Genomic DNA, 112,235 nt, shown 5'->3' on the forward strand with positions numbered 1-112,235 from the left:
TCTTCCTCGGCTGGCTCGGCACCGTGCTGTCCAAGGAACACAACCAGAAGAAGTACGCCGAGATGGAGGTCCGCTCGCTCACCGGCGCGGGCGCCGAAAAAGCGACCCAGCACTGAGTTGTTCTTCACGCGCGCGCAACGGCACGGGATGCGAGGATGGCAGGGTGGTGAGCCCTGCTGACATCCCGACCGTCGCCGTCCGTGATCTGCCCAAGGACGGCGTCGCGCTGCTCGACGTCCGCGAGGACGACGAGTGGGCCGCCGGGCACGTCCCGGGCGCCAAGCACATCCCGATGGGTGAACTGCCCGCGCGCGTGGGCGAACTCGACGATCTGCCCGACGACCAGCCGGTCTACGTGATCTGCCGCAGCGGCGGCCGGTCCGCCCGCGCCGCCGCGTGGCTCAACGCGAGCGGCTGGGACGCGGTGAACGTCGCCGGCGGGATGGGGTCCTGGAAGCAGGAGGGGCGCCCGATGGTCGGCGACCATGCCGGCGTCGACCCCGAAGTGCTGTAACCGTGCAGCCAGGCCACTTCCCGCCGAGGACACCGGTACCGCCGGTGCGTCCGGCGCCGGTGCAGCAGCCGAGGCCCCAGCCGGCGCGTCATCGCGTCCGCTGGGTCGCTTCGCCGCCTCCCGGTGCCTGGCCGCAGCGGCGCGAACCCGTGGCCGAGCGCTACTCCGGTCCGCCGTCCTATCCGGTCCCGCCGCGCTGGGGTTTTCCGAACCTGGTCTGGCGCCGCCCGACCGCGGTCCCCGGGACGGCGTCCGGCGAAGTCACCGCCGGGGAGCGGCTGCGGGTGATCACGCGCAGTCTCCTGCCGGTGCTGTGGACCTTCGCCGCGCTCGCCGTCGTCGCGGCGGCCTCGGAGATCTGGCGCTATGTCCTGCTGGTGCAGAGCCGCGACTCCGCGTTGTCGACGTCCGTCGTGTCGGTGTCCGACAGCTTCGTGATCACCGCGGGCCTGCTCACGACGATCCTTTCGCTGCTGCCGTCCGGGCTCACCGTGTGGTGGCTGCTCGTGGCCAGGCACGCCGCCGCGGACGCCTCCGGCGAAGTGCCGCCGAGGCGGCTGTGGCAGGTGCTGGTGTTCACGCTGGTGCCGGTGGCGAACCTGGTCATGGTGCTGCCGATCGTCGCCGAACTCGAACACGCCGTCCTGCGCCGGACCCGGGAAACGCGGCCGAAGCCGTCGCGGTTAGTGCTGGTCTGGTGGGGTGTCTGGGCGCTCAACTGGCTGCTGCTCGGGCTCGTCATCGTCTGGCGGTTCCGTGACGGCGTCCAGGCGCTGGCCGACGGGGTCGTGCTGGTCGCGCTGACCGATCTGGCCGCGGCCGGGCTGGCGGTGGTGACGGCGCTGCTCGTGAAGCGCATGTCCGGCCTGCTCGCGCCTGTAGCGGAGAAGCGGCTTCGCCTGCTTCGCGTGCTGAAGGTGGACGGCGCTCCGGACCCGGAACGCCGCGAACGCCCCGCCGCTTCCGTGCGCTGACCGGGGAGTCTGCGCACTCTGCCGAAGGCCGATCGGTCTGTACATGGGGGCATGAACAGCGAGCAGCAGGAGGGTGACCTGGCCGCCGGGCCAGGTCCGCCGGTCCGGTCCGTGAAGGCCTCCTTCCCTACCCTCAGGGTAGTAAAGGAGGCCTTCGCTACCTTCGCGATCGCCACCAGCCGTCACGGCGGCTGCGCGTGAAGGCCCCCTTCCCGCGGCTCAGCCGAGGAAACTCGACCTTCACGTACCTCAAGCAGGCAACGACCTGGAACGAGGCTTTCAGCGGGTGGTGACGGGCAGCGAGTGCAGGCCCCGGATCACGAACTCCGGCCGCCGTTCCGGTGTCTCCGCGAGCTCCAGGCCCGGAAGCTTCGTGGCCAGCGAGGTCAGCGCGGCCGCGATCTCCACCCGCGCGAGCGGGGCCCCGACGCAGTAGTGGATGCCCATGCCGAAGCCGAGGTGCGCGTTCGGCGTGCGGCCGATGTCGAGGGTGTCGGGCCGGTCGAACACCTTCGGGTCCCGTGCGGCGGCGCCGAGGAGCGCGCCGATCTTCTCGCCCTCGGCCACCCGGAACCCGGCGATCTCGACGTCGGCGGTCGCCGTCCGCTCGAAGAGCTGCAGCGGCGCGTCGAAGCGGATCAGTTCCTCGACGCACGGGTCCAGGAGTTCCGGGGAGGCCACCAGCCGCTCCCACTGGTCCCGATGGGTCAGCAGCGCGTTGACGCCGTTCCCGATCACGTTCACCGTCGCCTCGTGCCCGGCCATCAGCAGCAGGACCGCGGTCGCGACCAGTTCGTCCTCGGTGAGCTCGCTGCGCAGGAGATCGCTGACGATGTCTTCGCCAGGGGAGTTCGCGCGCTGCTTCGCGACGTCACGCAGGTACTCGACGAACTCCGAGGCCGCGGCTTCGGCGGCGTCGCGCTTGTCCTCGGCTAGCCCGTACTCGTACATCTTCACGATGTGGTTCGACAGGGTGACCATGCGCGGCCCGTCCTCGATCGGGACGCCCAGGAGCTCCGCGATGACCGCGACCGGCAGCGGCTGCGCGAGGTGCGCCAGCAGATCGGCCGAGCCGGTCTCGGCGATCTCGGCGGCGAGGCCGTCGACCATGCCGTCCGCGAGTTCGGCGACCATCGGCCGCAGCCGCTGGACGTGCCCGCGCCCGAAAGCGCCCGCGATCACGCGCCGCAGCCGGGTGTGGGCGGGCGGCTCGTTCTCCAGCAGCGAGTTGCGGTGCAGCAGGTTGAACGACGCGAACCGTTCCACCGGCAGCGCGTCCTGCCAGATCCGGCCCAGCCCCCGGTGCCTCAGGACGGCGGCCGAGGCCGCGTGAGACACCGCCACGGCGATACCGAGGCCGTCGTGCCGGTGGACTTCGCCGCGCTCGCGGAGTTCGGCGAAGTGCGGATACGGATTCGCGAGGAAGGCCGGGTCGGCGAGGTCGAACACGTCCCGACTGTAGCCGCGCCGCGCCGGGAGCCCGTCCCGGCGCGGCGCGAGGGTCACAGATGCAGCCAGAGGCCCAGGTGCAGGCCGATGCCGTGATGGTGGTGCCCGTGGTGACCGACGCACAGCAGCAGGCAGTGGCGCGCCTGGTCGGTCGATTCGGACTGTGGCGCGGCCGATGCCGTACCCACGGCGGGCCCGGCCAGCATCAGCCCGAGTGCCACGGGAAACGCGGCCAACGCGGCCCGTTTCGAGGTGCTCATCTGCGATCCCTTCTCCGCACGACGACGCCGGATGGCGCCGAGATCGAGTATTCGGGGAGATAGGGGGAAAACGGCAGGCTGATCACCCGCGATTAGATCGTCCGAATGATGACAACCATTTTCAGTCATGTTTGCGTGATACACGAACGGCCGCTGAAACCGGCCGATCCGGTCAACCCGGCGGCCGGTGGGGTGTTCATCCGCGATGGTTTCGTTACCAACCCCGCTGAACCTCGGACAGGCATGGCGTCTCTAGGGATGTCGGAACGCGGTAGCGCGGGACGGCAAGGGGACTGCCGTGGCCGTCTGGGCCGGAAGTGAAACGAACTCATTCGAACCGAAACACCGGTCGAGATGCCGGAGAAAGCCGAAGGGCACCAAGTTCTGGGTGTCGCCGAAGACCGTCGAGGTGGGCGGAAAGGTGACCGCGCAGGGCCGCTGCGTCACGCCGCACGGCTTCTCGATCGTCGCGCCGGACGGGTTCACGCAGGTCGCCGACAAGTCGGTCAAGCGTGCCGGTGGCACCGACGTCAAGGTGACCTTCCAGCTGCGGCCGAGTGTCAAGCCCGGCGACCACCTGTTCGTCCTGCTGTGCGACACCGTCGAGCCCGCCGCGACTGCGAAGGTCGTCCCGGCGGCCAAGAAGGAGCCGGTCAAGAAGCAGGTTTCGAAGGTGCCCGCCGGTGCGCCGCAGACCGGTGGCGGGCCCGTCGACGAGCCGTCTTCGGCCGGTTGGCTGATCGCCGGGCTGGCCGGAGCGGGCGTGGCGGGTGCCGGTGGCACGGTCCTGATGCGCCGTCGTCCGGCCCCTCGGTCCTGATCGCGTGCGGGAAGGGCGGGGGCCTTACGAGGCGCGCGCCCTTCCCGCGATAGCGTTCCGAACCGAGCTTGAGGAGGCTGACGTGGGCAAGGGTTCGCGCAAGAAGGGTCCCAAGACGACCTCGGACCGCAAGCCGAAGGTGCGCGACGTCTTCGTCGGCCAGCCCTTCGAGGGACTCGCGGCGGAGACCGAACTGATCGCGCTGCGCGAGTTCGTCCCGTCGGCGACGGCCGCGCTCACGCTGAAGGGCTCCGGCGAGAAGGTCACCCTCGGCACGGTGCTGCCGATGGCGGCGGCCGCGTTCGTCCGGTCCGACGGTGAGCGCTACGTCGGGATGCAGGTGCAGACCCGGTCCTCGGACATCAGCCGCGACCTCGGCCGCGCGCTCCAGTGGGTGCTGGAGGCCAAGGAGGGCGACGTCCTGTCCGTGCCGGACACCACGACGCCGCCCACCGCCGACGAGAAGGCCCGCCTGCAGGACCTGCTCGAAACGGGCGTCGAACTCGACGCCACGCTCTACAACGACTTCGCCTGGTGGCTGCCCGAGGACGCCGACGCGAGCGGTGACGTCGCGCTGTCCCTCGAGCGCGCGAACGCGGCGATCATGCCGACCGAGCGCCTCGGCGCGGGCGCCTACTGGGTGCTCGCCGGCGAGAAGGCGCACCTGCGCTGGGTCCGCCCCGAACCGGAGAACCTGCTGCTGCAAGCGCTTGCGCGGCTGTCCGCGGCCGGTGAGCTGGGCCTCGGCGAAGGCTCCCGCTACGCCGGTTCGTTCCGCGCGCACGGGCTGCTCGTCCCGGTGTGGGACCTCGACCCCGAGGCCCACGCCCGCGAGTGGGCCGACGCGAAGGAGCAGCTCGGCGTCCGGCTCGACGCCGCGCTGAAGTCGCTCGACACCGAGCCGCTCAACGCCACCGAGCGCCGCTCGCGCGACGGCCTGATCGGCCGCCAGCTCACCATCCGCTGACCCACCCCGTCGCAATTCGGCACCTGCTTGCGGTGGTTGCACGCGCAACCACCGCAACCAGGTGCCGAATTGCGCGAGGATGGTCGCGTGATTCTTCATATCTGCGCCGAGGGCGAGTGGGCCGCCGTGCCCGAAGGCGGCGTCTACACCGCCGCGTCGCTCGACTCCGACGGCTTCATCCACTGCTCGGACCCGGGAACGGCGCATATCCCGGCCGACGCCGTGTTCCCCGGCCGCACCGATCTGGTGCTGCTGGAGATCGACCCGGCGCTCGTCGGCGCGCCCGTCGTCTGGGAGGACGGCGACCCGCCGCATCCGGCGGGTATCCAGTTCCCCCATGTGTACGGTCCGATACCGCGTAACGCCGTGGTGGCCGTGCACGAATTCCCAGTTCAGGGGGACGGTTCGTTCAGAATTCCCGAGTCCGTGTCGAGACGTTGAGCAGGCAACTCCTCATCCGGCCGGGCGTCTCCCGAAAGTGTTCGCGGCGAGAGACAACCTGTGGGGGCGGTCATGCGTTTCGGGAGAGGTGAGCCAGGTGGACCTGGCCGAGTGACCCCGGGAGGAGGCGATACGGTGACCGCTGCCGCGACGGTCATCCCGGGGACGGACGTCTGGGGGGCCGGCGAAAGCCGAGGGAGAGAAGTGCCGGGCGAGCTCACCGACTTCGGCGACTTCGTGCAGGCCAGCCTTCCGGGCCTGCTGAGGTACGGCCACGCCCTCACCGGGAACCCGCACGACGCCGCCGACCTGGTCCAGACCGTGCTGGAGAAGATCGGCTCCCGCTGGTCCTACGTCCAGCACAAGACCGGCGACCCGATGGCCTACATCCGCCGTTCGATGGCCAACGCGCACATCAGCCGCTGGCGCCGGACCAAACGGGAGAGCCTGGTCGCCGACCTGCCGGACACCCAGCCGTACAGTCCGGCGGACCCGTTCGAGCACGAGCCGCTGTGGCGGGCGTTACGGGCGCTGCCGCCGAGGCAACGCGCGGTGATGGTCCTGCGTTACTACGAGGGACTGTCCGAAGCGGAGATCGCGGATTCGCTCGGCGTCAGCCAGGGCACCGTCAAAAGCCAGGCGAGCAAGGCGATCTCGTCGCTGCGCACGAAGCTCGCCCTGTTCGAGCCCAAGGACGAAGGGAGGGAAGCGGGATGAACATGTCCGAAGAGGACGTGCAGCAGAAGCTGCGCGACCTGTTCTCTGATGAACGGCTGGGCGCGTCTTCCACGCTGAATCCCGAGACGATCGTCGCGGGCGCCCGTCGTCGCCGCCGTCGCCGTCAGCTGATGCAGACGACGAGCGGGATGGCCGCCGCGGTGGTCATGCTGGGCGGTGGGCTCACGGTCTTCACGATCCACGACACCGACAACGGCGCGTCCTTCCCCGGCGACCAGCTCACCATGGGAGCGGCCTCGTCGAGCCTGGTGCGGCCGGGACCGGGGAGCGCGGTGCCGCCACCGTCCTCGGTGGCTGAGCCACCCGACCCGACGACCGTGCCGCCGCATTCGACGGTCTCCGATGGGCCCGTCAAGCCGCCGAAGAGCACCGCCGCCACGAAGCCGCCCGCACCGGGCAAGGTGACCACTGGCGCGCTGCTGACCTCCGCCGGCTTCGGCAAGCTCCGGCTCGGGATGAGCGAGCCCGAGGCGGAAGCCACGGCCGGGCCGCTGCGGGCGAAAGAGGTCCGGGGCGCCTGCACGTACGGCTACGCGGAAGGGGCCGCCGTTCCGGGGCCGACGTCGGTGTCGCTGACCGAGGCCGACGGGATCACCGTCATCAACCCGGCGGGCACGGTGCACACCCCGGAAGGGATCGGCGTCGGCTCGACCGAGGCGGACATCCTCGCGGCCTATCCCGGCAGCACCAAGGACGGCGGCGCCTACGTCGCGCCGGTCAGCGCGGTGAGTGCGTACCGGATCTTCGTGGCCAAGGACGGGTCGGCCGTCAGCATCCTGCTGACCAGCATCAACCAGGACTGCCAGTTCAGCTGAGGCCGGGGCTGAAGTGGCCGCGCGCAAGAGAAAACCCGGGCTGCTCCAAGGGGGAGAGCCCGGGTTTTCCCTGTGGTGGGAGCGTTGGTCAGTGCGTCAGAGCGCGCCGCCCGCGACGGGGGGCATGCTCGAGTCGGTGCCGCCGTCACCGACGGACTCGCGGTGCAGGTGGTTCTCCACCTCGAACAGGTTGCCGTCGGCGCGCTTGACGATGTTGAGCAGCGTGGACATCTGGGAGATCTCTTCGACCTGCTCCTTGAGGAACCACTGCGTGAACTGCTCGCCGATGTAGTCCTCTTCGGCGCGGGCGGCCTTGGCCAGCTGCTGGATGTCGGTCGCGACGTCCTTCTCCTGCTGCAGCGCGAGCTCGATGAGCTCACGGACGTCGGAGAAGTCGTTGCGCACGTCGCCGGTGCCGGGGATCTCCACGTGGTGGTCGGTGTCCAGCATGTACTGCACCAGCGCCATCCCGTGGTTCCGCTCTTCGACGGACTGCTTGTAGAAGTGCTTCGCGAGCTGCGGCAGGTCCTCGGCGTCGAACCAGACCGCCAGCGCGATGTACTGCTGGGAGGCGTTGAACTCGTTGTGGATCTGCGCCTGCAGCAGTTCGTAGAACTTCGAGCGCGGTTGCTTCTTGGTGAGGGCCATGTGTTCGACGATACGTCATGTCCCTATTCGATTTCCACTTTTACCTGGTGATCTGCCCCCTATTAGGTTACCATTCCCAATACATAGGATCACCTCAATTAAGTAAGCCTTCCCTAATCAATGGAATCAATTAGGGAAGGCTTACTTAATTTCTGTTTCAGATGCTTTCGCGCCGGATCGGGCACGACATGCAGCGCGGTCCGCCGCGGCCGGAGCCCAGCTCGGAGCCGGTGATGGCCAGCACCTCGATACCGGCTTCGGCCAAGCGCGCGTTGGTTTCCACATTACGTTCGTACCCGACGACGACGCCGGGGGCGAGCGCGAGGGTGTTGTTCCCGTCGTCCCATTGCTCGCGTTCCGCGGTGACCGGGTCGAGTCCGGTGTCGATGACGCGAAGCCGTTCGATTCCCATTGCTTCGGCGGCCGCGGTGAGGAATGGGGCGGGCCCTTCCACTTTCACGGAACCGTCGTCGGTGGGCCGCATGGTGAACGCGGTCAGTGAATCGGCCGAAAGCGGATACATGACGACGGCGTCGGCCGCGACCATCGTGCAGACGGTGTCCAGGTGCATCGTCGCGCGGGTCTGCTGGATCGGGACGGCGAGCACGGTGTGTGCGATCCCGTCGGCGAACACCGAACGCGCCAGCGACTCCGCGCCCGCCGCGGTGGTCCGCTCGCCGACACCGATCGCCAGGACACCCGGCGAGAGCAGCATGACGTCGCCGCCCTCGATCGGCGCCGAATGCGCGCCGTAGGCGCGGGACGCGTGGCGGAACCACGGGTGGTAGGCGTAGATCAGGTCCAGTACCGCGGTCTCGCGGACACGGGCGGGCATGGTGAGCGACGAGACCGCGACCCGGTCGCCGATCCACGCCGACGAATCGCGGGTGAACAGCAGGTTCGGCAGCGGATCGACGGCGAAGTCGTTCGGGTGGTTCATCAGCCGGACCAGCGAGGCGCCCTCGGCGGCGGGCAGCTCCTCGAAGGTCATCCCCGCCATCAGGACCTCGGCCAGCACCGCGGGCGAGACGCTCGACAGGTGGGAACGAAGCGAATCGGCCAGGTCGGGCCCGAGCCGCCGCTCGTCGACGGCCGCGTGCACCCCGGCCGCGTGGGCGCGGGTGTCGGCGAGCGCCGTGCGCAGCGCGTCGGCCAGCAGCAGCACCTCGACGCCGCGGCCGCGCAGCACCTCGGCGAACGCGTCGTGCTCCTCCTGCGCGCGGTCCACCCAGGGGATGGAATCGAACAGGAGCTGGTCGTTGTTGCGAGGCGTGAGCCTTTTGAGCTCGTTGCCGGGCCGGTGCAGCAGTACCGCGCGCAGGGGGCCGACTTCGCTGTCAACTCGGGGTGGAGTCGTCTCGTCAATCACGGTTTCACCCTAGCTAGGGAAGCCAGGAAACTCGCCCCTTGAGCAGCGCGTATCCGACGAAGGAAACGAAATCCAGCATGGTGTGCGCGACGATCAGCGGCCACAGCCGGTTCGTCTTCTGCCATAGCCTGCCGAAAACGAGGCCCATCACGACGTTGCCGACGAAGCCGCCGAATCCCTGATACAGGTGATACGACCCGCGAAGTACCGAAGACGCGACCAGTGAGGTGTTCTCGCGCAGCCCGAGCTGCCGCAGCCGGGTCAGCAGGTATGCCACTACGAGCACCTCTTCGGCGAACGCGTTCCCGAAGGCCGACAACGTCAGCGTGATCGGGCGCCACCACGTCTCGCCCAAAGTGGACGGTTGCACCGACAGGCTGAACCCGAGGCTGTAGGAGAGGAAATACAGGCCCAGCCCCGGAATCCCGATCACCGCGGCGAGCAGGAGACCGTGGACGACGTCGCGGCCCGGACGCTGCTTGTCGAGCCCGATCTCCGCGAGCTTCATCCCGCCGCGCCACAACAGGTACAGCCCGAGCGCGCCCCAGCCGACCAGTTGGCCCGCGCTCAGGAGCTGCTTGAGCAGGTCGACCAGGCTCAGCGTCGCCTGGGGGACGTTGAGCTGGGCCTGTTGCTGCGCCAGCGGGACCGGCTGCAGCAGCGAGTCCACAAGGGACAGCAGGCTGCGCAGCCCGGACAGGCCGAGGGTGATGCCGAAGACGACGACCAGTTCGATGACGATCGCGCGACGACGTGCCGGGTCTTCCACGAACTCCGGCAGCGCCGGGCGTTCGGGACGCAGCCAGCTCATCGGCCGCACGTTACCGTCGGGTCATGCCCAGGAGTATCGCGACCAACGAAACCGTCGACCGTGCCGAACTCGTCGACTTCCTGACCACCCGTCACCGCGCCATCCTGATGACCACCAAAGCCGACGGCGGCCCGCAGCTCTCCCCGGTGACCTGCGGCGTCGACGGCGAAGGCCGTCTCGTCATCTCCACATACCCGAAGCGCGCGAAGGTCGTCAACGTGCGACGCGAGCCGAAGGTGTCCGCCTGCGTCCTGTCCGACGAGTGGAACGGCCAGTGGGTCCAGCTGAACGGCACCGCCGAGGTGCTCGACCTCCCCGACTCGGTCGAGCCGCTGGTCGACTACTTCCGCGCGATCTCGGGTGAGCACCCCGACTGGGACGAGTACCGCGAAGCGATGGTGAAGCAGGGCAAGAGCATCATCCGCGTCACCATCGACTCGTGGGGCCCGATCGCCAAGGGCGGCTTCCCGGCGGAGCTGGCCTAACCGAACGTGTACGGGCAGCCGACCAAGCGGCGGATCTCGCCGCTCAGCTGCTGCGGCCCTTCGACCGGACGCGAGAACGCGAGCCGGACGTCGTGGTCGCCGGAGTCGGCCTCGACCCGCAACCGCAGGCCGTAGCGGTCCAGCCCGAGCGGCCGGATCCAGCCACCGCGCAGTTCGGTGGGCACGTGCTTGGCGAGCTGCTGGACGACGTCGGCGTGGTCGGTCTCCAGATGCCGCAGCCACGCGGCTTCGTAGTCGTGGAACGGGTCCGGCGGCGCGGCGCTGAACATATGCGGCCGGAGCGAGTGCGTGCCCTCGGCGTCCGCGAGCACCAGGGACGCCGGGGTCAGCCTCAGCAGTGTCAGGCCGTGCCCGACGTCCAGCAGCCGCTCGTCCGGCCGGGTTTCGGCGATGGAGACCGCGCGGGCGCGCGCCGAGACCTCGGAGAGCGGGCGGAGCCAGCCGGTGATCCACAGCAGCCCGCGGATGGGTTCACGCAGGTCGACCGGCGCCTGATCGGTCAGTTCGACCATCACCGCGAGCTCGCCGCGTTGCGCTTCGTGCGCGCGTTTCACCAGGTGGTGCTCGTCGGGCAGCAGGATGCTGACGCCGCCGCTCGTGTGCACGTGGTGCAGTTCGGGGATGACGCGGCCGTACTGTCCCGGCTGGTCACGCTGTTCGGCGGTCGGTATGAGCGTCGCCGGTCCGTTGCGGGTGGCGATCGTCTTCGCGCGCTCCGCGGGGTTCGGCGCCGGCGGGCGGCGAATGGACGTCGGTGTGGTCACGGCTCACCTCCTAAGTTAGGTGAGCCTAACCTGATTTACGCGCCGAGCGGAAGTAGCTTCGATCACTTCTCTTCGGGCGCGTATACGTTGACCAGGTGGAAGACCACAGAATCCGGGCGCTCGAACCACCCAAAGGGGTTCCGGCGGCGAACATGCCGGCCCTGGTGCCCCTGCTCGACCGCCTCACCGTGACGTATGGAACGACGGGTTTCGCGTCCGGACTGCTTGTCGTGCTGGGCATCGTCCTGGCGGTGACGGGCAGATACGGGATCGCCGTGCCCGTGTTCCTGCTCTCCTTCATGACACCGGTCTCGCTCTACTTCGGCTACGTCGCACTCGCCGGATCCTCGCCGATGCGGAAGCTCACCGACAAGCCGTTCCGGCTGGTGAGCGGGCTGGACGACGCCGTCGTCGCCGGTTCGCGGGTGAGCGTCCCGCTCGACGGCCGATGGCTCGTCGTCCGGCTGCCCGCCCCGCTCCGCGCGCAACTCGCGGCCCAGCGGCGGCTGTGGGTGCTCGGCCCGTTCTTCCTGCTTCCCGGCGTCATCGCGCCCCGGCGCGGCAAGTTCCGGGACGCCCCGGTGAAGGGCTCGGTGCCGCTGACGGCCGAGCCGGTCACGCCGGGGCGGATGCTCACCCTGCAACGAAGGCTGCTGGCCTCGTACTACCTGCTCGGCGCCGGTCTCACCTTGGTGGCGGCCGCCTTCTCGATCTGGATCGCCGCCGACTTCCCGGACCGCCACGGCAGTCTCGTGGCGGAAGCGCGGGTGGTGGCCGCCCTGTGCGTCCTCGCGACGCTCGGGCTCGCCATCACGGCACTCGCGGTCGCCCGGCCGTCCCCGGACCCGGGGTGGACCGAACTCGCCGTCGTCTCCGGGCCGGCGTCGGTCAACCTCTTCGGCATGGTCACGGTGAAGGGCCGGACGGTGCTGCCCGACGGCCGCGAGGTCACCGTCCGGGCCGGTGGTTCGGACCCGTCACTGGCCGCCGGCATCGCCGCGACCGGACGGCTTTGGGTACTCGGTGTGCCGAGGGCGGGAAAGGCTGCGAAGGCCGGAGTGCCCGGTCATGCGGTTTTCGGGCCGGTCAAGTTCGGCTCGTGAGTGGCTAGGACGGTTCTAATGAGGGATAAGGCAAACCTGGCGTGTTTGTGGACGGCGTCGTGACTCTGCGCGACGCCGGGCCTGTGGTGCCGACTGTGTGGATTTCGGTGCGTTGGATGCTCAGAAATCCACACGGTCCAGCGTGATCGGACCGGTCACGAGAGCGAGCGTCGCGTCGCCTCCTCGGTCTCCACGACACCCCGCCGGATCCCCTCCAGCTGCTCACCCAGCTCGCCGATCGTGGTGGTGTCGAGCAGCGAATCGCCCGTGGCGGCCGACAATTCGGCCGCCCTGGCGACCAGGCCGTCGAGGCCGAGCGCGCCGGATCGCAGCTGCGCCAACAGCTTCCGCTGCGCGCTCGTAAGCCGAGCGTGCACGTCTTCCTGGGCCTGAACGGCTTCGAGCGACTGTGTCAGGTCGCCGCGGATGTCGTCGTCGGCGGTCTTCAGTTCCTTTCGCAGCCGGGCCTTCTCGGCGGACACAGCGACCGGATCGACCCGTTTCAGCGCCTTCCCGGTGGCGGACGTCCGGCCGGCCAGCCGCCGGAGGGTGTCGACGGTTTCCCGCACCACCGGTTCCATGTCGGCCACCCGGTCGGCGAGCGGGCCGGCGTCGAGCGAGCCGGAAATCGACCGGAACCCGTCTGCCGCGGCCTCCGCACGCCGCAGCCAGTCCGCCTCGGGGGAACCCGGTTCGACGTCGGGGAGAGCCCGTTCTTCGGGCTCTGGCGAGGGTTTCACGCGCGTCGCGGCGGCGACCCCGGCGCGGGCGGCGAGCACGGCCACCCCGATGCCGAGCGCGGCGACCACCGGCAGCTGCACCGCCCAAGCCGCGCCCGCCGACGTCGCCGCGAGGAGCATTCCCCACGGTTCGGCTAGCTCACGGACGAAACGCATATCCGAGGATCTCAGAAATTCGAGATCACGGCGGTGAAGACCTGGTCGATCGAGTCCGGTTTGGACGAGTCGTACCCCACGCCCTGAGTGGTCTCGGCGATCTCCTTGAGCACGTTCAGGTCCGCGTCGGAGCCGTAGGCGATGGTGAACATCCGCACCGCCTCGCCGCCGCCCTCGGTCCGCAACTGCCCGACGAGGTTCGGCAGATCGATCCCGCCCGGATCCTCGTTGCGGCCGTCCGTGAGCACGACGACGGCGTTGATCGCGTCCGGGTCCAGCCGTTGCTTCATGAACTCGTAAGCCGCGAGCGACGAGTCGTAGAGCCCCGTCCCGTTCTGCGGCGTCAGCCCGTTCAGCCGCGACGCCAGTTCCTGCCTGCCTGGCTCACCGCCGATCGGAGACACCGGCCGGAGTTCGACGTAGTCCTTGTCGCCGTCCAGTTTCGTCGAGAACATCCACAGCCCGACCTTGTCCGCGTCGCTGAACTGCGGCAACGACGCCACGGCCGCCTGCTTCGCGAGATCCATCTTGTTCTTCCCAGTCCCGCTGACCCCGTCGCCCATCGAACCGGAGACGTCGACGACCAGCAGCACGTTCGCCTTCTTCCGCAGGTCCTTCCACGACTTCAGCACCTCGGTCAGCACCGGCGGGCTCGGCGGACGGATCAGGTTGAGCTTCGCGTCCGGCTGGGCGCCGTTCTCCGTCGTGGTCTGCGAGCCGGGCTTCCCGTCGAACGTGCGGAAGCCGATGTCGCTGAACTTCTGCTGTGCCTCGGCGCCGCGCAGATGCGCGAGGAAGTCCGCCGCGACCTGCTTGTGAAGGTCGTCGGCCCAGTTCAGCACGGTGAACGGGTGGTCGGAGTCGAGCGTGCCGTCGCTCGGGTAGATCCCGACGAGCGGCACCTTCGGCGGCGCGTGCTGCCCGCGTTTCGCCGGGTCGTTGGTGGGATTGCCCTGGTTGTAGCCGACGAGCGAGTTCTCCTCGACCGTCACCGCCGAGATGTACGACAGCGCGGCACCGCGGTCGTCGGCCTTCTGCAGGTTCGTCAGGAACGTCAGCGTGTTGTCGCCGTAGTGGACGATGGCCTGCTCGACGTTCCGCACGAACGTGCGCGCTTCCGGCTTCGCGAGCGCGTTCGCGGTGAGGTCCGAAGACGTGCCCGTCGCCGCGTAGTAGGCGCCGATGGTGGCGTTGAGCCCGGACGTCGAGATGTTCGGATTCGTCTTGCCCAGCCGGAACTTCCCCCACTCCGGGTGGCCGTACTTCGCCCAGCCCTGCGGATCCGTGGCGAGCGCGGCGAGGTCCTTCCAGCCGATGCCCTTGCCCGGCCAGCCGAGCGCCTCGGCCATCGGTTTCGGCATGGCGACGACCAGCGGCGCGTTCGCGACCGATTCCGGGTCGCCCTCGGGCACCAGCGCGGGGTGGTCGGTGCCGGTGAGGTTCTGGCGCAGCAGGTTCACCCAGCCGGACGCGGCGGGCGTCCAGACGTCCGGCCGCGGGCCGTCCACCGCCTCGTTCCAGCCGCGGGACAGCGCCTGCATCGCGGTGCCGGAGGACTTCGACTGCACGAGCACGTCGACGCAGCGTCCGGCCACCGTGCGGCCGCTGTAGCCCTTGGCGATCTCGGTGACCACCCCGGCCTTCTCCGGTGACGACGACACCTGCAGCTTGACCGCGTCGCCCGTCGTGCACTTCGCTGCCGCGGCCTCCTCGCCGGAGTCGCTCGTGATCGCGCGCAACCCGATGATCAGCCCGATGGCGACCACCGCCGCGGCCACGAACGCCAGGACCTTGCGGCCGCCGCGGGACTGCTGAGGATTCACGACCATGGAGAACCTCCGCCGGTGGGAACACCGATTATCCGGAGGTTTCGCCTCGGCAGGGTCGGCGTTGCCGAACCGTTGCGGCCGTGGCGGTAGTTATCCCGCCACGTCCCCCGCAATTAGTCACCTACTTGCGCGGGCACCTGCCGGCGCCTGTTTTCGAACGCCGCAAGTAGGTGACTAATTGCGCAGTCGTCAAGCTCCCGGGCCCCGGCCGGACCAGGTCCACGCGTAGCCCGGATCCTCCGAAGCGTCGGCCGCCTCGCCGAGGTCCAGCGGCGCGAAGGTGTCCACCATGACGGCGGTCTCGTCGAAGAACTGGGCCCCGATCGACGCCTCCGCGGCCCCGGGCTGCGGCCCGTGCGTGAAGCCGGACGGGTGCAGCGAAAGCGAGCCGACCTCGATCCCGGAACCCTTGCGCGCCTCGTAATTGCCGCGGACGTAGAACATCAGCTCGTCGGAGTCGACGTTCGCGTGGTTGTACGGCACCGGGATCGACTCGGGGTGGTAGTCGACCTTGCGCGGGCAGAACGAGCAGACCACGAAGTTCGGCCCCTCGAACGTCTGGTGCACGGGCGGCGGCTGGTGCACGCGGCCGGTGATCGGCTCGAAGTCGTCGATGTTGAACACCCACGGGTACAGGCAGCCGTCCCAGCCGACGACGTCGAACGGGTGCGTCGCGTAGGTGTAGCGCGTCAGCCCGGCACGGTGCCGCACGAGGACCTCGACGTCGGTGCCGTCGACGACCAGCGGCTCCGACGGGCCGCGGATGTCGCGTTCGCAGTACGGCGAGTGCTCCAGGAACTGGCCCTTCGCCGACAGGTACCGCTTCGGCGGGCCGATGTGGCCGCGCGCCTCGATGGTCAGCAGCTTGACCCCGCCGTCGCCGCCGTCGTGCGGGAGAACGCGATAGGTGCACGAGGTCGGGATGACGAGGTAGTCGCCGTCGCCGATCTCCAGCGGGCCGTAGATCGTCTCGACGGTCGCGCTGCCGCCCTGGACGTAGAAGAGTTCGTCGCCCGCCGCGTTGCGGTACAGCGGCGAAGGGCGCGTCGCGTGGACGAAGCCGATGGTGACGTCGGCGTTGCCGAACAGCCGCCGCCGGTCGGTGACCGCGTCGGCGTCGCCGAACTTGAGGTCGTGGGTCTTGAAGGCGCGGGGCTTGAGCGGGTGGTTCGGGGCGATCGGGCCGCGCTCGTCCTCGATCGCGACGGCGTCGACGATCGCGGTGGGCAGGCCGCGGTGATAGAGCAGGGCCGAGTCCGCCGAGAAGCCCTCGACACCCATCAGTTCCTCGGCGTACAGGCCCCCGTCGGGCTTGCGGAACGCCGTGTGGCGCTTGTGCGGGATCTCGCCTACCTGCCGGTAGTAAGGCATCGGAATCTCCCCGGAACGTGTCCGTTGTGCGAACGATTTTGTCCTGATGTCGTACGCTACTAGCGTGTCAGTCGTGTCAAGCGCTGTGGAACTCACGCCACCCGGCCCCCGAGGAATTCCTCCCCTGTTCGCGCGGCTCGTCGACGACTCGGCGTTGTTCCCGCCCGGCGAGGCGTCCATGCCCGAAGCGCTGCGTGCGCACTTCGCGTCGAGGTCCGGTGAGCACTCCGGCGTCCTCGGTGTGTTCCTGTGCCAGGCGTCGAGGCTGCCCGAGCTCATCACCGAACTCATCAAGATCAAACCCAAGGAACCGCTGCCGCTGTCGCTGATCATCGACACCGGCCTCGGCGGGGTTCCGAAGGCGATCTCGATCGTCGAGTCGCGCAGCGAGATCCTCGCGCTGCGGATGGTGGAGATGCCGGCGCCGTCGGACGTCGACGAGGTCTGGCTGGAGCGCGTCTCCGAGTTCGTGCCTGAAGACGTCATCCGCGTGGTCGAGCCGCGGCGCGGCGTCGGCTGGCTGGACGGCGTGCGGAAGGTGATCGAGCACGGCAGCTGGCCGAAGATCCGCTGCGGCGGCAAGGCGGGCGAGAACTTCCCCAGCGTCGACGAGGTCGCCGACTTCCTCGCGGTGGTCAGCGGCTCGTCAGGGGCGTCGTTCAAGGCCACGAACAGCCTGCACCGCGCCGTCCGCCACACGGACGAGACGAGCGGCTTCACCCACCACGGCTTCCTGAACCTCATCGTCGCGTCGGCACGCTGCCTCTCGGGCGGCGACGTGCGCGCCGCCCTGGAGTCGACCGACAGCGCCGCGCTGGCCGACGAAGCCAAGGGGATGTCGGAGCCGGCCGCGAAGGCCGTTCGCGGGCTCTTCGCCTCCTACGCGGCGGCCTCGTTCGACGAGCCCGTCGCCGACCTGGGAGAACTGGGGTTGCTGTGACCCGCGAAGGGTCGCTGACCCTGGACAGAGGGCTGGCGCTGCTGCAGGCCGTGGCGGACGCCGGTGGCGAGGCGGCGACGATCTCCGAGCTCGCCGTCGCCATCGGCGCGAGCCGGGCCGCCGTCTACCGGCTGCTGGTTCCGCTGTCCGAACGCGGCCTGGTGTGGCGCGACGGGAACAAGGTGCGGCTGGGCGTCGGCCTGCTCCGGCTCGCCGGGCAGGTCCTCCCGCAGCTGCGCGAGGCGGCCAGGCCGGTCCTGCGGGAGCTGGCGGAGAAGGTCGGCGCGACGGCGCACCTGTCGGTCGCGCAGGGAGACCAGGCGCAGGCCGTCGCGGTCGTCGAGCCGTCCTGGACCAGCTTCCACGTCGCCTACCGGGTCGGCACACGCCATCCGCTGTCCTCCGGCGCGGCGGGCAAGGCGATGACGCTGCGCCCCGGCGGCGGCGAAGGCTGGGTGGTCTCGTCCGGGGAACTGGAGGCGGGCGCGTCCGGGGTCGCCGCGCCCGTGCGCGGGGTGCCGGGCTTGAAGGCCAGCCTCGGCGTCGTGTCACTGGAGCCGCTGGACGCCTCCGTGGTCGGCCCCGCGGTCGTGGGGGCCGCCGCCCGGCTGGCCGAGGTGCTGAAGCAGCCCGAGTAGCGCCTCAGCGGGTGCTGAGCAGCGGGCGCACCATGGTCGCCAGCAGGGTGAGGTCGACGGCGAACAGCAGCCGCTCGAACAGCCCGAGCGTGACCTCCTGGTGCGACGGCCCGGTGAGCATCGTCCAGACGAACCCGCCGAGCACGATCGCCACGGCGGCGAAGCTGGCCACCGAAAGCCGCCGGATCGTCGTGCGGCGCGGCTCCCACGGGCAGCGCGCCCGGCCTGGGCGGGTCAGCACCCAGGCGGCGGCGGGAAGCGCGAGGAAGGCCGTCAGCGCGGCGTAGTTGTGGATCTGCCCGGCCAGCGACCGGGCCTGGCCCTCGGGGTCGACGGGGACCAGCGCGAGGACGAACAGCCCGGCGCACCACACCCCGAGCAGGACGAGCACGGATTCGTACCCGCTGCGGTGTGCCTTCGCGATACCGCCGAGCAGGGCGAGCGAGCCGAACCCCAGCGCCAGGCACATCGCGCCGAACAGCGGCGCCGCCGTCGAACCGGGCGAGAGGTAGCCGTAGACGTACTCGGACAGCGTCTGCCAGATCGGGCTGACCTGGCTGGACAGCCTCAGGTGCAGGTCGATCGAGATGGCGACGGCGACGGCCATGCCCAAGACCGCGAGCCTGCCGTGCAGCGGGGAGACGGCACGGGCCGTGAGGATCTTGGGCGAGGTCACGACCGGTTTCTCCAGGCACGTCGGGGCGGGTGTTCACCTTTTCGTTCCCGAAAGGTTACCCGGCGAACCTGTGAAAAAGCCGTGCGCCTCAGAAGGCGAGCTGGGCCAGCGCGAACAGCGAGAACCCGGCGAAGACGAAGCCCGCCACCCGCTGGATGAGCTTCGGGCGGATCCGGCTCCGGACCTTCGCGCCGATGAAGACGGCGAGCCCGGCGACGGCGACCAGTGCGACGAAGGAGCCGAGCGCGACCGCGAACGGGTTGCCGAAGCGGGCCGTGAGACTGGCCGTCGCGAGCTGTGAGGCGTCACCCCACTCCGCGGCGAACAGCACACCGAACGACGTCAGCGCGGAGCGGAGGAAGGTCGCAGGACCCACTCCGGAGCGCGACGCGTCTTCGCCGCCATCCTGGCCGGGACTGAACCCTTCGCGAAGGAGCATGTACGCACCGATACCGAACATCGTGGCGACGATCGCGGTCACCAGCGTCCCCGGAAGCAAAGTGAGCACACTGCCGAAGATGGCGGCGATCGCGCATTGCACGGCGAAGGCCGCGGTGACCCCGGCGAATACCGGCCAGGCGCGGAAACGGGTGGTGAGAACCAGGGTGGCGACGAGGGTCTTGTCCGGCAGCTCTACGGCCAGTACCAGGCCGAACGCGCTGATCAGCGCCAGCATCGAGTCAGACATGATGATTTGCCACCCCTTTCACTGCAACGATAAAGGGGCGATTCAGGGAAAGGCAAGCTGATCGCATTTCCGAATCGGTCGGCATGTACGGTCGAATTGTTTTTCCAGGCCGGGCACAAAGGAGGTTTCGGCGAACCGAATTCTTTTTTCCGGCGCGCTGGTAGCGTCCGCGAACATGGACGAGAGAGCGCGGATCGACGACGTGTGCAGGCGGCTGAAGGACCACTATGTGTTCCCCGACGTCGCCGAGAAGCTGACGGTGTTCCTGCGGGCGAGGCTGAGTGACGGCGCGTACGCGGGACTGGACGATCAGGCGTTCGCCGTCGCGGTCACGCAGGACCTGCAGTCGGTCAACGGGGACAAGCATCTGCGGCTGCGTCACCACGTCGACCCGCTGCCCGAGGTCGACGACCGGTCCTTCGATCCCGACGAGTACCGGCTCGAGGCGAAACTGAACAACCACGGCGTCGCGTCTTCGCGGCGGCTGCCGGGCAACGTCGGGTACCTGGAGACGAAGTTCTTCTACGAGCCGGAACTGTCCGGCGAGACGCTGGCCGCGGCGATGACGTTGCTGGCGGACACCGACGCGCTGCTCGTCGACGTCCGGGAGAACCGGGGCGGCGACCCGATGGGGGTGGCCATGCTGATCAGCTACCTGGTGGGCGAGCCGATCCACTACAACAGCATGTACCTGCGCGACGGCGACGTGACCAACCAGTTCTGGACGCTGCCGTACGTGCCGGGCCGGAAGTTCGGCCCGGACAAGCCGGTGTGGGTGCTGACCGGTCCGGTCTCGTTCTCCGGTGCCGAAGACCTGGCGTACTCGCTGCAGCAACTCGATCGGGCGAAAACGGTCGGCGCGGTCACCGGTGGCGGGGCGAACCCGCGCCAGCAGTACAAAGTGGACACCCACCTGGACATCACCGTGCCGGACGGACGGTCCGTACACCCGGTCACGGGGACCAACTGGGAAGGCGTCGGGGTCCAGCCCGATGTTCCTGTCGCGGTCGAGGCCGCTTTCGACGCCGCGTACGCGTTGGCGCTGGACCACGTGCTGACACTGGGGGATTCGGGTGTGCGGCGGCCGATCGCCGACGAGGCCAGGCTCACACTCGCCGGTCTCGGCTGAACCAGGGCGTGGGACCTACGTCCTGTCGAGAACGGGACCACTTGAACTGGCGGGCTCACCGGGCGTTGAGCAGGCTTGAGGCGTGGAGGTTCTCGATCTCGCTAGGTGGCAGTTCGGCATAACCACCGTCTATCACTTCCTGATGGTCCCGCTGACCATCGGGCTTTCGGTCCTGGTCGCCGGGATGCAGACGGCCTGGGTCCGCACGGGTGACCGGCGCTATCTGAAGATGACCAAGTTCTGGGGGAAACTCCTGCTGGTCAACTTCGCGATGGGCGTGGTCACCGGCATCGTGCAGGAGTTCCAGTTCGGGATGAGCTGGAGCGCGTACTCACGGTTCGTCGGCGACGTGTTCGGCGCGCCGCTGGCGATGGAAGGGCTCGTCGCGTTCTTCGTCGAGTCGACCTTCCTGGGGCTGTGGATCTTCGGCTGGGACAAGCTGCCGAAGAAGGTCCACCTGGCGTGCGCGTGGGCGTACTCGCTGGCGACCGTGGCGTCCGCCTACTTCATCCTGGCGGCGAACTCGTGGATGCAGCATCCGGTCGGGGTCGAGTTCGTCGACGGGAAACCGACGATGAACTCGATCTGGGCGGTGCTGACGAACAACACCGCGCTGGCCGCGATCCCGCATACGATCGCGGGCGCTTTCTCGGTGGCGGCGGCGTTCCTGGTCGGTGTCGCGGGCTGGCAGTTGTGGCGCAAGCGTTCGGAGGACGACGAGCACCGCGCGGTGTGGCGTTCGTCGTTGCGTCTCGGCGGCTGGACCGGGGTGGTGGCCTTCGCGGTGCTGGCGATCACCGGCGACATGCAGGGCAAGCTGATGTTCGAGCAGCAGCCGATGAAGATGGCGTCGGCGGAAGCGTTGTGCCACACGGAGAAACCGGCGAGCTTCTCGATCATCGCGATCGGGGACGTGAGCGGCTCGAACTGTGAGGACGTCAAGACGTTCAACGTGCCCGCGTTGCTCTCGTTCTTGGCGCACAACGACTTCTCGACCGAGGTCAAGGGTGTCGAGAACCTGGTGACCGAGTACCAGGCGAAGTACGGCACGAACTACCCGGACGACCCGCAGCTCGGTTCGCTCGCGGGCAAGCCGATCGACTACGTGCCGAACCTGCCGGTGACCTACTGGGGTTTCCGCGCGATGATCGGCTTCGGCGCGATCTCGGCCGGGATCGGACTGCTCGCGCTGTGGCTGACCAGGCGAGGACGGATCCCCGGGCAACGCTGGTTCCCGTGGCTCATGCTCGGCGGGATCGCGACGCCGTTCATCGGCAACAGCGCCGGCTGGATCTTCACCGAGATGGGCCGCCAGCCCTTCGTGGTGGTGCCGAACCCGACCGGTGTCGACGGGGTGTGGATGTTCACCGCGCAGGCTGTCTCGAAGTTGTCCACAGGCGAGGTCTGGACGTCGCTGATCGCTCTGACGACCGTCTACGCGGCTCTCGGCGTTGTCGAGGTCTTCCTGATGCGCAAGTACGTGCGCGGCGGCGTCGACGCCGTCATGCCACCCCAAAAACCGACCTCGACCAGCAAGAACAGCGATTCCGAAGGCGGTGACGGCGATGACGACGCGCTGGCCTTCGCCTACTGATCGCCTCTTGACGTCACCTGCCCAGCCCCCCGCCCTTCCCGGGGGACGGCCCCGCACCCAGCGTATCGGGGGTATCGCTCGGGTGGGTTACCCACAGCCAATCTGTGGACAACTCGGGTGGTTGTGGATAACTCAGGGCGAGCAGGGGTGGAAGCGTCGGATCGGCCAGAACGGCGTGGTAGGGAGTGCCGCGAAAGTGGCATTCGCGACATGTCGCGCGGCGTCACCGGGGCACGACGGGGCCGGGCAGGCGACCAGGCAGCAGGCCGGGCGGGCAAAACAGGTCAAGCGGGCCGGGCGGGCTGAAGGGGCCCTTCGCCGCATCCCACGCGGTGAAAGCGTCCTTCGGCCCACGAGGTCCACGAGGCGCACGAAAGGGAGCATCCGATGACCCTCGAAACGGTCTGGTTCTGCGTCATCGCCCTGTTCTGGCTCGGTTACCTCTTCCTCGAAGGGTTCGACTTCGGCGTCGGCATGCTCATGCCCGCGCTCGCGAAGGACAACACCGAGCGCCGCGTCATGGTCAACACGATCGGCCCGGTCTGGGACGGCAACGAGGTCTGGCTGATCGTCGCCGGCGGCGCGATGTTCGCCGCGTTCCCGGGCTGGTACGCGTCGCTGTTCTCGGCCGCGTATTTGCCGCTTCTGGTCGTCCTGCTCGCCCTCATCGGCCGCGGCGTCGCGTTCGAATACCGCGGCAAGGTCGACACCGACCGCTGGCGCCGCAACTGGGACCGCGTCATCGGGATCGGCTCGTGGATCCCGCCGTTCGGTGTCGGCCTGCTCCTCGCGACCACCGTCCTCGGCCTCCCGCTCGACGCCGACGGCAACCGGGTCGGCGGCGCGTTCGCCGCCGTCCGCTTCGAAACGCTGCTCGGCGCGCTCGCCGTCGTCGGGTTCTCGCTGGTCCACGGCGCCGCGTTCCTCGCCCTCAAGACCGAGGGCGACCTCCGGCACCGCGCGCGGAAGCTGGCCACACGCCTGCTCCCGGTCGCGCTCCTGCCGTTGCTCGCGTTCCTCATCGTCGTGCAACTGCGCTCGGGCGACCTCTGGACGCTGCTCCTCATCGGTATCGCCGTCGTCTCGGCCGCCGTCGCGTGGTTCCGGATCCGCGCGGGCCGGGAAGGGCAGGCGTTCGCCGCGCTCGGCGGGGTCATCGCCGCCTCGGCGGTCGCGATCTTCGTCGCGCTGTACCCGAACGTCCTTCCGTCCACCGTGGACCCGGCGAACACGCTCACCATCGCGGGCGAGGCGTCGAGCCCGTACACGCTGACCGTGATGACCTGGGTCGCGCTCTTCGGCGCCCCCGCCGTCCTGATCTACCAAGGCTGGACGTACTGGGTGTTCCGCAAGCGCATCGGCACCCGGCACATCCCACCGGTGCACGCACCATGACCGAACTTCCCGGCCGCGACACCCTTTCCGCCACGGAGTCCACAATGGACCCAGCGCGACCGGGGAAGGGTCCGCTCGGCGCGCTCGCTCCGCTTTCGGCAGCGGCGCGCCGGGCGTTGATCCTCAGTGCCATCCTGTCCTTCGTCAATGCCGTATTGCTGGTGGGACAAGCGTTCCTGCTGGCCGACGTCCTCTCCGCGGTCGTCCGCGGAGCACTGGGGGACCGCACCGTCCAGCTGTCCGTGCTGCTCGCGCTCGTCGCAGGGCGCGCGTTGACCGGCTGGGCGGTGCGGGTCGTCTCCGCTCGCGCGGCAGCTCGCGCGAAGGAGGAACTGCGCGCCAAGGCCCTCGACCACGCCCTGAAGCTCGGCCCGGAATGGATCGCTCGTCGCGGCCACGGTGAGCTGACATCGTTGACCACCAAGGGGCTCGACGCGCTCGACGCTTACTTCACCCAGTACCTCCCGGCGCTGGTGACCGCCGCGATCGTGCCCCTCGCCGCCGGTGCCGCGATCCTGTTCGCCGACTGGCCGTCGGCCGCGCTCGTCGTGATCACCGTGCCGCTGGTGCCGCTGTTCGCCATCCTGATCGGCAAACACACCGCCGAGCGGGTCGCCGAAGCCGCCGACGCCGAACAACGGCTGTCGGGACATCTGCTGGAACTCGTCCGCGCGCTCCCGATCCTCAGCGCCTTCCGCCGCGCCGAAGCGCAGGCCGAGACCGTACGGAAGATCTCCGAACGTCATCGCCGCGCGACGCTCGAAACCCTGAAGGTCGCGTTCGCGTCGGCGTTCGCGCTGGAACTGATCGCGACGCTTTCGGTCGCGCTGGTCGCGGTCGTCATCGGGGTCCGGCTGGTCTCCGGCGACCTGCCGCTGGCCATCGGGCTCGGCGTGCTGATCCTCGTACCGGAGTGCTACCAGCCGCTGCGCGCGGTCGGCGCCGCGTTCCACGCCAGCGAAGACGGCGTCGAGGCCGTGCGCCGGGTCGCGGACGTCCTCGCGGAACCCTTGCCGCCCAACGGTTCCGAGACGCCGGCCAAGGGCGAGGTCCACGTCGGCGGGCTCCGCGTCGCAAGGCGCGGCGGATTCGCTCCGGACGGCGAGACGTTCTCCGCCCGGCCTGGTGAGATGACCTGGCTGCGCGCGCCCAGCGGCGGCGGCAAGTCGACGACGCTCGCCGCGCTGCTCGGTTTCGTGCAGGTCCACGACGGGTCGATCACCGTCGGCGGCACCAGGCTCGCCGACGCCGATCTGGAGCGCTGGCGCGAGAGCGTCGCCTGGGTCCCGCAGTCGCCGGTCTTCGGCGGGGGTACGGTCCGCGACGAGGTCGGCGCGGACGACATCCTCGGCGAACTCGGGCTCACCGGACTGGCCGGACGACCGGTTTCGAAGCTGTCGCAGGGACAACGTCAGCGTGTCGCGGTGGCGCGGGCGCTGGTGCGGGTCCGATCGGGCGCGTGGCTGCTCCTGCTCGACGAGCCCACCGCCCACCTCGACGAGGTCAACGCCGGACTGGTCATGGCCGCTGTCCGCAAGGCCGTCGACAACGGCGCCGCCGCGATCATCGCCGCGCACGAACGCACTTCCGGTGTCGACATGTCGGCCGACTCGGTGAAGGAAGTCGTCACGACGGAGGAACGGACGGCGACCAGGCCGGTCCCGTGGCGTGACCTGCTGCAGCCGAGGTTCTTCGGCGGGGCGCTGCTCGGTGCCGCCGCCCTGCTCGCCGGGGTCGCGCTGACCGCGCTTTCGGGCTGGCTGATCGCCAAGGCGTCGCAACAGCCGCCGATCCTGACCCTGACGGTGATGATCGTCGGCGTGCGGACGTTCGGCCTCGGCCGCGCGGGGCTGCGCTACCTCGAACGGCTGGTCACGCACGACGCCGCGTTCCGGATCGCCGGGAGCCTGCGGGTCCGGCTGTGGGAGTCGCTGGTGCGGCTCGGACCGGCACGGGCGCTTCGGGCCGGTGAGGAGCAGCGACGGCTGGTCGGCGACACCGACACCGTGCGCGATCTGCTGCCCCGGGTGATCACGCCGCTGATCGTGGTCGCGCTGGTGGCCGCGGGCGCTGTCGCGGTCCAGGCCTCGGTGCTGCCCGAAGCCGGACTCGCGCTGGCCGCGGCCGTCGTGGTGAGCGCGTTCGCGCCGCTGCTCGCGCTCCGGGCGGAACGCCGCGCGACCAGCGCGCTGGCCGCCGGACGGCGTTCGGTGTCAGCGCAGGTGCTGGGCCTGTTCGAAGCGGCCGCCGAGCTGATCGCGTACGGGGTCGACAAAGAGCGACGTCGACGGATCGCCACGACCGACGCCGCCCTGACCGCCGAAGCGCGGCGACAGGCTTTCGGCGCCGGCGCGGCCGACGCCCTGATCATCCTGGCGACGGGGGCCGCCACCGTCGTGAGCACCGGGTTCGCCGTGCGCGCCGCCGCCACCGGCGCGCTGGACCCGGTCCTCGCGCCGGTGGTCGCCCTGCTGCCGCTCGCGCTGGCGGAGGTCCTCTCCCTTCTTCCGCCCGCCGCGCAGCACTGGGACACCCTGCGCCAGGCCCGGCTGCGCCTCGCCGCGTGCAATGAAAGCGTCCTTCATCGCAAAATTTGCAATGAAGGGGACTTTCACAGCACCGGCGGGGTGCGGATCCGGAACGCCGACCTCGGCTGGCCCGGCACGGCGCACCCGGTCCTCACCGGTGTCGACCTCGACATCGCGCCCGGTACACACGTCGCCGTCATCGGCCCGAGCGGCGCCGGGAAGTCGACGCTCGTCGCGGCCCTGCTCGGTTTCCTCAAGCCGGGCAAGGGTGACGTCGCCGCTCCCGAGAACGTCGCGTGGGCGCCGCAGGAACCGATGCTCGTCTCGACCACCGTCGCCGAGAACCTGCGCCTCGCGCGGCCGACGGCGTCCGAGGCCGACCTGCGGAAAGCCTTGTACCAGGCCGTTCTCGAGGACGTCGAGCTCGCCACGATGCTCGACAGCGCGGGTGCCGGGCTGTCGGGCGGGCAGGCGCAGCGGGTCGCGCTGGCACGGGCCGTGCTCGGTGCCGCGCACGCCGACCTCGTCCTGCTCGACGAACCGACAGCGCACCTCGACGAACCGACGGCGAAGGCCGTCCGCGAACGGCTCGGCGAGGCGCTCGCCGGGAAAACCGTCGTCCACGTCACGCACAACGCGGCCGAAGCCGCCGGCGCCGACGTGATCCTGGAGGTCCGAGAGGGCCGCGTCACCACGCGAGCACTGGCCGGAGCGGACTAATGTCGGCAGCACTCATGGATCCCACGCTTGCCGCGCGCGCCCTGTCCGCCGCCACCGAGATCACCGGCACCGCCCTGTCCGGCGACGATCCGGGCGACGTGCTGGAGACCGTGGTCGCCCGCGCCGTCGAACTGGCCGAGGCCGACCTCGGTCTCGTCATGGTGCGCGCGGACGACGGACAGGTGGTCGTCGAGGCCGTGCACGGGGACACCACCCCGGGCCTGCGAGGGCTGGCCTTCGCCGCCGATTCCGCGGCCGGACAGGTTGCCCGCGGCGGGGAACCCGTCGTCAGCGAGGATTTCACCGTCGATCCCCGCACGGCGCCGTTCGTCCCGCCGGAGCTTCGGGGCTTCGGGCCTTTCGCGGCGTCGGCGTTCGGCGCGGGCGGGCGCGTCCTCGGCGCGCTCACCGTCTACCGCCGCCATGGCGGGGCTCCGTTCTCCGCCAGCACTGTCGAGGTGCTTACCGCCTTCGCGGCGCAGGCGGGCGTGGTGCTCGCCCTGGCGGAAGGCGCCAACGCCCGGCACCGCGTGACGCTTTACCAAGAGCGCGAACGGATAGCGCGCGAACTGCACGACGTCATCGTCCAGCGGCTCTACGGTGCCGGGATGCAGCTCGACCGGGTCCGCAAGAACATGCGGAAACGGTTCGCGCAGGCCGACGGCGCGCGGTTGTCCGAGGCGATCGACCAGCTCGACCAGACCATCGAAGAGATCCGCGGCACCGTGCGCGCCCTGCGCAGCCCGGAACCCGCGAACGAGACCGTCACCGCCACCGACCTCGCCGAGTCCGCGCGGGGCGAGGTGCGCATCGCGGGCGAGCTGCTCGGCTACCCGCCGACCCTCGAACTGTCGGGAGAACTCGCCGACATCCCCGCCGAGCAGGCGGACCACATCCGCGCCGCGCTCCGCGAGGCACTGTCCAATGTGGTCAGACATTCCGGGGCGAGCGAAACCCGCGTGGCGCTCAGCCGTGACGAGGAAGGCGTCAAACTTCGCGTGCGGGACAACGGATCCGGTGTGCCGCAAGGGGTCGCGAAACGCGGTCTCCGCCATCTCTCCGAGCGCGCGACGACGTCCGGCGGGCGTTTTTCGATCAATTCGTCGCCGAGCCTGGGGACTTTGGTCGCTTTCGACGTTCCGCTCGATCAAACCGTGTGAAATTAACGGTCTTTCGCGTTCATTCGAGTGACGATTCGGGTTTTCGGATTAATCCGTAACGACCGGGGCCGCCACGCGATTGTAAGGGAAATCAGCGCGCTCGGAGCGCGGATTCCCAGCGAAAGGACCCCACATGTCCTCGGTTCGTCGCGTCCTCGGCACGGCCGCGATACTCGCCGGTTTCACCATGTTCGGTCCGGTTTCCGTAGCATACGCGCTGGAGCTGCCCGCTGTCGCCGAGCAGAACTGCGAGGGCTTCCAGTTCGACGGAATCGCTTGCGAAAACCTTCCCCAGCGCGGAAAGACGCCGACGATAACGAGCACGCCCAGCCTTCCGTCGATCACCACGGAAACGCGGTCCGCGCCCTTCGCCGACAAGGATTGCGCCGATTTCCCCTCGCAGGCCGCCGCGCAGGCCGAGCTCAAGAAGAACCCGCGTGATCCGCACAAGCTCGACGGCGATCACGACGGATACGCCTGCGAATCCCGGTTCGGCGAACCCGCGCGGTCCGGCCAGGTGAAGGTCAAGCCCGTCGGCGGCGTCGCGACCGGCGGCGGTGAACCCGTCGAACCCAACGGCGGGCTCCTGGAGATCGGCGTGGTCGCGCTGACCGGCGCCGCCCTCTTGGCCGCGTCGGCCACGGGCGCGTCCTTGCTGCTCCGGCGGCGTGCCGAACGATGATCCGGGCTTCCTGGTGCCGATGGCCGTTTCCGCTGGTCATCGGCACGTTCATCGGAGTGGGGCTGGCGGTCGCGCTGACCGCGTGCGCCGCCGGTCCGACGGGCAGGATCGCGTCACCGGCGGCGCCTTCCACGGTGACCGCGGTGGCCCCCTCGCCGACCGCCACCGCCCCTTCGCTCGCGTCCGCGAAACCGGCGAAGCTCGAAATCCCGGCGATCGGGGTCCGCACCGGTGAGATCGTCGACCTCGGCCTGACCGGTGACGGCAGCCTGCAGGTCCCGCGCGACGCGATCACCACCGGCTGGTTCACCGGCGGCCCGGCACCCGGCGAGGCCGGGCCCGCCGTCCTCGCGGGGCACGTCGACTACAAGAAGGTCCCCGGTGTCTTCGGCAGGCTCAAGGAACTCAAGACCGGCGACGAAGCCCTCGTCCACCGAGAGGACGGGATCACCGCGGTGTTCACCGTGTACGCCGTCGAGCGGCACCCGAAGACGACCTTCCCCACGGAGAAGGTCTACGGCGACACGCCCGGGCCGGAACTGCGCCTGATCACCTGCGGCGGGGACTTCGACTCCTCGACCGGCAGCTACCTCGACAACGTCGTCGCCTTCGCGAAGCTGGCCCGCACGTAGATTCGCCGGATGCGCACCGTCTACGTCGTCACGCATCCGGAGGCCACCCATCACGTCGATCGCCTGGTGGGCGGCTGGTTCGATTCCGAACTCACACCCGACGGCGAGCGCGCGGCCGCCGCCGTCGCCGAGTCGCTGCGCGCGAAGGTGCCGGACGACGTCGAGCTCTACTCGTCGGACCTGCGCCGCACCGCGCGGACGGCGGAGGTGATCGGCGCACGGCTCGGCGTGACCCCGATCCTGGACCGGCGGCTGCGCGAGAAGTCGTATGGGGAAGCCGGGGGCAAGCCGCAGGAGTGGCTGGACAGCCGGTTCGTCCCGCCGCCCGCCGTCGGCGAACGGCTGGGGCACGACGAGGGAATCCCCGGCGCCGAGACCAAGGGCGCGATGGCGGCGAGGGTGTACGCGGCGATGGAGTCGATCCTGGAAAGCCGCTGTGCGCACCAGATCGTCGTGACGCACGGCGGCGCGCTCACCTTCGTGATCGCGGCGTGGATCCGGATGCCGCTCGAGTCGGCCGGGTACGCCGACTTCCGCGCTTCACCCGGCAGCGTCACGACGCTCCGTGAGGACGACTACTTTCACAACCGGCAGGTCGTGACTCTCGCCGGAAAATGACAGGATCTCCCCGAACTGTCGACGAAGACGTGGGGAGATGACATGCCGAGGTTCCTGCGAGCCGTGGCCCTTGCCGCCGCCGTGGCGGTCGTACCGGTGGCGCTGCCCGGCACCTCCGCCGCTTCGGTCACATCGCATTGCCCGCAGCTGCGGCTGGCCGACCACTGGTACGGCGGCAACGCGGCGAAGATCCAGCAGGTCATCGACGAACGCGGCCGCTGCGGCGCGAAGCACGGCGAGCGGCCGGTCGCGGTGTTCGACTGGGACAACACGGTCATCAAGAACGACATCTCCGACCAGACCGTCTTCTGGATGATCCGGCACGACAAGGTCCTGCAGCCGAAGAACAAGGACTGGCGGACGACCAGCCGGTTCATGACCGACGCCGGCGCGAACGCGCTCAGCAAGGCGTGCGGCACCGGCACCCCGGCCGGGAAACCGCTCTCGACCAGTAAGAACATCACTTGCGCCGACGAGCTCCTCGCGGTGCGGAAGAACGCGAAGACGACAACCGGCGAAGAGGTCTTCGCGGGGAACAACCGGCGCTACATGGAGGCGGCCTACGCCTGGGTCGCGCAGATCAACGCCGGATACCGGCCGGACGAGGTCCGCGCGATCGCCCGCCAGGCCAGGGCGGCGGCGCTGCTGGCCCCGATCGGGGCGACCCAGAAGGTCGGTTCGAGCACCCAGGTCGCGTGGATCCGGTACTACCCCGAGATCAAGGACCTGGTCGCGACGCTGAACAAGGCCGGCTTCTCGACCTGGGTCGTTTCCGCCTCGCCCAAGGAGTTCGCGGACGTCTGGGGCTCCGCGATCGGCATCCCGCCGAGCCGCACGCTCGGGATCTACTCGCAGACCACGAACGGCCGCATCAACGGGCACCTCGAAGGCTGCGGCGGCCACGCCGACGGCGCCGACGAGATCATGACCTACATCGACGGCAAACGCTGCTTCATCAACGAAAGGATCCTCGGGATCCGCGGCGCGAAGGCGATGGAGGCGGCACCGGCGGACAAGCGGCAGGCGCTCGCCGGCGGCGACGCGACCACCGACGTCACGATGCTGCGCGACGCCACCGGAGTCCGCGTCACGCTCAACCGCAACAAGGACGAACTCATGTGCCGCGCCTACGACAACGCGGACGGCAAGTGGGCGGTGAACCCGATGTTCATCGAGCCCTTCCCGGCGTTGAACCGCACCTACCCGTGCTCGACGACGGCGTACGAGAACGCCGACGGCACCCACGGTCCGGTGCTGCGCGACGACGGCACGGTCATCCCGGACCAGCGGGACACCGTGCGTCCCTGAGCGGGTTCACGATGCGTGACGCTCGGTCGCCCCGCTGCTACCGTGGCGTTCTTGGCTGAGTGAGGGGGAGGCCGTGGTTGACCTGTTGCAGGTCGTCGTCGACGAAGCCGCGAAGGCGGCCGCCGCCTCGGCGGTGGGGACGGTCTCCACGGCGACCCGGAACGTGGTGTCGCTGCTCAAGGAACGGCTCGGTACCGGCAAATCCGGCAAGGACGCGCTGAGTTCCCGGGCGCTGGCCGCCGCCCGCGCGGACAAGGAATGGGCGGAGCGCCTGATCGAAGCGGTGTCCGTGCTCCACGCGGAAAACACCTCGACGGCCACGGCGGGCATCGAGAACTTCCGCAACCACCTCGCCCTCCTCGCCGACCCGCCGAGGGCCGGGCTGAAGCTGATCGTCGGCCAGGGCGGTTCGGGTAAGACCGAACTCGCCCGCCAGCTCGCCGACAGGGTCCAGGAGGACTTCCCGTCGGGCCGGGTCGAAGTGCCGCTCGCCCGATACCGCGAAGGCGACGAATTCGACGCCGCCGCGGTGAAACGGTATGTGCTCCAGGAGTTCGGGATCCCGCACGGCGAGATCCCGGTCGACGACGAACAGCTGGACAGGCAGTTCCTGTCGGTGCTGGTCACCCGATCGTTCGTGCTGATCCTGGACGACGTCGAATTGGCCGCCGAGCTGGCCTTGTTCACCCGGTTCCGCACCAGCCTGGTGCTGGCGACGGCTTCGGTGTACAGCCGCGAGCTGAAAGCGTGTGATCCCACCGCCATCGAGCTGAAGGGGCTCGACGTCGACGGCGCTCGTCAGCTGCTCACGGATTTCTGCGGCAAGGTCCGGCCGGGGGACGAACCCGTCGAGGCCGACAGGCTGATCGCGCTCTGCGACCGGATGCCGTTCGCGCTCCGCGAGGTCGGGGTCACCCTCGCCGGTCGCGCCGGGGAAGCCCGGCCGGTGGCGACGCTGCTCGACGAGTACCACGCGACGGGTGTCGTCGACGCCGAGGGAGTCATCCAGGATTCCTTGCGGCGGACGTTCGCGCGGCTTTCGGACGCCGCCGTCGAGGCCTGCGCCCTGTTGGCCGAGCATCCCGGCGGCTTCTTCACGAGGGCCACCGCGGCGGCGACGACCGGCGACCCGAAGGTCCTCGACGAGCTGATCGCCGCGCGCCTGACCCAGCAGGTCGGCGACTGGTATTCGCTCACGATCCTCGTCGGCCAATACGCGCGCACTCTGCCCGCGGACCGGGAGGCGGGCTTCGATCGGCTGCTCGCGTATGTCCGGGACACGGCTGTCGCGGCGGACTTCCGCGAGAACCCCGACCGCCTGCGCACCTACGTCGTTCCGTCGAAGCGGGACTGGGAACCGCGGGTCGATCACATCGACTGGCTGGAGTGGCACCGGTCGCTGATCGGTGAGCTGGTGAAGCTCGCCTGCCTGCGCCGCCGCTACAAGGAAACCCTGCAGCTGGCCGGATCCTTCGAAACGCTCGTGAACAAACGCTGGTACTGGCGCGAATTCGCCGAGATCAGCGACTGGGCGGTGAAAGCCGCCGACGCGAAACCCGCGCAGCTCGCGCGGGCACTGATGATGCGGGGCAAGGCCCGCTACATGGCGCGCTGGTTCCCGGCCGCGCTGGAGGACCTCGACAGGGCGGCGGAGATCCTGGCCGGGCCGGCGGTCGGCATCACCGAAAACCGCTGGCGCAAGCTCCAGGCGTCGCTGGCGGAATTCCGGGGACGCTTCCACGAAGAACACGCGGACCTGCTCGTCCACCGTCAGGCCGGGAAGGCGGAAGCCGCGCGGGAACTCGCGGAGGCCGTCCGGCAGCTCCGGGTCGCGTGCGCGCTGAGCACGGAGCAGGCCGATGCCCCCGCGCTCGCCATCCACCCCCGGATGCTCGCGAACGTCCTGATCAAATCCGGCGAACCGGCCGAGGCGATCGCCGTCCTCGGCACGATGACAGCGCAGGGACGAAACCAAGCCCGGATCGAGATGGTCTACGCCAACGCGTACCTGGCGCTCGGCGAATTCGCCGAGGCGCGGGCACGCTTCGACTCGGCCTGGAATCAGATGGCGGCCCAGCGAGCCACCCAATACGTCTGGGAGCTCAGGGAACTGCAGGCACGGCTGTTGACCGCCGAGGGTGACCCGGGTGCGATCGAGGTCTGGGGACGGCTCGCCTACGACGCCACGCGGATCGGCCACCCGCGGGCCGATCGGTACTTCACCGCACTCGAATCGTCACCGGCCGATCGCCGACGTTGATCACCTCGGTCGGCGACAACCTGCCCAGGTAAGCCAGCGAAGCGGCGATCAGCGGGTCGAGCGAAGCGCTCGCCATGGTCAGTTCGTACTGGGCGCCGTCACGGGTCCGGACCAAACAGGTGTTCCTGTCGACCGTCGCGGCGGCCACCGCTGCGTCCGGCCACCGGCGAAGGATCTCCTCCGACCAGCTAGGAAACCGGTCCTGCTCTTCCACGCGGCAGTAGACGATCGCCGCGCCGGACAGCTGCCGCAGCGTCGCCCGGGTTTCGTGCGACACCAGGTGTTTGCCCGCCAGATCGTGGCGACGGCCGGTGCTCGGGAACCGCACGATCCTGATCGCGGGCCCGTCCTCCTCCGCGCCGACGACGAAGGTGGCGACCTCCTGCGGTTCGACGTCGGGCACCTCATGGGGCGGGAAGGACGCTTCGGTGGCGGGTTCGGGAAGCTTCATCAGCCGGTACAGCCACGGCCGCAGCAGCCCGGCCGAAAGGCCCGCGGCGCCGACGGCCTGTTTGACGACGGCCGCGTGGTCGCCGGGGCTGTGCCGGTGGATCGCGAGATCGATCTGGGGGCCCAGTGGGGCGTCCGGGTCGAGCCGCGCGGTCTGCTCGGCGAGCGCTTCGATGGGTGAACCGGGAACCATGGTTTCGCCGCCGTCGCCGATCAGGAGCACCGGCCGGTCCACGGCGGCGGCGTACAGCGCCAGCGAACCGAAGTCCGAGATGACACACGAAGCGGCGGTGAGCGCGGCCTGCCAGCCGGCTTCGGGCGGGAGCACCCGAAGGCCCGCTTGCCGCGCCTCGGAGAGCCACGCGTCGACCTGCCAGGGGCTGTGGGCCGCGGTGATCCCCGGGTGGAGCACGGCGCAGCAGCGATAGCCGTCGTATTCGAGTTCGGAGACCAGCCGCAGCGGGAGATCGGGCACGGTCCCCAGCAGGGAACCGGGTCCCCAGGTGGAGGCGACGACCACCAGCTTGTGGTCGGGCGCCCCGAGGGCCGCGCGGTAGGCGGACGCGCGATGGATCCCCGCGCGCAGGCGGTCGTGGCACGGATCCCCGACCATCACCGCGCGCGCCGCCGCTTCCGGGCCCGCGTCCCGCAGGTGGGCGCGTTGCTCGGCGTGGGAGAGCGCCACCATCGCGGGGACGACCCGGCCGTCGCGGAGGAGCCGGGCCGGATTCATCCCGGCGACCGTCCGGCTCCGCGGGTAGAACTTCTGGTAGCCGATCCCGTGGGGCACCAGGACGATCGGCGCGTCGAAGAGATGCAGGTCGTCGTTCTCGCTCGCCGCGATCACCAGGTCGAAGCGGCTCTGGAGGGCTTGCCGCCACGGGACGACGGAGGCGCGAAGCGTGCCGAGGAACTCGGGGACACCGGCGCCGAAGATCGCGGTGCTGCCCGCGTCGTAGGTGAAGACCAGCTGGAGACGGCGATCGTTTTCGATCAGCGAAAGGATGTCCAGCAACCTGGTCAGCGTCGTGACCGTGCGGACGACGACCAGGACCTTGCGTTCGACGCCGATGGTGAGCCACTGGTCGAAATCGGGATCAACCGGTACTTTCGCCCAAAACGACGGGGGGGGGTGCCGTTTTCGCGCACTACCTGTCCCGGCGCGCGATCCACGCCGCGGCCTGGGTGCGCCGTTGCATGCCCAGCTTCGCGAGGACGGACGTCACGTAGTTCTTCACCGTCTTCTCGGCGAGGAACAGGCGTTCCGCGATCTCGCGGTTGGACATGCCCTGCCCGATCAGGTCCAGCACCTCGCGCTCGCGTTCGGTGAGGGAGCCGAGTTCGTCCTCCGGCGGATGCCGCAGCTTGTCGAGCACCCGCGCCGTCGACAACGGGTCGAGCAACGACCGGCCCGCCGCGACCTCACGGACCGCGTTGACGACGTCCTGCCCGCGGACCTGTTTCAGCAGGTACCCGGCCGCGCCCGCCATGATCGCGCCGACCATGGCCTCTTCGTCGTCGAACGCGGTCAGCATCAGGCACTGCGGCGGGTTCGCCTTCGAGCGCAGTTCGCGGCAGAGCGCGATGCCGTCGCCGTCACCGAGCCGCACGTCGACCACCGCGACGTCCGGTTCCACGTGCATCGCCACGGCGAGGGCCTCGTCGACCCCGCTCGCCTCGGCGACGACCTCGATGTCGGGCTCGTCGGTGAGGAGGTCGCGCAGACCGCGCCTCACCACCTCGTGGTCGTCGATGAGCAGCACCTGGATCGGCATACCCCCACGTTACTTCGTCGCCTTGACGACCATCCCTTCCACCAGCGGAGACGGCAGCCCGGCCCGCTCGCCGAGCCACCGCACCCACTTCGGCAGCAACGCCTGGGCGACGGGGCGATGAGGGTGATCCCGCCAGTCGCCGATCACGTCCTGGTAGTAGCGGATCCGGTCGGGGGACGCCGAGAACCGGGTGTCCGGGACGAGGCCGCCCATCCATTCCTCGGCGAGATCCTCGACGATCACCGGATCGGGTTCGTTCCCGTACCGCTCGATGTGCCAGGCGGCGAACGGGCGGGCCATTTCGGCCGGGTCGGCGTCGTCGAAGAAACTCCGGCGCGGCGGGAGCGGCGTCTTCCGCTTCTTCAGCGCCGCTTCGAGATCCTCGAACCGGCGTTGCGCGCGGTACCAGTTGTCCAGCGCGGCCGGTGATTCGTCGCCGATCACCATGAAGTCGCAGCCGACCAGGCCGGTCAGCCGTCCGACGTCGGTCACGGCTCGCGGCGCGGCATCGACGGCCTCGTCACCGATCTTCTTCCGCCACGCTTCGAAAGCCTGCTCGACGTCGTCGTAGACGCCGCCGTCGGCCACGGCGCAGAGCCCGGACATGTCGACGTCGAACAAGTAGACGCCGGGGTAGCTGTAGGCCGCGATCACGGCGAGGCGGGTGCCGTAGACGTCGCGGGTTTCCCAGACCTCACCGGTCGCTTCGATGTTCCGCAGGGCGGTCGGCCATTCCGACAGGCTCGCCGGCTCCGATGCCGCTTTGACGCGGGTGATCGAGGACCGGAGCATCGGCACGACACCGGGTGCCGAGATCGCGAGCAGGCCGTGAAGAAACCGCCACAGTGCTTCCGAGGGCTCCGTCTTCGACAGAACGGACACGTCGCCGACGAGGGCGGCGAAGAACCGGTCGAGGTTGAGACCGTCGTACTCCTCGTCGAGGGCGCGTTTCAGTTCGGCGCCCAGCAAGGCACAGGTCGCCTGTTCGAGGTCGCGCGCCGTCTCACAGACCAGCAGTCCGCTGATGCCGTTGAAGATGTTCTCGATGGCTTCGTCGAACCAGTGGGGGAAGGACACCGGCTCGCCGACGAGCGGAGACTTCGGCTTCTTGGTCTTCTTGTGCTTTTTGGGCTTCCGGCCACGGGACACGGGCATGCCCCGAACCGTAACCGTTCAGCGCGCAGGGCATCGCCACGGTTTCGTCCAGCCGAGGCGAAAGCCGCTCAGCGTTCGGGCGCCGGGAACCGGTGCTCGTTCCGGTCGATCTTGGCGTTGGCCGCTTCGACCAGATCCACCCCGAGGCTGTTCGCCAGCTGGAGGAGGTACAGCGTGACATCGGCGATTTCGTCGACGACGTTGTGCGCCAGTTCAGGGTCGGAACGCCACTTCGCGGACTCCTCCGGGGTGAGCCACTGGAACAGCGAAGTCAGCTCGCCGACTTCGCCGGACAGGGCCATGACGAGGTTCTTCGGGGTGTGGAAAGGCTCCCAGTCCCGTGCGGCGGCGAAGTCGCGGAGGCGCTGGTTCAGGTTCTCGAGAGTCACGTGCCGTGCCTACCAGATCGTCACGGTGCGCTAACGGCCGTATGGCGGACGAGCGTTGACGGGCAAATCGCGATTTCCCTAACGTCGCTCCGCGTCGGGAAACCGATCCGGAAGGAAAGTCTTGACGCACCAGCGAAGCCTTCGCTCTCGCATGCTCTCCATCGCCTTCGTACCGAGCGCGGCCCTGCTGCTCGTCGCGTTGTTCATCGGCGGATTCCTCGTCCAGCAGGCCATCCAAGACCGGGACGACGCCGAGAACGGAGCGGTCACCATGGCCGAGGCCAGCCAGGGGATCGCGGCCCTGCAGCGGGACCGGGCGGTCGCGTTGCGGGCACCGGGCAGCCGATCGGCCACCTACACCGCGTACGCCGATCGCATCGACGCCGCGCTTTCCTCGCTGCGCGAGATCGCGAGGTCGGCTCCCGACGCCGAGGTCGGCTACCAGCAGACGATCGCCGTCGAACTGCTCGCCGTCGTCGAAGGGATGGACCGCAGCGATTCCCTCGCGGTCGCCGGGATCGACGACGAGGGGCGCCGCGACTACGCCGCGGATGTCGGCGCCTACCGGTCGAGGCTCGACGCGGTCGCCGGAAAAATGACGGAAAGTAACCGCCAGGCCTACCGGAATCTCGTCGCGAGTGTGGACTGGAGCCGGTTCGGCGCGGTCGAAACCGCGTTGAGCGCGGCCACGCCACCGTCCGTCGGCCAGGACGCCTGGCGCGTCGCGGCCGGCGTCGTCGGCCGCTCCCTCGGCGACCTCGCCGCCCGCCAGATCGAGTACTCGGCGCAGCTCGCGATCGACGCCGGGCGCCGGGTGCTGAGCGGCGCCCTCGCCGCCGCCACGTCGATCGCGCTGCTCGCGGGCGTGGTGATGGCGATCGTCCTGCAACTCGCGCGGCGGCTCCCGATCCCGGTCATCCGCTGCCCTTCGCGCGTCGAAGCGACGCCGCAGGCCTGGTCACACCTGGTGAGCGACTACGCCGAAAAGAGCACGCTGTTGGCCCACACACGTCGGTGAAGGGGTCGGGCAGACTGTTCCGGGTGAGTCCCACGACGGATCTGCGCCCCTACCTGCGCACCTTGGACGCGGAGACGCTGGTGGACCTGCTGCACGCCCAGGCCGAGCGTGACCCTGTGTTACGGCAGGCCCTGGAGAGCCGCTTCGTCACACAGGGGAGTGACCTCGCCGAGGCGCACCGTCTCCTCGACACCGCCGTGATGGCGGGCAACGTCGAGTACGCCGCGAAGGTCGGCTCGGTCCTCGACACGCTCCAGCGTCTCCTCGACGCCGGCAGCCGGGCCGATCTCGCCCCGCTCGCCCGCCGGACGGTGGACGACATCAGCGAGATGCTGGAGCAGATCGACGACACCTCGGGCGAGGTCGCGGACAGGCTGGATCGCGCCGTCGAGCTGTACGCGCGGGCCTGCGTCGCGCGTCCGCCGGATCCGGAGATCCTGGCGGGCTGGATCCTCGAAGTGGAGTTCGACGGACCCGGCCGGCCCGCCATCGAGCTGGCCGACTTCGCCGCCGCACTGGGGGACAAGGGAATCGCCCGGATCAAGTCCACTGTGGACAGTGTGCTCGCGGAGCAGCCGTCCGGGACGAAACGCGAGACGGCCGAGCGGTTGCGCGAGGAGCTGGCGGAGGTGTCCGGCGACGTCGACGCGCTCGTCGCGATCCTCGCCGCCAAGCCGCCGCGGGTCGACGTCAGCCTCAAGATCGTGCGCGTGCTGCGCGCGGCGGGACGGCACAGCGAGGCCATCGCGCACGCGGCGAGGGCGCTCACGCACGACAAGAAGGAGGAGCCGCCCCCGCGCGAAGAGGAGCCGGTTCCCCCGTCGCGCGAGGACTTCGACGAGAAACCCGGCGCCGCGACCTATCTCGCCCTGCGCGAGGAGTCGCTCGAAACGGGCCGATGGGTCGCGCAGCGCAAGGCCGCGCTGGGCCGGTTGCGGGAACTCGCCGCCGGGAGCACGGAGGCCGCCGACGAACTCGTCCGCGCGTTGCTCGGCGAGGATCGTCTCGACGAGGCTTGGCGGGCCGCGGTGCGTTTCGAAGCCTCTTTACCGGTGCGCGTCGAACTCGCGGATTCGCGTTCGATCGCCCATCCGGCCGAAACCGTTCCCGTCTATCGGGACCATGTCGAAGAATTGATCACGCACAAAGATCCGAACTCCTATCGCGAGGCGGCCCGGCAACTGCGCAAACTCCGCGCGGTGCACAAAAAGGCCGGTACAGCTGAAGAATTCAGCTCGTACCTGGGCAACCTGGTGGAAATACACAAACGCAAGACGCGGCTGATCGCCGAGGTCAAGGCGGCAAGAATCGCGATTCCGAAACCGGTCAGGGCGTAACCGCTCCCGCCGTCGGTCGTTATCGGAAGTGAACCGAGGAAAACCCGGCGAAAAAGGTCGAGCCACGCTGGCGGGCCAGTGAAGTCGCGGTGGTCCGGAACCGGTGTCCGCCCGCGCCCTCCCCGCGACCGGGACCCCGTGTTTCGCGCCCAGGACCACCGCGACGAGCCCGATCGGGTCCGCGTGAAAACATGTCGCCATGAGTCCGGTCAGTCGTGCCCGCAAGAAGGCAGCCCAGCCCTCCACCCCGAGTGTGACGGGCCTCTTCAAGGACGTCCTCCGGGACTTCTCGACCCTCGGCGCCGAGCCTGAGGTGCTCGACGTCGAGCTGCTGACCTCCGAGGTGCTCGGCCAGTGGTGGGACATCGAGGTCGAAGAGGGGGAACAGCCGCTGGGCCTGGAGCTCATCGCGTTCGCCGAGCGGAAGATCACCCCCGCCGCGGCCGCGCTGCTCGCCGGGATGCGGGTCTTCGCCGAGACCGAGGAGGAGCGCGAGGCGGCCGCTTCGGCGCTGGACACCGTGCTGGGCCGCGGGATCCCGGAGCCGGAGTGGGTGGCGGACCTGGCCGCGGTGACCGTCGGGGACTGCTGGCGGACCGGTGACGTCTTCGGCGACGAGTCCTCCCTGCTCTGCGTCTTCTCCCGCGGCGGTGCCGAACACGGTCTGCTCGCGCTGGTCGACTTCACCGAGGGCGGCCGCATCCGCGACGTCGTCGTGGTCGACAAGCCGCAGGACGTCCTGGCCGAGATGCGGCAGCAGGCCGCCGACGACCCCGAGCTGGTCACGCTGGAGCGGGTGCTGCCCGAGCGCGCGCACCAGCTGCTCGCGGACGGGCTGGCCGCGACGGACGTCGTCGAGGAGCCCGACGTCAGCGAGGACTACGCGCGGTTCCACGCGCTCGCGCTGGCCTGGATCCGGTCGCTTCCCGAGCCCGAACCGTCGCCCGAGATCACCGAATGGCCCGCGCAGGTCCGAGAAGAGGTCGTCGCCGACTTCATCGGGTCCGGGCTCGTGGAGGACACGGAGGCGACGCGGTTCTACGCGCGCCTGCTCGTCGACTACGGCTGCGAGACCGAGCCGGGCAGTCCGCTGCGGGTCGGGCCCGAGAAGCTCGCCCGGTTCCTCGAGTCGCTGCTGGACGGCGAGTTCGAGGTCGACGAGGAGTACGAGGACGCGCTGGAGCCCGCCCTGCTGGGCTGGGTCGGCTGGGCCTCCGATCGCGCCGGGCTCCCCGAGGCCGCGCGGGTGGCGCTGCTGGAGAGCGCGACCGAGTTCCTCGAAGAGTTCGCACAGGACGAGGACTCCACGCTCGACGTCTACTTCGACGGTTCCGAAGGGATCGAAGACCCGGCGGAACTCGCGGAGGCGCTCGAGCGCCGGATGTTCGCCGTCCCGACGGTCTACACGGAGATCGGCGACGAGGAGCTGGAACTCGAGCCCGCCGACCCCGAACAGCGCCGCCTGCTGGTGATCGGCGAGCACCCCGAGTACCACGAGGCGCTGGCCGAGGAGACCTTCGACGGCGAGCCGAGGATGCGGCTGGCGCTCAAGACCACGATCGTCGACCAGCTCTGGGACGACGAGCCCGCCGAGGTCTGGCAGGCCGTGCGGCGGCTGAGCGAGACCGGGCAGGAGCGCGACGAGATCTTCGACCGCCTCGTCGACGCGCTGGCCGCGCAGCTGACCGAGTCGGGCGAACACGAGATGGACTACGACGTCGACGACTACCGGAAGGCGCTCGGCGACCTCGCCTGACAAACCCCGCTTCCCCGGTCACCACCCACCACCTTGCCAACCCCACCCATTCCATCTAGTCTGTCTAGATGGAAGCAGCAACCTGGCAAGTGCAGGACGCCAAGCAGCGGCTGAGCGAGCTGCTGCGCCGGGCCGCGGCCGAGGGGCCGCAGTTCGTCACCAAACATGGGGAAGAGGTGGCCGTGGTGCTGGACATCATGGATTACCGGCGGCTGGCCGGAGGCGGTGAAGCCGTCGATTTCAAACTCGTGCTCTCCGGTGAGCATCACCATCCCGAATACGGGGAGGCGCTGGCCGACGTGCTGGAGGAGATCGCCGCCGAACGCGCGGAGGATCTGCCCAGGGATGTCGTGGAGGTGAGCGGGTGAGCTTTCTGCTGGACACGAACATCGTGTCCGAGGCTCGGCGCCGCACCCAGAACCCGGGTTTCGCCCGGTGGTGGGGCGGGGTGTCGTCGAGCAGGCTCTATTTGAGCGCGCTGACCGTGGGAGAGATCGAGAGGGGGATAAGCAAACTCAAGCACCGAGGAGATCAGGACACGGAGCGCGCGGACGCGCTGGCGGACTGGCTGGCCGGGCTCACCGCGCAGTTCGCGGAACGGATCCTTCCGGTGACCGCCGAGATCGCGGCCGAATGGGGCAGGCAGTACGCGCCCCGGAAAGTGCCGTCCGTCGACGGGCTGATCGCCGCGACCGCCCGGGTCCACGAACTGACCCTGGTCACCCGGAACCTCGCCGACATGGCCGGGCTCGGGGCATCCGTGCACAACCCGTTCGACTGAGGTCCAGCGCCGGCTCCGCCGTCACGCTTTTCGAGAAACGGATCAAGACGTCCGGACGCCTTGATCGGCCATGCTCAGCTCAGTTCGGTTCAGCTCGGTTCAGCTCAGCGGGGCCGCGGGAGTGCCCTTGCTCTCCGTGACTTGCGACTTCTTCCGGCGACGGTCCCCGCGGGCGTCGTCGAAGTCGACGACGAAGGCGCCGGCGGCCATGGCCACCAGGAGTGCGAGTCCGAGGATCGAGCCGACCCAGGTCAGGATGATCGAGAACATCGTGAGCCTCCTCCCTGCTCAAGGTCCTTTTTTCGAGACCTCTTGAACCCCTGACACAAGGGTCGCCTCGGGGGGCTGTAGCCGGTATCGGCCAACCGGTTACACGTACTGAGCGTGGATCGGCCGATCGGCCGATCAATGCCGCTCACCGGTAGCGGTGCGCGACAGACCGGCGACCGAGGCTCGCCGGTCGTGCAAAGGCTGGTCCTTGTGAGGGAAAGCCCGGAATTCGCCCAGGTGATCGGCTTCCGGCGAAGTGATCTTGAATGTCGTCGTGAATGCTCGCCGTGAGTAGAGATTCCGTGCGTGCCCGGTCACTCGGTGTCCCCGATGGTGGCCCTCGTCCCGCGCGATCAGAGGCCGCACACCCGAGTTCCGAAGCCAATCACGTGAGTTCCGCCTTCAATCACGCGAGTTCGCCGTCTGATCACGCGAGTCACGCCTCCGGGCCTGGCGTCGCACCGTCGAACGAGCCGGACTCCGCCGGGCAGAGGCGTCGCGACACGTCTGCCCGGCACCCGCCACCACGCTCTGTCACTAAGGCTCTGTCACTAAGGCCCGGTCATCAAGGCCCGGTCACTCAAGAGAATCGACCGTTCCCGTTTCAGAGCTTGCGGAGCCGGACCCGGTTGATCGCGTGGTCGGCGTCCTTGCGGAGGACGAGGGTCGCGCGGGGCCTCGTCGGCTTGATGTTCTCCATCAGGTTCGGCTCGTTGATCGTGCGCCACAGGTGGCGCGCCTCGGCCCGTGCCTCGTCGTCCGGGAGGCCGGCGAAGTGGTGGAAGTGTGACGCGGGGTCCGCGAAAGCGGTGTGCCGCAGCTTGAGGAAGCGCTCGACGTACCAGCGTTCGATGTCGGTCGTCGCCGCGTCCACGTAGATCGAGAAGTCGAACAGATCGGAGACGCTGAGCCGAGGGCCGGGCTGGAGGACGTTCAGCCCCTCGAGGATCAGGATGTCGGGTTGCCCGACGACCTGTTCCTCGTCGGGAAGGATGTCGTAGGCGAGGTGCGAGTAGACCGGCGCGCTGACCCGCTCCGCCCCGGACTTCACCTCGGTGACGAACCGCAGCAGGGCCCGCCGGTCGTAGCTCTCGGGGAAGCCCTTGCGGTGCATGATCCCGCGGCGCACCAGTTCCGCCCGCGGGTAGAGGAACCCGTCGGTGGTGACCAGGTCGACCCTGGGGTGATCCGGCCAGCGGGCGAGCAGGGTGCGCAGGATGCGCGCGGTGGTCGACTTGCCGACGGCGACGCTGCCGGCGATCCCGATGATGTACGGCACCTTGGTGCCCCGACTGTCTTCACCGAGAAAGGTGGTGGTGGCTTCGTACAACCGTTGCCGGGCGGCGACCTGGAGATTGATCAGCCGGGAGAGCGGCAGGTAGACCTCGGCGACCTCGGCCAGGTCGACCTGTTCGCCTAGACCGCGCAGCCGCAGCAGTTCCGCGGCGGTCAGCGGCAGGGGAGTCGACCTGCGCAGCTCGCGCCACTGCTCACGGTGCAGCTCGACGTAGGGACTGAGCTCACGGACCCGCGGCATCGCACACTCCTCGCCCGTCGCCTGCGCTGGCGCCGTACAAAACCGTGTTGACGAGTTCTCGGCGGAGGACATGCCGCGAACCGGATGAAGCCGCTTTAACGGTAGGGCTTGCAGCTCGTGAACGCGCTGCGATGTGATGTACCCCGCTTCGGGGCGTTACTCTCCGTTACGGGGGCGGACGTGGGTGAAGACCTCGTTCCACGCCGCGGCGACCTGCCGGGCGCAGGAGGCGGGAGCGACCCCGCCGACGCCGGTACCGAGTCCGGGCATCGCGATCGTGTGCACCAGATCGCGGACCCGGCCCTGGTCGAGGCTGCCGTCGCGCCATTGCCGGAACACCGCCCTGGCGGCCAGGTACGGGTGAACGGTCTCGCGGGGGAGGCTCTCGCCGGGCTCCCGCATCGTCGGGGCGCTGATCAGCCAGGCGGGCTCCGCCTCGCCGGTGGGCACGATCACCGCTTCGCCGATCGGGAGTTCCCCGCCGTGGAAGGCGAGGACGGCGCTGCGCACGTTCTGCTCGACACCGGGATAGGCGCGGGCGTAGACGGCGTCGATACCGCCGCGCATCCAGCCGTAGGAGTTCGCGGGGCTGACCACGGCCTGAGCGACGACGTCGAGCACGGACCCGCGGTGCACGAAGACCCGGCCGTCCACAGTGTCCGCGACGGTGGCCCAGGCTCGCGCGAGCAGGTCATCGACGGCGCACAGCACCAGCTCCGGCGTGGGACGGTCCGGCAGGGGAGCGAAAGACGAGCCGGCGTCCTCGCGGCCGGTGTGCGTGCCCGGTTCGGCGGTCACGCCCTAAGCATGGCAAAAAAAGCCACCCGGCGTAACCGGTGCGCGTACCGGCTGTCCGAGTGAAAGTCACCACCCGCGGCGTGCGTAATCTGGCGGGGTGTCACGGATCGCCTACTTCGGCCCCCAGGGAACCTTCACCGAACAGGCCGCGCGGCGGCTCGCCCCCGGCGAGGAGCTGATCCCCGCCGAGACCATCCCGGCGGCACTGGCCGCGGTGCGCTCGGGCGCGGCCGACGCGGCCTGCGTCCCGATCGAGAACTCCGTGGAGGGCGCTGTCACGGCCACCCTCGACAGCCTGAGCGAGGCCGAGCCGCTCATCGCGGTGGCGGAGGTGCTGCTGCCGGTCCACTTCAGCGTGCTGACCCGGCCGGGCACGACCGAGATCCGCACGGTGGCGAGCCATCCGCACGCGCTGGCGCAGGTCCGGCACTGGGTCGAGGCGAACCTGCCCGGCGCGCGTCCGGTCGCGACGTCGTCGACCGCCGCGGCCGCGGTCGCGGTCGACGCGGGTGACTTCGACGCCGCCGTCACCGCGCCGGTCGCCGCCGAGCACTACCCGCTGGAGGTGCTGGCCACCGAGGTCGCCGACGTCCGCGACGCCAAGACCCGGTTCCTGCTGGTCCGCGCGCCCGGTGAGCTGCCGGAGCCGACCGGGGCCGACCGCACGTCGATCGTCGCCGCCGCGACGAACCGGACCGGGGCCCTGGCGGAACTGCTCACCGAACTGGCCGTCCGCGGGATCAACCTGACCAAACTGGACGCCCGCCCGACCAGGAACAACTTCGGCGAGTACCGCTTCTTCCTCGACTTCGAGGGCCACGTGACCGAGCCCCGGATCGGCGACGTGCTGGCCGCGTTGCGCCGCCGGTGCCGCAACGTGCGGTTCCTCGGCTCCCACCCGCGCGCGGACAACGGCACGACCGAGATCGAGCCCGGCGCCGCCAACGAGGATTTCACCGACGCGATCGCCTGGGTCGAGTCGGTACGGAAGGGAGCTCAGGCGTGAAACTTCTCCTCGTCCGCCACGGCCAGACCGACGGCAACGTGCGGGGCGCGCTCGACACCGCGCTGCCCGGCCCGCCGCTCACCGAACTGGGCCGGGAGCAGGCCCAGGACCTCGCGACGCGGCTCGACGGCGAGCCGATCGTCGCGGTCTATGCCTCGCAGGCCGTCCGCGCCCAGCAGACGGCCGCGCCGCTGGCCGCCAAGTTCGGCGTCGACGTCCAGGTCGTCGACGGCGTGCACGAGGTCGCCGCCGGTGACCTCGAAGGCAAGACCGACAAGGACTCGATCACGACGTACATGAGCGTCGTGCGCCGGTGGACGCTCGGCGAGCTCGACCCGCCGATTCCCGGCGGCGAGACCGGCGCGCAGGTTCGCGCCCGGATGCTCGACGCGGTCGCGCGATTGCGCGCCAAGCACGAGCAGGCCGACCCCGACGGCACGGTCGTCCTGGTGAGCCACGGCGGCGCGATCCGGCTGGGCGGCGAATGGCTCGCCGGGAACGTGACAGCCGAGGTCGCCAACCAGGGCCTCATCCCGAACACCGGTGTCGTGGAACTCGTCGCGACCCCGGCCGGCTGGACCTGCCTCACCTGGGCGGAAGTCCCCGTCGAACGCTGACCAGGGACGTTTGCCTTCGCTCCCGCCGGGGTATGCACCCCACAAGATCGATTAACACCTTGTGGGGAATTAACCGGGAGAGCGCAACCCGCGCCGTGGACAACACGTCTACTTCAGTAGTGGGTCACCCGGCTACAGGGAGGCGAATGACCATGGTTCGTTCGAAGATGATCTCCATCGGCGGTCTCGTCGCGGGCACCGCCGGGCTCCTGCTGTTCAGCGCCTGCGGCTCGGAGAGCGCACCCGTCGCGCAGAGCCAGTCCGTGCCGCCGTCCAGTTCGGCGCCGGACACCTCGGCGGCGCCCAGTGCGAGCTCGTCGAGCCCGGCACCGGCCTCGCAGCCCGCTCAGGCACCCGCCCCGGCGCCGAAGAACGACGGGCTCTGCAAGGCGGGCGACGTCAAGCTGTCCGTCGGGGGCGGTGACGCCGCCGCGGGCACGGTGTACCGGCAGCTCGTCATCACCAACACGAGCGGGCACCCGTGCACCGTCCAGGGCTTCCCCGGCGTCTCCTACGTGACCGGTGCCGATGGCCACCAGGTCGGCGAGGCCGCGTTCCGCGACGGTGACAAGGGCGGGCCGGTCCAGCTGAACAACGGCGAGCGCGCGATCGCCGACCTCGGCTTCGTGAACGTCCGCAACTACGACGAGGCGGCCTGCAAGCCGACCGAGACCCGGGGGCTGCGGGTGTACCTGCCGCAGGAGACGGCGTCGAACTTCGTGGCGGTACAGGGACTCGGCTGCGCGGGGAAGATCCCGGGCAACCAGCTGACCGTGAAGACGCTCCACAAGGGCTAGAGCTGGGTGCAGAGCTGTTCGGCCTGCGCCAGATGCCGCTGACCGGCGATCTCGTTGAAGTGCAGGCTGAACACCATCCGGCTGACGCCGTCGATGTGTTCGGCCAGCGGCCGGTAGGTGTCGCTGGCGGCGGCCGCCGCGGCGGAGAGTTCGCGCGCGGCCGTCATCCGGTGCAGGATCTCGGGGGCCAGGACGGCCACGGTCCGGTCGCCGGGGGAGTCGGTGGTGTCCGGGATCGTGCCGACCCTGGCCAGCGCGGAGCACGCGTCTTGCGCGTCTTCGAGCGCCCCCGCGTTGACGCCCGAGAGCGCCCACAGCATGCCGATCACGCCGCCGCCGATGACGAACCCGGCGACGGCGGTGACCACTTGCGGACGTCTGGAAGGTTCTGTCGTCCCCACGCCGGCCTCCGGCACCAGTGTCTGCTGCATCGCGGACCTCTCCCGTCACCAGCTGGGCGGTGATGGGCTATTCCAGCACCAAAGGCCCTCGTTTTCACTGGTCTTGGTGGAGAACCCGCACCTCCGTGGCCGATTCGTCATCGAAGGCACCTCGCCGTAACGAGACGAACGCGAAACCGGCAACGCCGAACAGCAGGAGCCCGGACGTCAGGAACGTCCGGGCCGGGGAACCGAGGGTGTGGGTGAGGACCCCGCCGAGTAGCGCCCCGATCGGGATCGCCCCCCAGACGACGGTGCGCCACACGCCGAGGACCCGGCCGAGCAGTTCGCCGGGGACGAGCTTGTGCCGCGCCGTCCCCAGCACGATGTTCACCGCGACGACGGCCGCCGCGAACAGGCCGAACAGTGCCGCGCCCGCCACCGGCGAGTTCGTCAGGCCCATGCCGGTGAACGCCACGCCGGAGCAGGCGGTGCCCGCGATGAGCACCGCGCGCCGACTGGACGCTTTCACCAGCCGCGGAGCAACCCCTGCGCCCAGCAGGCCCCCGATGCCGCCGACGAACGCGAAGAGCCCGAAGGCCGCTTCGCTGAGGCGCAGGTAGTCGATCGCGTACAGCACCAGCTGTGCCTGCGCGAGCTCGCTGATCAGGCTGATCAGCCCGGCGACGACGACCAGGCGCAGCACCAGCCGGTTGTGCTTCAACCAGCGGAAACCCTCCGCCAGCTCGGCACGGAGGTCGGTGCGGGTGCTCTTCTCGGCGGCTTTCGGCCGGTAGCTCCCGGCGAGGCCGATCAGCACGGCCGCCGCGATCGCGAAGCCGACCGAGTTGAGCAGGAACGGGAACGTCGCGAAGAGCGCGAAGGTGGCGCTGCCGACCGGCCCGCCGAGGAAGGTCTGACCGACGATCTCGCAGGCCTGGAGCTTGCTGTTCGCGCTGTCGAGCGAACCCTCGCCGACGACGGCCGGGATGAGCACGTTCGCGGCGCTGTCGGCGACCACTTCCGCGACGCCGATGAGCAGGGCGGCGGCGTAGACCATCCAGATCGTCACCCCGCCCGCCGCGACCAGGGCGGCCGTCCCGCCGACGACGACCGCGCGGGCGATGTTCGCGAAGATCATCGCGCGCCGCCGGTCGATCCGGTCCAAGAGCGCGCCCGCCGGGAGCGCGAACAGCAGCCACGGCAGGAACTGGGTCGCCGAAAGACCGGCGATGAGCAGCGGGTCGCGGGTCAGGGTGACCGCGAGCAGCGGGAACGCGACCTTGCCGATCCCGTCGCCGAGATTCGACGCCGCGCTGGACGCGAGCAGCCAGCGCAACCGCCGGTCACCCCGCCCGTGCACCGTCGACTCGGCCATGCACCGCCTCCCCAGGCATTCGCCGGCGGCGGCCGGCGACAACGTGTCGAAAAAGTTTAGCGGGGCTGTCGCCCAAAGTGGTGGGGTTGTTACAGCCAGTTAAGAATCCGGAGGATTCGTAGTGCTCAACGCACAAAAATCACCGACTGTGCCGCCTTCGGCGCGGAATCCGCCGGGACGGGAGCAAGGGACCTTTGCTATCGCCTGTCCGGCGGCTCAGCCCCAGCCGAGTTCGTGCAGCCGCGCGTCGTCGATGCCGAAATGGTGGCCGACCTCGTGGACCACCGTGATCAGCACCTCCTCGACGACGTCTTCCTCGGTGTCGCACATCTGCAGCAGCGGCCGCCGGTAGATCGAGATCCGGTCCGGCAGCACCCCGCCGTACTCGTGAGTCCGTTCCGTCAGCGCGACACCGTGGTAGAGCCCGAGGATCGTGGGCGACTCCTCGTTGAACTCCTCGACGAGGACCACGACGTTGTCCATGGCGTCCGCGAATTCGGGCGGGAGCTCGTCCAGCGCCTCCGAAACCAGCTCTTCGAAGCGCTGCTGGGTCATCTCGACGGGCACGGGATCACCCACCGGTCTTCGGAGCCGAGGAGGACGCCGGCGGGCCGCCGCCGTCCGAGGGCGGGGCGTCGCCGTTGCCACCGCCGTTGCCGACCTTGACGCTCCCGGTGACCGGCGCGAGCCCCTTGTTGTCCGGCAGGACCGCCGCCACCTTGCAGTTCACCAGCGTCGACCCGGCGTCCCAGCTCTCCTGCTCGCGGACGTCCCAGCTGCCGATGAGCTTCTTCGCCGCCAGGTCCGCGTTGCCGGTGTACTCCTGCGCGGCCGTCGAGCACTCGGTGTCCAGCCAGGTGTTCTGCTGCTCCTGCGACGGGTAGCCGTCCTTGAACTTCGTCTTGAGGTCGAGCGTCGCGATCATCTCGTACGAATGCGGCTGGGCGCAGTCGACGGGGTCGCCGAAGCTGTTGTTGAGCAGCGCGAGGCAGGTGCCCGGCTCCCATACCGCCGACTGGTTCTGCTCCTTCGCCGGGCCCTTGGTCGGCTGCAGTTTGCCGCCCTGACCTGCCCATTGCAGCCCGCACCGCAGCTGCCTGTCGCCGTCTTCCCACTGCGCGGGCGTCGGCCGGAGCAGGTTCATGCTCAGCTTGCCGTAGGGATCCAGCGTGCGGCCGAGGTACGGCTTGACGTCGACGGTGCAGCGTGACCGGGAGATCTCCTGCCACTGCTCCAGATTCGGGCTCGGCACCCCGGCGGGGTACTGCGCGCCGATGTCGACGATGCTGGTGACCTCGAACAAGTGGGACTCCGCGCACGACACGCGCTTCGCGTCGTTGGCGTCCGGGTTGTTCCAGGTCAGGCAGGTGCCTGGGGGAGACTGGAACGCTTCGACCGCGGCGGGCGACAGTTTGGGGGCGCCGCCGCCCGCACCGCCCTCCGGGCCGACGTTCCACGAGAAAGCCACACTCAGCGAAAGCGCGATGATCGCGCCCACGAACACACCGGCCATGACGAGCCGGGTGCGCAGGGTGCTCAGCGCGTTTCGCGGATCACGGAACCGCTCGGCCTGTTGAGACATCCACTCCATGATGCCCGCGCCGCACGTAAGGTGCGCGTACCGGGTGGTTAGTGTTGGACACGGGTTCGGGCCGGCGGGCGATTACGGAGCTTCGATGACGCAGGATGACAACCAGGGGGCACAGACGCCTCAGGAGCCGCCCAAGCGCGGTTCCATGCGCTTTCAGGACGGCAGCACGCAGGCGCGGCAACCGTCGTTGGCCGAGCAGCGGGCACGGCAGCAGGCGCTGGCGGAGCAGGAGCGCCAGGAGGTGCTCGACGCCGAAGCGGCTCGCGCCGCCGAGAAGAAGTCTTCGACCAAGAAGAAGCTCCTGATCGGCACGGGTGTGACCGTCGGGCTGGTCGGCTTGATCGCGACGTTCTACACCGTCGCGAAGCCGGAAGAGGTCACGGCGGTCTGCGCCGCCAAAGACACCGACATCATCAACGACGACCAGAACTGCGACGAGAGATACGTGACGTCGCACGGCGGCCACGTCAGTGGCGGCTTCTTCTTCATGCCGATCGTCGGTGGCGGCTTCAACAGCTACCGCTACAACTACGGCGGTTCCGGCGCGATCGGGCAGCGGGTCTCCGGCGGCTCGTACACCGCGCCGTCGAACGCGAACGTCAGCACCAAATCGGGCAAGTCCGTCCAGCGCGGCGGGTTCGGCATCAGCGGCAAGAGCGGTACCTCCGGCGGTACCGGCAAGAGCGGGGGCTCGTAGTTGTATCGGGATTCCAAGCCGCCCCGGCGGGACTGGCAGAACATCGTCGAGGAACAGGGCCTGGTCTTCGGCACCCCCGCCCGTGACGGCGCCGGCAAGTCGAGGCCGTACTGGGACGAGTCGGTCCACTACGTCTTCGACATGGACGAGATCCTGTCCGTCGAGGCGGACGTCGAACTGCTGCACTCGATGTGCCTCGAAGCGGTCGACAATGTGATCACGACCGAGCAGTACCACCGCTTCGGCATCCCCGAGTGGGTCTGGCCGCATATCGCGGAGTCGTGGAAGCGGCAGGATCCGCACGTCTACGGCCGGTTCGACCTGCGCTACGACGGCAAGAGCCCGGCGAAGCTGCTCGAATACAACGCCGACACCCCGACCTCGCTGCTCGAGGCCGCGGTGCTGCAGTGGCACTGGAAGACCGCGGTCTTCCCCGAGGACGACCAGTGGAACTCGATCCACGAGAAGCTGGTCGAGCGCTGGGGCGAGCTCGCGGACAAGCTGCCTTCGAACGAGCTGCACTTCACCTGGTCGTCCGCCGATCCGTCCGGTGAGGACCACGTGACGACGGCGTACCTGCAGGAGACCGCGGCCGAGGCCGGGCTCGACACCGTCGGCCTGTCGATCGAGGAGATCGGCTGGGACCCGGTGCTCAAGCGGTTCGTCGACCTCGAAGAGTCGCAGATGGCGACAGTGGTGAAGCTCTACCCGTGGGAATGGGTGGTCGACGAGGAGTTCGGCCGCTTCGCCGTCGAGACCATGCCGCGCACGCTGTGGGTCGAGCCGCTGTGGAAGATGATCCTCTCCAACAAGACGCTGCTCGCGATCCTGTGGGAGAACTACCCGGGGCACCCGAACCTGTTGCCCGCCTTCGCCGACGACCCCGGTCTGCTGACCGAGTACGTCCGCAAGCCGAAACTCGGCCGCGAGGGCGCGAACGTGCAGATCGTCGCCACCGGGTACGAGACGCAGACCGACGGTGTCTACGGCGCGGAAGGGTACGTCTACCAGGCGTTCGACCCGCTGCCGGAGTTCCAGGGGTACCGGCCCGCGCTGGGTGCGTGGATCGTCGGGGACCAGGCCGCCGGCCTCGGGATCCGGGAGACCGCGGGACTCGTCACAGACGACGGTGCGGCGTTCGTCCCGCACCGCATCGTCGAGTCGTGATAGAAGCAACCGCACAAACCTGACATTCTCGACCGGTATCTCTCTGGGAGCACCCTGTGACGACCACCCTTGCGCTGTCCGACACGTTCGGCTCCGACCTCGTGCGAGGGATCGGCGCGATCCTCCTGTACGGCGTCGTCGGCCTGCTGATGATGTTCGCCGGGTTCTGGGCCATCGACTGGACCACGCCCGGCAAGCTGTCCCAGCTGGTCACCCGAGGCCTGCCGAACGCGGTCATCGTCACCGCTTCGGGCCTGCTGTCGATGGCGTTCATCATCGTCGTGGCGATCGCGAACTCCGCCAGCGACCTGACCGAGGGGCTCATCACCTCGCTGGTCTACGGCCTGCTCGGCATCATCGTGCAGGTGCTCGCGGTCCGGCTGCTGGAGTGGGCGACCCGCATCGACATCCGCTCGACCATCGAAAGCGACAAGTTCGCCCCGGCCAGCGTCGTGGTGGCCTCCGCGCACCTGGCCCTCGGCCTGATCGTCGCCGTCGCCATTTCGTGATCTTCTGACATCCTGAAACCGGCATAGGCGCACGATTCCCACTAACGTGGGAGCCGTGCGCCTTTTAAGGACACCGGACGACCGGTTCTCGGACCTGCCCGATTTTGACTTCGAACCGCGCTACGCGGAACTCGTCGACCTCCACGGCGGCGTGATCAGAGTGGGTTACGTGGAGGCCGGACCCGAGGACGGGCCACCCGTCCTCCTGCTGCACGGCGAGCCGACCTGGTCCTACCTCTACCGCAAGGTCATCCCGGTGCTCGCCGACGCCGGACTGCGCGCCATCGCGCCGGACCTGGTCGGCTTCGGCCGCTCCGACAAACCCGGCGACATGGTCGACCACACCTACCAGCGGCACGTCGAGTGGATGCGCGCGTTCGCCTTCGACGTGCTCGACCTGACCGACGTCACCCTGGTCGGCCAGGACTGGGGCGGCCTGATCGGCCTGCGCCTGGTCGCCGAGAACCCCGACCGGTTCGCCCGGGTCGTCGCGGCCAACACCGGCCTCCCGACCGGCGACACCGACATGCCGGAGATGTGGCACAAGTTCCGCGACACCATGGAGAACGCGCAGGTCATCGACGTCGGGCGGTTCGTCCAGTCGGGCTGCCAGACCCGGCTGTCCGAGGAGGTCCGCGCCGCCTACGACGCGCCCTTCCCGAACGAGATGTACAAGGCCGCGCCGCGCGCGATGCCGTCGCTCGTGCCGATCACCCCGGACGATCCGGCCTCGGCCGCCAACCGGGCCGCGCTGAAGGTGCTTTCGGAACTGGACAAGCCGTTCCTGGTCTCGTTCTCCGACGGCGACCCGATCACCGCGCCGTGGGGCCTCGAACTGCGGGGTTCGATGCGCGGCGCCCGCGAACTCGAGCATCCGACGATCACCGGCGCCGGTCACTTCCTGCAGGAGGACGCCGGTGTGCGGCTGGGCGAGGTCATCGCGCGCTTCGCGACGTCCTGAGTGCTATGAAAGGTCCTTTCCTTGCAAAATTTGCAAGGAAAGGACCTTTCATAGCGTTCGTCAGGAGATGGCGGCCAGCGCGTCCACGACGATTCCCAGGCCCTCCGCCGCCTCGGCGGCGGTGAGCGTCATCGGCGGCGCGATCCGCAGCACGTTGCCGTGCAGCCCGCCCTTGCCGATCAGCAGCCCGCGCGCCTTGGTCTCTTCCATCATCCGCGCCGCGGCCGCCGTGTTCGGCTCCATGCCGCCCGGCTTCACCAGCTCGACGCCGATCATCAGGCCCTTGCCGCGGACGTCCCCGAGCAGCGGGTTCCCCGTCGCGCGCAGGCCGTCGAGCAGCTCGGTGCCCCGCGCGAGCGCGTTGGCCTGCAGGTCGTGGTCGGCGATGTGGTCGAGTACCGCGGCCGCGCCCGCCATCGCGACCGGGTTGCCGCCGAAGGTCGAGATCGAGTTCGCGGCCAGGCAGTCGACCAGGTCGCCGCGGGCGACGAGGCCGCCGATCGCGAGGCCGTTGCCGAGGCCCTTCGCGAAGGTCATCGCGTCGGGGACGACGTCGTGCGCCTGGATCCCCCAGTAGTGCTCCCCGGTCCGTCCCCAGCCGGTCTGCACCTCGTCGGAGATGAACAGGATCCCGTACTGGTCGAGGACCTCCTTCATCGCCTTGAACAGGCCGTCCGGCGGTGAGCTGAACCCGCCGACGCCCTGGATCGGCTCGGCGATCATGCAGGCGACGTCGCCCGAAGTGCCCGTCTCCAGCACGTCGACCAGGTCCGCGACGCACGCGTCGATGTACTCCGTGTCCGAAAGCGCCCGGAACGGGCTGCGGTACCGGTAGCCGCCGTGCACGTAGCTCACCTTGACCGGGCTGAGCGACGACGCCGACCAGCCGCGGTTGCCCGTGACACCGACCGTCGCGAACGACCGCCCGTGGTACGAGTTCCGCATCGCCAGCACCTGGTTGCTGCGCCGGTACTGGGTGGCGAGCATCAGCGCGGTGTCGTTGGCTTCGGTCCCGGAGTTGGTGAAGAACACCTTCGCGTCCGGGATGCCGGAGAGCTTCGCGATCCGCTCGGCCAGTTCGACCTGCGAACGGATCAGGTACAGCGTCGAGGTGTGCAGGATCCCGGTGTCGAGCTGTTTGCGCACGGCGTCGCTGATCGCCGAGACGTCGTAGCCCATCGAGTTCGTCAGGATGCCCGCGAAGAAGTCGAGGTAGCTCCGCCCGGTCGAGTCGATGACCCGGCGGTCCTGCGCGTGCACGATCTCGATCGGCTCGTCGTAGTAGAGCGCCAGCCAGGACGGGAGCACCGCCTTGTGCCGTGCCAGCAGGTCCGCATCGGTCATCGGGTTTCTCCGTCCGCAGCAGGAGATTTCAGTATGGGGACGGCCCGAAACGGGCGACAACGATCAGACTGTCGGGTTCTCCGCGGCGGCCCGCACAGTGTGTACGCGAGGGTTACCGGGAAACTGCCTCGAAGTGCGTGAAGGCCACGGACTACCCTCGGCACTCGTGATTGACCCCAGGACTCTGCGCGATGACCCGGACGTCGTGCGCGCTTCGCAGCGCGCCCGTGGCGAGGACGAAGGAGTGGTCGACAAGCTGCTCTCTCTCGACTCCCGACGCCGGTCTTCGATCGCCGCCGCCAACACGTTGCGCGCCGAGCAGAAGTCGCTGGGCAAGCTCGTCCCGAAGGCGCAGGGCGAAGAACGCGCCGCGCTGCTCGCCAAGGCGAAGGACCTCGCCGCCCAGGTCAAGGCCGCCGAGGTCGAGCAGACCGAGGCGTCGGAGGAGTTCGACCAGCTGCACCGCGTGGTGCCGAACCTGGTCCACCCCGAAGCGCCCGAAGGCGGCGAGGACGACTACGTCGTGCTCAAGCACGTCGGCGACCCGAAGAAGTTCGACTTCGAGCCGAAGGACCACCTCGAACTCTGCGAGGGCCTCGGCGCGCTCGACATGGAGCGCGGCGCGAAGGTCTCGGGCTCGCGGTTCTACTTCCTCACCGGCATCGGTGCCCAGCTGCAACTCGGCCTGCTGAACATGGCGATCGCACAGGCGACCGCGAACGGCTTCACCCCGATGATCACGCCGACCCTGGTCCGGCCGGAGATCATGGCGGGCACCGGTTTCCTCGGCGCGCACTCGTCGGAGGTCTACCGGCTGCGCGACGACGACCTGTACCTCGTCGGCACCTCCGAGGTCCCGCTCGCCGGCTACCACGCCGACGAGATCCTCGACCTGCGCAAGGGCGCGAAGCGCTACGCGGGCTGGTCGTCCTGCTACCGCCGCGAGGCCGGTTCGTACGGCAAGGACACCCGCGGCATCATCCGCGTCCACCAGTTCGACAAGGTCGAGATGTTCGTCTACACGCGTCCCGAGGACGCCGAAGCCGAGCACGCGCGCCTGCTGGACTGGGAAGAGCAGATGCTCGCCAAGATCGAGGTCCCGTACCGGGTGATCGACACCGCCACCGGCGACCTCGGCACGTCGGCGTACCGGAAGTTCGACTGCGAGGCGTGGGTGCCGTCGCAGGACACCTACCGCGAGCTGACTTCGACGTCGAACTGCACGACGTTCCAGGCCCGCCGCCTCGGCATCCGCTACCGCGACGACGACGGCCGCCCGCAGACCGTCGCCACGCTGAACGGCACGCTCGCCACCACCAGGTGGATCGTCGCGATCCTGGAGAACCACCAGCTCGAAGACGGCTCCGTCCGGGTCCCGGAAGCGCTTCGTCCCTTCCTCGGCGGAACCGAGGTGCTCACGCCGACATCGAAGTAGGGTCCGCGTCGAGGAGGGACCCCGCATGAACCGCCGCAGCACCCCGATCACCGCGCCCTTCGCGGCGGTCCTCGTGCTCGGAACACGCCGACGCGCCGGCCCTCAAGCTGCCCGGTATCGAGACCGTGGAAGGACTCCGACGGCACCCCCGAGGAGACCGACAGCGGCCACTGGGACGACCAGGCGAAGGCCTGTGACCTGCTGCGGGCCGCGCTGCCGACGGTGAGCGCGGCGCTGCCCGCCGGTTCGTGAACGGCGGCCGCGCACAAGTAGTGTGCGAGCCGATGAGGAGGGGACGCATGCGGTTTCGGAATTCGCTCGCGCTCGGGCTGGCGGTGCTGACACTCGGCGGCTGCACGTCGACGATCGGCGGTACGGCCTCGCCGGTGCCCGGACAGGGACCGGTGATCACGAAGGCCGAGCCGTGCAAGCTGATCTCGCAGGAGCAGGCTGAAGCCCTGGGGGTCACCTACCCCGGGAAGGAGCGCCCGGCGGACAAGGCGCGGAAGATCCCCGGGACCTGCCGGTATCCGGAGCTGGACGACGCGCCTCAAGGGGTCGCGCTCGAGGTCTCGCAAAGTTTCGACCTCTCCCAGGCCGACTACTCCAACGGCGCCGTCCCGGGGGAGAAGTTCGGCATCGGCGGCTTCACCTGGACCAGGTACGCGACCATCCTCGGCCCGAGCTACTGCTCGCTGATCACCGAGCTGGACCCGAAGACCTTCGTCGAGATCACGAGTGACGCCCCCGGCGACGACAACAGCAAGGCCTGCGACATGGCGAAGGCCGCGGCTCCCGCTGTCGCCTCCCACCTGCCGGGGGGACAGCCGAGCCCGCCGCTCACCCCGCCCCCTGGCCAGAAGCCGATCGAAGCCTCCGGGCCGCTCGTGGCGGTCGATCCGTGCTCCCTGCTCAAGCCGGACCAGGTGACGCCGCTCAACCTCGCGGCCGCGCGGCCGATGAACGGTTCGTCGAACGATCCCAAGAACGGCTGCCAGTGGGACGACACCGACGGCGACAAGGGCAAGAAGGCGCTCGACCTGTGGGTCTACACGGCGACGAAACTCGAGGACGTTCCCGGTCTCGAAGGCACCCCTGTCGAGCAGGTGGTGGCGGGCAAGAAGTGGGTCGTCTACTCGAGCCCGGACAGCCCGATCTGCGTCGCGATGCTGCCGGTCACGGAGACCTCCTCGGTCAAGCTCGACACCGGTGACCTCAGCGACAACGCCAAGGCCTGCGAGATCCCGCAAGCCGTGATGCCGCTCGTGACAGCGAACCTGCCCGCGTCTTAAGCGCTCACCTCGTCGGCGATGTGCTTCGCGATCTCCAGCGCGCTGGTCGCCGCCGGCGAGGGCGCGTTGAGGACGTGCACCTGGTTCGGCGCGGTCTCGATCAGGAAGTCGTCGACGAGTGAGCCGTCCGGGCGCAGCGCCTGCGCCCGGACCCCGGAGCCGTGCCGCACGATGTCGTCCTCGGTGACGGCGGGCACGAGCCGGGCCAGGCTTTCGGCGAAGCGGCGGCGGGAGAACGACCGGCGGACCTCGCCGAGCCCGGTCGGATACGCGTACTTGCGCGCGAGCCGCCAGACACCGGGGAAGCGGGCGACCTCGGCGAGGTCCTTCGCGGAGACGTCGCGCCAGGTGTAGCCCTCGCGGCGCAGCGCGAGCACGGCGTTGGGGCCGGCGTGCACGCTGCCGTCGAGCATGCGGGTCAGGTGCACGCCGAGGAACGGCAGCGACGCGTCCGGGACCGGGTAGATCAGGCCGCGCACCAGATGGCGGCGTTCGGGCTTCAGTTCGTAGTACTCGCCGCGGAACGGCACGATCCGCGCGCTCGGGGTGAGCCCGGCGAGCCGGGCGACGCGGTCCGCGTGCAGGCCCGCGCAGTTGACGAGCGCGTCCGCGTGGATCACGTCGTCGCCGGTCGCCACCTCGACGCCGCCGGTGCGGCCCTGGCGGATCCCCAGCGCGGGCGTGCCGAGGCGCAGGTCGGCGTCGGACTCGTCGAGCAGCCGCACCAGCGCGGTGCAGACGGCGGGGAAGTCGATGATGCCGGTGGACTCCACGCGCAGCGCGGCCACGCAGGAGACTTCGGGTTCGTACTCGCGGGCTTCGCTCGGGGTGATCAGCTTGGCCGGGACGCCGTTGGCTTCGGCCCGTTCGGCGAGCACCTTCAGTGCCGGAAGCTCCGCTTCGGAGGTGGCGACGACCAGTTTGCCGCACACCTGGACCGGCACCCCGTACTGCCGCGCGAAGTCCACAATGGACCGATTGCCCGCGGTGGACATCCTCGCCTTGAAGGAACCCGGCTTGTAGTAGAGCCCCGCGTGCACGACGTTCGAGTTGTGCCCGGTCTGGTGGGCCGCCCAGTGGTCCTCCTTTTCGAGCACCGTGACGTCCAGACCTCGTTTGGTCAGTTCCCAGGCTGTGGCGAGACCGACGATCCCGCCCCCGATGACTACGACTGTGCGCACGATCGACCAGGTTACCCGGACCGCTACCTGACAGGTGTCAGGTTAACTGGTAGCGTACCTGACCGATGTCAGGTAAACGGTTGAGCAAGGACGAGCGCCGGGAGCTGATCCTGGCCGCGGCGGCGCGGGTGTTCGCCGCGTCCGGGTACGACGCGGCCGGGATGCGCGAGGTCGCGACGGCGGCCGGGATCAGCACACCCGTGCTCTACGACCATTTCCCGTCCAAGGCGCGGTTGTACGCCGGCCTGCTGGAGTCCGAAGTGGACAGTCTGCTGGCGGGCTGGGAAGGGCTGCCGCCGTCGGAGACCGCGGAGGAGCTGTTGCGGGCCAGGGTGGCGGCGATCTTCGCCTGGATGGAGACGAACGAACGCGGCTGGCGGATGATCTTCGCCGAGACGCCGTCCGACGAGGGCGTCGCCGAGGTGCACCGGCGCGGGCAGGCCAGGGCCACCGGACAGCTGACCGAGGTGTTCGCACAGGTCCCCGGCCTGGCGTTGACCGCGGACCTGCCGCGCGACCGCGCGAACGAAGCGCTCGCCGAAGCGGCGAAAAGCGCACTGAACGCCATCGCCACCTGGTGGTGGAGCAACCGCGACATCCCGCGGGACCAAGTCGTCGCGCTCACGACGGATCTGTTGTGGCGCGGTCTGGGGAACCTGATCCAGGAGGACACATGAGCATCGACACCACCGAGCGGTACCGCCGGGCCCTCGAGACCAAGGACGTCGAACTCGCGCTGAGCGCCTTCGCGCCGGACGCGGTCGTCCACTCGCCGCTGACCAGCCGGGTCCGGTTCACCGGGCACGCGGAACTCAAGCCGCTGCTGGAAGTCGCCTACACGCATCTGCGCGACGTGCGGTTCCACACCGACACCGGCGACGCGTCGACACGCGTCGTCGTCTACAGCGCGCGCATCGGCGACGAGGAGCTCGAAGAGGCGGCGGTGCTGAAGCTCGGCGAGGACGGGCTCATCACCGAGGTGACGCTGTTCGTGCGGCCGCTGCCCGGCATCGTCACGCTGATGAACGCCTTCGGCCCGGACATCGCGCGCCGCAACGGCCGCACCTTCGCGGCCCGGCTGCTGTCGGTGGCCACGAAACCGCTGCTGGCCATGGTGCGGTCGGGTGACAAGCGGGCGGTCCCGTTGGCCGGACCCCGATGACACTTCACGCCGCCGCAGCGACCGGTGTAGCAGGCGAAGTCTCTTCAGGGTCTTCAAGCACCTTCGGGACTCCGCGCAGCGTGAACAGCGCGCTCACCGCCAGCAGCGCCATCAACCCGGCCGAGCACAGCATCGTCAGCCGCAACCCGTCGACGAACGCCATCTTCGCCGTGGCGAGGACCACAGCTCCCTGCTCGGGCGGCAGCTGCGCCGCGACCTGGACAGCGCCGCCGAGCGTGTCCGAGATCGCCCCGGCGGCCTCCGGCGGCACGCCCGCCGGGATGACGAGTTCGCTCCGGTACAGCGCGCCGAGCACGCTGCCGAGCACAGCGATCCCCAGCGCCCCGCCGAGTTCGGTCGCCGTCTCGGAGATCGCCGACGCCGCGCCCGCCCTGGCCTTCGGCACGACGCCGAGCACCGTGTCCGTCGCGACGGCGAGGATGAGCGACAGCCCGACCCCGAAGACGATCATCGCCAACAGCAGATCCGAGTAGACGATCGTCACACCGACACCTGAATACAGCGCGAACCCGACAGCCGACAGCGCGCAGCCCAGCGCGATGGTGACAGCCCGCCCGAGGGCCTTGATCGCCAGCGGCGCGAGGACGCCGCCGAGGATCGCGCCGCCCATCCCCGGCAGTCCGGCGAGCCCGGATTTCAGTGGCGACCAGCCCGCCACCAGCTGCAGGTACTGCGCGAACATCAGCGACACCGCGAGCTGCGCGAACATCGCCAGGATGGTGGTCCCGACGGTCGCCGAGAACGCCCGCTGCGCGAACAGCTTCAGATCCATCAGCGGTTCGGCCAGTCGCGGCTGCCGCAGGACGAACGCCAGCAGGCAGCCGAGCCCGAGCACCGCAGCGAGAGCGATGTCCCAGTGCCCCCAGCCCTGGTACGCGACTTCCTTGATCGTGTAGACGATCCCGACCATGCCGGCGATCGACAGCAGCACACTGGGCACGTCGATCCGGTGGGAAACCGGGTTCTTCGACTCGGGCAGGATCAGCGCGCCGGCGATCACCATGACCACCACCACCGGCACGTTGACCAGGAACACCGAACCCCACCAGAAGTGGTCGAGCAGGAAACCGCCGACGAGCGGCCCCATGCCGAAACCGAGGATCGTCAGCCCGCTGGACACCCCGATCACGGCCGCGCGTTCCTTGCCGGTGAACACGTTCCGCACGATCGACAGCGTCGACGGCATCAGCGTCGCGGCGGCGATCCCGAGCAGCGCGCGGGCGGCGATCAGCAGTTCCGCCGTCGGCGCGTACGCCGTGATCACCGAAGCGACGCCGAACAGCGACGCCCCGATCAGCAGCAGTTTCTTCCGGCCGACGCGATCGCCGATGTTCCCCATCGTGATCAGCAGCCCGGCGAGCGCGAAGCCGTACGCGTCGGCGATCCACAGCAGCTCCGTCGTCGACGGGTGCATCTGCTCCGAAAGCGACGGCAGCACCAGGTGCAGCACGGTCAGGTCGATCGCGATCAGCAGTTGTGCCAGTACGCAGACCGCGACGGTGCCGATCTTGCGGCCCTTGCCGATGGTCACCGCGCCACGCCGAAGGTGAGTTCCGGCGAGTGTCGCGCGGCGCCGTTTTCAGCGTCGCCGAGGTAGAACCGCGTGCTCATGGTGCGGGCCGCCGGGTCGAGGACGGTGCGCCACAACGTCCGCCACGGCGCGCCCGGCTCGATCGCGACGGACACCGCGTCGAGCGCGTCGCGCGGTCCGGCCTCCGCCTCCTTGGTGAGGGTGCGCAGCCGCTGGTAGGTGAGCATGGTCTCCGGCGTGTCCTCCGGCAGCGCGTCGATGTCCGGGTAACGGTGCAGCGGATGGTTCGTGACGCACAGCGGCCCGTCGGCGACCTCGACGAAGTACTCGATGTCGTGCGCGCCGCGCTCGTAGACGAAGCCGCGGCCGGAGGCGTCGGCGACGATGTAGTGACAGGGCGCGCCGTGCGCGTACTGCTTGGCGAGCATCAGCGCTTCCTTGGCTTCGTCGACGTTTTCGCAGGTGTCCAGCAGGTACCGGCAGACCTGGGGTACCGAGAGTCCCGCCTGCGGCCCGGGGTCGTGCTCCAGCGGTGTGGCCGCTTCGAGGTCGGCCATCAGCAGCGCGACGACGAGCCCGGCCTCGTTGACACCCTCCATCGCACCGTCCACTGTGGACATCGAAAGCGACGTCGAGGCGAGGCCGTCGTCGGGGATCGTGGTCAGGACGTAGGGCCGTGACGCCATCGGCACGGTCCCGTCGTCGACGGGTTCCGCGCCCGCCATCACCGCGCCGAGCTGGGTCCAGCTCAAGGTGAAGAAGTCGTAGTTCCGGCCGAGCGTGCTCCCGGTCCACAGCGCCGAACAGCCCGATCCGGCGGGCAGGGCGGAGGCGTTGTCGAAGGAGACAGCCGCGTCGGCCGGGAGCCCGTACGCCTCGGCGAACCCGGCCGTGCGTTCGGCGTACTGCGGCCAGTTCCGCGCGAACCAGGTGCGCCGCGCCCTGGCGGCGAGCGGGTCGATCGACGGCGGCGTCCAGTCCGAGCGCGTCTTCGTTTCGGCGCCGAGGGCGTGGCCGATCTCGGCCTGGGTGCCGCGCAGTGTCAGGTGCCGCACGGCCAGGAAGTCTTCGGGAGATCCCGCGAGGTAGGTCATGCCGGGAAGCGTGTCCACCGCCGCTGACCGTCCGCGCACCACGCGCTGACGGCTTGTCATCCGAATGTCATGTGCCCCGCGCGAAAGTGTTCTCACCACGGCAAACGACAAGCGAGGGAACCATGCTGAGCAACAAGGTGTACATGATCGCCGGGGGCGTGCTGTGCGTCCTCTTCGTCGCGCTCGCGATGGCCGAGTTCTCCACCGGCTACCCCGAGGACGGCCTGCAGGACCTGTTCTACGCCGTCCTGAGCGCCGGCGCCGGCACGCTGCTGTACGTCCTGGACCGCCGTCAGCGCGAGCGCCGCGCGGCCGCCTCGGCACAGCGTGACGCCCGATGAGGAACATCGACGGCGGTTTCCTCGCCGCGCCGGACCAGGCCGCGCTCGACCGCCGGGAACGGGAGGCGCGCAAGGGCAAGGGCGCGCTGCTCCTGACCGTCGCGGGCGGGTTCGTCGCGCTGATCGCCGGCTACAACGTCCTCGTCGACTTCTCCCCGGTCTCGCTGGTGGTGACTTTGATCGCGCTGGCCGTCGCGGTCGGCGGCGGTGTGCTGACCAAGCACCTGATGCGCGCCGTGCGGTTCCGGGTGCACAAGCCGAACGCGGGCCTCGTCGGCGCCGCGAAGCTGACCGGGCTCCTGGTGGCCTTCTTCGGGATCGCCGCCCTGCTCGGTTCGATCGAGGCGCCCGGCCCGCTGCGGATCGTCCTGATCGCCGGCGGCGTCGGCACCATCGCCTACGTGCGGTCGCTGCACGACCAGCGGTGGGTGCTCTTCGAACTGGACGCGGTGGGCGTCCGTGTCGAGCGGACGGTCGTGCCCTGGCGTGACGTCACCCGGCTCACCACCGACCCGGTCGGCCCCGGCATGACCCGGCTCGGCGCGGTCGGAGTCAACGCGGAACCGCTGTACGTCGCGGTTCAGGACAGCGAACTCGACCCGCGTCTCCTGGCCGAGGCCGTCGGCCGCTTCGCGCCGCAGGGCATCCAGCTGACCCGCGCTCAGGGCTTTCTGGGCAACCCGGCCAGTTGAGCGGCGCCGCGGACGCCGAGCCCTCGGCGGTAGGCCCGGTCGAAGCCGTCGCCGAGCCGCTTCCGCGCGGACGTCCGGAGCAGGGCGGCGTCCAGATCGACGGCGAACGGGGTGCCCCGGATGGTCACCGCGGCGCCGATCAGGAGCGCCGCCCGCTCGGGGTCGTCGCGGCGCAGCGCGACCCCGGCGAGGCCTTCGACGGCGCAGGCCACGGTGGTGCTGTCGTGCCACTGGTCCGCCGAAAGGAGCGCCTGCCGGTGCAGTTCCTCACCTTCGTCGACGTGACCTTCGGCGGCCGCGACCCAGCCCAGCGAGATCATCGCCCCGGCGCGGACCCCTTCGGCCGCGAACGAACCGCCGGGGCATTCCGCGAGCGCGAGTTCGCTCAGCGCGCGGGCCGAGGGCAGGTCGCCTTCGTGCCTGGCGAGGAAGGCGAGCCCGATGTATCCGCACGCCCGGCTTTCCGGCATCCCCGAACGGCGCGCGATCTCGACGGCGAGTTCGAAATCGGCCCGTGCCCCCGCCGCGTCGCCGTGCAGCAGCTTGCTTCCCCCGCGACGGCACAGAAGATCCGCGTTGTCGTCGGATGCGCCGAGTTCCCGCATCAACCGGAGCGCTTCGGTCATCATCTCGAGGGCTTCGGTCTGGCGGTCCGTCCAGACCAGGATCTGTGACAGGTGATCGAGGGCCATCGAAAGGCCCCAGCGCTCCCCGAGCTTGCGGAACGCCTCGGCCCCCAGACGCAGAAACCTTTCCGCCGTTTCGAGTTCGCCTCGCATCAGCGCACGGAGCCCGTAACCGGTCGGCGTGAGCGCGAGACTCCAGGCGTCGCTGTGCGCCATCAGGGCCTGACCGCGTCTCAGCAGCTCATCGCCGTCACCGGGCGGGCCGGCCACGACCCCCATCAACAGCAGCAGCGCCGGGTTCCGGGGTGCCTTGGCCAGATCAAGCACGAAGTCGTGCACCGCGGGCATGTGCCTGTCGAGCGCTTCGTGGCCGCGGAGTCCCGCGGCGGCGTTGAGCACGGAGAGCTGGTACTCCTCTTCGAGGTCGTCCGGCGGCCGAGGGCCGAGGTTCTTGACCACTTCCAGGCTCAGCGTCGCGCCCTCGAACCGGCGCCCGCGCATCCACCAGTACGTCACCAGTGACGCCGAAAGCCGAAGCGCGATCCGTACGTCGGCTTCGGCGGCCCAGCGCAAAGCGGCCAGGAGATCGTCGTAAGCGGCGTCGAGACGGTCGAGCCAGACCAGCTGGTCCCCGGTGCGCAGAAGCGGATCGGCCTCCTCGACGAGCTCGAGGAAGTGCTCCGCGTGCGTACGCCGCAGATGCTCGGCTTCGCCCGCTTCGGCGAGCTTCTCGGCGAAGAAGGCTCGGATGGTTTCGAGCATTCGATACCGATCGCCACCGCGTTCGACCAGCGATCTGTCCACAAGGGACGGAAGCAGCTCCGCGGTGTCCGTGACGGCGCAGACCGCTTCGGCGTCGGCGAGGGTCGTGCCGCCCGCGAAGACGGTCAGCCGCCTGCCGAGCAGGCGTTCGTCCTCTTCCAGGAGATCCCAGCTCCATTCGACGACCCCGCGCAGCGTGCGATGCCTGCTCTCGGCGACCCGGCTGCCCCGCGAAAGCAGCTTGAAACGGTCGTCCAACCGGGCGGCGATCTCGCCGACCGGCAGCGTCCGCACCCGCGCGGCGGCGAGCTCGATGGCCAGCGGCAGCCCGTCGAGCGCGGCGCAGACACGCTGGACGTCGCCCGCCGTGCTGTCGTCGACGGCGAAGCCCGGATCGCTGGCCCGCGCGCGGTCGGCGAACAGCCGGACGGCGGCGAACTCCAGCGACCGGGCGGCCGGTGTGCCCGGCGGTGGCACGGCGAGCCGCGGCACGGGGGAGACGGCCTCGCCGGTGATCCCCAGCGGTTCCCTGCTGGTGGCCAGTACACGCAGCGCCGCGGCCGCGCCGAGCAGCCGGGCGACCAGCTTCGCGGCGGCCTCGACCAGATGCTCGCAGTTGTCGAGCACGAGCAGCACCGCCCGGTCGGCCAGCGCGTCGATCAGCCGCTCCAGCGGCGCGTTCTCCACGGTGGCCGTCCCGAGCGGGACCGTCCGCAGGCCGAGCGCTGTCAGCACGGCGTGGGCGACGTCGGCGTTCTCGCTGTAGGGCGCGAGTTCGACGAAGACCGCCGGAAGGTCCGACGCGGTGGCGGTCTCGACGGCCAGCCGCGTCTTGCCCGCTCCGCCGGGGCCGGTCAGCGTCACCAGCCGCGAGCGGTCCAGCTGACCGAGTACGTGCCGAAGGTCGCCTTCGCGGCCGATGAAGCTGGTGAGCTGCGCGGGGAGCGGCACCGTCGTGGTCTTGACTGGCGGCGTCTCGCCGCGAAGCACGGCCAGATGCGCGGCGGCGAGGTCCGGCCCGGGGTCGGCGCCGAGTTCGTCGGCCAGGACGCGCCGGGCGTCCTCGAACGCGGTGAGCGCGTCGGCCTGACGTCCGGCGGCGTGCAGCGCGCGGATCAGCAGCGCGCGTGGCCGTTCCCGCAGCGGCTGGTCATCGATGACCTCGCGAAGCCCGGCGAGGACGTCTTCGTGCCTTCCCAGCTTGAGTTCGGCCTCGGCACGGTCTTCGATCGCCGACGTCTTCAGCTCGTTCAGCCTCGTGACCTGCGGATCGCGGAACGGCGCGTCGGTGATGTCCGCGAACGCCGGGCCACGCCAGAGACCGAGAGCGTCGCGAAGCAGTTCAGCCGCCTTCGCGGCGTCTCCCGCGGCGAGAGTGCGACGGCCTTCGGCGGCGAGCCGCTCGAAGCGGTGCACGTCGACGTCGCCGGGGTCCACGGCCAGCCGGTAGCCCGCCGGGCTGAACTCGACGGGCGCGAGGTCCTTCAGCGCCCCGCGCAGCCGCGAGACCTGCGATTGCAGCGCGTTCGCCACCCCTTCGGGCGGCTGCTCGCCGTAGAGGCCGTCGATGAGCCGCTCCGCCGGGACGACCCGGCCCGCCTCCAGCGCGAGCAGCGCGAACAGCGTCCGGACCCGGGGCCCGCCGACTCCGACGGTGGTGCCGTCCTCGCGGCGCACCTCCGTCGCCCCCAAGACGCCGAATCGCATGAGGGCAAGCCTAACGGTGTCCGGGTGCTGACCTGGGTGGATCCAGCCCGCCCGAGAACCGCCGAATGGCGTCTATACACTTCGCCGGGTCCCCACGCAATGGGAGAGGTATGTCTACGCAGGAACCTGTGGTCCTCGGTCAGCCGACCGTCGGAGACGAAGAACTCGCCGCCGTGGCGGAGGTGTTCCGGTCCGGCTGGCTGGCCGGCGCCGGCCCCGCGTGCCGTCGTTTCGAGGAACGCTTCGCGAAGACCGTCGGCACCGCGCACGCCCTGACCACCAGCAACTGTGGGTCGGCACTCTTCCTCGGGCTCCGTGTGCTCGGCGTGAAGCCGGGCGACGAGGTCATCGTCGGCGACTACACCTTCCCCGCCACCGGCCACGCCGTGCTCCAGGCGGGCGCGACACCGGTGTTCGCGGACATCCGCCCGGACGTCTGGAGCGCCGACCCGGCGTCGATCGAAGCCCTGATCACCCCGCGCACCGTCGGCATCCTCGCCGTCGACGTCGCCGGGCAGCCGGGCGACTTCGACGAGTACCGCGCCATCGCCGACAAGCACGGCCTGTGGCTCTTCGAGGACGCCGCCTGCGCTGCTGGCGCGACCTACAAGACCCGCCCGGCAGGCAGCCTCGCCGACCTGGCCGCATTCTCCTTCCACGGCCGCAAGGGCATCACCGCGGGCGAAGGCGGCGCGCTGGTCTCGGACCGCGAAGACCTCATGGCGCACGCGCGCAAGCTGCACACCTACGGCATCGAGCCCGCCATCACCCGCGAGGGTTCCGGCGCGCTGCCGATCCCGGAGTTCCACGAGCTGGGCTACAACTTCCGGCTCTCGGACGTGCAGGCCGCGATCATGAACGTGCAGCTGGACCGCCTCCCGGACCTGCTCTCGGCCCGCCGTTCGGTGGCCAAGCGCTACCACGAGGCGTTCGAGAACCTGTCCGGTCTCGACGTCCCGGTGGAACTGCCGGACCGCGAACACCCGTGGCAGGCCTACATCCTCACCGTGGCCCCGGAGATCGACCGCGACGCGCTCGCGCTGCGGATCCGCGAGCAGGGCGTGCAGTGCAACTTCGGCACCTACTCCTCGCACCTGCAGCCCATCTACGGCAAGAAGCAGACCTTGCCGGTATCGGCGGACCTCTTCGCCCGTCATCTCGCCATCCCGATGCACGCCAACCTCACCGATGCCCAGGTCGACCGGGTCATCGGGACCGTCAGCGCCGCACTGCCGAGCTAGGAGAGAAATGCCCGACAAGAAGGTCTTCTTCACCGGGGGCGGCGGTTTCATCGCCGCGCACGTCATCCCGATGCTGATCGAGGGTGGCTACACCGTCCGCGTCTTCGACAACATGACCCGCGGCGACCGCGCCCGGATCAACGAGTTCGTCGCCACCGGCAAGGTCGAACTGGTCGAGAAGGACGTCCGCTACGGCGGCGCCGTGCGTGAAGCCATGCGCGGCTGCACGCACGTCATCCACTTCGCGACCGTGTCGATCAACAAGTCGGTCGCGGACCCGCACGAGTCGATCGACATCAACATGGTCGGCAACCACAACGTCTTCGCCGCCGCGGCGGACGAGGGTGTCGAGCGGGTCGTGTTCGCCTCGACCGCGTCCGTCTACGGCGAACCGAAGCGGCTGCCGATGCACGAGGACGACGAGCTCAAGCCGCTCACGCCGTACTGCATCTCGAAGCGCGCGGGCGAGGACATGCTCGGCTTCTACGAGCGCACCAAGGGCCTGTCCTGGAACGCGCTGCGGTTCTTCAACGTGTACGGCCCCGGCCAGAAGATCGAGGCCTACTACACGTCGGTGATCAACCACTTCATCCAGCGCCTGCGCGCCGGCCAGCCGCCGATCATCGACGGCCGCGGCGACCAGTCGATGGACTTCGTGCACGTCACGGACCTGGCCCGCTCGGTGGTCGCGGCACTCGAATCGGAGCAATCGAACGTGCCGATCAACATCGGCACCGGGATCGACACCTCGATCGCGACGCTGGCGAAGATCCTCATCGACGCAGTCGGCGTCAACGTCGAGCCGCTGTTCAACGAGCGCGACGTGCTGGTCTCGCGCCGGGCCGCCGACATCACACGTGCCCGCGAGGTCCTCGGCTGGGAGCCGAAGATCTCCGTGGAAGAGGGCATGCACGAACTGGTGAAGGCTTCGGAGTGAGTGCCGGGCCAGGGGAGAGCCGCCCCATGCGCATCGCCGTCGTCAACAACTTCTTCCCGCCGAGGGTGGGCGGAAGCGCGCACATGGCGGCGTCCCTGGCCGAGCAGTACGCGGCGCGCGGGCACGAGGTGCTCGCGATCACCGCGGCCTACGCCGACGCCCCGGCCGACGAGACGAAGGACGGCTACCGCGTCGTCCGCCTGCCCGCGGTGAAGATGCCGCAGTTGGGCCTGTCGATCGACTTCGACATGAGCTTCGCCTCGCTGCGGCCGGGGAACTGGCGGCGGCTGCGGGCCCTGCTGGACGAGTTCAAACCGGACGCGATCCACCTGCACGGGCAGTTCTTCGACCTGTCGTGGCTGGCCGGGCGGTACGCGCGGCGGCACAAGCTGCCGATGCTGCTGACCATCCACACGCTGCTGATCAGCGACAACAAGCTGTACGGCGGTGTCTTCCGGTTCCTGGACACCGTGCTGGTGAACCCGATCCTGCGCTACCTCAAGCCGCGGTACGTCATCCTCGACAAGCTCGGAGTCGACTACTGCGTCGAGCGCTACGGCACCAGCGACGACAACTCGGACTACTTCCCGATCGCCGTCGACACCGGGAACTTCGAGAAGCCGCTCACCAAGGACGTGCGGGCGGAGCACGACCTGGGTGACGGTCCGGTGATCGTCTCGCTCGGGCACGTGATCCCGCTGCGCAACCGGCTTCCGCTGGTCGAGGCGCTGCCGTCCATTTTGGACAAGCACCCCGGCGTGAAGGTGGTCGTCGTCGGCCGCGTGTATCACGACGTCTTCCTCAAGCGGGCCGAAGAACTCGGTGTCGCGGACGCCATCATCGTCACCGGCGCCGTCCCGAAGGCCGACGTGCCCGCGTACTTCGCCGCCGCCGACATCGTCACGCACGACCTCAACGGCGGCTGCGGCACCGCGTCGCTGGAGGCGATGCTCTCGGGCACCGCGACCATCGCTTCGGTCACCGAGGACAACTACCCCGGCATCGAACTCCGCAACGGCGAGAACATCCTGCTGGTGCGCCCGGACGACAGCGAGGCGGTGGCGAACACCGTCATCGAACTGCTCGACGACCCGGAGAAGCGGGCTTTGGTGGCACAGCGCGAAAGCGCGATGGTGCGGGCCAACTTCGGCCTCGACGTCGTCGCGGAGGAACACCTGCGCACCTTCGAGAAACTGGTGACCGAGGCCGATGTTCTTCGATGACGAGCGCAGCAACCGGCTGCGCCCGCAGATCCTGACCGAACTCGTTTCGCAGTACATGAACGACGCCGAGCGCGCCCGGTTCTACGGGCTGCCGGAGTCGACCAGGGTCCGCGAACGGGTCAAGATCATCAGCCCGGAGAACCTGACGATCGGCGAACACTGCTGGATCGGCGAAGGCGCCGCGCTCGACGCGAGCGGCGGGCTGGAGATCGGCGAGCACACCAGCATCGGCCTGAACACGCTGATCTTCACCCATTCCAGCTGGCTCGCGAACATGACGCTGCAGAACCACTCCGGCAGCGACCTCATCGAGCGCAAGCCGGTGAAGATCGGCAAAGGCTGCTTCATCGGCGGCCTGGTGGTGATCATGGCGGGCGTGACGATCGGCGATTTCGCCACGGTGCAGCCGAACTCCGTGGTCGCCAAGGACGTCCCGCCGCGCAGTCTCGTGGCGGGCAATCCCGCGCGGGTCTTCCAGCGCTACGACGACGAGTACATCCAGTCCGAAGTGGAGCGTGTGCGCGGCGAGAACGCGCGGCGGCGTGCGCTGGCTGAGGAGCGGGGGGACACTTCTTCGTCCTGGGGCGCTCCGGCGGGCGACTTCACGGAGTCGTGAGTGTTTTGGGTCGTTCTAACGACACTGATCACTCACGACAGGTGACTCTCGACGTCTGGGCGGCCATGCCCCAGAATCGGGCCGAAGTGTCCGGCGGCGTCCTGGTCGCGGCACCATCCCTGGATTCCCGGCACCAACTGGCGGTGACGCGGCTCGCGTATTTGCTGGATGAGCGGCTCGCGGGTCTGGCCGCCTTCGCTGGAGTCGAACTTTTGCTTGCCGACGAGCCGTTGACCATTCGCGTACCGGACGTTCTGGTCACGAGCCGCCCCGACCTGGACGTTCCCCGCTCGGCCGCCGCGGACGTGCGGCTCGTCATCGAGGTCCTGTCCGAGGGCACCGTCCGCACCGACCGGGTCACCAAGTTCTCCGAGTACGCCGAAGTCGGCATCGAGCACTACTGGATCGTCGACCTCGAAGACCCGGCGAGCATGGTCACCTATCGCCTGATCGACGGCGAATACGAGAACTTCGGAGAGCACACCGGCAAGGTGAGCTTCGACTTCGACGGCACGCCGCTCACCTTCGACCTCGACGCGCTGACCACCCGCCACGCGCAGCGCCCCTGATCACGCGAGTCACCCCTCCAATCACGCGAGTTACCTCTCTGATCACGCGAGTCACGCCTCAATCCTCAGTCGGACGGGAACCACCACCCCGCCAGAGCCGACTATTAGGCTCAGCGTGCGAGTTCCCCGGCGAGGAGGGTGAGGCAGATGAGGTTCAAGCGGTTCGGCGCGTCGTTGCTGGTCACCGGGCTGGCCCTGCTGGGCGCCGCGACCCCGGCGCTGGCCCATTCGGAGCTGAAGAGCAGCGACCCGGCGAGGGGCGCTTCGCTCGCGACGCCGCCGACGCAGATCAAGCTGACCTTCACCGGCCCGGTCACCCTCCCCGAGAACCCGATCCAGATCACCGGCCCCGAGAACGCGTCGTGGACGGTCGGCCGGGCGGAGGTCGCCGGCATGGTCGTCACCGCGCCGGTCCAGGCCGTCGGACCCGCGGGCGAGTACACCCTCCGCTACAAGGTGACCTTCGAGGACTCGCACGTCGCGAGCGGCTCGGTGAAGTTCAACCTCAGCGCCTCAGCCCCGATAAGCCAGGTCCAGAGCAGCCAGGCCCAGACCAGCCAGCCCCCGACGAGCAGCGCGACCCCGGCACCGCAGTCCGGCGAGACCACTCCCGAAGGCCTGCTGCCGACCTGGGTGTGGATCGTCCTCGCGGTCGCCGTGGTCGCCGCCGGTCTCGTCGTCGCGCTCCGGTTCACTCGACGGAAGGACTGAGCCTTCACGGAACGGCAGCGGTCGAGGCAACCTTTCAGGTGGTCAACCGTCGAACGGAGATGAGGACCAGGGTGGCTCGCGGCGATGACGAGTTCGTCGAGTTCGTGCGGAACTCGTCGACCCGTCTTCAGCATGCGGCCTACCTGCTGACCAGCGATCGCCATCAGGCGGAGGACGCCGCCCAGACGGCGCTCGCCAAGACGTACGCGGCCTGGTCGCGGGTACGTCGCAAGGACGCCTACGCCTACGCGCGGCAGGTCCTCGTCAACCATGTCATCGACGGCTGGCGGCGCCCGATCCGCGAGAACGCCACCGAGGAGATCCCCGAGCGGCCGAGCGGGCTGGACGTCGCCGGGGCCGTTGTCCAGCGGAAATGGCTCCTTGACGCGTTGCGTACGCTCACAGACCGGGAGAGAGCCGTAGTGGTGCTCCGGCACTTCTTCGACTTGAAGGAATCCGATGTGGCCGGTGAGTTGGGTGTCTCGGTGGGCACCGTGAAGAGCACCAACTCCCGCGCCCTGACCAAGCTGCGGATCACCGCGGAGGACGGAACGGAACTGATCGGGGGGCTGGGACGATGACCGACCTCGAGACGCTGCGCTCGGCTTTGCGGGAACCGCCTGCCGAGGAGTTCACCGAGCCCGACCTCGGCGCGATCATGGCGAAGGGCGGCCGTATCCGCCGCCGTCGCCGTCTCGCGACCGGCGCGGGCGGGGTCGCCGCCACCGTGGTGACGGTGCTGGTCATCGTCGGCGCGGTCGCGCTGCGGGAGCCGGCACCCGCCCAGCGACCGCTCCCGCCGGCCGCGAGTGCTCCGTCCTCGTCGCCGCTGGTGCCGACGCCCCCACCGCAGCCGACGATCACCAAGGCGGCGCCGAGCCCGGCGCCGCTGGGCAACGTCATCTCGCTCGAGACCAAGGGCGATGGCGGCCGGGAGATGGTGCTCTACGCTTCCGCGCTCGACGAGCCCGCCCTGCCGGAAGTCGAGTTCGCCCTGCGGGTCGCGTACCGGAACGACGACGGTACCTACGAAGACCTGATGACCAGCAACGAGTACAAGAAAACCGACCGGTCGTTCGGCTTCCACGCGGTGGACGGCGGTGATCTGGTCCAGGGCGCGTTCGTCCCCGTGTTCGGCTACTTCTCCGGCTCGGCGGCGCGGATCACCAGCACGGTCCGGGGGAAGCCGGTCGAGGCGAAGGTGGTCCCCTGGAGCGAAGACCCGACGGTCGCCATCTTCTGGTTCGACGGTTCCCAGGTGGAGTCGGCGGGCGTCCTGACCCCCCTCATCGCCTACGACGCGAGGGGCCAGCGCCTCACGAAGTGAGCGACTGATCTCCACCCGGGCCGAGGCGCGGTCGCCGGATTTCGGCGAAATAGGCGCGGACCGGGGACCGGTGCAACCCGACGATGCCGGACACGGTCCCCGCGAGGACGAGCACGTCGATCACGATGAGAACGATCCCCAGGGCCGGCACCTGTACTTCGCCGCCCAGCACGGTGGCGCGCTCGGTCGCGTCCACATAGCCGGCCACCGCGGCGATCACGGTGGTCAGCAGGATGAGGCTCACGAAGCACGCCGAAACGGTGAGGGCCACCCGTGCCCAGTTCCGGCCCGCCCTGGTCACCACGCACAGCGCCATCTGGACGACGCCGAGCACGAGGAACCAGATGATGGCCGACGAACCCGAATCCTCCCGGCGGAGGCGGGACATGCCTTCCGGAACTTCGGCGTCCGCGGCTTGCACGAAGGCGAGGATAGAGAGCAGTCCCGAGGTGATCATCCACGTCAACGCCGCCAGGGCCAGAACGGTCGTCGCGCGCTTGAGGGTCTTGGGCACCCGCGGACGTTAGCCGTGCCCGGCCGGGACAGGTCCCTGACGTCAGGCCGCGGCCTGCGTCAGCACCTGGTCGACGACGGAGTGCGAGGGCAGGATCAGGTCGCGCTCGGTGTCGGCGTCGATCTTGCCTTCGAGCAGCTCCAGGAACCTGTCCAGCTGGGTCGCGAGCGGCTCGCGCGCGGTGACCAGCTCCGGGATCTCGATGACGGTCTGCTGCCGGTAGCCGAGGCCGTCCTCGGTGACCGAGTCGTGCGAGACGTGCCGGTAGATGGTGACGTCGCGGCGCAGCAGGTCGATCTCGATCATGCGGTCCAGCTCGGACACCCAGAGCGAACGGACCTTGCGCTGCCCGAGGCGGGACGCGGAAACCGTGGCGAGCCCGGATTCGAACGAAAGCACCGTCTCGATGGTGTCTTCGGCGCCCTCGACCGAGTTCGGGTGGAAGTAGCCGGCGCCGGAGGCGACCCGCTGCGGGGTCGCGCCGCCGAAGAACTGGATCGCCAGGTCGACGTCGTGCACCAGCAGGTCCCACGCGACACCGGTCTTGATGCGCGGCGCGTAGGGGCCGTGGCGGCGGGCCATCAGGTGGATCGGCTCGTTGACCAGCGCCCGCGCGGTCATCACGGCCGGGTTGTAGCGCTCCAGGAGCCCGCACATCAGCGGGACGTCCTTCTTCGCCGAAAGCCCGACGATCTCCTTGGAGAATTCGAGGCTGTTGCACACCGGCTTCTCGACCAGCAACGGCTTGCCCTGGCCAAGGATCTCCTGCGCCAACTCGTAATGTGCCTCGGTGGCCGAGGCGAGCACGACGGCGTCCACATCGGACAGTGAGCCGATTTCGGGCGTCCACTGGGTTTCGTAGCGCTCGGCGACCTTGCGGCCTGCCTCTTCACGCGGGTCGATCACGCGGACGAGGTCCACGCGCTCGTTCGCGGCGAGCACACGGGCGTGCAGCGAACCCATGTTCCCGGTGCCGATGAGGGCGATCCTGTGCGTCGTCATGCGCCGAGTACCTCGCGAACCGTTTCGATGATGGTGTCCAGATCGGACTCGGAAAGGTGCGGGTGCACCGGCAGCGAAAGCGCCTGCGCGGCGACGGAAGCGGCCACCGGGAAGTCCTCGACCTTCGCGTCGGGGATCAGCGGGTTGTTCCGGTAGCAGTCGTAGTCGAAGACGATCTTCGGGTAGTAGATCCCGTTGCCGATGCCCTTTTCGGTGAGGGCGGCGGCGAGTTCGTCGCGGGAGAGGAAGGCGTGCGGGCCGACCAGCACGGTGTACTGGTGCCACACGTGCTCGCGGCCCGGCAGGACCTGCGGGATGTCGAGACCCGGCGTGCCGGCGAGGCCCTCGGAAAGGCGCTTCGCGTTGGCCTGGCGGGCGGCGGTGAGCTGGTCCAGCTTCTCCAGCTGCGGGATGCCGACGGCGGCGTGCAGGTCGGTCATCCGGTAGTTGTGCCCGGCGACCTCGTACTGGTACCGGGCGCGCATGCCCTGGTTGCGCAGCACGCGCAGCGCGTCGGCCAGCTTGTCGTCGTCCGTGGTGATCACGCCGCCCTCGGCGGTGGTGATGTTCTTGGTGGCGTACAAGGAGAAACAGCCGATCCCGAAGGATCCGGCCTGCTTGCCCTCGAACGACGCGCCGACGGCCTGCGCCGAGTCTTCGATGATCTTGAGACCGTGCTCGGCGGCCAGCGGCGCGAGCTTGCCCATGTCCGCTGTCTGCCCGTAGAGGTGCACGGGCATCAGGACCTTGGTGCGGTCGGTGATCGCGGCGGCCACGGCGTCCGTGTCGATCGCGAAGTCGTCGCGCCGGATGTCGGCGAAGCGCACTGTCGCGCCCGCTTCCAGGATCGCGTTCAGCGTCGCCACGAAGGTGAACGGCGAGGTGACGACCTCGTCGCCCGGCTTGAGGTCGAGCGCCTGGATGGCGGCGACCAGCGCGGTGGTGCCGTTGTTGACGGCGATCGCGTGCTTCGTGCCGGAAACGCTCGCGAACGCGTCCTCGAAGCGCTTGACCATCGGTCCCTGTGCGATGGCGCCGGATCGCAGCACCTCGACGACGAGGTCCTCCGCGTCACGGACGTCGACCACGGTAATGGGGATCATCTGCAAGTCTCTCTCGACTGGGCGTTCTGGTGCGTCCGGTACAGTGAGCCGCCGGTTCTGCGCCCGGCCGCCCTCTCTGGCGCGGGCCACACGTTACCGGGACCGCCGAAGCGCCCATTACCCCAGGCTGCCTCCCAGCCACGACGAACGGATCTCACGTGGTGAACCGCATCCACCCGACAGCGATCATCGGCGAGGGTGTCGAGCTCGGCGACGACAACGTCATCGGACCGTTCACCGTCATCGTGGGCCCGGCGCGCATCGGCGACGGCAACTGGATCGGCCCGCACGTGACCATCGGCACCCCGGGCGAGGACCGCGGCCGCGAACACCCCGCCGCCTGGGACTCCGCGCCGAACGGTGATCCCGATCACGACGGCCACGGCGTCGTCATCGGCAGCCGCAACCGGATCCGCGAGTACGTCAGCGTCCACCAGGGCACCTGGCGCACGACCACCGTCGGCGACGGCGGCTACTTCCTCCGCGGCTCCCACATCGCCCACGACTGCCTGGTCGAGGACGCCGTCACGGTCGCCTCGAACGTCATCACCGGCGGCCACTGCCACATCTGGACCGGGGCGAACCTGGGCATGGGCGCGATCCTGCACCAGCGGGTCGTCATCGGCCCCGGCGCGATGGTCGGGATGAGCTCCGCGGTCCGCAAGGAGGTGGGCGCGTTCACCATCGCCGTCGGCAACCCCGCACGGGTGACAGGCGTCAATACCGTCGGGCTGTCCCGCCGCGGGCTGGACGAGGCCACCATCGAGGCACTGGGACCGTGGTTGAAGGGTAAGGCCGGTCTCCCTGAGGACGGGCTGGCCGACCGGCTGCCCGGCGACCTCTCTACCTTGGTGAAGGCGTGGGACGCCCGTCCGCGCGAGTGAGTACTAGGAGTTCAACGATGGCGGAAGTCGCCGGCAAGCTGCGTGAGGTCTTCGTCGAGGCGCTGGACCTCGACGGCGAGGTCGATGTCGAGAACCTGAAGTACCGCGACATCGAAGCCTGGGACTCGGTCGGTCACATGGCGCTGGTCGCGGCCATCGAGGACGAGTTCGATGTGGAATTCGACACCGATCAGGTGATCGACATGTCCAGCTTCAAGGTCGCCGTCGACATGGTGACCGACCTCCAGTCCAAGTGATGCTGGACGGAAAGGTCGCCCTGGTCACCGGCGGTACTCGGGGCATCGGGCTCGCCACCGCGCGGGCGCTCGCCGAGGCGGGCGCCACCGTGGTGCTGACCGGCCGCGACGAGGCCAAGGCCAAGGAAGCGGCGGCCGCGGCGGGGGCCGCGAGCGGACTCGCGCTGGACGTCACCGACGCCAAGGCCGTGTCGACGCTGGTCCGCGGCGTGGCCAAGGAGCACGGCAAGCTCGACATCGTGGTCGCCAACGCCGGGATCATGGAGGACGCGCTCCTCGGCATGATCCGCGAGGAACTGGTCGACACCACGTTGAGCACGAACGTCGCCGGCACGCTGCACACCGTCCAGGCCGCGGCCAGGGCGATGATGCGCAAGAAAACCGGCGCCATCGTCGTTCTCGCCTCGATCGTCGGCGAGCACGGAAGCGCCGGTCAGACGGTGTACGCGGCTTCGAAGGCGGCGGTGGCGAACATCGCGCGTTCGGCCGCGAAGGAACTCGGCCGCTCCGGGATCCGGGTCAACGCGGTGGCGCCCGGCGTCATCGACACCGACCTGACCTCGGGCCTGACGGAGGACGCGAAGGCCGAGAACATCGGCAAGACGCCCCTCGGACGGCTCGGGACGCCCGAAGACGTGGCGAACGCGATCCGGTTCCTCGTCAGTGATGACGCCTCGTTCATCACCGGCCAGGTGCTGGGCATCGATGGAGGACTTGTTCTCTGATGACCCTTTTGGGTGTGGGTGCACGACTGATCGACGTCACGAGCGGCAAAACGCTCGCGGGCGAGGAGCTCGACACGGAGGTCACCCGCGTGGGGGCCGCGCTGGGGCTGCTGCCGCCGGGCGCGCTGTTCGCGCGGATGTCTGTGGACCTCGAAAGCGTGCTGAACTACCTCGGCGCCTTCGAAGCGGGCAGGGCGATCGCGCTGATCGACCCGGCGCTGGACGCCGACGTCCTGGCGGGGCTCATCGAGCGCTTCCGCCCGGCCGCCGTGCTGTCCGCGCCGGACGCGCCCGCGCCCGAGGGGTACGGCGTCTCCGACGGGCACTGGGTCCGCGAGTCCGCCGAAGGTGTCGAGCCGCATCCTCACCTGGCGATCCTGCTGCCGACCAGCGGTTCCACCGGCAACCCGAAGCTGGTCCGGCTCTCGCGGGGCGCGGTGTTCGCCAACGCCGACGCGATCGCGCAGGTGCTCGGCATCGACGGCGACGAGGTCGCGCCGACCTGCCTGCCGCTGCACTACAGCTACGGCCTGTCCGTGCTGAACTCCCATCTCGTCCGCGGCGCGACAGTCGTCATCGAGCCTTCGGGCGTGCTGGGGCGCGGCTTCTGGGACGCGGTCAACGAGCACAAGGTCACTTCGCTCGCCGGGGTCCCGTATCACTACGAGATGCTGCGGCGGCTCAAGTTCGACCCGGCGAAGTACCCGACGCTGCGCACGCTGACCCAGGCGGGCGGCAAGCTCCGCGACGACCTCATCGCCCAGTTCAACGACAAGATCCGCGAGGTCGGCGGGCGGATGTTCGTGATGTACGGGCAGACGGAGGCCGCCCCGCGGATGACCACCGTCCCGGCGGACCGGCTCGCGGAGAAGCTCGGCTCGGCCGGGCCCGCGCTGCCCGGCGGCTCGTTCGCCGTCCGGCGTGAGGACGGTTCCGAGACCAAGCACCCGAAGATCGTCGGCGAGGTCGTCTACCGCGGGCCCAACGTGATGATGGGGTACGCCGACGACGAGGCGGGGCTGGCCGCGGGCGACGAGTACGGCGGCGTGCTGGCCACCGGCGACCTCGGCTACCTCGACGAGGACGGGTTCCTCTACATCACCGGGCGCCTCAAGCGGATCGGCAAGGTCTTCGGCAACCGGGTCAGCCTGGATGATCTCGAGCACGCCGTGCGTTCTGCTTCGGTGGGGATCGACGTCGTGGCCGCCGTCGCGGCCGGGGACAAGGTCGTCCTGTTCGCCGAGTTGCCTGAGGGCGACGGAGCCAAGGCGATCTGCAAGGACGCCGCCAAGGCGCTGTCCGAACGGCTGCACCTGCACACCAGCGGGTTCGACGTCCGCGCATGCGACACCGTGCCGCTGCTCGCCAGCGGCAAGATCGACTACCGGTCGCTGGAGGCCCAGGTATGAGTGTGTTCACGCTTTCGCAGGCCGAGCGCGAGAAGCACTTGCTTCCGCAGCTCGCCGAGCTCACCGAGCACCACCGCGAGAACTCCGAGGGCTACGACCGCATCCTCTCGTCGCTCGGCATCGCGCGGGACGCGTCGTTCGCCTCCATCGCGGACCTGCCGTGGCTGCCGGTGCGGATGTTCAAGACGCACGACCTCCGGTCCATTCCGGAGTCGGAGATCTTCAAGACGCTGACGTCCTCGGGCACCACCGGCGCGGGCGCGTCGCGGATCTACCTGGACAAGGCAGCCGCCGGCGCGCAGACCAAGCAGCTCGGCGCGACGCTGCAGGAAGTCCTCGGCAACGAGCGGCTGCCGATGCTGATGGTCGACACTGTCGGCATCATCAAGAACCGCCGCTCGTTCTCCGCGCGCGGCGCGGGCGTGCTGGGCATGGCCAACTTCGGCCGCAAGCACACCTACGTGCTCGACGAGAACGACGAGCCGGACGTCGAGGCGGTCAAGACGTTCCTCGCGACCTACGGCGACAAGCCGTTCCTGATCTTCGGCTTCACCTTCATGGTGTGGCAGTACCTCTACGAGGTCGCGCGTGAGCACAAGCTGGACCTGTCCAACGGGATCCTGATCCACTCCGGCGGCTGGAAGAAGCTGATCGACCGCGCGGTCGACAACACCGAGTTCCGCCGTCGCTTCAAAGAGGACACCGGCCTCACTCGGATCCACAACTACTACGGGATGATCGAGCAGATCGGCACCGTGTTCCTCGAAGGTCCTTCCGGGAACTCGCTGTACTGCCCCGACTTCGCGGACGTCGTGATCCGGAACCCGGAGACCTGGGAAGAGCAGCCGGTCGGCGAGCCGGGCGTGATCGAGGTCGTCAGCACGCTGCCGCATTCGTACCCGGGCCATGTCCTTCTCACCGAGGACCTCGGTGTCTGCAACGGGATCGACGACGGCGACTGGCCGGGCAAGCACTTCTCCGTCATGGGCAGGCTGCCCAAGGCCGAGGCCCGCGGTTGCTCGGACACCTTCCAGGGGGCGGCGGCATGACACTCAACCAGCGTTTTCCGGTTTCGGACGCGATCGAGGTCGACAAGCTCGTCGAAGAGCTGCGGGCCGAGCCTGTCGGCGGACGGCTTCGGGTCGGTGACCCGCGTGTCGTCGAGTTCCTGACGAAGTTCGCGCGCAAGCTGCTCGCGCCCGCGACGGCTCGCCGTTTCCCGGAGCTCGCGTCGCTCGGTTTCTTCCTGCGCAAGGGAGAGATCGCCAAGGCACTCTCCACTTTGGAGACTTCAGGCGACGCACTGCGCTTCCCGCGCGGGCTCGTCTTTCACGTGCCGCCTGCCAACGTCGACACGATTTTCGTGTACTCGTGGGCGCTTTCGGCGTTGGCGGGCAACCACAACGTCGTCCGCGTGTCCTCCCGTTCGGCCGGTGCGGCCGAGACGGTGCTGGAAGCGCTGAACGCCGCACTGTCCGAAGTGGACGCGGACACCGCCGCCGCGATCACCGCGACGCAGCGCATGGTCACCTACGACCGCAGCGACGCGATCAGCGGCGCGCTGTCGGTCGCCGCGGACCTGCGGGTCATCTGGGGCGGCGACACGTCGGTCGCGGCGCTGCGCAAGTACCCGCTGGCGCCGCACGCGCGCGACCTGACCTTCCCGGACCGATCGTCGTTCGCGGTCGCGTCGGTGCGCGGCTGGCAGAACGCCTCCGAGGCCGAGCGCCGCGGCGCGGCCGAGGGCTTCTACAACGACTCGTACTGGTTCGACCAGGCCGCCTGCTCGTCACCGCGCGCGGTGTTCTGGGTCGGCGACGAAGCCGGGGCGAAGGAAGCCGGGCAGGAGTTCCGGAAGCTGCTCGCCGAGGTGCTGGCGACGAAACAGCACGTCACCGAGCCCGCGATGGCCGTCCAGAAGCGGGTTTCGGCGTACGGCGCGGCCGTCGACGGACTCGTCAGCGGCATCGAGTTCCAGGGCAACGGCCTCGCGACGCTCGAACTCGCCGACCCCGCGATCCTGCCGCGCGAATGGCTCGGCGCCGGCACTTTCGCCAACGCGCGGGTGGAAACGCTTTCCGACCTTGTCCCGATCGTGCTCCGCAAAGATCAAACCGTCGGTCAATTCGGCTTCAGCAAAGAAGAATTGACGCAATTCGTGACGGAATTGGCGGGCCGCGGCGTCGACCGTGTCGTTCCCTTCGGATCGGCCCTGACGTTCTCCGTGATTTGGGACGGCTACGATCTGCTGACCGAGTTCAGCCGCTTGGTGACCGTACAGGCCTGACCTGCGGCGACAGAGGTACAGCAGAGGAGGTTCAGTGACGACTGTCGAAACGCCCGAAGAGGACACTTCGGTAAGTGTTAAACAGCCGAAATCCACCAAGGCGAAGATCCTCGACGTCGTCCGCTGGGTCGCGATCCTGCTGGTCGTCGCTTTCGCGGCGAAGACACTTGTCACCAATTGGGGTGAATTCTGGCGGACCTTGTCCGAGGTCGCGTGGGAATCCTCCACGTTGAGCCTGCTCGCGCTCATCGCCGCGATCATGGTGTCGACCTACGGCTGGCAGGTCATGGTCGACGACCTCGGCAAGCCGATCGGCTACGCCCGCGGCGCGCAGATCTGCCTCGTCGGCTCGCTCGGAAAATACGTGCCGGGTTCGGTGTGGGCGTACCTGCTGCAGATGGAACTGGGCCGCAAGGCCGGGCTCGCCAGGGCCCGGATCTTCACCGGTTCGCTGATCCAGCTCGGCGTCGGCGTGGTGTCCGCGCTGGTCGTCTCGCTGCTCGCGGCACCCGCGGTGTTCAGCAACAGCCCGCGGGCGATGTGGCTGTTCGTGCTCATCCCGGTCGGCCTCGCGATGCTGCACCCGAAGGTGCTGACCTGGGGCACGTCGCTCGTGCTGCGGATCCTGCGCCGCCCGCCGCTGGACCACCGGCTGAGCTGGTCGGTCGTCGGGAAGGTCTTCGGCTCGTCGACGGCCGCGTGGGCGCTGCAGGGCGTGCACCTGTGGCTGCTGGCGAACTCCGTCGGCACGCCGGGCTTCAGCGGTTTCGTGCTGTGCGTCGGCGCGATGGCCGTCGCGATGACCGTCGGGACGTTCGCGTTCATCCTGCCCAGCGGGGTGGGCGTCCGCGAGGTCGCGCAGGTCGCCGTGCTCACCGCGTCGGGCCTCACCGTCGGCCAGGCGACGGCTTTCGCCATCGCTTCGCGCGTCATGTTCACCGTCGCCGACCTGATCACCGCCGGCGCCGCCGCCCTCTCGGCCCGCCTGGTGACTTCCCCACGCAATTAGTTGCCTAATTGCGGCTACCAACTCGCGTCGGTCGCGGACGTAACGGCGCAATTAGGCAACTAATTGCGTGGGGCCTGCGCGGGGTTGAGCCGGTAGATGACCGCGTCGGCGTTCCGGTACACCTCGGTCACGAAGTTCAGCCCGTCCAGATCTCGCAGCCCGGCCTGGCGCGGGGCGCCCGTCGGGTAGCCGTACTGCCCGAGGATCACCCAGCGCACGTTCAGCCGCGCCGCCGCCGCCCGCACGTCGGCGTTCGACGGGTACTCGCGGAAGTGCCACTCCAGCAGCCGCGCGTCCGACGGCGACAGCGTCTCGTCGAAATGCCCGGAAGTCGTGCGGACGCCGGAGAGCGCGTAGGTCCACACCGTCCCGTCCAGACGGTCGTTCACCGCGCGCTCGCCGGGCTTCGCGAACTCGGCGAGCTTCTCCATCGCCACGACCTCGTCCGGGCTCACCGGCAGCTTGTGCGGGTTGATCCCCGGCGTGTTCGCGTAGCCGGACGCGACCTTCTCCGCGTTGGACCGCGCGTAGAAACCATTGCTCAGGAAGGCGAACCCGCCGAACACCAGTACCGCGACGACGAACGCGGGCACCTTCCGGTGTGCCACGGTGTCCCGCAGCCATGCCTGCGTCTCGGCGAGCCCGTGCGCGGCGATGATCGACAGCGGGATCGCCGCCATCGACATGAACCGGTACGGGTCGTTCCACCACGGCCGGGACAGCGCCAGCACGACAGGCTGCTCCGACGACGTCACCGCGATGTAGGCGAGCCCCGTGACCAGCGCAGTCACGCCGATCCAGCGCAGCCCGCCCGCCCGCGAGAAGAAGATGAAGCCCAGCAGCAACGTGGCCGAAAGCCAGATCTGCGGAAAGGGCTCGTGGTGCTGGAAGCCCAGCAGTGCGCCGAGCGCCGTCGAGGCCCGCCATTCGACCGGCCAGCTGCGGTAGGGCACCTCGCCGTTCGCGAGGCCGATCGCGCCGAACAGCTGCAGCCCCGCCACGACGACCGCGAGGGCGCCGACGATCGCCAGCGCACGCAGGTCCCGGCCGATCCGCCGCCACCGTTCACCGGGCGCGACCCAGCGTTGCAGCAGCAGCGGGCCGGCGAACAGGATCGCGCCGAACAACGCCGACGAGTGCACGCACAGCAGGCCGACAGCGCTGATCAGCAGCACGAAGCCGGTGTCGGGCGCCGGGCGGTCGAGGTACCGCTTCACCGCGACGGCGGCCAGCGGGGTCAGCGCGAGACCGAGCAGGAACGGGAGCAAAGGCCCCCTGCTCATCGATTCGTACAACCCCATCACCGGCGCGATGGAAACGAGCGCGGCCGCGCCCGCGAACACCGCGCGCCCCCGGAACACGCGCACCATCGTGACCAGCGACAACGCCAGCAGCGCGGGCAGCAGCGCGGTGTTCACGTCCAGTGTCAGCGGGATGCTCGCCGGGCTGAGCAGGTACACCACGGACGCGAGCAGGTGGTACGCGTTGGGGTAGAACACCGGCGCCGCGTCGCCGTACCAGTTGACCTCGCCGGTGGCGAACAGGCTGCCGTCACCGGTTTCGGCGATCTGCCGGACGCCGTTCGCGTGGTACACGGCGTCGAACCCCTGCGGGATGGCGTCCAGCCTGCCCATCCCGCGCACCACCGCGTACATCCCGACGGCGGCCGCGAGCAGCAGGCACGCCCCGACGGCGAGGTGCCCGGACCGTCCCCACAGCGGTTCCTCCGGTGCGGGCGGCCACCGGCGCAGGGTGAGCCGTCGCAGGCCGTACGCGACTCCGGCGAACAAGACCGTCGCCACCGCGTACGTCACCGGGCCGAACGGAAGGCCGAGCGCGGAAGTCCACGGCCCGGCGAGCCCGCCGATGGCGTAGCCGAGCAACGGCGTCATCCCCGCGAGGACCCAGCCGCGCAGGCCGGCGGCGAGACCGGTGAGCAGACCGGGAAGGCCGATGACGAGCAGCGCGACGCAGACCGTGAGGACGTCGGTCAGCATGGAGGTCTGGGTGGGCACAAGGCTTCCTCAGCGTCTGAAAGCGGAGTGGGGAATCCGCACGGAACCCCGAGGCGTGGAACGGAATGGGAAGCCAGATTAACGGCACTGGGCCGTTACCCGAAGGAGTCACATCCCGACGGGGAATTCGGCGGAACCTCGCCTACTCCATGCGCACCCAATTCCCCCATTCGTGTCAATTGACTGCGCCGAAAGAAACACCTTGGCGCGGCGATCGATACTTGACCGTAGTCTTTCGTCAGGGGAGTGGCTCGGCCCGGGAGGGTGGGGATCAGGTGGTGCTCGCGCTCGTCGTCGCCTGGTTCGTGGTCGCGATCTTCGTCGTGGTGGCCTGGCCCAAGATCAACGCGGACAAGAACTGGCGGGCCGCCGCGCTGCTGCTCACCCTCGGTTTCTCCGTGGTGCACCAGCTGGTGTTTTCGACCATCGCGGAAGACGCGTACATCACTTTCCGCTACGCGCAGAACATCGTCGACGGCAATGGTCCGGTGTTCAACACCGGCGAGCGGATCGAGGGGTACGCGAATTTCCTTTGGATGATCTTGATCGCGTTGCCGAAGGCCGCTTTCGGGGTCGATATCGAAACCTCGGCGATCGTGCTCGGCGTCCTCTCCACCCTCGGCACCGTCCTGCTCGCGCACGTGACGGTGAACCGGGTGGTCGGGCGGGCCGCGGGGGAGCCGCGCCCGGCCGCCGGGGTGGCCGCCGCGGTCCTCGTCGCGGGCGCGGGCGGGCTCGCCGCGTACGGCGGATCCGGCACCGAGACGCCGTTGTTCGTGCTGCTCGTGTTCGGCGTCTTCGCCGCGCTCGCGGCCCGGCGCCCGGTCGTCGCGGGCGTGCTCGTCGCCTTCGCCATGATGACGCGCCCGGCGGGGCTCCTGCTCGCGGTGCTGGTCGGGAGCTGGCTGGTCATCGCCGCCCTGCGCGGCCGCTGCACCTGGTGGGCGCCGGCGGGCTGGCTGCTCGGCGGGTTCGTCTTCGCGGCGCCGTGGACGGCGTGGCGGGTGACCTACTACGACCACGTCCTGCCGACGTCGGTCGTCATCCCCGTCGACCTCGCCGTCCCGGATCGGGTCGATCGCGGTTGGCAGTACCTCTCGGGCTTTTCGGTGGTCCACCAGGGATTCCTGCTGCTCGGCCTGGTCGCGGCGGTGGCGCTGCTCCTGCGCCGCACCGGCCGCACGCCGCACGAGGCCGAGGCCAGGTCGCTGACCTGGCTGATGCTCGTCACCGCCGTCGCGCTCACCGGGTTCGTGGTCTTCTTCGGCGGCGACGCGAGGCCCGCCTGGCGGCTGCTGGCGCCGATCCCGCCGCTGCTGGCGGTGGCGGCCGTGTCGGTCTACGGCGTGCTCGCCGCGGCCGCCGCCGCGAAACCGAGCCCACGGCCGCGGGCGCCGGTCCAGCGGCTGGTGCCCGCCGCCGCGGTGGCGTTGTCCGGGCTCGCGGTGCTGGTCTCGGTGTTCAGCCCGGAGATGCTGGCCCGCGTGCGCGCCTGGCACGACCACGGCGCGCAGCTTGAGGAGATCGGCCGCTGGCTCGACGCGTACCTGCCGCCCGGTTCGGTCGTGAGCACCTCCGCGCCCGGTGTGCTGTCGTACCACGCCGGGACGCAACTGCAGATCGTCGGAGTCCGCGGTCAGACCGAAGAAGGGGGCGAGGCCGTCGTCTCCCGGCGGCGTCCGACGGTCGCGGTCATCACCGACACCGGTTACGCGTCGAAACAGTCATGCGTGATCGACCCGGCGTACGCGTCGAGATACCGCGTCGCGACCTTCGCGCGCGAAGGAACGTCGTCGTGGCTCACCGTGTTCCTGCGGGCAGACGTCGAGCGCTCGGTGAGGTCGGCCCTCGACTTTTCACCCGATTTCCGCCACGTACCGTGCCCTTCGTGAGTGTCGACGAACGCGTTTCCCCCAGCCGGCCGGCCGCGCTTGAAGCATCTTCGCGCCTGTTCGGCCTCGGCGTGTTCGCCGCCGCGCTCCTCGTGCTGCTCGTCCGCTTCCTCGTGCCGAGGCCGGTCGGGATGTCCGACAACGGCGACGGCTTCCGCGTGCTGTGCGGCGCGGGTATCCCCTGGAAGGGCAAGCCGGAGCAGTTCGTGCACCTCGCCTACACCGCGCCGGCGGGTGAATGCGACGCCACGTATCTGCTGACCCAGAGCTGGTTCGCGCGGATCGCGCGGTCGATCGGCGGGCTGCTCGGCCTCGAATCGACGCTCAGCCTGGTCGTGCTCGGCGTGCTCACCAGCGTCCTCGCCGCCGCCGCGGTCGCGCTGATCGTCGTCGGACTGCCGTACTCGCGTCGCGTTCGACGCTTCGCGGCTGTGGGACTGTTGCTGGTCGTCGCGGACTCCGCGTTCTTCGGCTACTTCGCTTCCGTGCTCGGCGAAGGTGCCGCGTTCCTCGGCCTCCTGCTCTCCGTCGGCGGCCTCCTGGTGTCCGCACGACCCGGATGGTGGCGCTACGCGGGCCTGGCCGTGCTGCTCTTCGGCGGCGTCGTCGCGGTCAACGCCAAGGTCCAGACGCTGATGATCCTGCCGCTGCTCGCGCTCGCCGCGCTGCTCGTCCGCCCGGACGGCGTTCGCGGCCTGAAGCGCTGGCTCCCCGTGGTGTTCGTCATCGGCGCGCTCGCCGGAGCCACGGCCTACGTGCAGCAGACCGTCGAACCGGCGAAGCTGCCCGACGGCTCCCTCGCCGCGCGTCCCGGCGACGATTCACGCGAGATCAACATGTTCAACACGATCTTCTTGACCATTGTGGACGGTCGGCACGACACCGCGGCCGACCTCGCCGCACTGGGCCTGCCCGCCTCGTTCGGCCAGTACGCGGGCAACGGCTGGTGGCATCCCAAGCCCGCGACGATGGATCCCGAGTACCCGAAGTACCGCGAACAGATCAGCAGGCGCAACGTCATCGAGTACTTCGCGACGCATCCCTTGCGCACCCTCGGGATCCTGGACCGCGCGGCGGGCGATCTGCTCACCGCGCGGCCGCCCTACCTCGGCAGCTTCGACCAGTCGGCCGGATTCGCCCCGGAGGCACAGGAACACCGCGTGCCGGTGGCGTCGACCATCACGAAACTCTTGGCGCCACTGGGTTTCTTCGCCCTGCTGCCGATCTGGTTCCTACTCGCCTGGCGCGGCTGGAAGACCCGGCGCGACGCGGTGGGCATCGCGCTGGGCTTCCTGCTCGTCGTCGCCGCCGGCCAGTTCGCGCTGGCCGCGCTGGGCGACGGTTTGGAGAACGTCAAGCACCAGGTGATCGCCTTGTACTGCACGCTGCTCGGCGTCGTCCTGGCGATGGTGACTTTCGCGCGTCAGGAGGGCTTGTCGTCCCCGACGTCCAAGGTCCCTTGATGCGGCCGGAAGCCGTTGAAGCCCTTGGTCCGTGCCCACCGCGGTGTCGTCGGGAACGACACCAACGCGGCGAAGATCAGTAGTGCGACGGCGTCGACCCAGAACACCGCCGCACCGCCGACGAACCGCAGGTTCACCGCGATGTAGAGGAAGAACAGCGCGCCGACCCAGAGCCGCCGTCCCTCACTCCGCTGCTGGTCCAGCACGACCGCGGTGAGCGCGACGATCAGCGGCGCCAGCATCACGAACACCCGCGGTGTGTCGGTCGCGACGAGCCGTCCGGCCAGGCAGCAGGCGAACAGCCAGACACTGGCGATCAGGAGTTCCGCGCGCAGGCCGTAGCGGCGGTACTGCTGGTAGAGGCCGTAGCCGAAGATCAGCCAGAAGAAATGGAACGTGGTGAACAGTTCGACCTGGCCGGTGCCCTTGCTCGCGTTGAGCGCGAAGCGGATGTTGTCGAGCAGGCCGCTGTTGGCCTGGCCCGCGCCGAAGCCGTAGTCGCCGCCGATGAGGTTCTGCGCCCAGATCCGGTAGCCGACGTAGATCCCGACGGCGACCACGAACACGCCGATGCCCCCCAGGACATCGCGATCGCGGAACGTGCGGCCGCGTGTCCACGCGATCAGCGGGTACAGCGGGGCCAGCAGCAGCGTCGTCTCCTTGTTGATCGCGCCGAGCACGATGACGATCGCGAACGGGATCAGCTTGCGTTTGAGGACGAACCAGATCGCCAGCAGGTAGAGCAGGTTGTTGAGCGGGTCGACCAGCCACGGGTTGCTGAAGACGTACGGCGCGTACCAGAACGTGCAGGCCAGCGCGACGGAGGCGAGCACCGAGGTGAACAGCTGCAGCTTCAGGTACGAGCGCAGGAATTCGAAGAAGACGATTACCGTGGCGAGCGTGACCACGAAGGTGAAGGCCACCCAGAGGACGTCGAGGGAGAGCCCGGTCAGCAGATTGCCCCGGTGGACGATCCACGGGCTCAGCATCCGCAACGCGAAGGGGTTCTCGACGGCGGCGCCGGTCTGCTCGGACATGCGGTAGTAGTTCACCGCGTCGCCCCAGGCCGCTTCGTGCGGTTTGGGGAACTTCGGCATGAAGGAGATCAGGTTGATCAGGGAAATCGTGCCCAGCGCGAGATAAGCCCAGAGGCGCTGGGCACCGGGTCTGCCTCGCGGCATCAAGGTGATTTCGGCGGTTTCGTGCGTCACCTGCCCATTTTAGGGCAGTGACCAGCGACGATGTCGCGAAACCCGGCATGTGACCTACGCGACCGCAGGTTGGTTACCCTACGGTAGCGTAACCTGAACGAATGGCCGATCTCGTTTACCCGCCCGTCATCATGGCGGCGAAGCTCATGTTCCGGGTGCTGGACAACCGCATCCGGGTGGAGGGGACCGAGCACATCCCGGCCACGGGCGGCGCGGTCATCGCCTGCAATCACGTGAGCTACCTCGACTTCATCTTCTGCGGGCTCGGCGCTCAGCCGGCGAAACGCCTGGTCAGGTTCATGGCGAAGAAGGAGATCTTCAGCAACCGCGTCGCCGGGCCGCTCATGCGCGGCATGCACCACATCTCCGTCGATCGCGGCGCGGGGCTCGCGTCGTACCGCGAAGCCGTCGAGCGCCTCAAGGCCGGAGAGGTCGTCGGGGTGTTCCCCGAAGCCACGATCAGCCGGTCGTTCACCGTGAAGGAGATCAAGTCCGGCGCCGTCCGGATGGCCGCCGAAGCGGGCGTCCCGGTCGTGCCGATGGCGCTGTGGGGCACGCAGCGGCTGTGGACCAAGGGCCGCCCGAAGGATCTCACCAAGCGGCACGTCCCGATCTCGATCCTCGCCGGCGAGCCGATGCACCCGAAGGCCGACGAAGACGCCGAAGTCCTCTCGAAGGACCTTCGCGTCCGGATGTCCGCGCTCGTGGAGCGCGTCCAGGCCGGCTACCCGGAGAAGCCGTCCACCGACGACGAGCGCTGGTGGCTGCCCGCGCATCTCGGCGGCACCGCGCCGACGCCGGAAGAGGCCACCAAACTCGACCGCGAAGGCCGCTAGAACCAGCGTTCGAGTACCTGCGCGACACCGTCCTCGGAGTTCGGCGCGGTCACCTCGTCGGCGACGTCCAGGACGTAGCGGTGCCCGTTCGCCATCGCCACGCCGTGCCCGGCCCAGCCCAGCATCTCGACGTCGTTGGGCATGTCGCCGAACGCGATCACCCGCTCGGCCGGGACGCCCAGCCGCTCGGCGACCTCGGCCAGCCCGGTCGCCTTCGTGATGCCGCGCGCGGAGACCTCGATCAGGCCGTTGTCGGTCGAGTAGGTGATGTCGACCGCGCCGTCGAGCACCTCGCGCGCCGCCCGCGCCATCTCGTCGGAGGTCATCCCGCGCCTGCTGATCAGCAGTTTGATCGCCGGATGCCCGAGCACCTCGGCCCGCGGCGCCTGCGCGCCCTCGTGGTCGCCCCAGGGGTTGTGGTAATCCGGTTCGATCACGAAATTGCGCGTGTGCGGGTCCTGCGCGGTCTCGCCGACCCGCTCCGCGGCGTACCGGCAGCCGGGAAGAGCGTGATCAAGAGCACTCGCGGCGTCGTGCAGGAGCTGGGGTTCCAGCAGACCGTGGACGGCCACGATCCGGTCCGTCCCGATCTCGTACAGCACCGCGCCGTTCGCGCAGACCGCGTATCCGGTCAGGTCCAGTGGGTTCGCGATCGGCGCGATCCAGCGCGGCGGACGGCCGCTGACCAGCACGAACGGGACTCCGCTCTCGGTGACGCGCCGGACGATACCGATCGTGCGTTCGGTCAGGGTCTCCAACGGGCCGAGCAGGGTGCCGTCGACATCGGAGGCGATCAAGAGGGGTTTTTCCACCTGCGCATTGTCCCCGAAGATCCGCCCATCGGGCGAAGTGTCGGTCTGGACCAGTACCTTCCCGATGTGCGCGTAGGCATCGTGATCCTTCCGGAAGATCGTTGGTGGGCGGCCGAGCCGAAATGGCGGGCCGCCGAGGAATACGGCTTCGACCACGCTTGGACGTACGACCACCTCGGCTGGCGGACTCTCGTCGACGGCCCGTGGTTCAGTGCGATGCCAACGTTGACGGCGGCCGCGATGGTGACGTCGCGAATCAGACTGGGCACCTTCGTCGCGTCGCCCGTCGCGCGGCATCCCGTCCCGTTCACCCGGGAGCTGACCACCCTCGACGACATCTCCGACGGCCGGTTCATCCTCGGCGTGGGCGCCGGCGTCCCGCATTCCGACTACGACGCCGCCGTCCTCGACGGCCCGGAGCTGTCGGCCAAGGAACGCACGGACCGCTTCACCGAGTTCGTCGAAGCGCTCGACGGGCTGCTGATGACCGACGGCTTCGACTTCGAGGGCGAGTACTACCGGGCCAAGGGCGCCCGGAACCTGCCCGGCTGCGTGCAGCGGCCCCGGCTGCCGTTCCTGGTGGCCGCGAACGGCCCGCGCACGATGACGCTCGCCGCGCGGTTCGGCGCGGGCTGGGCCACCACCGGCATCAAGTCGGACACCCAGGACGAGTGGTGGAAGGGCGTCGCGGAACTCTCGAAGACCTTCGACGAACGCCTCGAGGCCGTGGGCCGGGACAAGGCGGGCGTGCAGCGGTTCCTGAGCCTCGACTCGGCGCCGGTCTTCTCCCTCTCCAGCGTCGGCGCCTTCACCGACGCGGCCGGGCGGGCCGGTGAACTCGGGTTCACCGACATCGTCACGCACTGGCCGCGGTCCGGGGACCACTACGTCGGCCGCGAGTCGACGCTCGAAGAGGTCGTCAGCGACGTACTCCCGGTACTCCAGGGAAGAAACTCCTAGGCCGATCGGGTGACATTGGGGGGTTTGCTCAACCGGTTCCGCCTAACGGTCGTCTGAGGGATGAGTACAGCGAGTGGGTGCGGCCGGTGACGGCTGCCCCTCATGGGTCACCCCGGGGGTGAATGGGGGACGGAGGCTCGCGTGGTCGCGGCGGGGGCAGTCCGCGACCACGCGAGCCTTAACCTTTTGGCCACCTGCCGCTGACCTGCGCGAAGGTGGCGATACCGTCGCGAACTCAAGGTCGTGCCCCTCAACCCCTGCAGCCGACAACCGAGCATCCAGCACGAGCCCCACCAGAACCGTCTTAGCCACTCACGAGGCTCTCAGCGGGCTCAGCGGGTCAGCGTGTAGATCGAAGCGCCCGCGTTCCCGAAGTCCTTCCGCAGGAAGTTCAGCCCGTCCAGATCCCGCAGCCCCGGCGCCGGCGGCTCACCGATCTTGATCGGCGTGCTCCCGATCAGCACGTGCTTGATGTTCAGCCGCTTCACCGCGGCCTGCACCTCGGGGTCGGTGTCGTAGTCGCGGAAATGCAGCGCCAGGTACTTCGCGTCCGGCGGCGGCACGCCCGGGTCGTAATGCCCGGCGACCGGGTGGATGCCGGTGATCGCGTACAGCCAGGCCGTCCCGTCGAAGCGCTCGTTGAGCACCTTCTCGTCCGGCCCGACGTTCATCTTGGTGAGCGCGTCCATCGCGGCCAGCTCGTCGGCGCTGACCGGCGGGGTGACCTCGCCCTCGGGCCCGTTGTAGTACAGGAACGACACCGCGTGCGCGTTCGACTCGGTGTAGAAGCCCTTGGTCAGCACGGCCGACGCGGCCACGACGAACACAGCGGTCGCCAGCCCGAGCCTGGCGGGCAGCGCGGGACGGGTCTTCACCCACGAGCGCCCGCTCGCCCACTTCGCGAACCAGCGTTGCAGTTCCGCCATCCCGTGCCCGGCCAGCAGGCACAGCGGGATGGCCGCGAGCGCCATCAGCCGGTACCGGTCGTTCCACCACGGCCGCGACAGCGAGATCACCCACGGTTCGGCGCCGAACGAGGCGACCAGCACGAACAGCGCCGAGAAGCCGACCGCCGCGAGTCCGATCCAGCGCATCCGGCCGAGCCTGAACAGGCTCAGGACGCCGATGACCAGCAGCACCGTCAGCCACACCTGCGGCGCGCTCAGCACCTGCCGGAAGGTCACCAGCAGCCCCAGCGACTTCAGCACCGGCAGTTGCGAGCCCCACGCGTAATAAGGGTAGGAACCCGAAGTGAACTTCAAGGCGCCCAGGATGTGCGGCGCCGCGAGCAGCGCGCTCCCCGCCATCACCGGCACCATCTTGACGACGTCGCCGCCGATGACCCGCCAGCCGCCGCGGCCCTCCGGCACGCCGTCGAGCCGCTTGTGCCGCAGCGCGCGGTACCAGCGCTGCACCACCAGCGGGAAGGCGAACAGCAGCGCGCCGAACAGCGCCGACGAGTGCGCCGCCAGCAGCCCGACAGCGGTCAGCGCGAGCACGTAGCCGGTGTCGAGACCGGGCCGCGCGAGGAACCGGGCCAGCGCGACCACGGCCAGCGGCGTCAGCACGATCCCCAGCGCGAACGGCAGCAGCCCGCTGGACACCGACTCGTACGCGCCGGTGGTGGCCGCGGCGGCCACCAGGGCCGTGCAGCCCGCGAACACCGCGCGCCCGCCGAGCTGGCGGATCAGGGCGACCATCGACAGCGCGAAGATCCCGGCGACCGGCATGGTGATGGCGTTCAGCGTGACCGGGATCGTCGTGCCCGAGATCGAGTACACGAGCGAGCCGACCAGGTGATACGCGTTCGGGTAGAACGAGCCGTCCGGGTACCAGTTGACGGTGCCCATGCCGGTCAGCGAGCCGTCGCCGGTCTCGGCGATGTAGCGGATGCCGTTCGCGTGGAACACCGTGTCCCAGCGCTGGAACACCGCCGTCGTCCCGCCGCGGGCCGAAAGCACCACGAGGATGGAGATCCCCACGGCCAGCGCCACACAGGCGGCGACGGCGTAGTGCGCGCGCGGGTGCCACTTCGTCGGCGGCTCCTCGGCGCCCGGCTTGATCCAGCCGCGGCTCTGGCCCAGCTTGCGCAGGCCGAAGCCGATCCCGGCGAGCACGGCCGTGACGCCCGCCACGGTCAGGGGGTTGTACGACACGCCAGCGAGTGCCAGCCACGGACCGGCCAGCCCGGTTACCGTGTAGGACAGCAACGGGGCCAGGCCCGCCAGGGCCCAGCCGCGCAGGCCCGCGGCCCGGCCGACGAGTCCGCCGGGGATGGCCAGCACGGCCAGGTACGTGATGGTCGCACCGAAGTACGACCAGAAGGTGTCCGGAGTAGGCACTGCTTCCTAAAATGTGTCTGTCGAAGGTGGAAACCGGTGCTCGGATGCAGGGCACCGAGGTGACCTGCGTACCCTCGATGCCCGTGAGCGCGCACACGAACCCCGACAAGATTACTGAAGCCGATTTCGCCGGCTACGACCTCATCGTGGTCGGGTCCGGATTCTTCGGGCTGACCGTCGCCGAACGGGCCGCGGCCGAGCTCGGCAAGAAGGTCCTCGTGCTGGAGCGGCGCCACCACCTCGGTGGTAACGCCTACTCCGAGGCCGAGCCCGAGACCGGGATCGAGGTGCACCGCTACGGTGCGCACCTGTTCCACACCTCGAACAAGCGCGTGTGGGAGTACGTCAACCGCTTCACCGAGTTCACCGGCTACCAGCACCGGGTCTTCGCCAAGGTCAAGGACCAGGTCTACTCCTTCCCGATGAACCTCGGCCTGATCAACGAGTTCTTTGGCAAGTCGCACACGCCGGACGAGGCCCGTGAGCTGATCGCCAAGCAGTCGTCGGAGTTCGAGACCGCGAACGCGCAGAACCTCGAAGAGAAGGCGATCTCACTGGTCGGCCGCCCGCTGTACGAGGCGTTCATCCGCGGCTACACGGCCAAGCAGTGGGAGAACGACCCGAAGAACCTCGGCGCCGACATCATCACCCGGCTCCCGGTCCGCTACACCTTCGACAACCGCTACTTCAACGACACCTACGAGGGTCTGCCGGTCGACGGCTACACCGCGTGGCTCGAGAAGATGGCCGAGCACGAGAACATCGAGGTGCGGCTGAACGTCGACTACTTCGACGTCCGCGAGCACATCCCCGCCGGCACCCCGACCGTCTACACCGGACCGCTGGACCGCTACTTCGGCTACTCCGAAGGCCGGTTCACCTGGCGCACGGTGGACTTCGAGTCCGAGGTCGTCGAGACCGGGGACTTCCAGGGCACCTCGGTGGTCAACTACAACGACGAAGAAGTGCCCTACACCCGGATCATCGAGTTCCGGCACTTCCACCCGGAGCGCAAGCACTACCCGAACGACAAGACGGTCGTGTTCCGCGAGTACTCCCGGTTCGCCGGCGAGGCCGACGAGCCGTACTACCCGATCAACACCCCGGAAAACCGCGAGAAGCTCGAGGCCTACCGCGAGCTCGCGAAGACCGAGGCCAAGGAAAAGAACGTGCTGTTCGGCGGCCGTCTCGGTACCTACAAGTACCTCGACATGCACATGGCCATCGGCTCGGCGCTGTCCGCGTTCGACAACAAGATCGCGCCGCACCTGACCGATGGCGCGCCTCTCGACGGGTCCCTCGATGCTTGAGAAGGGCGCACCCACGGGTGAAGTGGCCGTCCTGTCGAAGGTTCAGGGCGTCCTCAAGAGCGACGTCTCGGTGAAGGCGGCACGGGGTCTTTCGCACTTCGGCGAGCACAGCGCGGGATGGTTCGCGCTGGGCCTCGTCGGGGCCGCCGTCGACAAGAAGCGGCGCAAGGACTGGCTGGTCGCGGCGGTCGGCGTCGTCGGCGCGCACGCCGCGTCGATCGCGGTGAAGCGCGTGGTCAGGCGGCCGCGACCGGACCACCCGAGCGTCGAGGTCCTGGTCTCCACGCCGAGCAAGCTGAGCTTCCCGTCCTCGCACGCGACCTCCACGACGGCGGCGGCGGTGCTCTACTCCGGATTGACCGGGCGTAACCTGGTCCCGGCCCTGGTACCGCCGATGCTGGCCTCCCGGCTCGTGCTCGGCGTCCACTACCCGACCGACGTACTGGCCGGAGCGGCCCTTGGGGGCGTAGTCGGCGGCTTGATACGTAGGAAGCTGAAGCGACGATGAGTGAAACGACCGAGAAGGCCGATTCGAAGCCCGACGACGCAGATCCCGTGGCCGGGGCCGCCGAACCGAAGAAGATCGCCGGCGGTCTCGTCGGCGGCATCATCAAGACGGCACGCCCGCGCCAGTGGGTGAAGAACGTGCTGGTGTTCGCCGCACCGTTCTTCGCCTTTTCGAAGTCGACGGACCGGACCGGCCTGCTGGTCGCCGCACTGATCGCCTTCGCGGCGTTCTCGCTGGTGGCCTCCTCGGTCTATCTCATCAACGACGCCGTCGACGTCGAGGCGGACAAGGCGCACCCCACCAAGCGGAACCGGCCGATCGCGGCCGGGATCGTGCCGGTCCCGGTGGCCTACGTCTCGGCGGTGGTGTTCTTCGCCCTCGGTCTCGGCATCTCGTTCTTCGCCAGCTGGCAGCTCGCTGTCGTGCTGGCGGTCTACGAAGCCGTCCAGCTCGGCTACTGCTTCGGGCTCAAGCACCAGCCGGTGGTCGATCTGGCCATCGTCGGCTCGGGCTTCCTGATGCGGTCGATCGCCGGTGGTGTGGCCGCCGGTCTCGCGATGTCGCAGTGGTTCCTGCTGGTCACCGCGTTCGGCTCGCTGTTCATGGTGGCGGGCAAGCGCTACGCCGAGATCATGCTCTTCGAGCGCACAGGGGCGAAGATCCGGTCTTCGCTGAAGAAGTACTCGGCGAGCTACCTGCGGTTCGTCTGGGCGACGTCCGCGGCGATCCTGATCATGTCGTACTGCCTGTGGGCGTTCGAGATCCGCCAGGTCGAGCACGACTCGGTCTGGGCGGTCGTCTCGATGGTCCCGTTCGTGGTCGCCGTCCTGCGCTACGCCGTCGACGTCGACGGCGGCAACGCGGGCGAGCCGGAGGAGATCGCGCTCAAGGACCGCGTGCTCCAGGTGCTCGGCGCGAGCTGGGTGGTCACGCTGTTCCTGTCGTTCTATCTCTGATTCGACAGCTTCGGCACAGCGCATCCACAGGTTGCGCACGCATCCTCGGTGATGGGAGCGGGTACGAAGCCCGCTCCCATCGACCTAGGAGCGAAAGATGAGCGACCCGCAGCGGCCGTCCGAAGACGAGGACAAGACGGTCGAGCAGCCCGCGGTCGGTGACGAGACCGCGAAGAAACCCGCCGAATCCTCGGCGGAGACCACCGCCGAGACTCCTGCAGCCGCCCCAGCCGGGCCGCCGCCGGGCTGGGTTCCGGCTCAGCAGGCTTCGCCCGCGAAGGGTGGATTCCGCCGCTTCGTGGGGCACCGCGCGACGCAACTGGTCGCGGTCGGCCTGATCGGCTTCCTGCTCGGTGGCGGGATCATCGGCACCGCCGTCGGCCTCGCCGTCGCCAGGCACGACGACCGGCCGGGGATCTCCCGCGAGCACCGTGGCCCGGGCGGTCCCGGAGCGCACCGGGACTTCCGCGACGGCCCCGGCGACCGTGGTTGGCGTGACGATTCCCATCGAGGGTAGATAACGGAATCATCACGGCACCGTGTACGGTGCTTGTGATGCGAAGCGCCTCCGCTGAACTTCCCCAGGCTTCCGGTGCGCTGCCGGGAGTCGCCGTCCTCACCCGCCCCTGGGTCCTGCCCGCCGGGGCGGCGGTGGCTTCGGCCCTGGTGTTCGTGCTGGTAAGCGGGCATTTGATCGACGATACGTACATCACGCTGTCGTATGCGAAGAACCTCGCCTTCCACGGCCATTGGGGCCTGATCGAAGACGGCACCGCCAACACCGCGACGTCGCCGCTGAACGTCCTCGTGCTGGCGCTGGTCACCTTCATCGTCCGTGACGCCGTCTTCGCCGCCGGGATCGTCTTCGTCGCCAGTCAGGTGGCGCTCGTCCTCGGGCTGCGCCGCATCGGCGCCTCGACCGGCCTCTCCGGTGGCTTCGCCCCGCTGGCGCTGGGCCTGCTGCTGGTGAACCCGCTACTGCTGTCGTCGATCGGCCTCGAAGTCGCCCTCGGCGCGACGGCCGTCGTCTGGCTGATGGTGTTCCTGCACGAACGCCGTCCCGCCGCCGCGGGGGCGGTGATCGGCCTGATCGCGCTGATCCGGATCGACCTGCTGCTGATCGCGTTCGTGCTGTTCCTCGCGCGCCGCGAATTCTGGGTGGGCATCTGGCGGATGACGTTCGCCGCGCTCGCGGTGATGCTGCCGTGGTTCGGGTTCAGCTGGCTGGTGCTGGGTTCGGCGGTGCCGGACACCCTGGTCATCAAGATCATGCAGCGGTCGTGGGGACCGTTCAGTTTCACCAACGGCCCGCTGCTGTACTGGCGCAACTACCCGCTCGAGGCGACACTTTCCTTCCTGCCGCTCGTGATCGGCGGCCTCGCCGGTCTACTGTGGACGTTCCACTACCGGCGCGGTTCGGACCGGGCGAAGCGCCTGCTGCCGTTCGCGACGCTCGCGATCGCCGGTGCGGCGCACTATCTGGCCTACTGCTGGCTGAACGTCCCGCCGTACCACTGGTATTACGCGCCGAGCATCGTCGGCGCGACGGTCTTCCTCGCCGCGGCCGCTTGCGTTGTCCCCGGCCGGGCCCGGCTCGGCGCCGGGGTCCTCGCAGGCGCGTTCCTGCTCGTGAGCGTCGTCGCCTACGCGACCCCTGAACTGCCGCGCCGGTTCGCGCCCATCACCAGCAACCACGCCGCGTCCGACGAATACCGCCGGATCGGCACGCAACTGGCCGAACTGACCAAGGGGCGCAAGGTGGAAAGCGCGGGCGAGGTCGGCGCGCTCGCCTACGCCTGCGACTGCGACATCGTCGACCAGTTCTCCGACCGCGGCTCGGTCGACCCGGCGATCATCGAGACGAAGAACCGCAGTGGCGAGCTCGGCAAGGCGCTGCTGGCGGCGAACTTCCGGTTCTTCGACCACAGCGTCCCGCCCGCGACCCCGGACCTGGTGCTGGCCACCACCCGTAAGACGCCGCCGTCGAACGCGCTGGCGACCTGGACGATCCACTCACCGTGGATGGGCACGCAAAAGCTCTATCTGTTGCCCGCGCGGTAGAACCAGTCGCTCCACCGTCCATTCAGGACATTCTGGGCGTGTTCTTCACGGTGTGGGTGCGGTGAGATATCGCTGGAGCGTGGGTCCGAGCCAGTCCACGATCTCCTCGCGGCCCAGCGCCACGGCCGCCGGGAACCGCAGCACGTAGCGCGTCAGCGCGAGCCCCAGTACGGTCGAGGCGCACAGTGCCGCCCGCGCCGGCGCCTGCTCCGGCTCGGGGCCCAACCGGCGGGCCAGTGGGATCAACTGGTCGCGCAGCACACTCTGCATGCGATCGGCCGCGACGGGGTCGGTGACGCCGACCCGCATCAGCGCGGTGAGTTCCGCGTTCTCCTCCCACAGTGTGAGGAAGCGACGCACCAGCGTACGGCCGATCGCCTCGCCCGGTTCGACGGGCATGCCGGGCAGTCCGGGGTCGATCGAGACAGCCGCTGCGAACAGGCCCGCCTTGTTGCCGTAGTAGCGCATCACCATCGACGGGTCGATCTCCGCGTCGCGCGCGATGGCCCGGATGGTCGCCTTCTCGTAGCCGTCGGCCGCGAACCGCTCGCGCGCCGCGGCGAGGATCGTGGCGCGGGTGGCGTCGGAACGCCGCGCGGCCTGCGGATTCTCGGTGTGGTCAGTCATGTCAACAAGCGTAGGCCAACGTGTGTTGACAGTCCAGGATCGGGCCGCTAGGTTTGCCAACATGTTGGCCAACGGGTTGGCAAACATGTTGACAACTGAGAGGAAGTACCGAAAATGGCCACGCTGCAGAGCTTGGACCCGCACACGCCGATGTTCGCGCAGTTCAAGGAGAAGACCGGACGCATCGTCCTGGCCAACACCTTCGTCGTCCCGAAGGGCAGGACCGAGGTGTTCCTGGACCTGTTCCGCAGGCAGGCGGAGTTCATGAGGGCCCGGCCGGGATTCGTGTCCCTGCGGATGCACCAGGGAACGGCCGGAAGTCAGCTTCTGCTGAACGTCGCGGTCTGGGAGTCGACCCAGGCGCTCGCCACGGCGCTGGGCAGTCCGGAGTTCCAGCGCATGGCCGCCGAGTTCCCCGACGACATCGTGTCGTATCCGCACATCTTCGAGCAGATCGACGTATGACACGGCAGCCGGAGAAGCCCTGCCCCCAGCCTGAACGTCAAAGGAAGAGAACCATGTCGCTGAAGAACGTCAACACCGTCCTGGCCGCCGTATGCGCCCTGTTCGTCCTCTACCTCGGATTGTCCTTCATCCTGGCCCCGGAGGCGTCCACCCAGGGCGTCGGCCTGCCGGCCTGGCCCGCCGGCGACGGCGACGGCTTCCTCATCATGAAGGGCACCCGCGAACTCGCGATGGGCCTGGTCATCGGCATCCTCCTGCTGACAGGCCACCGCCGCGCCCTGGGCTGGGTCCTGCTGATGGAGGCCGTCGCCCCGTTCGGCGACATGATCAACGTCTTGGCCCACCAGGGCCCGTTCGCCATCGCGTTCGGCATCCACGGCCTGACCGCGGCGCTGATCGCGATCACCGGCCTGCTGACCCTCCGGGAGACCAGGAAGGCTCACAAGGCCACCGCCCCGACGCCCACCCCGCAGCCCGCCTGATCCCTCGTCGGGCAGGAGATGCGCGTGCGAGATCCGCATCTGGTCCTCTGGTTGCGGTCCTTGCCCGCGCAACTACCGCAACCAGAGGACTACTTGCGGGCGTTAGCGGCGCGAGTGGGCGCGGTCGGCTCGCGTGACCGCCAGCAGGTCCCGCTGGTAGACGATGGACCCGTCGGCGAAGACGAACTGGAGCACCGGCCGCGCCGGGAAACTCCGCCCCAGGTACTGCGCGGTCACCGAACGCACCACCCCCGACGGCATTTCGTCGAAGGTTCGAAAAGGCCGGGCGGGATCCTCGCCATCCAGCAGCTTCGCCGGGTACACGACGGCCAGCCGCCGGTCGGACAGCGTCAGCCGCGCCTCGCCGTGACCACCGGCGAGGTGGTCCGCGAGCCGCACGGCCGTCTGGTCCGCGGAGCGCGCGACGGCCCAGTAGGCGATCGTCGGGTCGTCGGTCCAATCGCCTTGGAGGACGTCCGGCGCGGGCAGTGGCCATCGCGTTTTCCCTGTCACCGCAGGGGTTTCCCGCGACGGCGCATAGGGCAGCGTGAGCTCGCCGTCCAGCAGGAGACCCACGTAACCGTGCGCGGGCGGGCAGCCGACGATCAGGCGCTCCCCGGGCGCGAGCCAGAACTGGTGCAGCTCCCGTTCGACGATCTCGTCGACGGTCTTCGCGGTCAGCGGCGTGTTCTCCATCAGCTCACCGTCACCGAGTGCAGCCAGGCGAACTGACGCGGATCGTCGCAGTCGAAAAGGAAATCCATCCCTGATCCGTCCACAAAGGACGCCCGAAGACATGGGCGCCGCTTCTTGCCGTGCTCGGCCACCGAGAAACCGGCGATCGACCCACGCGGGATCTCGGCGCGCGGCACCATTTCGTGCCGGGCGATCGGGACGCCCTCGGCGTTCTCGCCGTAGGTCTTCGTGGTCATGATCGCGGCGATGTCCTTGCCGAACCCGATCGCCTTCGACATGAACGACTTCTTCGAGGGCGTTTCCGGCGGGACCACCTTCTCCAGCACCAGCAGCCGCGTGCTGGTCAGCGCCCAGAGCCGCGAAAGCGAACCGCTGGTGGACAGCTCCCGCACCGCCGAGTGCGCGATGCCGCCCTGTTCACCGAGCACGATGACCTGCGGTGACGGCGGATTCGACGCGCCGCTGTCGTCGCCCCCGCCCAGTGCCGCGCCGACCATGTCGCCGGCGAAGTTCGCCGCGCCCGAGCCGAGCTTGCCCAGCACGCTCTTCTTCGGCACCCCCCAGGGATCGAGGCCGCGTACGTCGTAGTTCAGCGTGCGGCCGTACGCGGCCCACAGCAACCGTTCGCCCGGGTGCAGCGAAGGCAGGGCCTGCGACGCGGCCCCGAGCGGGTAGCCGAGATTCATTCTTCGATCGTGAACCCTCTGTCGGTCGCCGCGCGGCGCTCTTCTTCCGACGACGAATCCTGCGATTCGTTGTAGCCGGCCTTGACGCCTTGCTCGACGCCCAGCTCCGTCAGGTTACCGGCACTGCCGCGGAAGGCGGCCTTGCCGACGCTGGTCGTCCCGCTCATGCCCATCGCCCGCAGCCCGGCCTCGGTGAGGTTCGTGGTGAGGGCGTCCGAGCCCTCGCCGCCGACGCCGAACCGGTCCGCGAACTTGTTGGCGGTCTTGGAGGCCCCGGTCGCCGGGTTGGCCTTCGTGACGATCTTGGCCAGCGGGTTCTTGTCGATCTGGTCGGCGAGCCGCTTCTGCAGCCAGTTGCCGTCCCGCAGTCCCTCGGCGCGCTCGACGACCTTCTTCAGCGGCCCGTTGCGGAGCATCTTCAGGATGTCTTCGAGCTTCTCGATCAACGGCTTGAGCTTCCCGAGCAGCTGCTTGACCTTCATCCCGAGCCGCCCGCCGGTCACCGCGACCTGACCGGCCGTGGCCGCGCCCGCCGCGCCGACCGAGGCGCCCGCCGTGATCCACGAGGCGGCCAGCGCGGCCAGCCACTCGATGATCAGGCCCATCACGAGTTCCTGGATGATGTCGATGACGATCTCGACGAACGCGTCGAACAGGTCGGCGGCGATCTCCAGGATCTGCTGCAGCCCGCGGACGTCGTTCGCGAACGCCTTGGCGCCGCCCGAGAACTCGGTCATCTGGCCGCGGAAAGCGTCGCCCGCGTCGCCCCTCCAAGGTTCCTTGGTGGCCTCGGCCCGCTTCTGCTCGTGCTCGGCGACGCCGTCGAGCCATTTTGCCGTCTGTTCCCAGCCCTTGGCGGTGCTGCGCATCTGCTCGGGGTCGCCGATCGCGGGCTCCAGCACCAGTTCGACCAGCGGGCTGATCACGATCCCGATCAGGAAGCCGAGTCCGTTGTCCAAAAAGGACTGTCCGGGGCTCATCACGAGCTGGAGCTGTTCCATCCGCGCGTGCACGGCCGCGATCGCGACGTCCGGCGGGCTGCTCGCCCTGGCGACGTCCGAAGACGTGCTGACCCACGAGCTGCCGTAGCCGCCGTTCTGCTCCCAGTACCCCTTGCGGCCGGAGTCGCCCGCGCTGTTGAGGTCACCGAGGCTGCCGGGGCCGCTGCCGCCGTCGTCCAGCCCGGCGCCGAGCGCGGTGATGGCCTCGGCGGTGCCCTGGTTGTGGTCGACGTAGGTCTTCGCCGCGGTGGTGGTCTTGTCGGCGATCTGGTCCATGAAGGACTTCGCCTGCTCGGCGAGGTCCTGGCACTCCTGCAGGCCTTCGAAGTACTTGAACGCCATCAGTTCGCCGAGCGGGCCGAAGCAGTCGTCCGAGACCCTGGCCTGCTCCAGCAGGCTCGCGAGGCTGCCGAAGTTCCCTGACGCCTCTTTGGACCCCGTCGCGTGCGCGGTGAGCGCGTCGGTCTGTACGCCGAAGCCGGTCATGAGTCCCTCCGCAGGATCGGGCCGCCGAAGTCGTCGTCCTCGGAGGGAGCGGGGCGCGCCGGACGCTGAGTGCGGACGGGCTGTTGAACAGCCGGTCCGGCGAGGGATTCCGCGGGCGGGGGAGCGCTCGGCCCGAGCGGTTCGACGTGGGCGTTGAACGCCTCTTTGAACTGCTCCGCGCGGTCACCGAGGATCGGCTGGACGGTCTGCTGCATCGCGGCCGCCGCCTGCTGCGTCGCTTCCCTGATCGCTTTCAGGATGTCCTGCTGCAGCGCGGTGTGCGTGCGGTTCATCGCCTTGGGGGACAGCTGGAGTCCCAGCAGCGCGCCGGACGGGGCGACGGTCACCGCCACGGTGCCGTCGGCGTTGCGCGCGGAACCGCGCAGCCCGGCGATCTTGTCCTTCAGTTCCGCTGCTTTGGCGGCCTGCTCCTGAAACGACCGGATGGCCGCGTCGAGCTTGGCTTCCTGGTCAGCCATCGATTCCTCTCAACCCGGGGACGGATGGGCGTCCGTACCCGGGTGAGACGAATCCGATTGTGGGCTCGTTCCCTAGATCGGCAGTTTCCGGAAGATCGGCCGGGGGATGTGCCGCAGGGCCGACATGACCAGGCGGAACGGCGCGGGCGACCACACCAGTTCCTTGCCCGCGCGGGAGGCGGCGACCGAGGTCTCGGCGACCTGCTCGGCGTCGACCGTCAGCGGGGCGTCCTTGAGGCCTTCGGTCATCTTGGTCCGGACCTGGCCGGAGCGGACGACGGTGATCTGCACGCCGAACTCGGCCAGCGCTTCGCCGAGACCCAGGTAGAAGCCGTCGAAACCGGCCTTGGAGGAGCCGTAGACGAAGTTCGACCGGCGGACGCGCTCACCGGCGACCGACGACAGCGCGATGACCTTGCCGTGGCCCTGCTTCTTGAGCTTGTCGGCCAGCGCGACCCCCACCGAAACCGCGGCCGTGTAGTTCACGGTCGCCGCCTCGACGGCCTTCGCGTGGTCCTGCCACAGCTCTTCCTGGTCGCCGAGGAGGCCGAACGCGACGACGGTGACGTCGATGTCGCCCGCCTCGAACGCCTTGTCCAGCACGGCCGGGTGCGAGTCCAGGGCCTTGGCGTCGAAGTCGACGCATGCCACCTCGGCGCCCTTGTCCTTCAGGCGCTGCGCGGCCGCGTCGAGCCGGGACGACTGACGTCCGGCCAGCACGACCCGGAGGGGGCGCTCGGCCAGGTACTTCTCCGCGATCGCGAGCGCGATGTCGGAGGTGCCGCCGAGCAGCAGCAGGGACTGGGGGTTGCCCACAGCGTCGATCACAGTTCCAACCTTCGGGACATGTCAGAGGCGAAAACGCCTTCGGGGTCAACGGAAGCGCGGACCTTGCGCCATTCCTCGAGTCGCGGGTACATCTTCGCGAAGTTCTCCGCGGAGGTGCGCGAGTCCTTCGCGGTGTACAGACGGCCGCCGATCGCGAGCACGTCTTCGTCGAGTTCCTGGCAGAACCGGCTCAGCCCGTCCTTGATCGGGAAGTCGAGGCAGACCATCCAGCCGGGGTGCGGGAACGACAGCGGCGCCGCGTTGCCCTCGCCCATCTGCTTGAACACGTTGAGGAACGACACGTGCCCGGAGTCCGCGACCTTCTGGATGATCCGGCGCAGCGGCTCGTGCGCGTTCAGCGGCGTGCTGAACTGGTACTGCAGGAAACCCTTGGTGCCGTACGCGCGGTTCCACTCGCCGAAGAGATCCAAAATGTGGTAAAAGCCCGAAATGTTCTGGATGACGCCACGGGCGCTCTTCGGCGTCTTGCGGTAGTACAGCTCGCCGACCGCGCCGAACGTGAGCTTGTTGGCCAGGCCGTTCGGGAACACGTCGGGCAGCGTCACCAGCTGTGGCGCGTCGAACTTCAGCGGGTCGGCGCGAAGCTTCGGGGGCAGCTCGTCGAGCTTCGCCAGCGAGCCGCGACCGAAGGCGGCGCGGCCCATCTTCGGGCCGGTGGAGATCGAGTCGAACCACGCCGAGGAATAGGTGTACTTGTCTTCGGAGCCGTCGGTGACCAGCGCCAGCGTCTCGTCCAGGTTTGCCGTCCGGTCGAGGTCGGCGATGAAGTAGGCCGTCTCCGTCTTGGTCATCCGGATCTTGGCCCGGACGATGATGCCGGTCAGGCCGATGCCCGCCACGGTCGCCCAGAACAGCTCCGAGTCGGGGCCGTCCGGCGTGATCGTGCGCACCTGCCCGTCGGCGGTGACCAGGTCCATCGACACCACGTGGTTGCCGAAGCTGCCCGCCGAGTGGTGGTTCTTGCCGTGGATGTCGTTGGCGATCGCGCCGCCGATGGTCACCTGGCGCGTCCCCGGCAGCACCGGGACCCACAGGCCATACGGCAGGCCCTCGCGCATGAGCTTGTCGAGGCTGACCCCGGCGTCGAGGTCGACGATGCCGGAGTCCGGGTCGATCGAGTGGATGCGGTCCAGCGCGGTCATGTCGACGACCAGGCCGCCCGCGTTCTGTGCCGGGTCGCCGTAGGACCGGCCTAGGCCGCGCGCGATGACCCCGCGTTCCCCGGCCTGGGTCACCGCCTTGGCGATGGCCTCCACGTCGGGGGTGCTCAGGACTTCCGCGATGCTCGGCGACGTCCTTGCCCAGCCCATGAGCGACTGCCGCTGTGTTTTGGGCCGCTGTGTCTTGGGTGATTGGGTCACGCCGACCAGGGTAACCACGCCGAACACTGCCCGGAACGTGACCCTGAAGTGCTCGCTTCTACACTTTGCGCATCAGCCCCAGTAGTTTATGAGGTAGAGCAGTGGTGGCGACCGACCCGAAAGCCGGTGCGACGGCAGCAGAGCCGTCCACCCCTGGGCTGCTCGGGCAGCTCATCCGCTTCGGCCTCATCGGCGGCTTCTGCGCCCTGGTCGATTTCGGCGTCTACCAGGGGCTTCGTGCTCTCGGGATGGACGCGACGCCGTGGGTGGACATCGCCCGCGCGCTCAGCTTCATCCTGGGCACCACGACCGCCTTCTTCCTGAACCGCAAGTTCACCTTCGCCGGTGGACGCCAGGAAGGCGCACGTCAGATCGGTAGCTTCGTACTCCTGTACGCCGTGACTTTCCTCGTCGCAGTCGGCGTCAACCGCACGATGCTGCACGTCCTGCCGGACTCGGCCTGGAAGGCCACTTTCGGCTGGGTCGTTTCGCAGGCAACCGCGACCGTGATCAATTTCGTCATGCTCAAGTGGTTCGTTTTCCGTGAGCCCCGCCCAGTCTCAAGCCCAGTCGTGTCAAGCACAGAGGAGAACTGAGGATTCATGCCCGGTAAAGCCGCCGTCACCGGAGAGGCCCCGAGCGCCATGGTGAGCACTATCGACGACACCCGCTTCGCGGAACGCACCCCGCAGGGCCGTCTCACCGCGCAGCGCGGGCTCTACGCCGGCCCGGCCCCCATCGTCAGCAAGGACCTCTACGCCGAACTCGAATGGGGCAGTGCCGTGCGCGAACGCGCGGGCATCGCCATCGAGCCGGCGTCGAAGGTGTCCGGCAACACCTACTTCGGGCGCTTCCCCGCGAGCTACTGGCAGCGCTGGACCGACGTGACCGAGGTCGCGGTCGAGGCCGTCGTCACCGGCGACGGTCAGCTGTCCGTCGGCGCTTCCGACATCGAGGGTGACGCGCGTGTGGTCGCCGCCGAGATCGTCGCGGGCGCGAAGCAGCGGAAGGTGACACTCACCGCGAAGCTCGACAAGTTCTACGACGGCGGCGCGCTCTGGCTCGACATCGAGACCGAGGGCGGCCAGTCGCTGCGCGTCGAGAACGTCCGCTGGACGGTCGAAGCGCCGGAGAAGATCCGCCCGACCGCGGTGACCATCTGCACGATGAACCGGGCCGACGACTGCCTGTCGAACCTGCAGGCGCTCGCCGCCGACGTCTCCTCGCTGGAGACGCTCGACGCGATCTACGTCGCCGACCAGGGCACCGACCTCGTCGAGTCGCGCGACGGCTTCGAGCAGGTCACGAAGGACCTCGGCGACAAGCTGCACTACATCAAGCAGCCGAACCTCGGCGGCGCCGGCGGGTTCACCCGCGGCCTCTACGAGGTCGCCGGGCACACCGAGACCGAGCACGCGAACGTCCTGTTCATGGACGACGACGTGCTGCTCGAGCCGGACCTGGTGATCCGGATGACCGCGTTCTCCAACCGCACGGTCAACCCGGTCATCGTCGGCGGGCAGATGCTGAACCTGCTGCACCCGAACCAGCTGCACGTCGGCGCCGAGTACGCCCGGCTGAACACGCTGGAGCCCGGTCAGCCGGTCACGCACTCGCTCTCGACCGCCGACCTGCTCGGCGTCGACGAGGAGACCCTCAAGCCGAACCGCCAGGAACGCCGCCTCGACGCCGGGTACAACGGCTGGTGGTCGTGCCTGATCCCGTACGAGGTCGTCAAGGCCACGGGCTACCCGCTGCCGTTCTTCTTCCAGTGGGACGACGCGGAGTACAGCTACCGCGCACGGGGCGCGGGCTTCCCCACGGTCACCCTTCCGGGCGCCGGCGTCTGGCACGCCGACTTCCACTGGAAGGACTGGGACGAGTGGCACCGCTACTTCAACCTGCGGAACTCGATCATCACCGCCGCGCTGCACTCGCCGTTCAACCTGAACCTGCTCTCGCGCGTGCTCATCGCGCAGCTGGTCCGGTACCTGCTCGGCATGCAGTACGGCCTGTCCGCCACGCTGATCAAGGCCGTCGAGGACTTCCTCGAAGGGCCGGAGGTCCTGCGTGACGGCGGCGTCGCCGCGATGAAGGAGATCCGCCGGATCCGCGACGAGTACCCCGAGACCAAGCGGCACAAGGCCACCGACGTCCCGGGTATCGCGTCGAACGACATCGGCATCATCAACAGCGCGCCGCGGCCCAGCATGCAGCGCCTGGTGCTGATCAAGCGGATCCTCGACCGGGTGCTCGGCCGCAGCCGTCACTCGCTCGGCGCGATCCCGATCGACGAGGCCCACTGGTGGCACGTCGCGACCTTCGACACGGCCGTCGTCACCGACGCTTCGCAGGAGGGTGTGCGGGTCCGCTCGTACGACCGCGTGAAGATGTTCGAGCTGGCACGGAAGGGCGCGAAGACGATCCAGCGGCTCCGCAAGGAAGGCGCGGCGGTGCAGGAGCAGTACAAGCGCTCCATGCCCGAGCTGACGTCGCGGGACAACTGGAAGCGGCTCTACGAGCTGTAGTCCGCTCCGCTCAAGAGAGTGCTATGAAAGGTCCTTTCCTTGCAAATTTCGCAAGGAAAGGACCTTTCATAGCGTTCGGGGCACCCCACAGTCGACTGAAGTAAGGGTAGCCTTACTCGCATGACGGATCTGGTCGCCCGAGCCCAAGCCCTCGCTGATGACCTTCTCTTCCCGGCAGCCGCCGAAGTCGACCTCAAGGGCGAAGTCCCTTCGAGTCACTTTGACGCCCTCGCGGCCGAAGGCTTCTACGCCCTCGCGGCGCCCAAGGAAGCCGGCGGTCCCGGCGTCGACCTCCCGACGATCGTCGGAGTCCTCGAAGCCCTGGCGGGCGGCTGCCTCAGCACGATGTTCACCTGGGTCCAGCACCACGGCCTGGTCGCCGGACTGTCCCTCACCGACCGCGCGGACCTGCGCGAGCGCTACCTCCCGGCGCTGCTGACCGGCGAACTCAAGGCGGGCGCCTCGTTCGCCGCGGTGATCCCGACCCCGCCGAGGCTGCGCGCGGAACGCGTCGAGGGCGGATACCTGCTCGACGGCGAAGCCCCGTTCGTCAGCGGCTGGGGCATCATCGACCTGCTCCAGCTCTGCGCCAGGGACGGCGACACCGTCGTCAGCGCGATCATCGACCCGGTGGCGGGGAAGCAGGTGGAGGTCCAGCCGCTCGACCTCGTCGCGGCACAGGGCACGTCCACCGTGCACCTGGCCTTCACCCGCTACTTCCTGACCGACGACCGCGTCTACGGAAAGGTCCCGCACGCGGACTTCATCGCGGGCAACACCTTCGTCTCCCGCCTCAACGGCTGCGCGCCGCTGGGGCTGGCCGCCAGGGCCGCGCGACTGCTCGAAGTCCTCGGGAAGGCCGACGTCGCCGCCGGGATCAGGGCCGAGATCGTCACCGTTCGCGCGCGGCTCGACGCGGCCCTCGCCAATCCGCCCGCGCTGCCCGCGGCCCGGGCGGCCGGCGCGGAACTCGCGTTCCGGGCCGCCGGCGCACTGGTCGCGGCCAACGGCAGCACGTCGGTCCTCGCCGGACGACACCCCCAGCGGCTCGTCCGGGAAGCCACCTTCCTGCTGGTCGCCGCCAGCCGCCCGGAGATCAAGTCGGGACTCCTGGAGCTCTTCTCGCGGGACTAGTGGAGCCCGAACACCCGGGTCTTGCGGTTCAGATCGTCGATGTAGGCGGCCGCGACGTGGGTGAAGTTGATCGCCACCTCGGAGTCGTCACTGGTCTGGATCGTCTGGACCGAACCGGTGCGGACGAAATGCGAGAGGTCCTTGGTCAGCCGTTCGGTTTCTTCCGTCGTGAGCGCGAAGAGCAGCGGCTCCCCACCGGTGGCGAGATGGAGCACGAGCGCGGGTTTCTGGTCTGCCATGAACCCATGGCACCAGCCTTGATCACGGCCGGGCAAGCGGGTTCGCTGCGGGCGTACCGGGCGCGTGGACTACGTTCATCCCGACGAACAAGACACCCGCGGGGGGAAAAGGCGATGCCGCATTCGTTCTCGCTGTCGCTGGCGGCGGTGGACATCCTGCTCGAACACGGCCGGTTCGGCCCGGCGCCGGTCCCGTTCGACGTCCCGCACATCGGCACCACGACCGATCAGCGCGCGCTGGTGCGCGAAGCCGTCTTCCGCGACCTCGAAGGCCGCGGCCTGATGCGCGGCGGCAGGCTCGACGCCGACGTCGAACTCGCGATCGCCACGTTCGTCAACCCGCAGCTCGCCGTCTGGACGGTCGCGCAGCTGGAGAAGGACAAGCAGCTGTTCGCGAGGTCGGCGACGAACGGCCAGTTCGCGGTCGTCGTGCGCCAGGAAGAAAACCTGCTCGTGTTCGAAGAGACCAGGCCGACCGCGATCGTCGCGTCGATCGTCGACCTGCTGCCGCTCACCCCGGCGGGACCGGGCCAGTCCGTCACCATCGCGAAGCCGGCGAGCGCGCCGAAGCGGCCTCGCAACGACGACGCGTACGACCCCTTCGCCAAGGTCAGCGGGCCCCGCTCCCACGGGTCGAACCCGCAGCAACGCCACGTGGAGCGGATCTTCGAGAAGCCGAAGACGCGCGTGGGCCAGTTCAGCGTGTTCATCCGCGGCGGTCAGGTCTTCCCGCCGCTGGCGTGGTTCGACACCGAAGCGGGCCGGTTCATGATGACCTCGCGTCAGGCGGCCGACGGGCAAAGTTGGCTGACCTATGCTCCGGCCGACAACGCGAGGATCGCGCAGCAGCTGTATGCCCAGCTCGAAGGCCAGTTCTGAACCAGCGGGAACCGGGCTGACGACCGTTTCGTCACAGTTCGGGCGCGTACCGCGATGATCGGCGAATAGGCTCGATCCTCGTTGCGCTGAGTGTTCGGCTAGTAGACTGCCGGGCGGTACGCACGGGCGAGCAGACGATGCAGTGGGGCGGACGATGGCTTTCGAAGCGGACGGCGGACAGGCGGCACCGAACTTCTCGATCGGCGCGGCCGTGGGCGCGGCGGCCAACTACGTCGCGGCGGGTGGCCTGAACCAGGCCGCGATCGCCAAGGTCAGCGCCGAGACTCAGAAGCTGGTCTCGGCCGCCAAGAGCGGCGGCTTCAAGATCAGCGAAGAGGGCGTCAAGCCGCTTCGTGAAGCCCTGGCGAACATGTCGGAAGAGCTCAGAGAGCTGAAGATCAAGACCATGGCGCTCAACGACGCGCCGCAGCTGGGTGGCCACCCCTACGGCAAGGCTGTCGCGGCCCACGACCACAAGGGCGCCGCCCAGTCGGCCAACTCCGCGAGCGCGGTCATCGGACAGTTCGAACAGGTGGTCAAGGACGCCGACGAGGCGCTGGCCAGGGCCGCAGGACTGTACAAGGGTGTCGAAGACCAAGCGATCGACGCCACCAAGAAGATTCAGGCTTGAGGACGATGAAGAAGCTCTACGTGGTGCCGCTCGCCGCGGCCGCCCTGGTACTGGCCGCGTGCTCCAGCGAGAAGCCGGGGAGCGCCAGTCCCGCGCCGTCGGCCCCTCCCGCGCAGTCGAGCGCGTCCAGCGCCCCGGCCACGTCCGGCGGGGACACGGCGTCGATCGACCCGTGTTCGCTCGTCAGCGCGGCGGACTTGGCGTCCTACGGCACCTTCAAGCCGCCGACCAGCGAAAACGCGGGCGGAGCCCGTCTCTGCACGCTGAGCAAGGAAGCGGCGACAGCCGCCGAAGGCCTCTCGATCGGTGTCGGCGTCCGTGACACCCAGGGGCTCGACACGGTGAGCGACGCCGGCAACGGCAAGACCAGCGGCAACGTCAACGGCCGCAAGGCGGTACTCGCACCCAGGCCTCCGGGTGGGTGCCTGATGGCTCTCGAACTCACGGCGTCGGCGCGGGTCGACGTCCTGATCGCGGGCGAAGACACCGAGAAGGCCTGCGGGATCGCCGAGAAGGTCGCAGACCTCGTCGAACCGAAGCTTCCGAAGGGCTAAGGGGGAATCAGGATGACCACGAAGACACCGAACCTGAGCGAGAAGCAGGTCTCCGACCTTTCACCCGCGGCGCGTGACACGTACTTCCAACAGAAGGCCCAGGAAGGCGTCGACCCCAGCGACGGCTGGCTTTTCGGCGCGGTCAAGCAGTTCATGGC

The 112,235-nt window shown here is 69.2% G+C and carries 114 protein-coding genes (1 of these 114 running past the window's edge); 72 read left to right on the forward strand and 42 right to left on the reverse strand.

The annotated features are described in order from the left end of the window. Window positions 1–163 precede the first annotated feature (163 nt). Together ACFOSH_RS07945 and ACFOSH_RS07950 are read left to right on the forward strand one after the other, a co-directional pair. On the forward strand, window positions 164–514 hold the full coding sequence (locus ACFOSH_RS07945) for a rhodanese-like domain-containing protein (RefSeq protein ID WP_378238061.1): 351 nt from the start codon (window positions 164–166) through the stop codon (window positions 512–514). Window positions 515–516: 2 nt separating this feature from the next. Beyond that, on the forward strand, window positions 517–1,488 hold the full coding sequence (locus tag ACFOSH_RS07950) for a DUF4328 domain-containing protein (RefSeq protein WP_378238062.1): 972 nt from the start codon (window positions 517–519) through the stop codon (window positions 1,486–1,488). A 279-nt stretch (window positions 1,489–1,767) separates the two neighbouring features. Here ACFOSH_RS07950 and ACFOSH_RS07955 read toward each other — a convergent pair whose 3' ends face one another. Both ACFOSH_RS07955 and ACFOSH_RS07960 read right to left on the reverse strand, forming a co-directional pair. Beyond that, the gene (locus ACFOSH_RS07955) at window positions 1,768–2,937 is read right to left on the reverse strand and encodes a cytochrome P450 (protein ID WP_378238064.1); all 1,170 of its coding nucleotides are present in this window, start codon (window positions 2,935–2,937) and stop codon (window positions 1,768–1,770) included. 53 nt (window positions 2,938–2,990) lie between these two features. Next, window positions 2,991–3,197 carry a hypothetical protein gene (locus ACFOSH_RS07960; protein ID WP_378238065.1) on the reverse strand — a complete coding sequence of 69 codons (207 nt, stop codon included), beginning with the start codon at window positions 3,195–3,197 and terminating at the stop codon, window positions 2,991–2,993. 388 nt (window positions 3,198–3,585) lie between these two features. On the opposite strand from ACFOSH_RS07960, the gene ACFOSH_RS07965 reads away from it, so the two are divergent. The 5 genes from ACFOSH_RS07965 to ACFOSH_RS07985 all read left to right on the forward strand — a co-directional run bounded on the left by ACFOSH_RS07965 (window position 3,586) and on the right by ACFOSH_RS07985 (window position 6,978). Next, the gene (locus tag ACFOSH_RS07965; RefSeq protein ID WP_378238066.1) at window positions 3,586–4,017 is read left to right on the forward strand and encodes a hypothetical protein; all 432 of its coding nucleotides are present in this window, start codon (window positions 3,586–3,588) and stop codon (window positions 4,015–4,017) included. A gap of 82 nt (window positions 4,018–4,099) precedes the next feature. Beyond that, window positions 4,100–4,984, forward strand: a complete 885-nt coding sequence (locus ACFOSH_RS07970) for a DUF5926 family protein (RefSeq protein ID WP_378238067.1) — start codon at window positions 4,100–4,102, stop codon at window positions 4,982–4,984. A gap of 87 nt (window positions 4,985–5,071) precedes the next feature. After that, window positions 5,072–5,425, forward strand: a complete 354-nt coding sequence (locus ACFOSH_RS07975; RefSeq protein WP_378238068.1) for a DUF952 domain-containing protein — start codon at window positions 5,072–5,074, stop codon at window positions 5,423–5,425. 204 nt (window positions 5,426–5,629) lie between these two features. Then, window positions 5,630–6,142: a SigE family RNA polymerase sigma factor gene (locus tag ACFOSH_RS07980; protein WP_378238801.1), complete on the forward strand. Its 513-nt coding sequence runs from the start codon at window positions 5,630–5,632 to the stop codon at window positions 6,140–6,142. Beyond that, a complete protein-coding gene (locus ACFOSH_RS07985; RefSeq protein ID WP_378238069.1) occupies window positions 6,139–6,978 on the forward strand; it encodes a hypothetical protein in 840 nt (279 codons plus the stop codon). Before ACFOSH_RS07980 ends, ACFOSH_RS07985 begins: the two co-directional genes overlap by 4 nt. 96 nt (window positions 6,979–7,074) lie before the next feature. Here the strand turns inward: ACFOSH_RS07985 and ACFOSH_RS07990 are convergent, their stop codons facing one another. The 3 genes from ACFOSH_RS07990 to ACFOSH_RS08000 form a co-directional block, all read right to left on the reverse strand. Beyond that, the gene (locus tag ACFOSH_RS07990) at window positions 7,075–7,626 is read right to left on the reverse strand and encodes a ferritin (RefSeq protein ID WP_378238070.1); all 552 of its coding nucleotides are present in this window, start codon (window positions 7,624–7,626) and stop codon (window positions 7,075–7,077) included. 157 nt (window positions 7,627–7,783) lie between these two features. Beyond that, window positions 7,784–8,995 carry an arginine deiminase gene (locus tag ACFOSH_RS07995; RefSeq protein WP_378238071.1) on the reverse strand — a complete coding sequence of 404 codons (1,212 nt, stop codon included), beginning with the start codon at window positions 8,993–8,995 and terminating at the stop codon, window positions 7,784–7,786. 13 nt (window positions 8,996–9,008) lie between these two features. Beyond that, window positions 9,009–9,806, reverse strand: coding sequence for a CPBP family intramembrane glutamic endopeptidase (locus ACFOSH_RS08000; protein ID WP_378238072.1), 798 nt, complete (start codon window positions 9,804–9,806; stop codon window positions 9,009–9,011). Window positions 9,807–9,829: 23 nt separating this feature from the next. On the opposite strand from ACFOSH_RS08000, the gene ACFOSH_RS08005 reads away from it, so the two are divergent. Continuing rightward, window positions 9,830–10,291 carry a PPOX class F420-dependent oxidoreductase gene (locus tag ACFOSH_RS08005; RefSeq protein WP_378238073.1) on the forward strand — a complete coding sequence of 154 codons (462 nt, stop codon included), beginning with the start codon at window positions 9,830–9,832 and terminating at the stop codon, window positions 10,289–10,291. Here the strand turns inward: ACFOSH_RS08005 and ACFOSH_RS08010 are convergent. After that, on the reverse strand, window positions 10,288–11,076 hold the full coding sequence (locus ACFOSH_RS08010; protein WP_378238074.1) for a DUF2470 domain-containing protein: 789 nt from the start codon (window positions 11,074–11,076) through the stop codon (window positions 10,288–10,290). The genes ACFOSH_RS08005 and ACFOSH_RS08010 overlap by 4 nt on opposite strands. Window positions 11,077–11,171: 95 nt before the next feature. On the opposite strand from ACFOSH_RS08010, the gene ACFOSH_RS08015 reads away from it, so the two are divergent. Further along, a complete protein-coding gene (locus tag ACFOSH_RS08015) occupies window positions 11,172–12,179 on the forward strand; it encodes a hypothetical protein (RefSeq protein ID WP_378238075.1) in 1,008 nt (335 codons plus the stop codon). Between the two features lie 155 nt (window positions 12,180–12,334). Here ACFOSH_RS08015 and ACFOSH_RS08020 read toward each other — a convergent pair whose 3' ends face one another. The 3 genes from ACFOSH_RS08020 to ACFOSH_RS08030 form a co-directional block, all read right to left on the reverse strand. Further along, a complete protein-coding gene (locus tag ACFOSH_RS08020) occupies window positions 12,335–13,075 on the reverse strand; it encodes a hypothetical protein (RefSeq protein ID WP_378238076.1) in 741 nt (246 codons plus the stop codon). Between the two features lie 11 nt (window positions 13,076–13,086). Next, complete coding sequence (locus ACFOSH_RS08025) at window positions 13,087–14,904, reverse strand: substrate-binding and VWA domain-containing protein (RefSeq protein WP_378238077.1); 1,818 nt, start codon at window positions 14,902–14,904, stop codon at window positions 13,087–13,089. A 189-nt stretch (window positions 14,905–15,093) separates the two neighbouring features. After that, window positions 15,094–16,275, reverse strand: a complete 1,182-nt coding sequence (locus ACFOSH_RS08030; protein ID WP_378238078.1) for a homogentisate 1,2-dioxygenase — start codon at window positions 16,273–16,275, stop codon at window positions 15,094–15,096. A gap of 85 nt (window positions 16,276–16,360) precedes the next feature. On the opposite strand from ACFOSH_RS08030, the gene ACFOSH_RS08035 reads away from it, so the two are divergent. Together ACFOSH_RS08035 and ACFOSH_RS08040 are read left to right on the forward strand one after the other, a co-directional pair. After that, window positions 16,361–17,215 (forward strand): hypothetical protein, encoded by an 855-nt coding sequence (locus ACFOSH_RS08035; RefSeq protein ID WP_378238802.1) that lies wholly within the window; start codon window positions 16,361–16,363, stop codon window positions 17,213–17,215. Then, window positions 17,212–17,853, forward strand: coding sequence for an IclR family transcriptional regulator (locus tag ACFOSH_RS08040; RefSeq protein WP_378238079.1), 642 nt, complete (start codon window positions 17,212–17,214; stop codon window positions 17,851–17,853). Before ACFOSH_RS08035 ends, ACFOSH_RS08040 begins: the two co-directional genes overlap by 4 nt. A 4-nt stretch (window positions 17,854–17,857) precedes the next feature. Here the strand turns inward: ACFOSH_RS08040 and ACFOSH_RS08045 are convergent, their stop codons facing one another. Both ACFOSH_RS08045 and ACFOSH_RS08050 read right to left on the reverse strand, forming a co-directional pair. Beyond that, window positions 17,858–18,529: a DUF998 domain-containing protein gene (locus ACFOSH_RS08045; protein WP_378238080.1), complete on the reverse strand. Its 672-nt coding sequence runs from the start codon at window positions 18,527–18,529 to the stop codon at window positions 17,858–17,860. Window positions 18,530–18,617: 88 nt separating this feature from the next. Beyond that, window positions 18,618–19,205 carry a TMEM165/GDT1 family protein gene (locus tag ACFOSH_RS08050; protein WP_378238803.1) on the reverse strand — a complete coding sequence of 196 codons (588 nt, stop codon included), beginning with the start codon at window positions 19,203–19,205 and terminating at the stop codon, window positions 18,618–18,620. Between the two features lie 187 nt (window positions 19,206–19,392). Here ACFOSH_RS08050 and ACFOSH_RS08055 point away from each other — a divergent pair, with 187 nt between their 5' ends. The 10 genes from ACFOSH_RS08055 (at window position 19,393) to ACFOSH_RS08100 (ending at window position 33,243) form a co-directional block, all read left to right on the forward strand. Then, window positions 19,393–20,346, forward strand: coding sequence for a S41 family peptidase (locus ACFOSH_RS08055; protein ID WP_378238082.1), 954 nt, complete (start codon window positions 19,393–19,395; stop codon window positions 20,344–20,346). A gap of 82 nt (window positions 20,347–20,428) precedes the next feature. Continuing rightward, complete coding sequence (locus ACFOSH_RS08060) at window positions 20,429–21,940, forward strand: cytochrome ubiquinol oxidase subunit I (RefSeq protein ID WP_378238083.1); 1,512 nt, start codon at window positions 20,429–20,431, stop codon at window positions 21,938–21,940. Between the two features lie 387 nt (window positions 21,941–22,327). Then, a complete protein-coding gene (gene cydB / locus ACFOSH_RS08065; protein ID WP_378238084.1) occupies window positions 22,328–23,335 on the forward strand; it encodes a cytochrome d ubiquinol oxidase subunit II in 1,008 nt (335 codons plus the stop codon). Further along, window positions 23,332–26,583: a thiol reductant ABC exporter subunit CydC gene (gene cydC / locus ACFOSH_RS08070; protein WP_378238085.1), complete on the forward strand. Its 3,252-nt coding sequence runs from the start codon at window positions 23,332–23,334 to the stop codon at window positions 26,581–26,583. Before cydB ends, cydC begins: the two co-directional genes overlap by 4 nt. 14 nt (window positions 26,584–26,597) lie before the next feature. Next, window positions 26,598–27,743, forward strand: coding sequence for a GAF domain-containing sensor histidine kinase (locus tag ACFOSH_RS08075; protein ID WP_378238086.1), 1,146 nt, complete (start codon window positions 26,598–26,600; stop codon window positions 27,741–27,743). 133 nt (window positions 27,744–27,876) lie between these two features. Then, window positions 27,877–28,425: an excalibur calcium-binding domain-containing protein gene (locus tag ACFOSH_RS08080; RefSeq protein WP_378238087.1), complete on the forward strand. Its 549-nt coding sequence runs from the start codon at window positions 27,877–27,879 to the stop codon at window positions 28,423–28,425. Next, on the forward strand, window positions 28,422–29,057 hold the full coding sequence (locus ACFOSH_RS08085) for a class F sortase (protein WP_378238088.1): 636 nt from the start codon (window positions 28,422–28,424) through the stop codon (window positions 29,055–29,057). The genes ACFOSH_RS08080 and ACFOSH_RS08085 overlap by 4 nt, the downstream gene beginning before the upstream one ends. Window positions 29,058–29,066: 9 nt before the next feature. Further along, window positions 29,067–29,675 carry a histidine phosphatase family protein gene (locus ACFOSH_RS08090; protein WP_378238089.1) on the forward strand — a complete coding sequence of 203 codons (609 nt, stop codon included), beginning with the start codon at window positions 29,067–29,069 and terminating at the stop codon, window positions 29,673–29,675. Between the two features lie 42 nt (window positions 29,676–29,717). Next, on the forward strand, window positions 29,718–30,983 hold the full coding sequence (locus ACFOSH_RS08095) for a haloacid dehalogenase-like hydrolase (RefSeq protein WP_378238090.1): 1,266 nt from the start codon (window positions 29,718–29,720) through the stop codon (window positions 30,981–30,983). Window positions 30,984–31,056: 73 nt separating this feature from the next. Continuing rightward, window positions 31,057–33,243 (forward strand): tetratricopeptide repeat protein, encoded by a 2,187-nt coding sequence (locus ACFOSH_RS08100; RefSeq protein ID WP_378238091.1) that lies wholly within the window; start codon window positions 31,057–31,059, stop codon window positions 33,241–33,243. On the opposite strand, the gene ACFOSH_RS08105 is transcribed toward ACFOSH_RS08100, so the two are convergent. From ACFOSH_RS08105 to ACFOSH_RS08120, 4 genes are all read right to left on the reverse strand, one after another. Further along, window positions 33,203–34,708: a hypothetical protein gene (locus ACFOSH_RS08105; protein ID WP_378238092.1), complete on the reverse strand. Its 1,506-nt coding sequence runs from the start codon at window positions 34,706–34,708 to the stop codon at window positions 33,203–33,205. The two genes, ACFOSH_RS08100 and ACFOSH_RS08105, sit on opposite strands and share 41 nt — an antisense overlap. Before the next feature lie 133 nt (window positions 34,709–34,841). Beyond that, complete coding sequence (locus ACFOSH_RS08110) at window positions 34,842–35,468, reverse strand: response regulator (protein WP_020632829.1); 627 nt, start codon at window positions 35,466–35,468, stop codon at window positions 34,842–34,844. Between the two features lie 9 nt (window positions 35,469–35,477). Next, a complete protein-coding gene (locus ACFOSH_RS08115; RefSeq protein ID WP_378238093.1) occupies window positions 35,478–36,623 on the reverse strand; it encodes a hypothetical protein in 1,146 nt (381 codons plus the stop codon). Between the two features lie 68 nt (window positions 36,624–36,691). Beyond that, on the reverse strand, window positions 36,692–37,012 hold the full coding sequence (locus tag ACFOSH_RS08120; RefSeq protein WP_378238094.1) for a nucleotide pyrophosphohydrolase: 321 nt from the start codon (window positions 37,010–37,012) through the stop codon (window positions 36,692–36,694). 151 nt (window positions 37,013–37,163) lie between these two features. Here ACFOSH_RS08120 and ACFOSH_RS08125 point away from each other — a divergent pair, with 151 nt between their 5' ends. The 5 genes from ACFOSH_RS08125 to ACFOSH_RS08145 all read left to right on the forward strand — a co-directional run bounded on the left by ACFOSH_RS08125 (window position 37,164) and on the right by ACFOSH_RS08145 (window position 41,904). Further along, the gene (locus ACFOSH_RS08125) at window positions 37,164–38,030 is read left to right on the forward strand and encodes a nitrate- and nitrite sensing domain-containing protein (protein WP_378238095.1); all 867 of its coding nucleotides are present in this window, start codon (window positions 37,164–37,166) and stop codon (window positions 38,028–38,030) included. Window positions 38,031–38,053: 23 nt separating this feature from the next. Continuing rightward, a complete protein-coding gene (locus ACFOSH_RS08130) occupies window positions 38,054–39,367 on the forward strand; it encodes a hypothetical protein (RefSeq protein ID WP_378238096.1) in 1,314 nt (437 codons plus the stop codon). A 199-nt stretch (window positions 39,368–39,566) separates the two neighbouring features. After that, window positions 39,567–41,123, forward strand: coding sequence for a DUF1841 family protein (locus tag ACFOSH_RS08135; RefSeq protein ID WP_378238097.1), 1,557 nt, complete (start codon window positions 39,567–39,569; stop codon window positions 41,121–41,123). A 68-nt stretch (window positions 41,124–41,191) separates the two neighbouring features. Beyond that, on the forward strand, window positions 41,192–41,491 hold the full coding sequence (locus ACFOSH_RS08140; protein ID WP_378238098.1) for a type II toxin-antitoxin system Phd/YefM family antitoxin: 300 nt from the start codon (window positions 41,192–41,194) through the stop codon (window positions 41,489–41,491). Next, a complete protein-coding gene (locus ACFOSH_RS08145) occupies window positions 41,488–41,904 on the forward strand; it encodes a type II toxin-antitoxin system VapC family toxin (protein WP_378238099.1) in 417 nt (138 codons plus the stop codon). Before ACFOSH_RS08140 ends, ACFOSH_RS08145 begins: the two co-directional genes overlap by 4 nt. 99 nt (window positions 41,905–42,003) lie before the next feature. Here ACFOSH_RS08145 and ACFOSH_RS08150 read toward each other — a convergent pair whose 3' ends face one another. The 3 genes from ACFOSH_RS08150 to ACFOSH_RS08160 all read right to left on the reverse strand — a co-directional run bounded on the left by ACFOSH_RS08150 (window position 42,004) and on the right by ACFOSH_RS08160 (window position 44,509). Beyond that, window positions 42,004–42,174, reverse strand: a complete 171-nt coding sequence (locus ACFOSH_RS08150; protein WP_378238100.1) for a hypothetical protein — start codon at window positions 42,172–42,174, stop codon at window positions 42,004–42,006. Window positions 42,175–42,778: 604 nt separating this feature from the next. After that, a complete protein-coding gene (gene coaA, locus ACFOSH_RS08155; protein ID WP_378238101.1) occupies window positions 42,779–43,711 on the reverse strand; it encodes a type I pantothenate kinase in 933 nt (310 codons plus the stop codon). A gap of 156 nt (window positions 43,712–43,867) precedes the next feature. Continuing rightward, window positions 43,868–44,509 (reverse strand): macro domain-containing protein, encoded by a 642-nt coding sequence (locus ACFOSH_RS08160; protein WP_378238102.1) that lies wholly within the window; start codon window positions 44,507–44,509, stop codon window positions 43,868–43,870. 97 nt (window positions 44,510–44,606) lie between these two features. Between ACFOSH_RS08160 and pheA the strand changes: the two genes are divergently transcribed. The 3 genes from pheA to ACFOSH_RS08175 all read left to right on the forward strand — a co-directional run bounded on the left by pheA (window position 44,607) and on the right by ACFOSH_RS08175 (window position 46,929). Continuing rightward, entirely contained in the window at window positions 44,607–45,515 is a 909-nt protein-coding gene (pheA, locus tag ACFOSH_RS08165; protein ID WP_378238103.1) for a prephenate dehydratase, read from the forward strand. Beyond that, complete coding sequence (locus tag ACFOSH_RS08170; protein WP_378238104.1) at window positions 45,512–46,132, forward strand: histidine phosphatase family protein; 621 nt, start codon at window positions 45,512–45,514, stop codon at window positions 46,130–46,132. Before pheA ends, ACFOSH_RS08170 begins: the two co-directional genes overlap by 4 nt. A 146-nt stretch (window positions 46,133–46,278) precedes the next feature. Beyond that, window positions 46,279–46,929, forward strand: a complete 651-nt coding sequence (locus ACFOSH_RS08175) for a DUF4232 domain-containing protein (protein WP_378238105.1) — start codon at window positions 46,279–46,281, stop codon at window positions 46,927–46,929. Here the strand turns inward: ACFOSH_RS08175 and ACFOSH_RS08180 are convergent. From ACFOSH_RS08180 to ACFOSH_RS08195, 4 genes are all read right to left on the reverse strand, one after another. Beyond that, on the reverse strand, window positions 46,926–47,360 hold the full coding sequence (locus ACFOSH_RS08180; RefSeq protein WP_378238106.1) for a hypothetical protein: 435 nt from the start codon (window positions 47,358–47,360) through the stop codon (window positions 46,926–46,928). The genes ACFOSH_RS08175 and ACFOSH_RS08180 overlap by 4 nt on opposite strands. A gap of 64 nt (window positions 47,361–47,424) precedes the next feature. Further along, window positions 47,425–48,687 (reverse strand): MFS transporter, encoded by a 1,263-nt coding sequence (locus ACFOSH_RS08185; RefSeq protein ID WP_378238107.1) that lies wholly within the window; start codon window positions 48,685–48,687, stop codon window positions 47,425–47,427. 216 nt (window positions 48,688–48,903) lie between these two features. After that, window positions 48,904–49,254, reverse strand: a complete 351-nt coding sequence (locus ACFOSH_RS08190) for a metallopeptidase family protein (protein WP_007030570.1) — start codon at window positions 49,252–49,254, stop codon at window positions 48,904–48,906. 4 nt (window positions 49,255–49,258) lie between these two features. Beyond that, window positions 49,259–50,269, reverse strand: coding sequence for a septum formation family protein (locus tag ACFOSH_RS08195; protein ID WP_378238108.1), 1,011 nt, complete (start codon window positions 50,267–50,269; stop codon window positions 49,259–49,261). Window positions 50,270–50,363: 94 nt separating this feature from the next. Between ACFOSH_RS08195 and ACFOSH_RS08200 the strand changes: the two genes are divergently transcribed. The 4 genes from ACFOSH_RS08200 to ACFOSH_RS08215 are packed head-to-tail and all read left to right on the forward strand — an operon-like array spanning window position 50,364 to window position 53,612. Beyond that, the gene (locus tag ACFOSH_RS08200) at window positions 50,364–50,975 is read left to right on the forward strand and encodes a hypothetical protein (protein ID WP_378238109.1); all 612 of its coding nucleotides are present in this window, start codon (window positions 50,364–50,366) and stop codon (window positions 50,973–50,975) included. Next, a complete protein-coding gene (locus ACFOSH_RS08205) occupies window positions 50,976–52,142 on the forward strand; it encodes a glutathionylspermidine synthase family protein (RefSeq protein ID WP_378238110.1) in 1,167 nt (388 codons plus the stop codon). It begins immediately after the preceding gene. Window positions 52,143–52,198: 56 nt separating this feature from the next. Next, window positions 52,199–52,651: a DUF350 domain-containing protein gene (locus tag ACFOSH_RS08210; protein ID WP_378238112.1), complete on the forward strand. Its 453-nt coding sequence runs from the start codon at window positions 52,199–52,201 to the stop codon at window positions 52,649–52,651. Between the two features lie 55 nt (window positions 52,652–52,706). Beyond that, window positions 52,707–53,612 carry a haloalkane dehalogenase gene (locus ACFOSH_RS08215; protein WP_378238113.1) on the forward strand — a complete coding sequence of 302 codons (906 nt, stop codon included), beginning with the start codon at window positions 52,707–52,709 and terminating at the stop codon, window positions 53,610–53,612. Between the two features lie 60 nt (window positions 53,613–53,672). On the opposite strand, the gene ACFOSH_RS08220 is transcribed toward ACFOSH_RS08215, so the two are convergent. Continuing rightward, on the reverse strand, window positions 53,673–54,956 hold the full coding sequence (locus ACFOSH_RS08220) for an aspartate aminotransferase family protein (RefSeq protein WP_378238114.1): 1,284 nt from the start codon (window positions 54,954–54,956) through the stop codon (window positions 53,673–53,675). Window positions 54,957–55,122: 166 nt separating this feature from the next. On the opposite strand from ACFOSH_RS08220, the gene serS reads away from it, so the two are divergent. After that, complete coding sequence (gene serS, locus ACFOSH_RS08225; protein ID WP_378238115.1) at window positions 55,123–56,391, forward strand: serine--tRNA ligase; 1,269 nt, start codon at window positions 55,123–55,125, stop codon at window positions 56,389–56,391. Window positions 56,392–56,690: 299 nt separating this feature from the next. Then, the gene (locus tag ACFOSH_RS08230) at window positions 56,691–57,683 is read left to right on the forward strand and encodes a DUF3558 family protein (RefSeq protein WP_378238116.1); all 993 of its coding nucleotides are present in this window, start codon (window positions 56,691–56,693) and stop codon (window positions 57,681–57,683) included. Here the strand turns inward: ACFOSH_RS08230 and lhgO are convergent. Further along, window positions 57,680–58,864, reverse strand: a complete 1,185-nt coding sequence (gene lhgO, locus ACFOSH_RS08235; protein ID WP_378238117.1) for an L-2-hydroxyglutarate oxidase — start codon at window positions 58,862–58,864, stop codon at window positions 57,680–57,682. The two genes, ACFOSH_RS08230 and lhgO, sit on opposite strands and share 4 nt — an antisense overlap. Window positions 58,865–58,944: 80 nt before the next feature. Here lhgO and ACFOSH_RS08240 point away from each other — a divergent pair, with 80 nt between their 5' ends. Continuing rightward, window positions 58,945–59,541, forward strand: coding sequence for a TetR/AcrR family transcriptional regulator (locus ACFOSH_RS08240; RefSeq protein ID WP_378238119.1), 597 nt, complete (start codon window positions 58,945–58,947; stop codon window positions 59,539–59,541). Beyond that, window positions 59,538–60,026: a nuclear transport factor 2 family protein gene (locus ACFOSH_RS08245; RefSeq protein ID WP_378238120.1), complete on the forward strand. Its 489-nt coding sequence runs from the start codon at window positions 59,538–59,540 to the stop codon at window positions 60,024–60,026. Before ACFOSH_RS08240 ends, ACFOSH_RS08245 begins: the two co-directional genes overlap by 4 nt. 4 nt (window positions 60,027–60,030) lie before the next feature. Here ACFOSH_RS08245 and ACFOSH_RS08250 read toward each other — a convergent pair whose 3' ends face one another. Beyond that, window positions 60,031–61,578, reverse strand: coding sequence for an MFS transporter (locus tag ACFOSH_RS08250; protein WP_378238121.1), 1,548 nt, complete (start codon window positions 61,576–61,578; stop codon window positions 60,031–60,033). Then, window positions 61,575–62,672 (reverse strand): C45 family autoproteolytic acyltransferase/hydolase, encoded by a 1,098-nt coding sequence (locus ACFOSH_RS08255; RefSeq protein ID WP_378238122.1) that lies wholly within the window; start codon window positions 62,670–62,672, stop codon window positions 61,575–61,577. Before ACFOSH_RS08255 ends, ACFOSH_RS08250 begins: the two co-directional genes overlap by 4 nt. 122 nt (window positions 62,673–62,794) lie before the next feature. Here ACFOSH_RS08255 and ACFOSH_RS08260 point away from each other — a divergent pair, with 122 nt between their 5' ends. Together ACFOSH_RS08260 and ACFOSH_RS08265 are read left to right on the forward strand one after the other, a co-directional pair. Further along, window positions 62,795–63,013, forward strand: a complete 219-nt coding sequence (locus ACFOSH_RS08260; RefSeq protein ID WP_378238123.1) for a hypothetical protein — start codon at window positions 62,795–62,797, stop codon at window positions 63,011–63,013. Next, window positions 63,010–63,705 carry a hypothetical protein gene (locus ACFOSH_RS08265; protein ID WP_378238124.1) on the forward strand — a complete coding sequence of 232 codons (696 nt, stop codon included), beginning with the start codon at window positions 63,010–63,012 and terminating at the stop codon, window positions 63,703–63,705. The genes ACFOSH_RS08260 and ACFOSH_RS08265 overlap by 4 nt, the downstream gene beginning before the upstream one ends. Here the strand turns inward: ACFOSH_RS08265 and ACFOSH_RS08270 are convergent. Beyond that, a complete protein-coding gene (locus ACFOSH_RS08270) occupies window positions 63,675–66,800 on the reverse strand; it encodes a BTAD domain-containing putative transcriptional regulator (protein ID WP_378238125.1) in 3,126 nt (1,041 codons plus the stop codon). The genes ACFOSH_RS08265 and ACFOSH_RS08270 overlap by 31 nt on opposite strands. Before the next feature lie 110 nt (window positions 66,801–66,910). Here ACFOSH_RS08270 and ACFOSH_RS08275 point away from each other — a divergent pair, with 110 nt between their 5' ends. From ACFOSH_RS08275 to ACFOSH_RS08310, 8 genes are all read left to right on the forward strand, one after another. Beyond that, a complete protein-coding gene (locus ACFOSH_RS08275) occupies window positions 66,911–68,041 on the forward strand; it encodes a DegT/DnrJ/EryC1/StrS family aminotransferase (RefSeq protein ID WP_378238126.1) in 1,131 nt (376 codons plus the stop codon). 7 nt (window positions 68,042–68,048) lie between these two features. Further along, a complete protein-coding gene (locus ACFOSH_RS08280; protein ID WP_378238127.1) occupies window positions 68,049–68,978 on the forward strand; it encodes an NAD-dependent epimerase/dehydratase family protein in 930 nt (309 codons plus the stop codon). 26 nt (window positions 68,979–69,004) lie between these two features. Continuing rightward, window positions 69,005–70,201, forward strand: a complete 1,197-nt coding sequence (locus ACFOSH_RS08285; protein WP_378238129.1) for a glycosyltransferase family 4 protein — start codon at window positions 69,005–69,007, stop codon at window positions 70,199–70,201. Next, entirely contained in the window at window positions 70,188–70,817 is a 630-nt protein-coding gene (locus ACFOSH_RS08290) for an acyltransferase (RefSeq protein WP_378238130.1), read from the forward strand. Before ACFOSH_RS08285 ends, ACFOSH_RS08290 begins: the two co-directional genes overlap by 14 nt. Window positions 70,818–70,858: 41 nt before the next feature. Beyond that, entirely contained in the window at window positions 70,859–71,386 is a 528-nt protein-coding gene (locus tag ACFOSH_RS08295) for a Uma2 family endonuclease (protein WP_378238131.1), read from the forward strand. 147 nt (window positions 71,387–71,533) lie between these two features. Then, window positions 71,534–72,097, forward strand: coding sequence for a copper resistance CopC family protein (locus ACFOSH_RS08300; protein ID WP_378238132.1), 564 nt, complete (start codon window positions 71,534–71,536; stop codon window positions 72,095–72,097). Window positions 72,098–72,168: 71 nt separating this feature from the next. Further along, on the forward strand, window positions 72,169–72,678 hold the full coding sequence (locus ACFOSH_RS08305) for a SigE family RNA polymerase sigma factor (protein ID WP_378238133.1): 510 nt from the start codon (window positions 72,169–72,171) through the stop codon (window positions 72,676–72,678). Continuing rightward, entirely contained in the window at window positions 72,675–73,424 is a 750-nt protein-coding gene (locus ACFOSH_RS08310; protein WP_378238134.1) for a hypothetical protein, read from the forward strand. Before ACFOSH_RS08305 ends, ACFOSH_RS08310 begins: the two co-directional genes overlap by 4 nt. On the opposite strand, the gene ACFOSH_RS08315 is transcribed toward ACFOSH_RS08310, so the two are convergent. Genes ACFOSH_RS08315 through ACFOSH_RS08325 form a run of 3 tightly spaced genes read right to left on the reverse strand, consistent with a single transcriptional unit; the run spans window position 73,414 to window position 76,043 of the window. Then, the gene (locus ACFOSH_RS08315) at window positions 73,414–73,938 is read right to left on the reverse strand and encodes a hypothetical protein (protein ID WP_378238135.1); all 525 of its coding nucleotides are present in this window, start codon (window positions 73,936–73,938) and stop codon (window positions 73,414–73,416) included. The two genes, ACFOSH_RS08310 and ACFOSH_RS08315, sit on opposite strands and share 11 nt — an antisense overlap. Before the next feature lie 42 nt (window positions 73,939–73,980). Next, window positions 73,981–74,940 (reverse strand): Gfo/Idh/MocA family protein, encoded by a 960-nt coding sequence (locus tag ACFOSH_RS08320; protein WP_378238136.1) that lies wholly within the window; start codon window positions 74,938–74,940, stop codon window positions 73,981–73,983. Next, window positions 74,937–76,043, reverse strand: coding sequence for a DegT/DnrJ/EryC1/StrS family aminotransferase (locus tag ACFOSH_RS08325; protein WP_378238137.1), 1,107 nt, complete (start codon window positions 76,041–76,043; stop codon window positions 74,937–74,939). The genes ACFOSH_RS08320 and ACFOSH_RS08325 overlap by 4 nt, the downstream gene beginning before the upstream one ends. A gap of 158 nt (window positions 76,044–76,201) precedes the next feature. Between ACFOSH_RS08325 and ACFOSH_RS08330 the strand changes: the two genes are divergently transcribed. Genes ACFOSH_RS08330 through ACFOSH_RS08360 form a run of 7 tightly spaced genes read left to right on the forward strand, consistent with a single transcriptional unit; the run spans window position 76,202 to window position 82,614 of the window. Further along, window positions 76,202–76,927, forward strand: coding sequence for a UDP-N-acetylglucosamine acyltransferase (locus ACFOSH_RS08330; protein WP_378238138.1), 726 nt, complete (start codon window positions 76,202–76,204; stop codon window positions 76,925–76,927). A 17-nt stretch (window positions 76,928–76,944) separates the two neighbouring features. Next, entirely contained in the window at window positions 76,945–77,184 is a 240-nt protein-coding gene (locus tag ACFOSH_RS08335) for an acyl carrier protein (protein ID WP_005149592.1), read from the forward strand. Continuing rightward, window positions 77,184–77,909: an SDR family NAD(P)-dependent oxidoreductase gene (locus tag ACFOSH_RS08340; RefSeq protein ID WP_020632875.1), complete on the forward strand. Its 726-nt coding sequence runs from the start codon at window positions 77,184–77,186 to the stop codon at window positions 77,907–77,909. The genes ACFOSH_RS08335 and ACFOSH_RS08340 overlap by 1 nt, the downstream gene beginning before the upstream one ends. Then, entirely contained in the window at window positions 77,909–79,318 is a 1,410-nt protein-coding gene (locus ACFOSH_RS08345) for an AMP-binding protein (protein ID WP_378238139.1), read from the forward strand. The genes ACFOSH_RS08340 and ACFOSH_RS08345 overlap by 1 nt, the downstream gene beginning before the upstream one ends. Beyond that, entirely contained in the window at window positions 79,315–80,367 is a 1,053-nt protein-coding gene (locus ACFOSH_RS08350; RefSeq protein WP_378238140.1) for a LuxE/PaaK family acyltransferase, read from the forward strand. The genes ACFOSH_RS08345 and ACFOSH_RS08350 overlap by 4 nt, the downstream gene beginning before the upstream one ends. After that, window positions 80,364–81,605: an acyl-CoA reductase gene (locus ACFOSH_RS08355; protein ID WP_378238141.1), complete on the forward strand. Its 1,242-nt coding sequence runs from the start codon at window positions 80,364–80,366 to the stop codon at window positions 81,603–81,605. Before ACFOSH_RS08350 ends, ACFOSH_RS08355 begins: the two co-directional genes overlap by 4 nt. Window positions 81,606–81,639: 34 nt before the next feature. Further along, the gene (locus ACFOSH_RS08360) at window positions 81,640–82,614 is read left to right on the forward strand and encodes a lysylphosphatidylglycerol synthase transmembrane domain-containing protein (RefSeq protein ID WP_378238142.1); all 975 of its coding nucleotides are present in this window, start codon (window positions 81,640–81,642) and stop codon (window positions 82,612–82,614) included. Window positions 82,615–82,673: 59 nt separating this feature from the next. Here the strand turns inward: ACFOSH_RS08360 and ACFOSH_RS08365 are convergent, their stop codons facing one another. Then, on the reverse strand, window positions 82,674–84,629 hold the full coding sequence (locus tag ACFOSH_RS08365; protein ID WP_378238144.1) for a DUF6541 family protein: 1,956 nt from the start codon (window positions 84,627–84,629) through the stop codon (window positions 82,674–82,676). Between the two features lie 275 nt (window positions 84,630–84,904). On the opposite strand from ACFOSH_RS08365, the gene ACFOSH_RS08370 reads away from it, so the two are divergent. Together ACFOSH_RS08370 and wsfD are read left to right on the forward strand one after the other, a co-directional pair. Then, on the forward strand, window positions 84,905–86,521 hold the full coding sequence (locus ACFOSH_RS08370; RefSeq protein WP_378238145.1) for a hypothetical protein: 1,617 nt from the start codon (window positions 84,905–84,907) through the stop codon (window positions 86,519–86,521). Next, on the forward strand, window positions 86,518–87,984 hold the full coding sequence (gene wsfD / locus ACFOSH_RS08375) for a glycan biosynthesis hexose transferase WsfD (protein WP_378238146.1): 1,467 nt from the start codon (window positions 86,518–86,520) through the stop codon (window positions 87,982–87,984). The genes ACFOSH_RS08370 and wsfD overlap by 4 nt, the downstream gene beginning before the upstream one ends. Here wsfD and ACFOSH_RS08380 read toward each other — a convergent pair. Next, the gene (locus tag ACFOSH_RS08380) at window positions 87,945–89,195 is read right to left on the reverse strand and encodes a hypothetical protein (protein ID WP_378238147.1); all 1,251 of its coding nucleotides are present in this window, start codon (window positions 89,193–89,195) and stop codon (window positions 87,945–87,947) included. The genes wsfD and ACFOSH_RS08380 overlap by 40 nt on opposite strands. A 101-nt stretch (window positions 89,196–89,296) precedes the next feature. Between ACFOSH_RS08380 and ACFOSH_RS08385 the strand changes: the two genes are divergently transcribed. Then, on the forward strand, window positions 89,297–90,031 hold the full coding sequence (locus tag ACFOSH_RS08385; RefSeq protein WP_378238148.1) for a lysophospholipid acyltransferase family protein: 735 nt from the start codon (window positions 89,297–89,299) through the stop codon (window positions 90,029–90,031). Here the strand turns inward: ACFOSH_RS08385 and ACFOSH_RS08390 are convergent. Then, window positions 90,028–90,828 (reverse strand): HAD family hydrolase, encoded by an 801-nt coding sequence (locus ACFOSH_RS08390; protein WP_378238804.1) that lies wholly within the window; start codon window positions 90,826–90,828, stop codon window positions 90,028–90,030. The genes ACFOSH_RS08385 and ACFOSH_RS08390 overlap by 4 nt on opposite strands. Before the next feature lie 81 nt (window positions 90,829–90,909). On the opposite strand from ACFOSH_RS08390, the gene ACFOSH_RS08395 reads away from it, so the two are divergent. After that, a complete protein-coding gene (locus tag ACFOSH_RS08395; RefSeq protein WP_378238149.1) occupies window positions 90,910–91,803 on the forward strand; it encodes an LLM class flavin-dependent oxidoreductase in 894 nt (297 codons plus the stop codon). Between the two features lie 332 nt (window positions 91,804–92,135). On the opposite strand, the gene ACFOSH_RS08400 is transcribed toward ACFOSH_RS08395, so the two are convergent. After that, window positions 92,136–94,145: a DUF6541 family protein gene (locus tag ACFOSH_RS08400; RefSeq protein WP_378238150.1), complete on the reverse strand. Its 2,010-nt coding sequence runs from the start codon at window positions 94,143–94,145 to the stop codon at window positions 92,136–92,138. Between the two features lie 83 nt (window positions 94,146–94,228). Here ACFOSH_RS08400 and glf point away from each other — a divergent pair, with 83 nt between their 5' ends. From glf to ACFOSH_RS08425, 5 genes are all read left to right on the forward strand, one after another. Beyond that, window positions 94,229–95,455 (forward strand): UDP-galactopyranose mutase, encoded by a 1,227-nt coding sequence (glf, locus tag ACFOSH_RS08405; RefSeq protein ID WP_378238151.1) that lies wholly within the window; start codon window positions 94,229–94,231, stop codon window positions 95,453–95,455. Next, entirely contained in the window at window positions 95,448–95,963 is a 516-nt protein-coding gene (locus tag ACFOSH_RS08410; RefSeq protein WP_378238152.1) for a phosphatase PAP2 family protein, read from the forward strand. The genes glf and ACFOSH_RS08410 overlap by 8 nt, the downstream gene beginning before the upstream one ends. Beyond that, window positions 95,960–96,919, forward strand: coding sequence for a decaprenyl-phosphate phosphoribosyltransferase (locus ACFOSH_RS08415; RefSeq protein ID WP_378238153.1), 960 nt, complete (start codon window positions 95,960–95,962; stop codon window positions 96,917–96,919). Before ACFOSH_RS08410 ends, ACFOSH_RS08415 begins: the two co-directional genes overlap by 4 nt. A 97-nt stretch (window positions 96,920–97,016) precedes the next feature. Further along, the gene (locus tag ACFOSH_RS08420) at window positions 97,017–97,436 is read left to right on the forward strand and encodes a hypothetical protein (protein WP_378238155.1); all 420 of its coding nucleotides are present in this window, start codon (window positions 97,017–97,019) and stop codon (window positions 97,434–97,436) included. 38 nt (window positions 97,437–97,474) lie between these two features. Then, window positions 97,475–98,980, forward strand: a complete 1,506-nt coding sequence (locus ACFOSH_RS08425; protein WP_378238156.1) for a hypothetical protein — start codon at window positions 97,475–97,477, stop codon at window positions 98,978–98,980. A 45-nt stretch (window positions 98,981–99,025) separates the two neighbouring features. Here ACFOSH_RS08425 and ACFOSH_RS08430 read toward each other — a convergent pair whose 3' ends face one another. Then, on the reverse strand, window positions 99,026–99,607 hold the full coding sequence (locus tag ACFOSH_RS08430; protein WP_378238157.1) for a TetR/AcrR family transcriptional regulator: 582 nt from the start codon (window positions 99,605–99,607) through the stop codon (window positions 99,026–99,028). Window positions 99,608–99,721: 114 nt separating this feature from the next. Between ACFOSH_RS08430 and ACFOSH_RS08435 the strand changes: the two genes are divergently transcribed. Both ACFOSH_RS08435 and ACFOSH_RS08440 read left to right on the forward strand, forming a co-directional pair. Beyond that, entirely contained in the window at window positions 99,722–100,072 is a 351-nt protein-coding gene (locus ACFOSH_RS08435) for an antibiotic biosynthesis monooxygenase family protein (protein ID WP_378238158.1), read from the forward strand. 53 nt (window positions 100,073–100,125) lie between these two features. Then, a complete protein-coding gene (locus ACFOSH_RS08440) occupies window positions 100,126–100,554 on the forward strand; it encodes a DUF4267 domain-containing protein (protein ID WP_378238159.1) in 429 nt (142 codons plus the stop codon). A 102-nt stretch (window positions 100,555–100,656) separates the two neighbouring features. On the opposite strand, the gene ACFOSH_RS08445 is transcribed toward ACFOSH_RS08440, so the two are convergent. The 6 genes from ACFOSH_RS08445 to ACFOSH_RS08470 form a co-directional block, all read right to left on the reverse strand. Further along, window positions 100,657–101,250 carry a hypothetical protein gene (locus ACFOSH_RS08445; protein WP_378238160.1) on the reverse strand — a complete coding sequence of 198 codons (594 nt, stop codon included), beginning with the start codon at window positions 101,248–101,250 and terminating at the stop codon, window positions 100,657–100,659. Next, window positions 101,250–101,936: a hypothetical protein gene (locus tag ACFOSH_RS08450; RefSeq protein ID WP_378238161.1), complete on the reverse strand. Its 687-nt coding sequence runs from the start codon at window positions 101,934–101,936 to the stop codon at window positions 101,250–101,252. The genes ACFOSH_RS08445 and ACFOSH_RS08450 overlap by 1 nt, the downstream gene beginning before the upstream one ends. Further along, window positions 101,933–103,423, reverse strand: a complete 1,491-nt coding sequence (locus tag ACFOSH_RS08455; RefSeq protein WP_378238162.1) for a WXG100 family type VII secretion target — start codon at window positions 103,421–103,423, stop codon at window positions 101,933–101,935. The genes ACFOSH_RS08450 and ACFOSH_RS08455 overlap by 4 nt, the downstream gene beginning before the upstream one ends. After that, the gene (locus ACFOSH_RS08460) at window positions 103,420–103,902 is read right to left on the reverse strand and encodes a YbaB/EbfC family nucleoid-associated protein (protein ID WP_378238163.1); all 483 of its coding nucleotides are present in this window, start codon (window positions 103,900–103,902) and stop codon (window positions 103,420–103,422) included. Before ACFOSH_RS08460 ends, ACFOSH_RS08455 begins: the two co-directional genes overlap by 4 nt. A gap of 72 nt (window positions 103,903–103,974) precedes the next feature. After that, entirely contained in the window at window positions 103,975–104,730 is a 756-nt protein-coding gene (locus ACFOSH_RS08465) for a decaprenylphospho-beta-D-erythro-pentofuranosid-2-ulose 2-reductase (protein WP_378238164.1), read from the reverse strand. Beyond that, entirely contained in the window at window positions 104,727–106,061 is a 1,335-nt protein-coding gene (locus ACFOSH_RS08470) for an FAD-binding protein (protein ID WP_378238805.1), read from the reverse strand. Before ACFOSH_RS08470 ends, ACFOSH_RS08465 begins: the two co-directional genes overlap by 4 nt. 152 nt (window positions 106,062–106,213) lie before the next feature. On the opposite strand from ACFOSH_RS08470, the gene ACFOSH_RS08475 reads away from it, so the two are divergent. The 3 genes from ACFOSH_RS08475 to ACFOSH_RS08485 all read left to right on the forward strand — a co-directional run bounded on the left by ACFOSH_RS08475 (window position 106,214) and on the right by ACFOSH_RS08485 (window position 109,774). Next, window positions 106,214–106,708: a GtrA family protein gene (locus ACFOSH_RS08475; protein ID WP_378238165.1), complete on the forward strand. Its 495-nt coding sequence runs from the start codon at window positions 106,214–106,216 to the stop codon at window positions 106,706–106,708. A 6-nt stretch (window positions 106,709–106,714) separates the two neighbouring features. After that, window positions 106,715–108,640: a glycosyltransferase gene (locus ACFOSH_RS08480; RefSeq protein WP_378238166.1), complete on the forward strand. Its 1,926-nt coding sequence runs from the start codon at window positions 106,715–106,717 to the stop codon at window positions 108,638–108,640. A gap of 120 nt (window positions 108,641–108,760) precedes the next feature. Then, a complete protein-coding gene (locus ACFOSH_RS08485) occupies window positions 108,761–109,774 on the forward strand; it encodes an acyl-CoA dehydrogenase family protein (RefSeq protein ID WP_378238168.1) in 1,014 nt (337 codons plus the stop codon). Here the strand turns inward: ACFOSH_RS08485 and ACFOSH_RS08490 are convergent. Beyond that, on the reverse strand, window positions 109,771–110,013 hold the full coding sequence (locus tag ACFOSH_RS08490; protein WP_378238169.1) for a hypothetical protein: 243 nt from the start codon (window positions 110,011–110,013) through the stop codon (window positions 109,771–109,773). The two genes, ACFOSH_RS08485 and ACFOSH_RS08490, sit on opposite strands and share 4 nt — an antisense overlap. 114 nt (window positions 110,014–110,127) lie before the next feature. Between ACFOSH_RS08490 and ACFOSH_RS08495 the strand changes: the two genes are divergently transcribed. The 4 genes from ACFOSH_RS08495 to ACFOSH_RS08510 form a co-directional block, all read left to right on the forward strand. Further along, entirely contained in the window at window positions 110,128–110,892 is a 765-nt protein-coding gene (locus ACFOSH_RS08495) for an ESX secretion-associated protein EspG (protein ID WP_378238170.1), read from the forward strand. Between the two features lie 154 nt (window positions 110,893–111,046). Then, window positions 111,047–111,523, forward strand: a complete 477-nt coding sequence (locus ACFOSH_RS08500) for a hypothetical protein (protein WP_378238171.1) — start codon at window positions 111,047–111,049, stop codon at window positions 111,521–111,523. A 5-nt stretch (window positions 111,524–111,528) separates the two neighbouring features. Continuing rightward, on the forward strand, window positions 111,529–112,077 hold the full coding sequence (locus tag ACFOSH_RS08505; RefSeq protein WP_378238172.1) for a DUF3558 family protein: 549 nt from the start codon (window positions 111,529–111,531) through the stop codon (window positions 112,075–112,077). A 12-nt stretch (window positions 112,078–112,089) separates the two neighbouring features. Then, on the forward strand, window positions 112,090–112,235 hold the start of the coding sequence (locus ACFOSH_RS08510) for a hypothetical protein (RefSeq protein WP_378238173.1). Its footprint extends 1,336 nt past the window's final position; 146 of the gene's 1,482 nt are visible here — the first part of the coding sequence; it begins with the start codon at window positions 112,090–112,092; the stop codon falls past the right edge of the window.

The sequence above is a fragment of the Amycolatopsis speibonae genome, from assembly GCF_042647925.1.
Taxonomy (GTDB): Bacteria; Actinomycetota; Actinomycetes; order Mycobacteriales; family Pseudonocardiaceae; genus Amycolatopsis; species Amycolatopsis speibonae.

Coding starts and splice junctions, on each gene's coding strand:
- ACFOSH_RS07960 (WP_378238065.1), bottom strand. CDS start 3,197: ATGAGCACCTCGAAACGGGCCGCGTTGGCCGCGTTTCCCGTGGCACTC.
- ACFOSH_RS07985 (WP_378238069.1), top strand. CDS start 6,139: ATGAACATGTCCGAAGAGGACGTGCAGCAGAAGCTGCGCGACCTGTTC.
- ACFOSH_RS07990 (WP_378238070.1), bottom strand. CDS start 7,626: ATGGCCCTCACCAAGAAGCAACCGCGCTCGAAGTTCTACGAACTGCTG.
- ACFOSH_RS08000 (WP_378238072.1), bottom strand. CDS start 9,806: ATGAGCTGGCTGCGTCCCGAACGCCCGGCGCTGCCGGAGTTCGTGGAA.
- ACFOSH_RS08005 (WP_378238073.1), top strand. CDS start 9,830: ATGCCCAGGAGTATCGCGACCAACGAAACCGTCGACCGTGCCGAACTC.
- ACFOSH_RS08020 (WP_378238076.1), bottom strand. CDS start 13,075: ATGCGTTTCGTCCGTGAGCTAGCCGAACCGTGGGGAATGCTCCTCGCG.
- ACFOSH_RS08025 (WP_378238077.1), bottom strand. CDS start 14,904: ATGGTCGTGAATCCTCAGCAGTCCCGCGGCGGCCGCAAGGTCCTGGCG.
- ACFOSH_RS08030 (WP_378238078.1), bottom strand. CDS start 16,275: ATGCCTTACTACCGGCAGGTAGGCGAGATCCCGCACAAGCGCCACACG.
- ACFOSH_RS08050 (WP_378238803.1), bottom strand. CDS start 19,205: ATGCTGGCGCTGATCAGCGCGTTCGGCCTGGTACTGGCCGTAGAGCTG.
- ACFOSH_RS08055 (WP_378238082.1), top strand. CDS start 19,393: ATGGACGAGAGAGCGCGGATCGACGACGTGTGCAGGCGGCTGAAGGAC.
- cydB (WP_378238084.1), top strand. CDS start 22,328: ATGACCCTCGAAACGGTCTGGTTCTGCGTCATCGCCCTGTTCTGGCTC.
- cydC (WP_378238085.1), top strand. CDS start 23,332: ATGACCGAACTTCCCGGCCGCGACACCCTTTCCGCCACGGAGTCCACA.
- ACFOSH_RS08075 (WP_378238086.1), top strand. CDS start 26,598: ATGGATCCCACGCTTGCCGCGCGCGCCCTGTCCGCCGCCACCGAGATC.
- ACFOSH_RS08080 (WP_378238087.1), top strand. CDS start 27,877: ATGTCCTCGGTTCGTCGCGTCCTCGGCACGGCCGCGATACTCGCCGGT.
- ACFOSH_RS08085 (WP_378238088.1), top strand. CDS start 28,422: ATGATCCGGGCTTCCTGGTGCCGATGGCCGTTTCCGCTGGTCATCGGC.
- ACFOSH_RS08090 (WP_378238089.1), top strand. CDS start 29,067: ATGCGCACCGTCTACGTCGTCACGCATCCGGAGGCCACCCATCACGTC.
- ACFOSH_RS08095 (WP_378238090.1), top strand. CDS start 29,718: ATGCCGAGGTTCCTGCGAGCCGTGGCCCTTGCCGCCGCCGTGGCGGTC.
- ACFOSH_RS08110 (WP_020632829.1), bottom strand. CDS start 35,468: ATGCCGATCCAGGTGCTGCTCATCGACGACCACGAGGTGGTGAGGCGC.
- ACFOSH_RS08115 (WP_378238093.1), bottom strand. CDS start 36,623: ATGCCCGTGTCCCGTGGCCGGAAGCCCAAAAAGCACAAGAAGACCAAG.
- ACFOSH_RS08125 (WP_378238095.1), top strand. CDS start 37,164: ATGCTCTCCATCGCCTTCGTACCGAGCGCGGCCCTGCTGCTCGTCGCG.
- ACFOSH_RS08135 (WP_378238097.1), top strand. CDS start 39,567: ATGAGTCCGGTCAGTCGTGCCCGCAAGAAGGCAGCCCAGCCCTCCACC.
- ACFOSH_RS08140 (WP_378238098.1), top strand. CDS start 41,192: ATGGAAGCAGCAACCTGGCAAGTGCAGGACGCCAAGCAGCGGCTGAGC.
- ACFOSH_RS08150 (WP_378238100.1), bottom strand. CDS start 42,174: ATGTTCTCGATCATCCTGACCTGGGTCGGCTCGATCCTCGGACTCGCA.
- coaA (WP_378238101.1), bottom strand. CDS start 43,711: ATGCCGCGGGTCCGTGAGCTCAGTCCCTACGTCGAGCTGCACCGTGAG.
- ACFOSH_RS08175 (WP_378238105.1), top strand. CDS start 46,279: ATGACCATGGTTCGTTCGAAGATGATCTCCATCGGCGGTCTCGTCGCG.
- ACFOSH_RS08180 (WP_378238106.1), bottom strand. CDS start 47,360: ATGCAGCAGACACTGGTGCCGGAGGCCGGCGTGGGGACGACAGAACCT.
- ACFOSH_RS08185 (WP_378238107.1), bottom strand. CDS start 48,687: ATGGCCGAGTCGACGGTGCACGGGCGGGGTGACCGGCGGTTGCGCTGG.
- ACFOSH_RS08195 (WP_378238108.1), bottom strand. CDS start 50,269: ATGTCTCAACAGGCCGAGCGGTTCCGTGATCCGCGAAACGCGCTGAGC.
- ACFOSH_RS08200 (WP_378238109.1), top strand. CDS start 50,364: ATGACGCAGGATGACAACCAGGGGGCACAGACGCCTCAGGAGCCGCCC.
- ACFOSH_RS08220 (WP_378238114.1), bottom strand. CDS start 54,956: ATGACCGATGCGGACCTGCTGGCACGGCACAAGGCGGTGCTCCCGTCC.
- ACFOSH_RS08230 (WP_378238116.1), top strand. CDS start 56,691: ATGCGGTTTCGGAATTCGCTCGCGCTCGGGCTGGCGGTGCTGACACTC.
- ACFOSH_RS08245 (WP_378238120.1), top strand. CDS start 59,538: ATGAGCATCGACACCACCGAGCGGTACCGCCGGGCCCTCGAGACCAAG.
- ACFOSH_RS08255 (WP_378238122.1), bottom strand. CDS start 62,672: ATGACCTACCTCGCGGGATCTCCCGAAGACTTCCTGGCCGTGCGGCAC.
- ACFOSH_RS08260 (WP_378238123.1), top strand. CDS start 62,795: ATGCTGAGCAACAAGGTGTACATGATCGCCGGGGGCGTGCTGTGCGTC.
- ACFOSH_RS08265 (WP_378238124.1), top strand. CDS start 63,010: ATGAGGAACATCGACGGCGGTTTCCTCGCCGCGCCGGACCAGGCCGCG.
- ACFOSH_RS08270 (WP_378238125.1), bottom strand. CDS start 66,800: ATGCGATTCGGCGTCTTGGGGGCGACGGAGGTGCGCCGCGAGGACGGC.
- ACFOSH_RS08275 (WP_378238126.1), top strand. CDS start 66,911: ATGTCTACGCAGGAACCTGTGGTCCTCGGTCAGCCGACCGTCGGAGAC.
- ACFOSH_RS08280 (WP_378238127.1), top strand. CDS start 68,049: ATGCCCGACAAGAAGGTCTTCTTCACCGGGGGCGGCGGTTTCATCGCC.
- ACFOSH_RS08285 (WP_378238129.1), top strand. CDS start 69,005: ATGCGCATCGCCGTCGTCAACAACTTCTTCCCGCCGAGGGTGGGCGGA.
- ACFOSH_RS08290 (WP_378238130.1), top strand. CDS start 70,188: ATGTTCTTCGATGACGAGCGCAGCAACCGGCTGCGCCCGCAGATCCTG.
- ACFOSH_RS08300 (WP_378238132.1), top strand. CDS start 71,534: ATGAGGTTCAAGCGGTTCGGCGCGTCGTTGCTGGTCACCGGGCTGGCC.
- ACFOSH_RS08310 (WP_378238134.1), top strand. CDS start 72,675: ATGACCGACCTCGAGACGCTGCGCTCGGCTTTGCGGGAACCGCCTGCC.
- ACFOSH_RS08320 (WP_378238136.1), bottom strand. CDS start 74,940: ATGACGACGCACAGGATCGCCCTCATCGGCACCGGGAACATGGGTTCG.
- ACFOSH_RS08325 (WP_378238137.1), bottom strand. CDS start 76,043: ATGATCCCCATTACCGTGGTCGACGTCCGTGACGCGGAGGACCTCGTC.
- ACFOSH_RS08335 (WP_005149592.1), top strand. CDS start 76,945: ATGGCGGAAGTCGCCGGCAAGCTGCGTGAGGTCTTCGTCGAGGCGCTG.
- ACFOSH_RS08340 (WP_020632875.1), top strand. CDS start 77,184: ATGCTGGACGGAAAGGTCGCCCTGGTCACCGGCGGTACTCGGGGCATC.
- ACFOSH_RS08345 (WP_378238139.1), top strand. CDS start 77,909: ATGACCCTTTTGGGTGTGGGTGCACGACTGATCGACGTCACGAGCGGC.
- ACFOSH_RS08350 (WP_378238140.1), top strand. CDS start 79,315: ATGAGTGTGTTCACGCTTTCGCAGGCCGAGCGCGAGAAGCACTTGCTT.
- ACFOSH_RS08355 (WP_378238141.1), top strand. CDS start 80,364: ATGACACTCAACCAGCGTTTTCCGGTTTCGGACGCGATCGAGGTCGAC.
- ACFOSH_RS08385 (WP_378238148.1), top strand. CDS start 89,297: ATGGCCGATCTCGTTTACCCGCCCGTCATCATGGCGGCGAAGCTCATG.
- ACFOSH_RS08410 (WP_378238152.1), top strand. CDS start 95,448: ATGCTTGAGAAGGGCGCACCCACGGGTGAAGTGGCCGTCCTGTCGAAG.
- ACFOSH_RS08415 (WP_378238153.1), top strand. CDS start 95,960: ATGAGTGAAACGACCGAGAAGGCCGATTCGAAGCCCGACGACGCAGAT.
- ACFOSH_RS08420 (WP_378238155.1), top strand. CDS start 97,017: ATGAGCGACCCGCAGCGGCCGTCCGAAGACGAGGACAAGACGGTCGAG.
- ACFOSH_RS08425 (WP_378238156.1), top strand. CDS start 97,475: ATGCGAAGCGCCTCCGCTGAACTTCCCCAGGCTTCCGGTGCGCTGCCG.
- ACFOSH_RS08430 (WP_378238157.1), bottom strand. CDS start 99,607: ATGACTGACCACACCGAGAATCCGCAGGCCGCGCGGCGTTCCGACGCC.
- ACFOSH_RS08435 (WP_378238158.1), top strand. CDS start 99,722: ATGGCCACGCTGCAGAGCTTGGACCCGCACACGCCGATGTTCGCGCAG.
- ACFOSH_RS08440 (WP_378238159.1), top strand. CDS start 100,126: ATGTCGCTGAAGAACGTCAACACCGTCCTGGCCGCCGTATGCGCCCTG.
- ACFOSH_RS08445 (WP_378238160.1), bottom strand. CDS start 101,250: ATGGAGAACACGCCGCTGACCGCGAAGACCGTCGACGAGATCGTCGAA.
- ACFOSH_RS08450 (WP_378238161.1), bottom strand. CDS start 101,936: ATGAATCTCGGCTACCCGCTCGGGGCCGCGTCGCAGGCCCTGCCTTCG.
- ACFOSH_RS08455 (WP_378238162.1), bottom strand. CDS start 103,423: ATGACCGGCTTCGGCGTACAGACCGACGCGCTCACCGCGCACGCGACG.
- ACFOSH_RS08460 (WP_378238163.1), bottom strand. CDS start 103,902: ATGGCTGACCAGGAAGCCAAGCTCGACGCGGCCATCCGGTCGTTTCAG.
- ACFOSH_RS08470 (WP_378238805.1), bottom strand. CDS start 106,061: ATGGGCTGGGCAAGGACGTCGCCGAGCATCGCGGAAGTCCTGAGCACC.
- ACFOSH_RS08480 (WP_378238166.1), top strand. CDS start 106,715: ATGCCCGGTAAAGCCGCCGTCACCGGAGAGGCCCCGAGCGCCATGGTG.
- ACFOSH_RS08485 (WP_378238168.1), top strand. CDS start 108,761: ATGACGGATCTGGTCGCCCGAGCCCAAGCCCTCGCTGATGACCTTCTC.
- ACFOSH_RS08490 (WP_378238169.1), bottom strand. CDS start 110,013: ATGGCAGACCAGAAACCCGCGCTCGTGCTCCATCTCGCCACCGGTGGG.
- ACFOSH_RS08495 (WP_378238170.1), top strand. CDS start 110,128: ATGCCGCATTCGTTCTCGCTGTCGCTGGCGGCGGTGGACATCCTGCTC.
- ACFOSH_RS08500 (WP_378238171.1), top strand. CDS start 111,047: ATGGCTTTCGAAGCGGACGGCGGACAGGCGGCACCGAACTTCTCGATC.
- ACFOSH_RS08505 (WP_378238172.1), top strand. CDS start 111,529: ATGAAGAAGCTCTACGTGGTGCCGCTCGCCGCGGCCGCCCTGGTACTG.